Origin of the sequence: Acinetobacter sp. YH01003 (assembly GCF_013420525.1) — a bacterium.
Taxonomy (GTDB): domain Bacteria; phylum Pseudomonadota; class Gammaproteobacteria; order Pseudomonadales; family Moraxellaceae; genus Acinetobacter; species Acinetobacter towneri.
On record NZ_VOXY01000003.1, the window covers coordinates 115,344 to 218,412 of the forward strand.

Genomic DNA, 103,069 nt, shown 5'->3' on the forward strand with positions numbered 1-103,069 from the left:
GTGGCAATTGTAGATCGTACAGTAGAGAAAAATGGCAATAAATGGTTAGCGACAGGCTATATCAACTATTTATATTCACCTTTAGGTCAGGAAATGGCGGCTAAGCATTTCTACCGTCCACGTAATGAAAAAGTCCTTGCAAAATATGCAGCACAATTCCCGAAATTAAAAACCTTCACGATTGATGAAGTGTTCGGTGGCTGGGAAAATGCACAAAAAACACATTTTGTGAATGGTGCGATTTTCGACCAAATTTATAATACTAAGCGTTAAACAGATATCCATTTTCGGCTAATCTTTTATTGGATTGGCACACAAAAAAATCTCTACGGAGATTTTTTTGTGCTTTAAAAAAGTCAAAAACGGTTTTCCCTATGGAAAGTAATATTTATCTACAAAAAGACGTTTGGAGCTTTGCCAAAACAAGGTAATAATGTGCAGTTACATTTTAGCTGTATTGATTGAACCTTATGTCGCATATTTCTGTATTACTTCATGAAACTGTTGATGCCGTGTTGGCAGATCGCAATACAGGAATTTATGTCGATGCCACCTTTGGACGAGGTGGACACACGCGTTTGTTGTTATCCAAATTGGATGCGCAGGCGCGAGTTTATGCCTTTGATAAAGATCCACAAGCTTTGGCCGTGGCAGCAGAATTGGGACAGCAAGATTCGCGATTTCAAATTATTCATGCCAGTTTTGCTGATATGCAGCAAGCGTTGAATGATTTGGGCGTCACTCAGGTCGATGGTGTGATGGCCGATTTAGGCGTGTCGTCACCACAGCTAGATCAGGCAGAACGCGGTTTTAGCTTTATGAAAGACGGCCCGCTTGATATGCGTATGGACAATTCACAAGGCCCGACTGCAGCAGAATGGCTGGTGGATATTGAAGAAGAAGCCTTAGCCAATGTGATTTTTCAATATGGTGAAGAACGTTATAGCCGCCGTATTGCCAAAGCCATTAAACAGGCGGGTTATATTGAAACCACCGCACAATTGGCTGAAATTGTAAAAGTTGCCCATCCGAAGTGGGAAAAAAACAAACACGCTGCAACGCGTACTTTTCAGGCAATTCGTATTGCGATTAATAAAGAATTAGAAGATATTGAAAACTTCTTACCGCAGGCGGTTGAGGTATTAAAACCCGAAGGTCGTTTGGCTGTAATTAGCTTCCACTCTTTGGAAGATCGTTTAATTAAACAGTTTATTCAAAAAGAATCGAGCCTGCCTGAAGATTCAGGTTGGGGCTTGCCACAACAGCAACAAGATACGCGTCGATTGAAAAAAATATCACGTGTGCGTGCTAGTGATGAAGAAGTCAAAGCCAATCCACGCTCACGCAGCGCATGGCTACGTGTTGCAGAACGATTAGCTTGAAAAGGCCAATAATGAAAACTGAAAGCGTTGAAAAAAATCAATCTCAAGTGCGACTGAAAAAAATGGTCGCCTATTTTATTTTATTGGCGCTGGTATTTATCAGCGCGATTATGGTGGTGTTTCAAGTGTTTGAATATCGCCATGATTATCGTGAGCTGAGTTCTTATATGCGCGAGCGAGATGACTTAAATGCCGAATGGGGGCGTTTGTTAATTGAACAGCAGACCTTTGGTGCAACTGCACAAATTGGCACCCGTGCGGTGACGCAACTGCGTATGTATTCACCGCCCGCACCGCAAACTGTGGTGATTTCTTTGCCTACAACCTCAGAACAACAATAAGGCGAGTTGCACATGGTCGATACGCGTAAAAAGCAAACCCGAAAGAAACAGCAATCGGTAACTGGAAAAAATGCCATTCATGTAGAAATGTGGCGTTTTTACTTAATGTGGGCTGTGGTACTGCTGGTGTTCGTGGCACTGGTGGGACGTGCTTTTTATGTGCAAATTGTGAACCATGACTTTTTACAAAATAAAGCCAATGCCAATATTTTAAGAACAGAAAAGCTCAAAGCTATGCGCGGGGTGATTTATGATCGCCACGGTGTGCCTTTGGCAATTAGTACCCCTGTAATGAAAGTGGTGATTGATCCACGTGATTATTTTGACAATAAAAAACTGTTTGAAGAAATTACAGCCGAGTTGGAAAAAAATCCGACCAGTCGTAAATTGCAGCGTCAATTGCCAGATAAAAACTTGAATTTAGATGAACTTGCCGATGCAGTTGGGATGGATCGCCAAGAACTGAAAAATAAAATGAACGAGCGTCCGCGTTCACGTTATTTGGTTTTACAAAAAGAAGTGCCGCCGCAACAGGCAGAGCTGATTCTAAAACGTAATTTCCAAGGGGTATATACCGAGAAAAACTATAAGCGTTATTACCCGCAGCCACAGCCGAATGCACAAATTATTGGTTTGACCAATAGTGAAGGCACAGGCATTGAAGGCTTGGAAATGCAGCTAAATACCCGCTTGGCAGGCGTGGATGGTGAACAGCAAATCGTGCGCGATAAAAAGGGTAACCGTGTCAAAGACCCAGAAGTGGTGAGAGAGGTTGAACCGGGCGAAAATATTACCCTGAGTATCGACTCACGTTTGCAATACATTATGTATCGTGAATTGACTGCAGCAGGGGTGGCAAATAATGCCCGTTCAGCCACAGCAATTGCGGTAGATGTGAAAACGGGTGAAATTTTGGCGATGACCAGTTGGCCGTCGTATAACCCGAATGACAAAAAAAGTTTGTCCAATAAAGATGCCATGCGTAACCGTGGTGCGGTGGATTCTTTTGAACCGGGTTCGACCATGAAGCCTATGACGGTGGCAATGGCACTGGAAAGTGGCAAATATTCACCGAATACCGTGGTCAATTTAAGTGGTGGTTCAATGCGGGTGGGTAATCACACCATTCGTGATACCCACAATTATGGCTCACTGACTTTGGCGGGAATTATCCAAAAATCGTCAAACGTGGGTGTGGCGAAAATTGCTTTATCTTTACCGTATGCAACCTTACCGACTTTTTATAAGCGTTTAGGGTTTGGTGCGCGTTCTGCAGTGAAATTTCCGGGTGAAAGTGCAGGTTTAATTTTGCCGCCAAGCAAGTGGAATGTGTCGGAAGTGGCGACCATGTCTTATGGTTATGGTTTGAACGCCACTGTGCTGCAATTGGCAGATGCCTATGCCATGCTTGCCAATAAAGGCGTAAAAATGCCGCTGAGTTTATACAAATTAGAAGAACAGCCTAAAGGCGAACAAATTGTTGATGCTAAAATTGCCGATCAAGTTCTACTGATGATGGAAGCCGTAACGTTACCCGGTGGTACGGCACGTCAAGCCAATATTCCAGGCTATCGGGTTGCAGGTAAAACGGGAACAGCGCATAAACTTCGTGCAGACCGCAAAGGCTATTCACAGACTGAATATCGTGCCTTGTTTGCTGGGGTTGCGCCAGTCAGTGATCCGCGTTTAGCCATGGTTATCGTGGTGGAAAATCCAACAGGACAGTATTATGGTGGTTTGGTGGCAGCGCCTGTATTTGCTCGTGTGATGCAAGAATCTTTACGTTTAATGAACGTACCTTTAGATAAACCTTTAGAAACTCCCAACATCCAATAACAGGTGACGCATGTCTATCAGCTTTCAAAATATTTATCGCAGTTCCCGCGTTGCAGATTGGATGATACAAGACTTTCAGGGCTTTCAACTTGACAGCCGCCATGTGACAGCAGGGCAAATTTTTATTGCCCTGACCAGTTTGTCGCAGCCTGAAAAAACCGCACAATTTGCACAAGCAGCTTTAGATCAAGGTGCTTTGGCGGTGATTTCGGAAACTGAACTGGCAGTTGCCAATAATTTGGTGGTGCCAGATGTGCGTCAGCGCATGGGACAGTGGCAAAAACAATATTTACAAGCACGACAGCCTGTACCTTTAGCGCGTATGCTTGCAGTCACGGGTACCAATGGTAAAACCACCATTTCCCGCTTAATTGCTGAATTGTTGATGTTGCAAGCTCAACGCTGTGCAGTCATGGGCACCACAGGCAACGGAATTTTGCCCAATTTGGAAGCTTCAACACATACCACTTTAGATGCCTTGCAACTGCAAAATGCTTTATACAGCTATGCACAACAAGGGGCAAAATTTGCCGCAATTGAAGCCAGTTCACATGGCTTGGAGCAAGGGCGCTTAAATGGCTGCGATATTGAAATTGCGGTATATAGCAACCTGAGTCGTGACCATTTGGATTATCACGGTACTTTAGAGGCATATGCTGCAGCCAAAGCCATGCTGTTTCAGTTTGCCAGTTTAAAAGTTGCAATTGTCAATTTAGATGATGAATATGCTGGGATCATGTTGCAAGCGGCGCAACAGAACCCTGCGCAACCGAAAATTTTGACTTATTCCACGCAGCAAGCGGCAGACTATCAAGTACAGCAGATTGAATACAGTCTGAATGGTGTACGTTTCCATCTACAAACTGCTACGGCAGAATATGTGGTGCAAAGTCCGTTGCTCGGACATTTTAATGTTGAAAACTTGGTCGCAAGTTTAATCGCAGCAGAGCAAGCAGGTTTTGCATTACAGGATTTAATACACACGACTGCACAACTCAAAGGCGCACCGGGGCGTATGCAAGTGTTGCGTGATGCAGAGCGTTTATTTGTGGTGGATTATGCACACACGCCAGACGCCCTAATTCAAGTGTTGCAAACCTTAAAACGCCATGTTAGCGCACAGCTTTGGGCGGTGTTTGGCTGCGGTGGAGATCGGGATCGTGGTAAGCGCCCACTGATGACCCAAGCGGCATTGGACTATGCCAATGTTGTGCTTTTGACTTCAGATAACCCACGTACTGAAGATCCTTTGCAAATTTTTGCCGATATGCAGGCAGGTGTCGATTTGTCGGTGGCACAGAGCCATGAAATTCATGATCGTCGTGAAGCGATTAAATATGCAGTCAAACATGCACAGTCAGGCGATATTGTCTTGATTGCAGGCAAAGGTCATGAAAATTATCAAGAAATAGATGGGGTAAGACACTGGTTTGACGATGTGGTTGAAGTGCAATCTGCGATAGATGCACAGCATTGTTCACCTTCTGCTTATCCTGCCCAATAAGGAATTTGTATGCACACTTCCACCACCAGTACCGCAATTTTAGAACCTTGGACTGCCGAACAACTCAAACAGGCAACACAGGGTTATTGGTTCAATGGGCAAGCACCGCAAGGCGAGATTAAACGTATTTTAACCGATTCACGCCATGCTGAAGCAGGCGATGCCTTTTTGGCTTTAAAAGGTGAGCGTTTTGATGCGCATGATTTTGTGGCACAAGTAGCGACTCAGGGCTGTTCTATGGCAATTGTCAGCCAGCCTGTAGACGCAGATATTTGCCAATTGGTCGTGCCTGATACCCGTTTAGCTTTAGGACACTTGGGCGCATTTCGTCGTCAGCAACATCCTCAATTAAAAGTGATTGCGTTAACAGGCAGTAGCGGTAAAACCACCACTAAAGAAATGCTCGGTAGTATTTTGTCACGTTTGGCACCGACTTTAATTACCCGTGGCAACCTGAATAATGACTTGGGTGTGCCGATGATGTTATTGGAGTTGAATGCTAGCCATCAATATGCAGTGATGGAATTGGGCGCCAGTCATCAAGGTGAAATCGATTACACCTCAAACTTGGTGCAGCCGCAGGTGGCAGGCATTATCAATATTGGTACTGCGCATTTGGGTGAGTTTGGTGGGCGTGATGGTATTTGTCGGGCCAAGTCTGAAATTTATGCACATATTGCCTCGCAAGGTACAGCGATTGTCCCTGCTGCCGATGATTTTGCTGAACAGATTCAGCAAGCGGTTCAGTCAGAACAGTGTCTAAGTTTTGGTGAAGGCGGTGATGTGTTTGCGACAGACATTCAGCTTCAGCCACAATCAGCACGTTTTTGTTTAAATACCACGCAAGGGGTGCGTCAAATTCACTTGCCATTTGCAGGTGAACACAATGTACAAAATGCCACGGCTGCTGCCGCTTTTGCACTGGCAATTGGTGTGAGTTTAGATGATATTGTTGCAGGCTTGGAGCAGGTACAAGGGGCAAAAGGTCGTTTGAACTTTATTCAGCAAGGCACGCATTTATTTATTGATGACACCTATAATGCCAATCCAACCTCTATGCGTGCTGCAGGCGAAGTCCTTGCACAGCAAACAGGTGTGCGGGTTATGGTGATCGGTGATATTGGCGAACTGGGCAATAGCGCAGCACAACAGCACTATATGTTGGGGCGTGATTTGGTGTCTATTCGTGGCATCAACTTTGTGGTGGCAGTTGGTGAATTTGCACCAGCGACCCAAGAAGGTGCACGTAGTACCCAATATGGAAAAAAATTACAGGCTTTTGTCACTCAAGAACAAGCCTTGCCGTTTTTAATTGATCTGGTAAAAACACATCAACCTCAGTCCATGAGTTTCCTATTTAAAGGTTCTCGTTATACCCATATGGAAACGTTGATGGCTGCATTGATGGAGAAAATTTAAATGCTGTTATGGTTATTTGAGCAGCTGGCGGGCTATAACAGCTCGTTTCAGGTGGTTCGTTATTTAACATTACGTTCATTACTGAGTGTATTGACTGCGCTTGGCATCGGTTTGGTGCTAGGCCCTGTGATGATTCGTAAACTGCAAGCATTAAAATACGGTCAGGCAGTCAGCTCTTATGCACCTGAAGGGCATGCCAAAAAAATGGGTACGCCAACCATGGGCGGGGTATTAATCCTGCTTTCCATTGGTATTTCGACCCTATTATGGGCAGATTTATCTAACCCTTACGTCTGGATTGTACTGGCGGTCATGGTCATTTTTGGCGCTGTAGGCTGGGCAGATGACTGGATTAAAATTCGCTACAAAGACAATGCGGGTTTGCCTGCGCGTAAAAAATTCTTCTGGACTTCGGTAGCATCATTGGGGGCGGGTATTGCGTTGTATGTGATTGCAACACAACAGCCAAATCCTGCACAAACCGCAGATATGTTGGATGTGTTGATTCCATTCTTTAAAGATTTCAGCATTCCATTGTCTTTGATTCCACTCGGTATTGGCTTCATTATCTTTACCTATTTGGTAATTAACGGTGCCTCAAATGCGGTGAACCTGACTGATGGTTTAGATGGCTTGGCAATTATGCCAATCGTATTAGTTGCAGCAGGTTTGGGCGTATTTGCCTACTTGGCGGGGGATGTTCGTTTTGCCGATTATCTGCATATCCCTTATGTGAAATATGCGTCTGAGTTGGTGGTGATTTGTGCCGCGATGATTGGAGCAGGCTTGGCCTTCCTGTGGTATAACGCGCATCCAGCACAAGTCTTTATGGGCGATGTCGGTGCACTGTCTTTAGGGGCAATGCTGGGTACGATTGCCGTCATGGTACGTCAGGAAATCGTGTTTGCGATTATGGGTGGGGTGTTTGTAGTTGAAGCGATTTCGGTATTCCTGCAAATTGGTTCACTACGTATGCGCAATAAACGGGTATTCTTAATGGCGCCGTTGCATCACCACTATGAAAAGAAAGGCTGGCGTGAAACTCAAGTGGTGATTCGCTTCTGGATTATCACAATTATGCTGGTGGTTTTAGGTTTAATGACTTTAAAATTACGTTAAGCCTATCCAACCGAAAATTTTAAAAGTCGGCACTCGCCGACTTTTTTATGTGGTTCACTCTGGAGAAAATGATGAATTTGCTGATGTGTCCTGTGTGTCGTCAGGTATTGCAACTGCATGATCGAACGTGGCGTTGTGCCAGCAATCACAGCTATGATGTTGCGAAACAAGGCTACGTCAATTTGCATGTGGTGCAGCATAAGCACAGTAAAAATCCGGGGGATACACCTGCTTCGGTGCAGGCACGTCGCGCATTTTTAAGTGCAGGGCATTATGCGCCCTTGCAACAGGTAGTGGTGCAAAAAATTCGCACCTTACGCATCGAAAATTTGTTGGATATTGGCTGTGGTGAAGGCTATTACACCGCAGCCATGCAAGGCGAAGTGTTGCAGTGTGTCGGGGTGGATATTGCCAAGAATGCCGTACAAGTGGCGGCGAAACTGAATCCCGCAGTGACTTGGGTGGTGGGGACAGGGGCAACTTTGCCTGTTTTAGAACATTGTATTGATTTATGTACCAGCTTGTTTAGCCCAATTCCACAACAGGAAATTTTGCGGGTTTTAAAGCCACAAGGCTATTTGTTGGTAGTAACGCCTGCGCCTGAGCATTTATTGGCGATGCGTCAAGCTTTGTTTGAAGAAGTGAAGCCGCATGAACCTGAAAAATTTATCGTTCAATTACAAGATGCCTTTGATTTAGTCGATGCTAGCGTAGTGGAAACGCCGTTGCAGCTCAATCAAAGCGATTTAATTCATTTAATTGCTATGACACCTTATGCCTATAAAGCCAAAGCAGAGCGCCGTCAGGCATTGGAACAGCGAACCCAGTTTGACGTGACAGCACAGCATCAAATTTATCTGTTTCAGAAAAAATAAGTTTGAATAGCCCATAAAAAAGCCCTCATCTTTGCATAAGAGGGCTTTTTTCTGACTGCTTGTCTGTGGTTATAAGACTTCGTCAATTAAGTTTTCTAAAGCATCGGGAGCAGGTTTAGGTGCTGCATTTGGTTTAGCAGGGTTGTTGCTTGGCGCTTGCATGGCAGGCGGTGCAGCGTTGTCAGGAATTAATACTTCCTCGCCTGGTAAATCGTCAAAATCTCGCTCAGGCGCACGTGCTGGCGCAACAGGTGCAGGTCGATACAGTGGACGTGCCAATGGCGGTGAAGCACGATAATCCTGCTTCTGTTCTGCATTCATTTGATTGAGTTCACGTTGTGGCGCTTTGGCTTTGCTGTCTAAATTGACCCATGCTTCAGGTGTGCCTTTAAGTGCATTGCCCATAAAGTCTGTCCAAATTGGCAGCGCTGCAACCCCCCCATATTCACGACGTCCTAAAGTTGTTGGTTGGTCAAAGCCCACCCAAGCCACAGTCACCAGTTTGCCGTTGAAACCTGCGAACCAAGCGTCTTTTGCATCGTTGGTGGTTCCTGTTTTACCGCCAATATCACCACGACCAATTCTGAGCGCAGCACGTCCAGTACCATGTTGAATTACGTCACGTAAAATATTGGACATATCATACGCCGAGCTAGATTTTAAAATACGTTGTGCCTGTTTGTACTGACTACGCTCTGCCAATAATTGTGGATCCTGTTCAGCTTGTGCCAGTTTTTTATTGGTCACTTCAATCACTTCATCATCTGGTGTGGTGGCTTCGGCGCTTTCAGTCGTTTGTTCTTTGGAATTAATACAAGCAATACACGCATATTCAGGATTGGCTTGATAAATCACCTTGCCATAAGCATCTTCAATACGGTTAATGAAGTGCGGTTGAATACGGTAACCACCGTTGGCAAAAGTGGCATAGCCCGTTGCCATTTGAATAGGCAAAACTTGTGGTGTACCCAATGCAATGGTGTAGTTACGCGGAATCTGATCTTCCTGCAAACCAAAATCCATGAATAGTTGGCGGGTACGCTCAATACCGACTTCTTGTAATAAGCGTACCGAAACCGTGTTACGAGATAAATAGAGAGCACGACGTAACGGAATCATGCCTAGATGACGACCATCGGAGTTACGTGGTGACCATTTGCCAATGGTGATTGGACTGTCATTGACCATGGTGTGTGGCGTCATACCACGCTCTAAAGCCAGAGCATACACAAAAGGTTTGATGGTGGAACCCGGTTGACGCCAACCTTGTAAAGTACGGTTGAACTTAGATTGATAGAAATTATATCCACCGACCAACGCTTCAATGGCGCCATTATTTGGGTTAATTGCGACCAATTGACCTTGCACTTTTGGTACTTGTACCAATGACCAAGCAGTTTTATTTTCATTTGGACGTAAACGGACAATATCTTTAACTTTTACAATCTGTGCCGCGCGACTTGGCGCATTGCCTACACTGTTGGCATTGCGATAGGGGCGTGCCCAAGACATACCTGACCACGGTACAGTAACCGTTGTGCCATCTTGCATTAACGCTTCAAAAGAATTATTCAGCACTTTGCTGACTTGCGCAGGGTAGGTGTTGGCATAAGCACGAAACTCGTTCAGCGGTTTGTCGTGTGCCTCTGCGCCACGCCAACCGTGGCGACGGTCATAGGCTTCTAAGCCTTCTTGAACCGCCTGTTCTGCATACATCTGACGTTTGCTGTCTACCGTCGTATAAACTTTATAGCCTGAATCAACAGCTTGTTCGCCAAATTTACTGACCAGTTCAGCACGTACCATTTCCCCAATATACGGATGTTTATTGCTGATGCTGCGGTCTGGCATATCTAAATTAATGGGTTCAGCAATGGCTTTTTGATATTCATTTTGATTGATATAGCCCAGTTGCAGCATACGTCCCAAAATCCAGTTGCGACGCTCCAAAGCACGTTCAGGATTCACCACAGGATTGTAGCGCGAAGGTGCTTTAGGTAGGCCTGCAATCATCGCCATTTGTGCAATCGACAGTTCTTCTAGGCTTTTGTTGTAATAAATTTTGGCAGCTGCCGCGATGCCATAGGCATTTTTACCCAAAAAGATTTTATTGACGTATAAAGTCAAAATTTCTTCTTTGCTTAGGTTCTGTTCAATTTTACGTGCTAAAAAGATTTCGGTGAGTTTACGCTTTAAGGTACGTTCAGGACTGAGATAATAGTTTTTTGCTACTTGCATGGTAATGGTTGAGCCACCAGTTTGCACATTGGAGCCTGTTACCGCCTCGCTCAACGCGCGCCCTAAGCCTTTGAAGCTAATCCCACTGTGTTCAAAAAAGGCAGAATCTTCTGCAGCTAAGAATGCAAAAATGAATTTTTCAGGAATATGTTCATAATCGACAGGCACAGAAAGCTTGCCGCCATACTCGGCAATTAGCTCATTATCGGCACTATAAACCTGCAATGGTTTTAATAATGGCGCTTTTTTTAAGGTGGTCATTTCTGGCAAAGATGGGGCAATATAGAGATACATGCCATAGAAACCCATCGGTATTGCGACCAAAATTATAATTATGATCAAAAAAAATGGATGAACACGACCCGAACAAGATAGCTTTTTCATAACAAGTGCGTTTTAATAAGCGCTAATAGCAAACTAATTGCTGGTCAGTATAGCGAGTAGATTTACGGATTGTTAGATGAATTATTGTATCCGTAAAAAATTATAGACCAGCGCGGATTAGTAGGTTAAATTTTTTTGGGGATAAAAAAATAATAGGAATGGTACTATTGTGCGTAGGTTATATCGTAAGCCAAGTAAGGGGTTAATAGGTGTAGATATTAGTTCTACTTCTGTTAAGTTATTAGAACTCTCTGTTAAGAATGGTAGATACTGGGTCGAGAGCTATGCGCTGGTCCCACTTCCAGAAGGCAGTGTGGTTGAAAAAAACATTCTCAATCCAGAAGCAGTCGGGGATGCGCTTGAACGTGCATTGAACTTAGCAAACACGCAATCTACATCTGCAGCATTAGCAATTCCAACCTCAATGGTGATTACCAAAATCATTGAAATGGATGCAGATATGACTAGCGATGAGCGTGAAGTTCAAATTCGTATGGACGCCGAGCAATATATTCCATTCCCATTAGATGAAGTCAGCCTAGACTTTGAAGTCCAACCAGACCGTTTAGCCAATCCAAACCGAGTCAATGTGTTACTGGTTGCAACACGTTTAGAAAACGTAGAAGCACGAGTAGAAGCATTGGAGTTGGGCGGCTTGACAGCCAAAATTGCCGATGTCGAAAGTTTTGCCATCGAAAATGCCTTTAAAGTGTTCTCCGATACCCTGCCAATGGGTGTGAACACCATTGGTATTTTGGATATTGGTCATACCATGACCACCTTGTCGGTACTGCAAAATAACAAAATTATTTATACCCGCGAGCAAACCTTTGGCGGTAAGCAGCTGACACAAGAAATTCAAAACCGTTATGGTTTGTCGTATGAAGAAGCAGGACGTGCGAAAAAAAGCCGTACTTTGCCAGATGACTACGATGTAGAGGTGCTCGAACCGTTCTTAGAAGCGGTGGTGCAACAAGCGGCACGTTCATTGCAGTTCTTTTTCTCATCTTCACAATTTAACGAAATTGATCACATTTTATTGGCAGGGGGGAATGCCAATATTCCAGGTCTTGCGAAGTTGTTGCAGCAAAAACTGGGCTACCGTGTGACCATTGCCAATCCATTCTTACAAATGGGCTTCTCTCCACAAATCGACATTAAAAGAATTGAAAGTGATGCGCCGTCATTGATGGTGGCATGTGGTTTAGCAATGAGGAGTTTTGATTAATGGCAAAGATTAACTTACTCCCTTGGCGCGATGAGCTAAGAGAAAAACGTAAAAAAGAATTTATTGTATTTTGTATTGCAGCGGCTGCTGTTGGGGTGTTATTGGTGGCTTTGGCGTGGTTCTTCTACAACGCGAAGTTACAAGATCAAGAACAAGCCAATCAATTGGTGATCAGTACCAACCAAAACCTAGATGTACAATTAAAATCTTTAGAAGGCTTGCAAGAACAGCGTAATGCTATTGTTGAGCGCATGAAGCTTATTCAGGGCTTACAAAGTCAGCGTCCAATTGCCGTGCGTTTGGTGGATGAATTGGTGCGTGTGACACCAAGCAATATGTACTTAACCAAAGTGAGCCGTACAGGCAATAAATTCACTTTTGAAGGCAAGGCTGAAAGTCCAAATACTGTGGCTGAATTCTTGCGTAATTTGGAAGCATCGCCGTGGTATCGCAATGCATTTATGAATTCATTCTTAGCCAAAGAAGAAAATAAAGATAAAGCACCAAGCTCTGTGGTTCCTCGTGTAGAGGAAAGTTACGGTACTTTTGTAGTAACTTCAGATTTAGAAGAAATTGCAATTCCAGTAACACCAACAGAATCTAATTCAACATCAGCAGCGGGGGCAGCACAATGAGTCTCGATGAATTTGATGAAGTAAATCAGGATGCTGCTGTTGCTCCGAAAAAGAAAATGACAGTTGAAAAGTTTTTTCAACAGTTCAATACCCTAGATCCTAACAATTATGGTGCTTGGCCACTTTCGGTCAAAATTACCTGCTGGATTTTTATTATTTTCCTGATTCTAGCTTTAGGTTACTTTGTCGTAATCAAGCCAAAGTTAGATGCCATTGCAGCAGCACATACACAAGAACAAAACTTGTTAAATGAGTTCCGTGAAAAAGATTCTAAATTGCGTAATTTGCAGCAATACCAAGCGCAATTACAAGAAATGGAAGCGAACTTTAACCAACAACTTGAACAATTGCCAAAAGAAACTGAAATTCCAGGTTTAGTTGAAGATATTAACGTCACAGGCGTGAATTCAGGTTTGAAGTTTAAAAACATTCGTTTAGAGAACGAAATTAAACAAGAGTTCTTTATTGAACAGCCAATTTCAATTGAAGCGACAGGCGATTATCATGCCTTTGGTTCATTCGTAAGCGGTACAGCAGCATTGCCACGTATTGTGACCATGCACGACTTTGAAATTGTGGCGACTGAAAATAAAGACAAGAAAACCGATATTCCGCAAGTGACCTATAAAGCACAAGCAAAAACTTATCGTTATGTCGGCAGTGCAGATGCACAAACCGCGGGTAATGCTGGAGGAGCGAAATAATGAAAATTGAAAAGCTTTCGTTGGCTCTGATGGCAACTTTGTTGATGGTGGGATGTGATTCACGGATTGATGCAGTCAATGCACAAATGGCTGAAATTCGTAATCAGCCACCACTACCCATTGAACCTGCACCTGTGTTTGAGCCTGCACCAACCTTTAACTATGCAGCACACCAGCTCAAAAGCCCATTTATGCCAAGTTCATTGGCGGCAGAGCTTAAAATTATGGCAGGGAAGCGCGTTTATCCGAACCTTGCTCGCCAGCTACAACCACTGGAAAATTACGCACTTGAGTCACTGACCATGAAAGGCAGTATGCGTCAAAATGGTCAAATTTTGGCATTGATTCAAACACCTGATGGTGAAATTGAGCGTATCCAGCGTGGTAGCTATATGGGGGTAAATCATGGTCGTGTGGTGAATATTACACCTACACAAATTGATTTAATCGAAATTATTCCAGATGGTCGTGAAGGTTATGTAGAACGTCCAAGAAGTTTAGTTTTAATTGGGCCTGCGCCATAAATTAAAGGAATAAAAATGAATAACAGTGTGAAAGATTTTATTTTTGGGGATGGTAATACAATGAACAATTTGTTCCGTCAGTTTTCAATGGGCGCAGTCGCAATGGCAGTGATGCAAGTTGCCAATGCCCAAGTCAGCATTACCAACATCGTACCCATGCAAATTCCGGGACAGGGCACCGAAATTCGTGTCATGTTTAATGGTTTGCCACCTCAACCTGCTGCATATCAGCTGGAACAACCTTCCCGCTTGATTTTAGATTTTGATAAAGCGCAACAAACGCTGAAGCAAAACAGCGTTGCAGTCGCAACCAAAGAAGCCAGCTCTGTAGAGGTGAGCTCAGATGCACAGCGTTCACGTTTAACTGTGAACTTGGCCGATGCGGGCGCATTTACCACGCGTGTTGAAGGCAACACCTTTATTTTAAAAATTAACTCAACTACGGCAACGCCTATGGCTGCCGTGACTGCTCAACGTAGCGCACAAGGCGTATCCAATATTGGTTTCCAGCGTGGCGGTGAAGGTGAAGGTCAGGTGGTGATTGATCTACTCGGTAGCAATACGCCTGTAGATGTGCAGCAGCAAGGCAGCAAAATTGTGGTACGTACTTTAGGCAATAAAGTACCTGCACATTTAGCACGTCGTTTAAATGTAAATGACTTTGCAACACCTGTATCGACCATTGATGCACACAATGATGGCAGCAATGGCGTGATTACTATTCAAGCTGCAGGCAGCTATGAATATATGGCATATCAGGCAGAAGACAAGCTAACCATCAGCTTAAAACGCCCTGTCGATAAAAACCCGTTTAAACCACGTGCAGCTCAAAGCTATACAGGCAAAAAGATTTCACTAGATTTCCAAGACATCGAAGTGCGTCGTGTATTGCAGTTATTGGCTGATTTCACAGGCATTAACATGGTGGCAGCAGACACTGTGCAAGGCAACATTACCTTACGTTTAAAAGATGTACCTTGGGATCAGGCGTTAGACATTATCCTGAAAACCAAAAATTTGGATAAGCGTCGTAATGGCAACGTGATTTGGATTGCACCTGTTTCTGAATTGATTAAAGCCGAAGAAGAAGAAGCCAAAGCGATTGCGCAAAGTGTGAAACTGGCGCCACTACAAACTGAATATATTCAATTGAACTATGCCAAAGCGGCAGATATTGAAAAACTAATTACGCAAGGCAAGAATGCATCACGTGGTGGTTCAAATACCAATACAGGTACTGATCCATTAGGCGATAGCGTTGGTAGCTTGTTGAGTCCACGCGGTACAGTGTCGGTAGATCCACGTACCAATACCTTAATCATCAACGATACATCGGCAAAAATTGATCAGATTCGTCAAATGATTGATTTGCTAGATGTATCTGTGAAGCAGGTGATGATTGAAGCACGTATTGTTCGTGCAACCACAGATTTCACCAAGGAAATGGGGGTGAAGTGGGGCATCTTGTCACAAGGGATTACCAATAATAACCACTTGTTGGTGGGTGGTAGCGATACGACTTTGTGGAACTTGCGTGAACCAGAAAAAGATAGTGATACGGGTGGTTGGAAGTACGAAATTGAACGTCCACAAAACCTGAATGTCGATTTGGGTGTGACCAGTCCAGGTGCCAGCCGTATTGCATTTGGTTTAATCAGCTTGTCTGACTTTATGCTCGATTTGGAGTTGTCGGCATTACAAGCAGATGGTTACGGTGAAGTGATTTCGACACCAAAAGTTCTGACTGCAGATAAGCAAAATGCCAAAGTGGCATCGGGTACGCAAATTCCGTATCAATCTTCTGAAGGTGGTGGTGTCAATGCCGTATCTACTACAGAATTCATTGATGCGACTTTAAGTTTGGATGTGACCCCAAGTATCACGCCTGACGGTAAAGTCCAAATGCAATTAAATATCACCAGTGACTCACCAGGTGCACCTACACCTACAGGTCAGCTCACCATTAACAAGAACGCGGTGAATACCAACGTTTTGGTGGATAATGGTGAAACTGTGGTCTTGGGTGGTATTTTTGAGCAACAAACGGCTAACTCACAAACCAAAGTTCCATTCTTGGGCGATATTCCTTATATCGGACGTTTATTCCGTAAAGATATCAAGTCGGACAACAAACGTGAGTTGCTGATTTTTGTTACACCACGAATTGTTAATGACAGTGTTTCAAGAAATCATTAATATATTTTCAATTTAAACAAAATTTATAGGTGACTCCTTGCTAAGCAAAGAGTTTGACACCCTACCAAATATCTATTTGGTAGGGCCGATGGGGGCAGGCAAGACCACTGTAGGACGCCATTTGGCGGAATTGTTAGGGCGTGAATTTCTAGATAGTGATCATGAAATTGAACGCAAAACTGGCGCTACGATCCCTTGGATCTTTGAAAAAGAAGGCGAACAAGGGTTTCGTAGTCGTGAAACAGCGGTTATTGATGAGTTAACCACACGGCATAAACTTGTACTTGCTACAGGTGGCGGTGCGGTGACTCAAGCCCCGAATCGAGACTTCTTAAAACAACGTGGTATTGTTGTTTATCTATATACCCCTGTCGAAATTCAACTTCAGCGAACCTATCGCGATAAAAACCGTCCTTTACTTCAAGTTGAAAACCCCGAACAAAGATTACGTGATTTGCTTGCAGTGCGTGATCCGTTGTATCGTGAGGTGGCGCATTATATTATTGAAACCAATCAGGGTGCTGCGCGAGATTTGGCGCAAAAAATCTTAAATACGATTGTTTCAGAGCAAATATCTTAGGTAGAAAGCGACTTTTTCATGCAGACTTTACACGTTGAACTCGGCGATCGCCGTTACCCTATTTTTATTGGCAGTGATCTTCAGCCCCAAGAATTACTTGCACTTTATATTAAAGGTCAGCAAGTCATGATAGTGACCAATACCACGGTTGCACCTTTGTATTTAAGTCACTATGTGACGGCTGTTGAAGCACTTGGTAAGAAAGTGGCAACCTGTATTTTGCCTGATGGAGAAAAATACAAAGATATTCAGCATCTCACTCTTATTTTTGATGCCTTGCTGGAAGCTGGTTTTAACCGTGATTGTACGGTGCTGGCTTTGGGCGGTGGCGTGATTGGCGATATGGCAGGTTTTGCTTCGGCAAGTTTTCAGCGTGGAGTGTACTTCATTCAAGTACCGACCACTTTATTGTCGCAGGTCGATTCAAGTGTCGGTGGCAAAACAGGGATTAATCATCCATTGGGTAAAAACATGATTGGCGCGTTTCAGCAACCCCAAGTGGTGCTGGCCGATATGTCGCAACTGAATACTTTACCTGAGCGCGAGTTGTCTGCAGGCTTAGCCGAAGTCATTAAATATGCGCTTTTGGGTGATGTCGAGTTTCTAGAATGGCTTGAAACGCACATGGAAGCATTAGTGGCGCGTGATCCTGCTGTACTGGCAGAAGCGGTATATCGTTCATGTGCACATAAAGCGCGTATTGTTGCCAATGATGAAAAAGAGCAAGGTGAACGCGCTTTATTGAATCTTGGGCATACTTTTGGGCACGCAATTGAATCTTATTTGGGTTATGGTGAATGGTTACACGGTGAAGCTGTTGCGACAGGGATGGTAATGGCAGCCGATTTATCACAGCGTATGGGCTGGATTTCTGCCGAAGATGTAGAGCGTACAAAAAATATCATTTCTCGCGCCAATTTACCGATAGTATGTCCGCAAATTCCACTGGATCAGTTTTTGGCTTATATGGCACACGATAAAAAAGTGCTGAATGGTCAATTACGTTTGGTGCTCATGAAGCAATTGGGTCAAGCCATCATCACCAAAGAGTTTGACTTAGAATTGATGAAACAGGCGATTTTAGCCAATCAAGCATAAAAGGCAGCATATGACAGCACTGCGTACACACTGGCAAAAAATTCAACAGTCAATTTGGTTGCTGGGCGCGGTGCTGTGTTTATTGGCGGCACTGATTTTTTGGGCGGTGACAGACCGTGAAGAACTGGTTGAAATTGAAAAACAACCAGAGTCTGAAATTGAATTACAAATTCAACCCGAGAAGGTTGCTGCAACCACCTATTTGGGTGGCTTGCAAGAAGAAGTCAGACCTTTGGAACTCACCACGCGTTTAACGGCTTCTGGTTTGCATGAGGCTGAGTTTCGCGGTACTAAATTTATTCAGGAACAAAAAAATAATAGCACGATTGAACTGTTTCGGGTCAATGATGAAAACATCATTAAAAGTTTTATTAAAAAGCAAACAGATCGGAGCAAGCTGTTTTATATTCGTTTAAGCGGTGAGGGGCAGGCTGAACAATATGTGATGTTATATGGCAGTTTTGGCAATAAACGTGACGCTGCACAGACTTTGACCGCACTGCCATTCAAATTTCCTGAAACGATTCAGCCTGTTGTGGTGCAATTTGCTGACTATCGTCCTTATGTCAATGATTTAGGTGCAGATGAAATGGGGCTGAGCACCAAGTTATATGCGGTAAATTTACGTCCAGCAGCTGTGCCTAAAATAGATGAAAGTGCTTTGGCACGTCCACCTGCAACCACAACGACTGCACCGACTACGCAGGCAGTTGCACCGCAAAATAGTACCACCAGCACTACAATTACCCGCCGTGATCAGGAGGGTAATGTCGTTGATGTACAAAAATCACAAAGTGGTACAGCACCTGCTCAGCCAGATGCACCTGAACCTGAAGTGCGCGATCCTTTTAACTAATCATAAACACTTCCAATATTCTTTTAGCTCAAGTCGAGTCATTCAAATAGCTACTTGAGCTTTATCCTTTTTGTCTATTTTGGCTCAATTGCACCAATTTGATCTAAAAAAATTATTCTTCTCACTAAAAAATGCGTTCTAAAATGGCGCAGCATGGTGTATAAAAATAATGAAATGCACAAAAATAGTGCGAATTTGACTTAAAAATGTGATCTGATTTTACATTTTTAGGGTTAAAGCTGAGATTTGGCTCATGTGCGAATAAAAAATAAAGTTGGCATTGTTTTTGCTTTTATTGGTGCGTGAATTGAGTTGTTGTCCCTATTTTGGCGCAAAAAAGATTCAATGATTGTGCGAAACTGTCAAATTTGCCTGCTACATTAAAGTGTAAAAGTTGCGTAAATGATGAATCGGTCACTCAGGCTTTTTAATCGGTATTGATTGAAATAAATGTGTGACATTTCATTTACCCAAGGTTGATGTTTAGAGTTGTAAATTGAGTTAAATCGCAAAAACAGATTGTTTAATTGGCCCAATTGGGCAAGTAAAAGAAGGGTACGCTATGCACATGCCATCGCCTAATACTGTAGCTCCCGCTCAAGGTTTATACCAACCGGATGAGTTTAAAGATAACTGTGGTTTCGGTTTAATTGCCCATATGCAGGGTGATGCAAGCCATGATCTCGTCAAGACTGCCATTCATAGTTTAAGTTGCATGACCCACCGTGGTGGTATTGCCGCAGACGGTAAAACGGGCGATGGATGTGGTTTGCTGTTGGCGATGCCAAAGCAATTTTTCCGCGAAGAAGCAAAACGCTTAAGTGACATTACCCTGAGCGAAATTTTTGCAGTGGGTACAGTATTTCTGAACCTTGCCCCTGCCTTGGCTACACATGCTAAAAATATCCTGACCAAAGAAATTGAAGCTGAAGGCTGCAAAGTATTGGCTTGGCGTGTGGTGCCAACCAATAATGAGGCATTGGGCGAAATCGCCATGCAGTCTTTGCCTGCTTTTGAGCAAATTATTGTCAATTGCCCATTGGGGGTGACTGAAGTTGAATTTAACCGCAAACTATTTTTGGCGCGCCGTCGTGCCGAGCAGCAATTGACTGCCGATCCATATTTTTATGTGACCACGCTATGCTCAACCGTGATCAGCTATAAAGGTTTGATGATGCCTGCAGCGATTGCAGACTTTTATACCGACCTTGCCGATGAACGTCTGGCATCACATATTGTGGTGTTCCATCAGCGCTTCTCGACCAACACTTTGCCACGTTGGCCGTTGGCACAGCCGTTCCGTTATTTAGCACACAATGGTGAAATCAACACCATTACCGCCAACCGTAACTGGGCGATGGCACGTACCCCAAAATTTGAAAATCCATTATTGCCAGGTTTGACAGAGCTAAACCCAATTGTAAACCGTACAGGTTCAGACTCCTCAAGCTTAGACAATATGCTGGAAATTCTGGTGGGTGGCGGAATGGATTTATTCCGTGCCTTGCGTATGTTGGTTCCGCCTGCATGGCAGAACGTCGAAACCATTGATGCCGATTTACGCGCTTTCTATGAATTTAACTCTAAACATATGGAAGCGTGGGATGGCCCTGCAGGTTTAGTGATTCAGGATGGTCGTCATGCCATCTGTATGTTAGACCGTAATGGCTTACGTCCTGCACGTTGGGTGATCACTAAAAATGGCTACATTACTTTGGCCTCTGAAATTGGGGTGTGGGGTTATGAGCCTGAAGATGTAATTTCTAAAGGACGTGTTGGTCCTGGTCAAATTTTGGTGGTGGATACCTTTACTGGCAAAGTGCTCGATACGCAGGATGTAAATAACCATCTGAAAAGAATGCGTCCTTATCGTGAATGGTTGCGTGAAAATTCAATCCGTTTACAAGGTAGCCCAGAGCTTGAAGAATATTTGTGTGATCAGGGTTTAAAAGGTGATGCCTTAAAAGCTGCACAAAAAATGTTTATGGTGACCTTTGAAGAGCGTGATCAATTATTGCGTCCAATCGCAGAAAGCGGTCAAGAAGCCGTGGGTTCCATGGGTGATGATACGCCAATGGCAGTATTGTCGCGTCAGGTACGCCATGTGTCGGATTATTTCCGTCAGCAGTTTGCGCAGGTGACCAATCCACCGATTGACCCATTGCGTGAATCGATCGTGATGTCTTTGGAAACCTGTTTAGGGCGTGAACAAAACGTATTTGAGCAAGGTCCAGAACATGCCGACCGCTTGATTATCTCAAGCCCTGTGTTGACCAACTCCAAAATGCACCAAATTCGCACTTTGGGCCGTAAAGGCTATGAAATTGCCGACATCGACCTGAACTATGCCGAAAGCGAAGGTTTGCAAGCTGCAATTCAACGGATTTGCGAAACTGCTGCACAAGCGGTGCGTGAGGGTAAAACTTTATTGGTACTCACCGATAAAAAAATCCGTGAAGGTTACTTGCCTGCCAATGCGGTCATGGCGACTGGTGCGGTGCATCACTACTTAATACAAGTCAGTTTACGTACCGATGCCAACATTATTGTGGAAACAGGCTTTGCCCGCGATCCGCACCAATTTGCAGTATTGCTCGGTTTTGGTGCAACTGCGGTGTATCCATATTTGGCTTATGATGTGATCAATGACTTGATTGCCAAAGGCGAGTTATTGGGCGACCCTGTCTATGCACAAAGCAATTTCCGCAAAGGCATTGAAAAAGGCTTGCTCAAAGTCTTGTCCAAAATGGGGATTTCAACTGTAGCCTCTTACCGTGGTGGTCAGTTGTTTGAAGCAGTCGGCTTATCAGCCGAAGTGGTGAATACTTGCTTTATTGGTGTACCAAGTCGTATTCAAGGGGCTACCTTTGCCGACCTTGAAAATGATCAGAAAAAATTGGCAGATACTGCATGGAAATCGCGTAAGCCAATTGATCAGGGCGGTCTGCTGAAATTTGTATTTGGCAAGGAATACCATGCCTTTAACCCAGATGTGATCAATGCCTTACACAAAGCGGTGCGTTCAGGCAATTATGCAGATTTTAAAGAATATGCAGAAATCGTGAATAATCGCCCAATCGCAACCATTCGTGATCTATTCAAGTTAAAAACAGACAATTCCATTGCCTTAGATCAAGTGGAATCGGTTGAACAAATTTTACCGCGATTCGACTCTGCGGGCATGTCTTTGGGTGCGTTGTCACCAGAAGCGCATGAAGCGATTGCGATTGCCATGAACACTATTGGTGGGCGTTCAAACTCAGGTGAGGGCGGTGAAGACCCTGCGCGTTATGGCACGATTCGTAACTCGAAAATCAAACAGATTGCTTCGGGACGTTTTGGGGTCACACCTGCTTACTTAACCTCTGCAGAAGTGTTGCAGATTAAAGTGGCACAGGGTGCAAAACCAGGCGAGGGTGGTCAGTTACCGGGTGGTAAAGTGAATGGCTTGATTGCCCGTTTACGTTACTCTGTGCCGGGTGTAACTTTGATTTCACCACCACCGCACCACGATATTTATTCGATTGAAGACTTGTCACAATTGATTTTCGATTTAAAGCAAGTCAATCCGCAAGCCATGGTATCGGTCAAACTGGTGTCTGAACCGGGTGTGGGTACCATTGCAGCAGGTGTCGCTAAAGCCTATGCCGACTTCATTACCATCTCGGGTTATGATGGCGGTACCGCAGCATCGCCACTGTCCTCTATTCACCATGCAGGTTCACCGTGGGAGTTGGGTTTAAGCGAGGCGCATCAGGCATTACGTGTGAATGACTTGCGTGGCAAAGTTCGTGTGCAAACCGATGGTGGCTTAAAAACTGGTTTAGATGTGGTGAAAGCGGCAATTTTAGGTGCGGAAAGCTTCGGCTTTGGTTCAACCCCAATGATTGCCTTAGGTTGTAAATACTTGCGTATCTGTCACTTAAATAACTGTGCAACAGGGGTAGCAACGCAGCAAGATCATTTGCGTCAGGAACACTATATTGGTGAACCACAAATGCTGATCAACTTCTTCACTTTCATTGCGGAAGAAACCCGTGAATGGTTAGCTGCACTGGGTGTTGCTAGCTTGAAAGACTTGATTGGTCGTACCGACTTGCTAGAAATTTTACCGGGTGAAACCGAAAAACATGCGCACTTGGATTTAAGCGCCTTGTTGGAATCGCACCCTGCGGCAGAAGGCAAAGCGCAATACTGTCAGGTTGAAGGCAATGCGCCATTTGATAAAGGCATCTTGGCTGAAAAAATGATTGCAGAGATGTTGCCTGCAATTGAAGCAGGTACAGGGGGCGAATATTACTTTAATGTGAGCAACTGTGACCGTTCAATTGGTGCGCGTATTTCAGGTGAAATTGCGCGTCGTTATGGTAACTTGAGCATGGAACATCATCCTGTCAAATTGAACCTTACGGGTACTGCGGGACAATCTTTAGGTGTTTGGAATGCAGGTGGTTTGCATATCAAACTTGAAGGCGATGCCAATGACTATGTGGGTAAAGGCATGGCGGGGGGAAGAATTTCCATCTTCCCACCAAAAGGTTCGCCTTTCCAAACTCAAAATACAGCGATTATTGGTAATACCTGCCTCTATGGTGCAACCGGTGGTAAATTATTTGCTGCAGGTACGGCAGGTGAGCGCTTTGCGGTGCGTAACTCAGGTGCCTTCGCTGTGATTGAAGGGGCAGGCGACCACTGCTGTGAATATATGACTGGCGGGATTGTCACGGTATTGGGCAAAGTGGGACATAACTTTGGTGCGGGTATGACTGGTGGTTTTGCCTATGTACTCGATTTGGATAATGACTTTGTAGACCGTTACAACCACGAACTGATTGAGCTGAATCGTATTTCGACTGAAGCGATGGAAGAACATAAAGCATTCTTAGGACGTATTTTAGATGAACATATTGCCGAAACAGGCAGTGCGTGGGCGTATAAGATCCGTCATGAGTTTGATTTCTATAGCCGTAAATTCTGGTTGGTAAAACCAAAAGCTGCCAACTTGCAGACTTTGTTGAAAACCACCCAAGCAGATCCACAATAATCCACGACTCAGCATTCGGCAGATGTGGATAACTTTAGACTTATACCCAGTGTAAATGTCGCGTTATCCACATCCACCTACGGAGAAAGACATGGCAGAACGCCTACATAATGACTTTCAATTTCTGGATGTAGCACGCCAAGATCCAGAGAAAAAAGATCTCGATGTCCGCAAAAATGAGTTTGTGGAAATTTATAAACCGTTTACTGCAGAAGTGGCGGCCAATCAGACCCATCGTTGTTTGGGCTGTGGTAACCCGTACTGTGAATGGAAATGCCCTGTGCATAACTACATTCCGAACTGGCTTAAACTGATTTCGGAAGGTCGTATTTTTCAGGCAGCAGAATTGTGTCATCAAACCAATACTTTGCCTGAAGTCTGTGGACGGGTTTGTCCGCAAGACCGTTTGTGTGAAGGCGCATGTACCTTAAATGATGGTTTTGGTGCAGTCACCATTGGCAATGCCGAAAAGTACATTAACGATACAGCTTTTGCCTTGGGCTGGCGTCCAGACATGTCGCATGTGAAATGGACCGATAAAAAAGTGGCGATTATTGGTGCAGGCCCTGCAGGTTTAGGCTGTGCCGATATTTTGGTGCGTAATGGCGTCAAACCGGTAGTCTTTGACAAACGCCCTGAAATTGGCGGCTTGCTGACCTTTGGTATTCCAGAATTTAAAATGGAAAAAGACGTGATGAAACGCCGCCGAGAAATTTTTTCGGGCATGGGGGTTGAATTCCGTTTAAATACCGAAATTGGTACAGATATAACGATTGAACAATTGCTTGCAGATTACGATGCCGTGTTCATGGGCATGGGCACTTATACCTATATGAAAGGTGGATTTGCAGGTGAAGATTTAGATGGTGTTTATGATGCGCTGGACTTCTTGATTGCTAATGTCAACCGTTGCCAAGGCTGGGAAAAAGACCCTGTAGAATACATTAGTGTCGAAGGTAAAAAAGTAATTGTACTTGGTGGTGGTGATACTGCCATGGATTGTAACCGTACATCAATTCGTCAAGGTGCGCAGGAAGTGACCTGTGCCTATCGTCGTGATGAAGCCAATATGCCAGGTTCACGCCGTGAAGTGACCAATGCCCGTGAAGAAGGGGTGAACTTCTTATTTAACCGTCAACCCATAGAAATTGTCGGTGAAAATGGCAAAGTCACAGGTGTCAAAGTGGTCACCACACAATTGGGTGAGCCTGACAGTCGTGGTCGTCGTAGTCCAGAGCCTGTTCCAGGTTCAGAAGAAGTTCTAGCTGCCGATGCAGTATTGCTTGCTTTTGGTTTCCGTGCCAGCCCTGCAGATTGGTTTGCCTCTGCCAATGTTGGAGTAGACGGTTCGGGTCGTGTGCTGGCAGCAGAACAGCAAACATTTAAATTCCAAACATCAAACCCGAAAATTTTTGCCGGTGGCGATATGGTGCGTGGTTCTGATTTGGTCGTGACAGCAATTTGGGAAGGTCGTCAGGCAGCGGAAGGTATTTTAGATTATTTAGAGGTCTAAACGAGTTTGTTTTGCTTAGATCTTGAAAGGGCTGAGTTTTAAGGAATTCAGTCCTTTTTTATTGGATATTTTATCCCGCTCATCTTCTTGTGGAATATATTGCCATCCCTGATTCATATAAGGTTTAAGAGCTGAAACATCAATATCAATTTAATCTGCTGTACAAGGTTATTGTTGGATGTAATCAGTTTGGTGATTCGCTCGATTAAACAAAATACACAAACAGGTCAGAATTTCACGTTAGAATGAAATCATTTCAAACAAATACAAAGATAAGTAAGAGGTTAATTTATGAATTTCACAAAAAAAACCATGCTCGCGCTGGCTTTAACCAGTACTTTGACATTAAGCGGCTGTGGCTATAACACCTTACAAGTGAAAGATGAAGCCGTGACTGCTTCTTGGTCAGAAGTCCAAAACCAATATCAACGCCGTGCCGATTTAGTGCCAAACTTGGTGAATGTGGTCAAAGGCTATGCCAAACACGAAGAACAAGTCTTGACTGAAGTCACTCAGGCACGTGCCAATGTCGCAGGCTTAAAAGTGGATAAGTCGGTATTAGAAGACCCTGCGTTATTCCAGAAATATCAGGAAGCACAGGCGCAAATGACCAGTGCCTTATCACGTTTAATTGCGGTGTCTGAAAATTATCCAGACTTAAAAGCCAATGAGCAATTCCGTGATTTACAAGTACAACTAGAAGGCACAGAAAACCGTATTGCCGTGGCGCGTAACCGTTACATCAGCACAGTGCAAGACTTTAACAGCTATGCACGCCAATTCCCGCAAGTGATGACCGCAAAAGTCATTGGTATGGACACCAAACCAAACTTCAGTGCCGAACAAAGCGCACAAACAGCACCGAAAGTTTCGTTTGAATAACGCCTAGGAGGATGTCTGGATGCTGCAATCGCACAGCAAGACCCACATGAGTCTAGCGCAGATGCTGCTGCTCATGGCAGTTATGTGTTTCAGTTGCTTGGCAAATAGTGAAGTTGCTACAGCAACCGATGAAACCGCCGAAGCTGTAGTGCTGGGTAAAATTGTGCAGCAACAGCATCCTCAAAGTGCCAACCCCATCCCAGATTTTACAAATTCACGCCAGCCTACATCGAGCACTCAGCAAGCACCTATAGAAACACCAGTTCAGCAACCGCAAATTGCCAATGATATGGCAGAGGGTGAATCCATCCGTGCTTTGCCGACCTTGAATCAGCCCGTAGTCGATCAAGCCAATTTGCTCACTGCTGCAGAAAAACAGCAAATCAGCCAGCGGATTTTAAATGTACATCAACAAGCCAAAGCACAAATTGGAGTGGTGATTGTACCGACCACAGCGCAGGAAGATATTTTTGATTTTGCCATGCGGGTCGCAGAACAATGGCAGCTCGGTTCTGCTAAGCAAGACAATGGCGTGTTGATGGCAATTGCAGTCAATGACCGCCGTATTCAAATTTTAACAGGTTATGGTTTAGAGGGCGTGCTGCCCGATATTGTGGTCAGTCGGATAATTAACCAACGCATTACCCCCTATTTTAAACAAGCGCAATATGCGCAAGGCATAGATGCAGGCTTGGCAGAAATTGAACGGATTTTAAACCTAGACCCTGAAGTTGCTGCACAGGCGGCGCAAGAACTAAAACAACGCCATGAACAAGCCTTGCACGAACAACAGGCACGTGAAAAAACCTTGAGCAGTGCTTTATTTATTTTAATTGCAGGGGTAATTGGCTCATTGATAGTCGGAAAACGCTTAAGTGCTTCAACCGCTGCCGTAGCAGGTACAGTGGCAGGTTTGGTCAATGGTGCAGGCTTAATCACCAGTTTAATGATTGGCGTGGGAATTTTCTTTTTACTCATCACTGCCATTGCACAGACCATTTTCCAAATTTTCTTGTCCTCTGCAGGGCGTGGAGGCGGACGTGGTGGGGGTGGTTTTGGCGGCGGCGGTTTGGGTGGCGGTGGCTATAGCGGCGGAGGCGGTGGCTTTGGTGGGGGAGGAGCATCAGGATCATGGTAACCACAACAGATACAACAGAAATTATTACTCAACCGAAAATGGACATTGCAGCCCGTCCGAGTGTAAAGCGTTGGCTGAAGCATTTCTTTTATTTACCTGCCACCAAACGTTTTTTTAATGCGCAGGATCAACATGCCATTGCAGAAGCGGTGACGGCTGCCGAGCATGGGCATGTAGGTGAAATTCAGGTGGTAATTGAAGGTTGTTTACCCTCGCGGTTGGCGTATGCGATAGATACGCATACCCGTGCACGCCAATTATTTGCAGAATTGGGTGTTTGGGATACTGAACTAAACAGCGGCGTTTTGCTGTACCTGAATTTGTGTGAGCGCAAGGTGGAAATTGTGATTGACCGTGGTATTAAAACAGCAACCACGCAACAGGTGTGGGATGAAGTCTGTACGCATATTGTGCAAGGTTTGGCACAGCAGCAGTATCGGCAAGCGGTAATCACAGGTGTGAAAGAAATTGGTGAAATTTTGGATGTGTTTTATGACCGCCAGTTGCTAGATCAGCAAAATGAATTGAGCAATGCTCCGATTATTTTGGGGTGAGTGTTGCTAGTGTTCTTTTCTTTTTTGATCTCCCTCCTTGCACCATCTATGGCTTAATCTTTTTAAATCCCCCTCAATCCCCCTTTGATAAAGGGGGAAGCTTGAAAAGCATGTTTGCACAATAAATCAATTTTATAATGAATGTCCCTCTCTTTTTTAAAGAGAGGCTAGGAGAGATTTTTTAAACATGGGTGGCTTTCACTACATTTGGCTCACCTTTTTCAAAAGGGAAGTACTATGAGTACAAAAGATAACCACTGCACACAAGCTAAATTTGCTGAAATTTAGATCAAAAATACGAATAAATGTGTGATGGGTTTATTTTTAAAATTAAAAAAGGTGACTAATTGCTCTAAAATTGACAAAATTTGTTAAATTTACAATTTCTACCTGACAATATTTGTCACTTTTTAACAAAAATACACAGTCAAATTAAAAGGTCTAAATTTTTTATGTGTAAGGTGCTGTTTTTTTGTGAGAATTGTCTATAATAAAAGTTGGCACGTTTAGTGCTAATATTAAAATAGCTTACAAAGCTTATAACTAAATTAACAACATTTGTGGAGAATGTTTATGAATACAGTACAAAAGGGTTTTACCCTTATCGAATTAATGATCGTTGTTGCGATCATTGGTATTTTGGCTGCAGTTGCGATTCCTGCATATCAAGATTACACAGTACGTGCAAAGGTATCTGAATTAATCACTGCTGGCGGTGCAGCTAAGTCAGCGATTAGTGAAGGATACCAAACAAATGGTATGGTTGGTGTTAAATCTGCTGCTGCTGCAGTTGAAGCAGGATCTTCTACTAAGCCAGTAAGTAAATATCTTCAAACTATTAAGGCATCAGACGTTGGTGTAATTACTTTAACAACTACAAAAGATGCTAGCTTGCCTACAGATGCACAAGACTCAACTATTATTATGTCACCATATGTAGGTGGTGCTGCTTTGACAGCTACTACTACTACTCAAGGTTCAGTTCAATGGGCTTGTGCAAGTTCTACAGCAGAGCAAGCAAAATCTCGTTTAGCTGCTCTTTCTGCAACCGGTTCACTACCTGCTAAATATGCACCTTCTGAGTGCCGTTAATTATTAATCGCTTATTCATAGCCTCAATGATTCAAAAAATAAAAAGACTGGTATAACCAGTCTTTTTATTTTGATATTTATGAAGATGACATGTTTAAAATAAAATGACCCCTAATTTAAAAAAAGAAATTACGCCATTGTCTCTACGTGAGACCATTTACCTTATCACTCTTTTATTATTACCAAACCTTATTTTTATTGGTGCATCATTATATGCAGGGGTAGCTCGTCCTTTATTTAACCTTGACTATTTTTTCGCTTTATTTTTTATTTTATTACCTTATAAAGTGACAAGATTTGTAGGTACATGCATTTTGGTCTTTGCTTTGCTTTTTGATGCTATTATGTTTGTAATACAAATTTTCCCTTTTATGAATTTGTCTGCTATTCGGTATTTATTTTCATTTATTTTAGATGCACCAGATCTCTACTTATTTATTTTGGCTGGAGCTATATTTGTAATTATTAGCATAATAATACTTTTTATATTTTTATCAAAAAAAATTAAACAGCCTTACCCATCATTTATCTTGATCATTGTATTAATCATTAGCTATGTTCTGATGACACTAGATATTAGTTATACACGATTTAATGGAATTTTAGGGCGAGATAACTACTATATTGCTCACAGTCAAATTAGTCTTTATCTGGAAGAAACAAAGAGTGAGTTCTCTAAGCTAATGAGTACTAAACCACAATTATCGCCCTTAGCTAAAAATGAACAGCGTGCTTTAGATATAATTAATCAACCTTATCCCCCAAAAATATTATTAATTATTGCAGAGTCTTTAGGAGCATTCAAAGATGCTGAAATCCACGAGGTAATGCTTAAGAATATATTAGAGCAACAGAATCACTTTGAAAAATTATCTACGGGTTCATTGTTTACCATTGGAGCAACGGTTTCTGGTGAATTACGTGAGCTATGTAGTTTAAAAATTACAAATAATGGATTTGCATTAGGCCAGTCTAAACCAAAAATATTTAAGAATTGTTTTCCAAATCAATTACAACAGCAAAACTATAAAACCATTGCAATGCATGGTGCAAGTGGTTTACTGTATGATCGTACTAAGTGGTATCCGAAAGCAGGTTTTCAAGAAGTTTTTTTTGGTGAGCATTTAATTGGTTTACCACGTTGTAGTGCATTTAAAGGCGTATGTGATGATGAAATGATAGATGTTATTGCTAAAAAATTTGAAGAAAATGCAAAAAATAAATTATTTCTCTATTGGCTAAGCTTAACGGCTCACTACCCTTATGCACAACAAGATATTAGAAATCAACGTTTAGATTGCGAAAGATTTGCAATAAATCCCAATAGTGAAGTTTGTCGCAATGCTAAGTTACAAACACAATTGTTTGATGACTTAGCACAACTGATTCAGAAAAAAGAAATGCAAGGAGTTGAAGTTATTGTGGTTGGTGATCATCACCCCCCGATCTGGGGGGATGATAATCAATATATCCGCCCATTGAATGTAAGCTATTTACATTTTAAAATTAAATAACTCAGCCTGTGAAATCTATATTTTTGGATTAGGATTAAAATTTCACCTAGAAGATATAAAAATGTCCAAACGTCTAAAATTTTTTCTCAGCCATTTATTACTCTCATTTTTAGTCGCTTTATTAGTGATTGGACTCGTCTTTTTTATTTGGTATCCATCGCCACTTGCCACAGCTGTTGGCGTAATGCATATCTTTTTAATGCTGTTGGTTATCGACGTGATTTTAGGGCCACTTTTAGGCTTATTGGTCTATAAAGAAGGCAAAAAAACACTAAAATTTGACCTCAGTGTCATTATCCTCATTCAAGTCGCGGCTTTGTGTTATGGGGTGTTTAGTATTGAACAAGGTCGTCCTGCATGGTTGGTTTATAATGTAGATCGTTTTGAATTGGTTAGAAAAAATGAATTGGTTGATACTAATATTCAGCAAGCACAGCCACAATTCCAAAAACCTTCATGGTTTAAGCCGCAATATGTGGCTACTGAATTCGCCAAAGATACACAACAACGCAATGATGAAATGTTTGCAGAGATTTTTAGTGGTATTTCAATTTCACAGCGTCCAGAACGCTATGTAGAACTCACTCAAGCAAAAAAACAAATCCAACAACGTGCATTACTGCTTGTAGAACTGCAACAGTACAACCCCAAAACAGACGTTGAAAAAACTTTAGCAAAATATCCAAAAGCCGATGCATGGCTACCCTTAAAAGCCAATGCTATAGATATGGTGGTCTTAGTCAATAAACAATCTGCAAGCATCATCAAAATAGTAGACTTAAGACCGTGGAAATAATTTCTTAATTTAAAAATGGGGGGAGTCTAAGTATTCCCTATGCAATCATCCCATTTTAAAACTAGCAGAATTCCAATCAAACTTGCCACACAAAGCACTATCATCTTGCCAAAAAAAATATAAGATAGAGCCAGTTTTTTAGTCTAGTTTTCTTATGAAATCTGCATTGCTGCTTTTGGCTGCCATCCTCATCTCCCTTGCATGGCTATTGCCCATTCACTACCGCCCGTGGGTTACCTATACAGGTGAGCTTTACGCATTTGTTGCCCTGTTTGCCCTTGCAGCCTGCCTTTTTAAAGCAAAATTACAAATACCCAAAATCAGCCTGCCCTTACTGGCACTGTGCAGTGTTCCACTCATTCAGTGGGGCCTTGGCTTGGTCTACTTCTTTGACAAAGCCTTGCTCAGCAGCGTGTATATCTTCAGTTTTTGGCTAGCAATCAATTTTGGCTACAACCTCACGCAAAACAACAGCGAACGTGAACGCATCTTTACAGGCCTTAGTTATGTGCTGCTTGGCGTGGGAAGTATTACCGCATTCATGGCCATTTGCCAGTGGCTCACACTCGATCAATACCTGCCAATGATGGTGGATATAAGAATTGGGCAACGTCCTTATGCCAATTTCGCCCAACCGAATAATATGGCGACCTTTTTGGTGATGTCGCTTATGGCATGCCTATATTTATACGAAAAACAAAAACTTAAAACCGTATGGATTGTGATCGCAGCTGCCATGATTTTGGTCGGTGTGGTACTGAGTCAATCGCGGACTTCATGGTTGGCGTCGCTGTGTCTCTTGACCTATTTGAGCTATCAACAATACCGTGGCGTGATGCGGATAAAATGGGGTTATAGCTTACTGTGGTTTGCCGCATTTATCGGGCTGGTTTTTATCGCACCTGCTTTTAGTCAATTACTCTCACAAAGTGCAGACCTTTCGGTGCAATCTCGTGATGTAGTACAACGCGCTACAGGTGATATGTCACGCTTGGCAATTTGGCAGCAAATGCTCGCTGCGATTGAACATCAACCGTGGTGGGGCTATGGTTGGCATCAAACCAGCGTGGCGTATGTCACGATTAGTGAATTTGTGCAAGGCCCTGTGTGGATTCGCAGCGCACACAATTTCATTTTGGACTTTTTACTTTGGAATGGTGTGTTACTGGGCGTGCCATTTTTGGCGTATCTGGGCTATTGGGGTTACCAATTGCATAAATATACCCAGTCGGTGGAATCGGTTGTGGGGATTTTAATGCTCGGTGCATTTAGCGTGCATGCCATGCTGGAATTTCCACAAAACTATGCCTACTTCTTGCTACCTGTTGGTTTTATTATCGGCATGGTTCAATCACAACGGGTGTTCAAAAGCTTCTCTTTATCTGCAATTTATTTACGCACGACTTTTGTGATTGGTGCGTTATTGTTGATGCTGATTTATCGTGATTATGAGGTGATGGTGCCAAAACTGAATCAGTCGGTACGCTATGAACACACACCTGAAAAAATCACCCATCAAGAGCGTATTTTGGTACTCGAAGAATTTAACCGCCGCATTGCGTGGATTCGATTAAATCCGTATAGCCTACAAACGCCTGAACAATTGCAGGATATCCATGAAATTGTGTTGAATTATCCAACCCGCTACGATTTATTGAAATATGCACGCGTATTAGCATTTAACGGTTATGAAGCAGAAGCCAAAAAGCAATTATGGTTGTTAAGCACTTTGTGGCAGGTTAATGTAGATTATGCGACTTTATTGGATGAGGCAAAGCCGCGCTGATTTGTGTAGCGCAAGGAGGGGGATTTGAAAATAGTGAGCCAAATATGGTGAAAATTTTCAATGTTGAAAATCTCTCCCAACTTCTCTTTAAAAAGAGAGGGGGTATTCATTATAAAATTGATTTCATGTGCGAAAATTTAAAGAGATGCTGAACTTTTGTTCAGATAAAGGGAGTTGTGTTAGAATTGTATGATCTATTCACACAATAAGGCATGCTGATGGCGAGAACTACAAGTGTAACAATTGGCCCACAACTCGATAACTTTGTGAGCAAACTGATTGAATCTGGACGTTATGGTTCAACCAGTGAAGTGATGCGATCTGCACTAAGATTATTGGAGCAGCAAGAAAATCAAACTGCAGCTTTAAAGCAAGCGATTGAAGCAGGTGAGAACAGTGGAGAAAGTACACTTAGCCTAAAAGATATTGCGGCTCAAGTGAAGCAGAAGCATCGTGTATAAGCTATCAAATTTAGCTGTCGACGACTTCACTGCTATTTATGAATACACCTTACTTAATTTTGGTGTAGCTCAAGCTGACCAATACACGCAACATTTGGAAAATACCTTTCATTTGTTAGTGAGTTCACCGCTGATTGGTTATGCATGTGTAGATATTGGCGAGGGAATACGCCGTCACGATCATCATCAACATGCTATTTTTTATAAAAAACAGGATTATGGAATTTTTATTATTCGGATATTGCATCAACAGATGCAACCCATGAAACATTTTTTTGCGTTATAAATACTTTTTTATAAATCCAAGAATTTAAAATGCGCATAAGTAAAATATATTGATATTGAGAGCTTCTTCATTAGAGATAGGCAAGATACTGAATTTTAGGTAAAGTGCCCCAAAAAACAAAAGACTGGAAAACCAGTCTTTTGAGTTATCTAAACCAGATGAATCTTAGAGTTGGCTTTGAATATAGTTTTCAATACCCACAGTTTCAACCAAATCAAGCTGTGTCGTTGCCCAATCTAAATATTCTTCTTCTTTCTCTAAAATTTCCTGAACCAAATCACGGGTTACATAGTCCAATTGTTGCTCTGCTAAAACCACCGCTTTTTGAATCGCTTCAATATTTTCTTGGACTTTACGCACATCGCAGTTCAAAACTTCAACTGTATGCTGACCGATATACAATTTGCCCAAGTGTTGTAAATTTGGCAGCCCTTCTAAAAATAAAATACGTTCAATAATTTTGTCAGCATGTTTCATTTGACGAATCGACTCTTTATATTCAGCCGAGCCGAGTTGTTCAATGCCCCAATCATTAAACATACGTGAATGTAAAAAATATTGGTTAATTGCAGTCAGGTGATGATACAAAACTTGGTTGAGTTGATTAATCACATCACGATTGCCTTTCATTGCAGCACTCCATCAACAATTTCTGCCTTAAACCGCTTAAGGCAATCTATATTTCTATCTTAAACAAGACTGGGCAAAATGGCGAGTGATTTATAGAACGGCAAATGAAAATCGCAATCAAAAACAATTGGCTAGGCAATGTGGAAAAATGTAAGCCAAGAAAAACCCGCTGTAGTCGGAAGCGGGAGAGGAAACACCGAGTAAAATTATAATACTGAAATGCGGGAGAGCAATAAAACGGCAGCTTTAGGCAGCAACGGCGAGACGAGACGCAATTTGTGCAATTTCATCACTGATGATGGCACGAGTTTCAGGTGCACAGCGACCACAGCACGTACCTAAATCAAACATATCGCGAATTTCACGATAGCTGTCTGCACCATTGGCAACGGCTTCTTTAATGTCTTGATCTGTAATACCACGGCATAAGCAAACGTACATGAATGCAACCACAATAATTGAAATAAGATAAGTGTTATTATTGATAATTATTATCGTTTGTCAATAAAAATCATTTGAAAAGTCATTTATTGTAATTGGGTTTTTGAATTAAAAAATGCCACTTAATAGGTGGCATCGTTTATTTGTTTTTAAGCATTTGAATAATAATGACTTATGAATTGATAATCACCACGCCATCCATTTCAACTAAAGCACCTTTAGGTAAGCTGGCCACACCTAAGGCTGCACGCGCAGGGTAAGGTTGTGCAAAGTATTCACCCATAATCTGATTGACCAATTGGAAGTGTGATAAATCCGTCAGGAAAATATTGAGCTTGGCAATATCGGCCAAAGAGCCACCCGCCGCTTCGCAAACGGCCTTTAAGTTATCAAATACGCGGCGAATTTGCGCTTCAATGCCTTCTACCAATTCCATGCTGTACGGGTCTAAACCAATTTGACCTGATAAATAAACGGTATTTCCCACTAAAATGGCTTGAGAGTAAGTACCAATTGCTGCAGGTGCATTTTCAGTATGGATGACTTGGCGAGACATTGATTTCTCCTAAAATAATTTATAAACATCATAGACCATCAGACTGCATCACAGTAGTCTTATTGGTAACTAATGCGAAAAGTAGTGTCTGTACTGTGTAGGCAAATTGCCTTGCCAAGCCCTTAACAGGCTTTGGCTTCTTCGGCAATGCTAATTGGACGTGCTAAACGGCTAATTCGTGGAAAACCGAAGTGCATACGCAAATCACGAATAATTTTGGCAATTTGCTTACGGTTATTCACCACAATATTGACATGGGTTTTACCTTCGTGGCTGCGCACCATCTCTACCCCAGTTTTCGCTTTACGGCATTGATAGATCAAATCGGAAATTTGTTCGTCATTCATATCCATATCAATGCTGAGGTAAGCGGTAAAACTCACGTCATCGACATCTTCAGAAGTCCATTGTAGTGGCATAATATTTTCAGGATGTTGATGTTGCTCATGCAGTAAGTTATTGCAACGCGCACGATGCACAATCAAACCACGACGTGACAAGTTGCCCTGAATCGGGTCGCCCAGCACAGGATTGCAACAGTGTGCATATTTCACGTCAATGCCTTCTGTGCCCTGAATCAGACGGTCAGAATGTTCGCTGCTGTCTTGATCGAGTGCATAGATGTGGTTCGCCACCAACTGAGGCAATAAATCACCCACTGCAATTTGCTCAAATAAACGGTCTTTAGAGTCGATATGACGCCATTGCAACACATTTAACCAATCAGCTTCGGTTAGGTCTTGAATCGAGTGATTAAACAATTTTAGCGCACGGTTCAGGGCTTGCTGCCCCACCAAACGCTGTTCTTCAATATCCTGATCACGCAGAATGTTTTGTAAGGCACGACGGGCTTTTTGGGTATTAATAAAACTCAGCCAGTCTGGGTTTGGTGTGGCTAAAACATCGGTGATGATTTCGACCACTTGCCCGCTGATGAGTGGTGTTGACAGCGGTTTGCTTTCACCATTAATTTTTGTACCGACGGCGTGGTTACCTAAGAATAAACTGGCTGCATAGGCAAAATCAACCGCGGTGGCGCCTTGCGGCAATTCATGTAAATGCCCGTGCGGGGTATAAACATGAATTTTCTCTTGGTGTAGATAATCCAGTAAATCGCTAAATGTAGTTTTGGCACATTCACCATCAATTAACACATTCAAGCTTTTCATAGAGGCTTGAATGGCAGAACGGCAGGCTTGCGGTGCGTTTTCACCCAAGACTACGCCAAAACGTGCGGCTTTACGCATCAATTCAGTTTGAATGGTGAGTGATAAGGTGGTTTGCTCGCCTTTTAGACGCATCATGAGCGATTGGTTGCCACCTGGTAGTGGGCGACGAATATGATCTTCATAATGCAAGACCTGAAAGCTGTCACGTAAAATATCGGCCAAACGGTCACAGTCGGCAATGCTTTGCAAAATAATTTCGAAGGCGTGGCTGTGGGTCAGTTCTTGTAGATCAATATCGTTTTTAACAAAGTGGCGCAGTAATTCAATGTTGTTATTTTTCTTTTTAATACGACCGGTAATTTGATTGTCTTGTAGCAGGTCGGCAAGGTTTTGCTCCCATTTAGACTGGTATTCGCAGCGTTTTGGTTTGGTGTGTAAAAGGGCAGCTTGCACATCGTTATACATATCTAAATCAAGGTTTTGATAACACAGATGTTCAAGGTTATCCGCCATTTCATTCATACCCACGATACGTGCCATAGGTACAAACACATCAAAGGTTTCTTGGGCGATACGTGCGCGTTTGTCTGGTCGCAGCGCATCTAAAGTGGTCATGTTGTGATAGCGGTCTGCCAGTTTCACAATAATGACACGTGGATCCTGTAAGGTCGCTTGCAGAATTTTACGGAACGATGCGGCTTTGTTGTATTCCTTGTCGCTGGAATGGCTAAGTTTGGTCACACCATCGACCAGTTCGGCAACGGTGCGTCCAAATTTTTCTGTGATGTCATCTTTGCTGTAGTCAGTATCTTCAATGACGTCATGCAATAGGGCAGCAATGAGCGTGTCGGCATCCAAACGCATGTGCGCCAAAATACAACTGACCGCAATCGGGTGTAACACATACGGTTCACCACTTTTACGGGTAACGCCATCATGCGCATGCTCGGCATAATCGCAAGCCGTAAGCACCTGTTCGACTTCACTTACGCTAAGGTAAGGTTCGATCATGGCTTGAAGCTGTTGTTTGGCTTGGCTGACCATCGTGCCTGGCATATAACACCCTTTAAAATACAAGTGATAACGAATCTACAGTTAGACCTTATAATGAAAAGCATATTGCATGACTTGTCAATTTTTTTCGTACCAAAACATAAGGTCATTAGACCATTTAAAATTAGGTCTTAATCCTTATGTTATAACGGTTTTTAGCGCAAGATTAAAGTTCAGACAACAAAAAAGCCTAGTAAAAAACTAGGCTTTTTCAGAAAGTCGTTCTTATTGGAAAGAAAAACCATCTAAATTCAAGTTATTTGCTGAAAGTGCGAGGTCAAGACTCGAAGTTTGATAATCTTGATCACGTTGTTTCAAAATGTCTTTAGAAACGTGACCTTCTGCAATTTCACGTAAAGCAACAACGGTAGGTTTGTCGTTGTCCCACTCAACGGTAGGTTCTATGCCTTGACGTGCCAATTGACGCGCGCGCTTGCTTGCCACTAGTACAAGCTCAAAGCGGTTGTCTACATGGTCTAAACAATCTTCAACGGTAACGCGTGCCATAAGAATTCTCGTTCGAATAATAAATTTAAACAGAGTGTGCAGTATAAGGTGCTTTGCTTATAGACTCAAGTTTTAATCACGCGCTTGGCGGGCTAATTAACTTTTGAATCAAGGCTTGATGACGATGTGCCTGCTGCGCCATCACCAAACGATTAGCCGTAATCACCGATTCTAAATCGTGCAGAGCCTTATTAAAGTCATCATTAATAATCACATAGTCAAAATTGACATATTGTTGCATATCTTCAACTGCGCAGCCCAAACGATGCTCAATTACATCGACTGCATCGGTGCCACGGTTAGACAAACGCTCGCGTAAATCAAACTGACTTGGTGGAAGAATAAAAATTTGCTTCGATTCAGGAAAAAGATTGCGTACTTGCTGAGCGCCTTGCCAGTCAATTTCAAGTAACACATCGTGACCTTTGGCTAACTGCTCTTTAACCGTCGCTTGCGCGGTGCCGTAATAATTGCCAAACACCTCTGCATACTCAATAAAACCGCCTTGTTCTACCAAGTCGATAAAATCTTGTTTTTGCGTGAAGTGATAATGCACACCATCGAGTTCGCCGGGACGTTGACCGCGTGTTGTGTGAGAAACTGAAACGTGTAAATTATTCACACGCTCAAGCAGGGCTTTAACGAGGGATGTTTTGCCTGTTCCTGAAGCGGCAGAAACGACAAACAATAGACCCGACATGATATTTTTCCTGATATGATAAAATATCTTCTCTATTTTAGAGTAGACGCCCCTTAAACAAAATAGCCAAGATGGCTTTTGTTGGCATAAATTTTAAACATCCCACCTATTTAACTTCAACATAGAGGGTTCTATGGAAATTGTATTGGCGAATCCACGTGGTTTTTGTGCAGGTGTAGACCGAGCAATTGCGATTGTAAATCGTGCCCTTGAGTGTTTTAACCCACCTATTTATGTGCGTCACGAAGTGGTACACAATAAATTTGTGGTGGACGACTTGCGTCAGCGCGGTGCGATTTTTGTCGATGAGCTGGACGAAGTGCCAGATGACAATATCGTGATTTTTAGTGCACATGGCGTATCTAAAGCAGTGCAGCAAGAAGCGGAGCGTCGTGGCTTAAAAGTGTTTGATGCGACTTGTCCGTTGGTCACCAAAGTACATATTGAGGTCACCAAATATGCGCGTGAAGGCACAGAGGCGATTTTAATTGGTCACGAAGGACACCCAGAAGTTGAAGGGACGATGGGTCAGTACGACAAGAAAAATGGCGGCGAAATTTATTTGGTAGAAGATGAGGATGATGTGGCTGCACTTACGGTTCAGCATCCAGATAAAGTGGCTTTTGTGACACAAACTACTTTGTCGATTGATGATACTGCCAGAGTGATTGATGCCTTGCGCCAAAAATATCCAAATATTCAAGGACCACGTAAAGACGATATTTGTTATGCCACTCAAAACCGTCAGGACGCAGTGCGTGACTTAGCCAATCAATGTGATGTGGTGTTGGTGGTCGGTTCTCCAAACTCATCTAACTCCAACCGTTTACGTGAGTTGGCTGAACGTATGGGGAAACACGCCTATTTGGTGGATAATGCAGACGAGTTGGAACAAGCATGGTTTCAGCCGAATACAAAAATTGGTGTAACTGCAGGCGCATCTGCACCTGAAATTTTAATTAAACAGGTGATTCAACGCTTGCAAGACTGGGGTGCAACTGCACCTGAAGAGCTGGCTGGACGTGAAGAAAATATTACTTTTAGTTTGCCCAAAGAGTTACGTATTCCTGTAACACAGGCTTAAACTGCGAAGCATATAACACTTTAAAAAACTGATTAAAAATAGGCAGATAACCGTTGAATGACGGTTATCTGCTTTTTTATGCCTTTTATCCTGAAGTGTGAGGGTTTTGTAAAGTTGTTCGCTACTATTTTGAATACGGCAAAGTCTGTGTCTTGGGGGGAGTATGCGAAAAGAAAACGGGTTCACCTTAATTGAGTTGATGGTGACCATTGCGGTGTTGGCGATTATCGCGATGATGGCAGCACCCAATATGATGCAATTGGTATACAAGAAACAGTTAGAGACAGAGGCAAGAGATTTGGCGATGACATTGTCAAATGTTCGAGGAACAGCCGTTTCACTTCGCAAAGATATTTCCTTAGAATTTAAGAATCAAGAAAATACTGGTGATAAGTTCTATTGGGATACGACAAGGTCAACTGTACATGTGCTTGCTAAAGGATTGCCAGAAGGGGTTACTTTTACACCAACAGGTTTGGCGAAAAAACGCACAACAGCAATTCGTAATTTAGTTAAGAACCCAGGGTATAAAGAGGATCTGCCCGAAGATCCATTGACTAATCCAAAGCTAATTATGCAGTGGGAAGATACCGAAGATTTAGTCTTTGAAGTTTGTCATGAAAAATTAACAGAAATTAAATCTATAAAAATCTTTAAGAGTGGAGTGATTGATCGTATTCAAAATAAACCACTAATTGGGGAGTGTAAGTGATGAAAAGTCAACGTGGCGTTGGGTTAATGGAAGTCCTTGTCTCCCTGGTTATTTTAGCTATAGCTGTTTTAGGTTTTGCAGCTTTGCAATTTAGAGCAATCGACGCGATACAAGAAGCAAATGATAGGACAGCAGCAATGACACTCGCACGAGATCTTGCGGAAAAAATTCGCGTAAATAGAACACAGCTTAGTAAATATAAATCTGAAATTAATGCACCTGGAAATGCGACTACTAAAAATTGCATAAGAGCGGATGGTAGTGGTGCTTCTGTTACAAATACACCTATGTGTACACGAGCTGAAATGGCAACTTTTGATGCTAGACAATTATTAGGAGCAGCGAAACAAAAGAATATGACAATCATAATTAGCGATTGCCACGGAGGGGATCGTCAATGTGTTTATGTCGCTTGGGGAGACACAGCGATTACGGCGACCAGTCAGGCAAATTGTATGGTGTCGGGTGTATATGTTGCAGGTGCTAAATGTTTGGTTATGGAGGCATATGGGTCATGAATATTCAACGAGGATTCACCTTAATAGAATTAATGATCGCCTTGATTTTAGGATCACTTATTGTGGCGGCCTCAATACAAGTCTTTATTAATGCAAATCAAAGTCTAGCCTTTCAACAAAGCAGTGCGAATATTCAAAATAGCGGTTTATTTGGGATAGATTACATTATTCGAGACTTGCGTCGTGCGAACATAGATTCAAATAGTGCCGCTATGACAATAGATACATTGCATGGTGGTGTTGTTTTTAATAATACAAATATAAGTAAAGTAACAATGACAAATGGTGAAGACGTCAATGCTTTGTTAACTAAATCTTCTATTGGTCCTAGTAATTTTAAAAACCTTAAGAGTGATCAAATTGTAATTCAATATAAAAATACAATTGGTAGTCAATTTAATTGTGAAGGTGTGAAAGTCTTACCAAATCAATTCGTTGTACAACGCTATTTTTTAAAGGAAGAAAAGGCAGCGGCAACTGCTGATCAATATAGACCACTTTCATTGCGTTGCAAAGCGACGGTATATACAGGTGATTCTGCTACGAGTTTAGATTTATCTGGTGATGGTGAAATGTTGATCCCAAATGTCGATCATTTTCGAGTGCTATTGGGTATCGCAAGGGATAATGAAATTAAAAATGCAGCTGGAGTGGTTACCAAAAAGAAAGATGGTGTGATGGATGATTTTCTTTATGTTTCTCCATCTGAATATATAAAGCTAATTGATAAACCACAAATTGTGTCTATTCAATTGGGTATTTTGGTTCGCTCACCTGAATCCGTGGCAAATGGCACAGAATTGACTAAATTTACGGTATTAGATTTGGAAAATAAAGAGTTATTAACTGATCCAGATAAAAGTAAATATTTACGTCAAGTTATTACCCAAACAGTCGCTTTACGCAATGGGTTTGGTGTGGAAAATCGGGCGGAGTGAACATGATGAAAAATAAACAAGCAGGAAATACATTAATTTTTGTTTTGATCATACTTTTGCTCATCACAATCATAGGTACTTGGGCTATTCGTGGAGCAATAACATCACTTAATATTACAACGAATGCGCAGGCTCAAGCTTTATTGGTACAAAATTCGGACGCTGTATTCTTTCAGCTCGAATCTTATGCTGATGATGCAGTTAAAATTGCAAAGCTTCAATTAGATAACGGAATGATCGGATATGTGAATAAGCCTGAAAATAAGGGCAAAGAGTTGGTTTATTGTTTAAGAAAAAGTGAAAAAGACGATAAATATAATTTAGGTAAAGCCAGTCTTGTTTATTGGCAAGGGGCTAGTATTTCAAAAAATGAGATGGGGCAGGATGGTTACTGTAAAGTGAATAAGGCTACTGATTTTACCTCAGATCGTGGTGCTGTGGTGACTCGTATCGGGGCGCGTTCTATCCTTGAGGGACGTAAAGATTGGGGTCATATGTATGAAGGAAGTGACTCAGAGACCTATGGTGGTAAAGATATCGGAACCATTATTATAAATGCTACTTCTTTTATTCCAAATTTATCTACAGCGTCTGCTGATGAAATTAATAAGTGTGTGATGAATTACCCAAGTTTTAATGTTGTTGTAGATGGTGTAACCAAAGATAGTGTTGCTGATTGTCTATCAAAATTGAATGTTCCATATAGTAGTCAAGAAATGGAATATCAGTTGCGACAAGTGAGTTAAGGTAGGAGAAATAAAATGAATATGAAACAAATTTTAAATCATACTGCCTTAACTAAGGCAAGATTATCAGTATTGTCGGCATCTATTACAGCACTGATTTGTAGTAGTGTTGGCGCAAGTGATATTGATATTTATACAGCACCGTCTACAGCAGCCGGCGCGACAACCATGCTCTTTATGTTGGATACATCAGGGAGTATGCGTTTTGTTGATTATGCAACAAATACATCAGGTTCAAGTTTTAGTACCTACGATCCAAATAGTTCAACTGGTTGCCCATCGAGCTGGAATGGTTCCAATAAAACATTTAGCATCGGTATTTCGGGTTCGAAATCAAAAGGTACAAAGAGTATTACTCTATATGAATGTAAGCGTAATAATTATATTACGACCATGAACCGCTTAAATAAAATGAAAAAAGGTTTATTGCAGGCTTTGTTAGGTGATCATTCTGATGTTAACAATAAAATTGAGCCTTTAGCTGATGAAGTGTATATCGGTTTGGCAACCTTTGGTAATAACAAAGGTGAAATCAAATTAGAAGCTAAACGCTTAGATGAGAAATATTATATTGGCACTAAAAACCAAACTCACCGTATGCACTTGGCTGACACAATTGCAGGCTTAACCCAAAGTGGCGGTACACCGACACCTTTTGCATATGCTGAAGCGGGTGCATACCTTATGGGAACTAAGACGGGCGGAGGCACCTATAGTAATTCAAGTAGTAATTATACGAAACCTGCATCTATATCTAGTCAAACGACACCAGCACTTAAAGAATGTAGTGCACAAGGGATTTATTTCTTAACGGATGGTCGTCCAGAACCTAATGCAGGTTCAAGTACAGCATCAACGTTGATGCAAACTGCTTTAGGAACAAATACATCTGGTTGGTCTTGTTCGGCAACAGACAGCAGTAAGTTGGGCAAGAGGGGTGGTTACTATAATGCGAATAATGCATGGAATTGTATCGGTCGATTTACAGAGAGATTACTCAACCCTACCTTAAACCCTGCGGGCATTAAAATTATGACAGCAGTGGTTGGTTTTGGTAAAGACTTTGATGGTTCAAATCCAACCAATGATGTATTAGATGCAATGGATTGGGGGGATTTGGGAGAAGGGGGGTGGTACTCTGGTCAAAACCCAGAAGATATTGTGGAAAGTATTGAGTCATTTTTAGGGAAAATTAAAACGGATATTCCAGGTATTAGCACAGGTAACGCTACCTTGCCTATCGATGCACTGAATAGCAATACGATCCAACCATACGGTTACTTTCCTCAATTTGTACCTAAAGTTGCGACAACTGAATTACAACAGACTTGGTATGGAAACTTAAAAAAATATCATGCTGTTCTTGGGTCACTATATGGGAATCGCTCTGGATCTTACCCAGGTACGATTACAGGTTCAAATCCTGTAATGCAAAACAATGAAATTAAGAATGTACCAGACTTGTGGAACAACTCGGTATATGTACCAACTTCAAATGAAACTGCTTTTCAAGGAGGGGCTTTAAGTAATTTACTTCAAGGCTATGTTGCTGACCGTTCACCAAAAGAAAGACTCCTACTTACAGATTTTAGTTATCAAAAAGGAGTAGTCTCTCAAGATTTAAATTTAAGTTGGTATGATGATTCTGAGAATAAAACTAAGTTTAATGCAATCACAACAGCTTACAATTTGAATAGTTCTGCGCCATATCGTGCTGCATTGATGGGACTTCTTGGTTATGAGAGTGCGGTTGCAGGTGAAGATTTAACAACTAAACCTATCACAGGTAAGTTGCCGCAGATTGGTGCGATATTACATTCAAAACCTATACTTTTAACCCAATCTGGCTTACCGACAGTTACTGGAACAAGTGCATCCGCAACTATTGATACAACAAATCGAGATGACTATATCTTGTTTGGGAGCACCCAAGGTGTATTACATGTGCTGGATGCAAAAAATGATAAAGGTAACGAAGTATTTGCTTTCATCCCTAAAGAAATGATTGAGTTACAGAATCAAGGTTTTTTACTTAATGGCGGTGCTGATACTGGTGGAAAAAATAAACTGTATTACGGTATAGATGGAGAATGGACTGCACATACAGTATATGTTTCTGACTCAAATGGGAAACTTACAGTAGATGGTGGTTCACGCACAATTCAGAATGATGCTGGTAAAGATGAAACCATTAACTTAAAAGGAAAACAATGGGTTTATGGTGGTTTGCGAATGGGTGGGAGAAGTTATTATTCTCTGGACTTAACTGACATGAGTTTACCTAAAGTTAAATTTCACATTGATCCAAATAATAAACAAGTACATTATTTGGATGGTAGTGTAACTAAATCGAAAACGATTGATGAGCTAAAATATATGGGCCAGAGCTGGTCTAAGCCTACGCTTGCGTATGTGAATTGGTTTGGTACGCGAAAATTAGTCATGATTGTTGGTGGTGGCTATGATGCAGGTAGTACACCAGGTTTAGAAGATGATGGAGATGGAATTTATACAACAAAAACAGTTGATGGTGAATTAGTCAAAGATAAGCGTGATGGTTATGGTGGCTATGAAGCTGCGGACTATACCCAAACCAACAAAATTGGTGCTGGGGTCTATATGTTTGATGCCGATAATGGTGATTTACTTTGGTCGGTAAGTGGTAATAATACAGCTACTACTACAAGTGGTACAAACAATCTGAAATTAGCTGGTAATGGTAATACTGTAAATATGAATTACAGTATCGTTAGTGAAATAAAAACTGTAGACCGTAATAATGATGGCTTAATTGATCATCTATATTTTGGTGATTTAAGAGGCCAAGCATTCCGCGTCGATTTTTCACCCTCTACAAATGGATTTAAATCACAAGTTAACCGAATATTGGATCTAAGTGCTACTCGTAAGCGTTTTTATAATGCTCCTACTTTTACGATTCATTCGGAGGGGACTGCTGTAGTCAGTTTTGCTTCTGGTAATAAGAGTCAACCATTACATGGGCATGCAACATCTGTGTCTGCAGTTGATGATTTTGATGGCGTGTTTGCAATTTATGACTACGATGTCTATTCAAGTAAGTACCCTACGTCAGCTTTTGATACTCGTACCTTAGGTGCACACAATGCAACAGCCATAAGTCAGTTAAAATTATTGGATAATCGTGTAGATAGTGATGATTCGCCAACTAATAGCAAACGTCCGGAAATTGACTCTTCATCAGGAAATGGTGGTTGGTACTATTTATTTAATAAGGAAGAGGCACTTAGTGCTAGTGGAACAACAGTAACATCAACTAAGAGTAAGCAAATCTTAAAAAGTTTGGGCTCATTAGTTGCAATGGAACGTGATTTATATGTTCCTGTTTTTGATTCTTCTAAACCTGGTACAACGGGAAGTTGTAGTGCAGGTGTAGCAGGAGAAACAGCATTACAGCGCTTTTGTTTGCCATACGGTATTTGTAAAACCAATATTTATATTCCATTAGGTGCAGGTATTGGTGAGCCTATTATTGGGGGTGGCCGTGATGGCGATCCAAATAAACGCTCTATCTTTGTATTAAATGAAGATAAAAAAAACGGTGTCACTGGTAGTGGATCAGGACAAATCAAAAATTATGGTGGTGCTTTGAGACTTATTCCGAACCGTTGGTATGAGCAATATGCGCAAGGGGGGGGGTAATGCGTAAATCATCTGGATTTACTCTAATTGAGTTAATGGTTGTCGTGGTGATTATTGCGATTTTAGCTGCGATAGCAATACCAAGCTATCAAAGCTTTATTCGCAAAAATCTAACGGCCCAAGTTCAGCAAGAAATGTTGAAATTAGCTGATCAATTAGAGAGACATAAAGCTAAAAATTTTTCTTATAAAAAATTTGATCCTAAATATTTATATGCGGGGACTGTCGCTATGCCTGAAGTATTTGTACCAGGAGGGATATTTAATGTAGCTACATCCAAATATAAAATTGAGTTAAAAGATATTAGCCGCACGACTACTGAAAACTTACTGACCACAGACAATGGAATGGTTTGGTCAATGAAAGCGACTCCATTAGATTTATCAGACGGAAAGCTATATACATTATTGTTAACAAGTACGGGAGTTCGTTGTAAAACCACGGCGAGTTCAAATGTGTCTTATAGTGCTTGTACTGGAAGTGGAGTAGAACAATGGTAAAAAAACAAGGTTTTACTTTAATTGAATTAATGATTGTGGTTGCAATTATTGCAATCTTAGCTGCTATTGCTTACCCTTCATATCAGGAATATGTGCAAAGAACGAAGAGGGTCGAGGCACAAGTTGAGCTAATGGAAATTGCGAACAAATTGGCTAGTTATAAATTAGCGAATGGTTCATTTTATGGAGCGAATTTAACAAAGGTGTATGGCAGTAGTAGTATTTCTAAATCTGGTTCTGCAACATACAGCTTAGAATTATCAAGTACAGAAATAGATCCCACCCATAACTGGGTATTGACTGCTAAACCTATTGGTTCCCAAGCTAAGACTGGCGCTATGACGATAGATTCTACAGGGCGCCAATGCTGGTTTAAAGGTAAGGATTCACCAGTAACAACAGATACTTGTTCCGCTTGGTCCGATAAATAAATTCTAACTGCTGATAACCTAAAATTTGATCTTTCATTCAGGGCGAAATTCACGTAAAATACTGCCCTCTATGAAAGGGGTTTGAAATGTATCGATGGTCGATGCAGGGATAATCCGTAAAAACTATAAGGTTGTATCATGGTAGTTATTCGTCTTACTCGTGGTGGTGCTAAAAAGCGTCCATTCTATCAAATCGTTGTAACTGACAGCCGCAATGCGCGTGACGGTCGTTTCATCGAACGTATCGGTTTCTTTAACCCAACAGCGCAAGGTAAAGCAGAAAAACTTCGTTTAGATGCTGACCGTTTTGCACACTGGGTTGCTCAAGGTGCTCAACCGTCTGAACGTGTTGCTTCTTTAGCTGCTCAAGCTAAAAAAGCTGCAGCTGCTGCATAATTTTTACAAATTAAGTAGTAGGTAGCCCATGACACCAACACAGAATGTGCCCGAAGATCGTATTCAGATTGGACAGCTACGTTCAGCTTATGGATTAAATGGGTGGCTCTGGGTTTATTCCAATACAGAACCCATGAGCAACATATTTGACTACCTGCCTTGGTACATTGAAACCAAAGCAGGTTGGCAAATGGTCGATGTAAAACGTTGGAAACCACATGGCAAAGGCTTGGTGGTCAGCTTAAAAGGTGTGAGTGATCGTACCGCAGCAGACAACTTGGTTGGCGCAAATATCTGGATTTCAAAAGCGCAACTGCCTCAAGCAGGTGTGGACGAGTATTACTGGTCGGATTTAAAAGGTCTAACGGTGTTAGGTCTGGACGATGATGAACAAGAAGTAAACCTCGGTCAAATCCATGAACTGTTTGAAACAGGTGCCAATGACGTGATGGTGGTTCGTGCAACTGCCGATAGCGTCGATGGTGAAGAGCGTATGATTCCATGGCATAAAGATGTGGTACAACGCGTTGATCTCGAAGCGGGTCGTATCTACGTGAATTGGGGCGTAGATTATTAATCCTTTCAGGATTCACATAGCAGGAAAATAGAGGAGTCTGCGGTGTTTTTTGCAGTCATTACGCTTTTTCCTGAAATGTTTGAAGCGATTACAGCTTACGGTATCAGCGGACGTGCAGCAAAACGTGACTTGATGCAAATTCATTGCATTAATCCACGTGATTATGCACAGGGCAACTACAAAAGGGTGGACGAACGTCCATTTGGTGGTGGTCCAGGTATGGTGATGATGGCAGAGCCTTTAGCGCAAGCAATCCAGCATGCCAAACAGCTTGCACAGCAAGCAGGAGCAGTTCATGTACCTGTGGTGTATATGTCGCCACAAGGTAAAACCTTAAACGAAACTGCAGTACAACAATTCGTTAAATATGATGGATTAATTGTATTGTGTGGTCGCTATGAAGGGGTCGATGAGCGTTTAATCCAAAACTATGTTGATCAGGAATGGTCAATTGGGGATTATGTTTTATCGGGTGGCGAGCTACCTGCGATGGTGTTGTTGGACAGTATTATTCGGAGACTTCCGGGTGCTATGTCTGATGAGCAATCTCATGTGCAAGACTCATTTGTGGATGGTCTTTTAGATTGCCCACAATATACCAAGCCAGACCATTTTGAAGGTTTGGATGTCCCTGAAGTACTAAAGTCGGGACACCATGCCAATATTGAAAAATGGCGGTTTTTGCAGCGTTATCAACGGACTTTAGAGCGTCGACCTGAGTTGATTGAAAAAGTTGAGTTGAGCAAGCAGCAAAAAAAATGGCTAAAAGATTCGCAAGGACAGACCAAGTAATCGGTTTGTCTAAGCAAAATTGCTACAGACAGTGTGTTTGTAGTTTTTAAATAGGCTCTTTATGCATTGAAGCGGTCAGGCATAAAGGGAAAGTCAATCGGGTTTATGCGCTTTAGCCTCTATACCCAGTGGAAATCAGACCTCTTCTGACCCACACATACTGGAGATACCCCATGAGTGGTAAGCATCCTTTAGTACAAGCTGTTGAGAATGCACAGCTTAAGCAAGACATCCCAGCTTTTGCACCAGGCGATACAGTTATCGTTCAAGTAAAAGTAAAAGAAGGTGATCGTGAACGTCTTCAAGCATTTGAAGGTGTTGTAATTGCGAAGAAAAACCGTGGTTTGAACTCTGCGTTCACAGTACGTAAAATTTCTAGCGGTGTTGGTGTTGAGCGTGTTTTCCAAACTCACTCTCCAATCGTTGCGAAAATCGAAGTGAAACGTCGTGGTGACGTTCGTCGTGCTAAACTTTACTACCTACGCGAATTGTCTGGTAAAGCTGCACGTATTCGTGAGAAATTACCAGCACGTAAACAAGGTTAATTTTAACTTTGCTTTACAGCTAAAAAATGCGCCGTTTAGGCGCATTTTTTTATGTCTGGTATTTGAGTTTATAAACCTTGCATTTTTAAGCGATTGGCATGTTGACGATACACATCAACAGGATCTGGTGCAAAAATATCTTTCATGCCCAAGAGTTGATTGACTTCATCTAAGTGGTTCCAATAGTAGTTATCACGAATGGTTTTACCAAATTTGGCGCTGCAGCGTGATACCAAACCATCATTATCACGACCATTATCAATCAACAAACTGGTCGCCAACATGGCTGAGTCTGGATCAAGTAAATTAGTGACAGCCGTATTGCCCGTAAATGAATAGAACTGGATGCCTTTTTCTTGATAAGCGCCCTCACCACAACTTGTCGTTGGCATACCCATTGGGAATTTGCTGTTAAATTGTGCAGAACCAGCCAAAGTTAAGCTTTTTGCACTCGCCAACGAATCATGTGGATAGCTGTTTGGATCTAAACCTTGTGCCCAAGTGATGGTTTTGGAAACTAAATTGACCATGTCGATTAATGGCTTTTCAAGTGGTGTGCCTTGTACTTTTAAAATAAAGTCAGCTACAGGCGAGCCTTTGTTAGGTGAACCGACCGCAGTCAGCGATGCGACTTTAGACGGCATCACGCCTGCAACATAACGAATAGTGGGCCCACCATGTGAGTGACCAATTAAGTTGACTTTGCTTGCACCTGTAATTGCAAGAATTTCATCGACCTGTTGTGCCAGTTGTTCCCCACGAACTTCGGATGAGTTAAAAGGAGATACACGGGTTGCCCAAGCGTTTGCACCGTTACGTGCTAAATTGGGTAAAATTTGGTACCAATAATCGACACCTAACTGATCTCCACCAATATTGATAAAGCCTGCCATACCGTGAGTAAACACAATCGGATATTTGGTTTTGGCATAACTGGAGATCACGAAGTTAGATTTGACCTGTTCTGCATTGGATGCGTGCGCGGTACTGAAGGTACTAGCCGCAATTAAGCCTGCAATGAATAATCCATATTTCATATAACATCCTCTATTTTATTGTGCTTTCCTAGCATGACAATATCTATTGTCAAATATCATTATTCAGGAAATTTGCTAGATTGCAAGTTCTGAATGATTCATGGTTATTGAACTTCTTGCACTTGAGTTTCAAGCACAGGAAGATGATTTTGCCAAGATTGAAATGAGCTTCACTATTACAAACCTTGTAATTTCAATCGGTTGGCATGTTGTCGATACAGTGCAACTGGGTCAGGTGCAAACAAGCCCGTTAAGCCAAACATCATGTTGGCAAGGTCGGTATGATTCAGTCGGTAGTTGTCACGAATGACGTGTCCAATGTGGGTACTACAACGTGCGACCATGCCATCGTTATCTAAATTGCCATAAGACAGTGGGCCGAGTTGCATTAAAACAGTGTCAATATCTAGTAAATTGGTGGCTTGTGCTACACCTGTCCATGAATAGTAATGAATCCCGCGATCTACTTTGGCACCGCTGCTGCTACAATTTGCGGCCAAGGCTGTGGTTGGAAAACGACGGTTAAAATCTGCAGACGCTGTTTCGGTTAAAGAAGCCATCGATGCATCAAAATCGACAGGCATGTCTGGCTGTTGCTGCGCCCAAGTAATGAGAGGCGCCACCATATAGTCGCCTAAAATATTAAACGCGGTGCGTGATAAACGATTATTTTGAATATCATCGGCAACTTTGGAGCCACGGAATGTACCTGCAACGCCCGTAATTGATGCCACATATTCAGGTTTGGTCGCAGCTACATAACGTACTGTTGGGCCACCATGTGAGTGACCAATTAAATTGACTTTGGATTTGCCAGTGATTGCCATGACTTCTTCGACTTGGGCAATCAGTTGCTCACCTCGAAATTCAGTACGGTGTGCAGGGGAGAGTTGTGCGGCAAATACGGTTGCGCCATTACGTGCCATATCTGGCAAAATTTGATACCAATAATCCATATTAAAGGTTTCATTGCCAATGCGTGACCATCCGAGCCAGCCGTGTACCATGAGCAATGGATATTTGGTTTTGGCATAGTCAGATTTGGCCTGTTCCTGAATAGGCAACACGCTTGGAGCAGCTTGAGCGACACCCATTGAACCGAGCAAGCAGCCAGTGACAGCCAATGTAATTGCCCGTATGTTAGAGATGATGGTCATAAAACAATCCTGTGTTCTTTATTTTTATTACAAGTGAAGTGGTGGCTTCGCTTCCCTCCTGAAAGCTCAGATATGTAAATTGCCGTTGCTTGCGGCACGGTGTTGTGAGTCATCCTCGACTATTTTTTGTACGCTCAGGTATTTTTTCATGCGTAATTTAGAAAAAACATATCATTTGGGGACAGTTATTGCGCATTGCCCAAGAGATTTGTAAATCTACATGCATCTTGATATCTATTTAATATTTATAGACATTTGTATATTAAATCGTTGTGGTGGGTTTGTACTAAAACAGCTTTTCAGGCATAAAAATGGGGCATGTTGCATGCCCCAGTTGTTCTATGCAATATGTTAGTCAGCAAAGGGTAATTTTCCACCTTGATCATGTACCTGTTCAAAGGTTTCTAAACGCAATTGCTCTTGTGGATTTTGAAAATGCTGTCCGCGTAATTGTTTCACGGCTTGTTGCTTGGCTTGATCATTCATTCCACTTTGCATGATTTGATCACGCGCACTTAAATAATCCTCTACTCGTGATTTCCACTGACTGCGTTGCCCATCTAATTGTTCTAAACGCTGAGTTGCTTCAGGACTAACCAGATTTAAACGCATTTGGCGGATTTCAGCAGCAGAACCACCACGTGCTTTAATTGCCGCAGTCAAGCTGCGTAAATCTTGCAAGGTGTTCAGCTGTTCTAAATTTTCTTGCCAATCTTGAGGTAATTGTTTAAATAATTCCTGCAATTGTCGTGCTTTTTCAGCTTCAGATAATTTTTTATCATCCATGACTGCCATGCGCTTTAGGGTATATTCGTGATAGGCATCTTCCGTACCAAATAAACCTTCAATTTCATAATCAGAAAAATATTGTTTACGCAGATTTTGCATGCTGCTAAAAATGCTGCGGTAATATTGCGGATCTTCCTGATTTAAATTCGGTGCTTGCAGTTGTCCAAGCGCATTGCGATAGTCCAAATAACGCTGCCATAAATCTAAAATTTGCGATAAGGCAGGCTCTTTATGTCCTTGTTGAATATACCTTTTAAAATCACCACGAATTTGTTCAATGCTTTTTTCGCCATATTGGGTAATAAAATATTCAAAACAGTTACGGGTTTGCTCATTCACAATCAGACGATTACTTGCATCCAGTTTAAGCTGACAATTGACTTCGGTGTCCTGCTGACTTGGGCTTAAAAAATTTGCAGCAGGGTTATTTTGCATGGCTTGCTGCATGCTCAAAGCTTGAGATGTTTCATCATTTGAGCTTTGCTGGGGTGATGTATCGGGGGAGTTTGATTGTGGCATCAGCCAATACACCAAAGCCGCAATCAGCAGTATCACTACGCCTAAAACAATCCATATTTTATGTTTCTGCATTTCAATGCACCTGTTTATCCATTTTATTTTTTTAATCCTAAGCGCTCAAATATGCCATAAAAGTAAGTCGCTGTTCTAGAAATGTTGTCATTTATCGCGGCAGATTGTTACCATGACGCAGTTTTGCTTTGACCTATGTGTGCTATGAAATCATCTGCGGCTAAAATCCAGCGTCGTGCCATTAGTGGTGTATTTTTATTGAATAAACCTTTGGGCATCAGTTCCAATGCAGCGTTACAAAAAGTGCGTTGGTTATATCGGGCGCAAAAAGCAGGGCATACAGGAGCATTAGATCCATTGGCTTCGGGTTTACTGCCGATTTGTTTGGGTGAAGCGACCAAGTTTTCGCACTACTTGCTCGATTCGGTGAAACGCTACCAAACTACCATTCAATTGGGACACAGCACCACCACAGGAGATGTCGAGGGTGAAGTGCTGTTGCAGCAGGCTGTACCTGCATTGAGCCAAAAGAGCATTGAACAGGTATTGGCACAATTTCAGGGCGATATTATGCAAGTTCCGCCCATGTATTCTGCCTTAAAAAAAGAAGGGCGTCCGTTATATGAATTAGCGCGACAAGGCATTGAAATTGAACGTGAAGCGCGTCCAGTCACAATTTATGCCATTGAGTTACTGTCTTTTACTGAACAGAGCATCACTTTGGATGTAACTTGTTCTAAAGGCACGTATATTCGTGTTTTAGGTGAAGACATTGCCAAAGCCTTGGGTACTTATGGACATTTGACCTATTTGCATCGGATTAAAACGGGACATTTTGACCTGATTCCAAGTTATAGCATTGAATATTTGGAAAGTTTAAGTGAAGCAGAACGTGAGGCTTTATTGCTGCCTGCGTATGCACCTGTGCAGCATTTTCTACACATTCAAGTCCCTGAAGGACGCGCTGAATATTTTAGTCGTGGCATGGAAAGTAATATTGACCATCCTGCAGCAGCGCAAGTGTTGGTCTTTGATGGTGAAAAGTGTTTAGGTTTGGCTGAAATTACAGATAAAAAGCGCTTGGTACCGAAACGGGTTTTAAATCTCTAAATTTTGCTCAGATACATAACTTGAATAAAGTGGGTAAGTGAATTAAAGCTTTCTATACAAATAGTTGCAGGAATTCGGATTGATCCTCTATACAGTAGCTAGAGGATTAAAAAACGAAATCAAAACTGACTCCAAAACCGATGTGGATGTGCGAGTAGATTTTTATCAATCTGTTCGCCGCGCATGGGTTAAAAATAGAGGGCTGCACATGAATATTTTTGAAGCTTTACGCCAAAGTCACGACATTCAACGAAATTTAGCCCGCCAACTGACGCAAACTTCAGGTGATAGCCCTGAACGTAGAGCGATATTTGAACAACTTAAAAATGAATTATTTGCGCATGCAGTGGCAGAAGATCGCTATTTTTATATTCCCTTAATGATGACTGATGCGGGTTTAAATATCACTCGCCATGCTTTGGCAGAGCATCATCAAATGGATGAATTACTCGAACAATTAACCGAAACTGAAATGAGCAACACAGGTTGGTTGGCAATTGCAAAGCAACTGTCAGATAAAGTGCATCATCATTTAAAAGAAGAAGAACATGGCTTTTTTCAGCAGGCAGGCAAAATTTTGTCTGAACAGCAAAAACAAAGTCTAGCCAAGCAATATTTGGCAGAGTATGAAAAATACCAACAGATGTCTAAAAACAGTTTGGTTTAAACATTCTGCGGCTGTTTGGATTTTTTTACTGCTCTAAAAGTAACGCCCACCGAAGCTAACATAATGCAGCATAACGCGAGCCATTGCAGTGAAGTAATTTTCTCACCCAACAATACCAAGCCTGTCAGTGCAGCCAAAGCAGGCGATAAACTGGAAAGTGTGCCATAACTCATTTTGCTGAGTTGTTTTAAGGCCTGTAAATCCAGCGCATAAGGAATGGCCGTGGCAAGCACTGCAATGGCAAGCGCCTTGCCCCAATACTGGGTTTCAAACAGTGCGGGGGCATTGTTATACAGTCCGAATGGAATCAAAGCCAAAGCCGAAATACTGATGGCGATGGTCAGCGCGTGCATGCCAATATTTTGTTGCACCACTTTTTGCCCAAAATAAATATAAAAAGCCCAGCACAATCCTGCACCTAAGGCACATGCTGCACCAAACAGACTAAAATGATCTCCCTGCGCTTGTCCCCAAGGCACCATAAGAATAATGCCTAAAATCGCCAACAATACCCAGACATAATCTTTACGGTTTTGAATGGACAATAACGCTAAACCCAAAGGCCCGACAAATTCCAAACCCACTGCAATGCCTTGTGGTAATTTGCCCAAAGACAGATAAAACAAAATATTCATGCAGCCCAAGGCTGCGCTATAACACAATAAATCACGCCATTTTAAATACGACAGCCGCGAAAGAATTTGCCATGAGCGAAACATGATTGCCACAATCACGCTGGCAAAGCACAGCCGTAAAATTGTCACGCTAAGCGGGTCGAGTACCTGAAAGAGTTGTTTGGCAAATGAGGCACTGATTTGATAGGAGATCATGGACAGAACCATGAACAACACCGCAGTGAGTTGGGCGTTTGGCATGAGGCAGGAAAATACTCTAAAGCGTCAGAATAGGAATACGGGGGAGATTATACCAAGTTTAAAATACTAGCGGGTTGCAGCACGATGCTGTGTAGATGCAGCAGACATAAAAAACCACAGTACGCAGACTGTGGTTTTTTGTAGCATGCGCTGGTGGTATTAGAACAATACACGTACGCGAATTGTGCCTTCAACTTCATGCAAGGTATCAAGCGCTTCTTTAGATGCCGTTGCATCAACGTCCATTACTAAATAACCGACATCACCTTTGGTCATAAGTGATTGACCAGAGATGTTGATGCCATGTTCAGCAAACAAGTTGTTGATTTTAGACAATACACCTGGAATATTTTGGTGAATGTGTAATAAACGGTGCTTGCCTTCAGTTAATGGCAATGCAATTTCAGGGAAGTTCACTGCAGACAAAGTCATACCTTTATCTGAATATGCAACAAATTTCTCTGCCACTTCTAAACCAATGTTCGCTTGCGCTTCCATAGTAGAACCACCCACGTGCGGTGTTAAAATCACGTTTGGTAGGTTGCGTAGTGGAGAAACAAATTCTTCACCATTGGCTTTTGGTTCTTTCGGGAATACGTCAACTGCAGCACCTGCAATATGACCAGACTTGATAGCATCTGCCAAATCTTCAATCACCACACAAGTACCACGTGCCGCGTTAATGAAAATTGCGCCTTCTTTCATTTGTGCAAATTGTTCTTTTGCCATGAAATTGCGGGTAGATGGTACATCTGGAACGTGTAAAGAAACCACGTCAGCATTTGCCAATAATTCGCCCATAGAGCCAACTTGACGTGCATTACCTAAAGGTAACTTGGTTACAGCATCATAATAAATGACGTGCATACCCAAGCTTTCAGCCAATACTGAAAGTTGAGAACCGATTGAACCGTAACCCACGATACCTAAAGTTTTACCACGTGTTTCAAATGAACCGACTGCAGACTTGTTCCAGCCACCTGCATGTGTATCGGTTGATTTTTCAGGTACGCGACGTAGCAATAAAATTGCTTCAGCCAATACCAATTCTGCAACCGAACGGGTGTTTGAATAAGGGGCATTGAAAACTGGAATACCACGTTCCATTGCTGCAGTTAAGTTCACTTGGTTTGTACCAATACAGAAACAACCTACCGCAATTAGTTTGTTCGCAGCTTCAAAAACTTCTTCAGTTAGCTGTGTACGTGAACGAATTCCAATGAAATGCGCATCTTTAATCGCTTCTTTTAACGCATCGCCCTCAAGCGCTGTTTTACGATAATCGATGTTGGTATAACCCGCTGCATTTAACACGTCGATTGCGTTCTGGTGTACGCCTTCTAACAACAAGAAACGAATTTTATCTTTAGGTAGTGAAAGATGTTGGCTCATTACGGCTCCGCTACAAAGGCCAAATTTAGTGGCGGTATGATAACATAGGAGATGGGTCGATATACATTTCCTTTATGACCAAGAGTGCAGGTATTTTTTGTCAGATATAATCTCTTTCAGAAATATTGCCCAAAATTGCCCTGTTCTTACCACGTTATATTATCGGAATTGCCAATATTCACAGGTTTTTCAAAAAAATCGCTTATAATAAGCGGCGCACATGAAAGCCAACCCACGCTGTTGCTTTGATGCACATATTTAGTCTGCAGTATCTTCATCTTCAAATAGATCAAGATGTGCAGACAGTCGCTTTTCTTCCTGTTTAATTCTTGCTAGGTCTGCAAACGATGAATGCTCCAGTCGCTTTAACCCCTGAGTTATTGACCCAATTAACGGCAATAGTCGGTGAAAACCGTATTAAAACGGATGCTGATAGCCTCCAAAACTGGGGTCGTGACCATACAAAGCATTTTGATCCGAACCCATCGGTCATCGTTTTTCCATCAAGCACAGAGCAAGTACAAGCCATTGTAAAACTGGCGAATCAGTTTAATGTGGCCATTACTCCATCGGGCGGACGCACAGGTTTATCTGCAGGTGCAGTGGCAGCCAATGGTGAAATTGTCGTCAGCATGGACAAGATGAACCAAATCTTGGAATTTTTCCCTGCAGACCGTATGGTACGTGTGCAAGCGGGTGTGGTGACTGAGCAACTACAAAACTATGCCGAAGAACAAGGCATGTATTATCCAGTCGATTTTGCATCTTCAGGTTCTTCACAAATTGGCGGTAATATTGGTACCAATGCGGGCGGTATTAAAGTCATTAAATACGGCATGACCCGTAACTGGGTGTTGGGTCTGACTGTGGTAACAGGCAAAGGAGATATCCTGCGTCTGAACAAAGGCATGATCAAAAACGCAACAGGTTATGCGCTGCAACATTTATTTATTGGCGGTGAAGGCACACTTGGCTTAGTGACCGAAGCTGAAATTAAGCTAGAACGCCAACCGCAAGATTTGCAAGTGATGGTGTTGGGCGTACCTGATTTTAATTCGGTGATGCCTGTATTACATGCTTTCCAAGCTAAAATTGATCTGACTGCATTTGAATTCTTTGGTGAATTGGCGATGCAAAAAGTCTTGGATCATGGTCATGTGCAACGTCCATTTGAAACCCAATGTCCATTCTACGTGTTACTTGAATTTGAAGCGCCATTTGAGCCAATTATGGACAAGGCGATGGAAATTTTTGAACACTGTATGGAACAAGGCTGGGTGATGGATGGCGTATTGAGCCAAAGCCTAGACCAAGTTGAAAGTTTATGGCGTTTGCGTGAAGACATTTCTGAGTCGATTGCACCGTTTATTCCATATAAAAACGATATTTCAGTATTGATTACTCATGTTCCTGCATTTATTCAGGAAATTGATGCAATTGTGGCAGAAAACTATCCTGACTTTGAAATTTGCTGGTTCGGTCATATTGGTGATGGTAACTTGCACCTGAACATTCTAAAACCTGCCGATTTAAGCAAAGACGAATTCTTTGCCAAATGTCAGGTGGTAAATAAGTATGTATTTGATACTGTGAAGAAATATGATGGTTCTATTTCTGCAGAACACGGTGTAGGCATGACCAAAAAACCATATTTGGAATATTCACGTTCAGCTGAAGAAATTGAATATATGAAAGCGTTGAAAAAGGTTTTTGACCCTCAAGGCATTATGAACCCAGGCAAATTATTTGATTTGTAATTCCTTTCGCCTTTCATTTATTTAAGTGAATTGAAAAACGCATCCTCGTGATGCGTTTTTTTATGCCGCTGTTTTAATTTTACATTTCTGTTCTAGCGTTTCTGCTCGAACAAGGCATCATAGAAGCATAAATAATAATCAACATTTTGGAGGAGTTATGTTGCGTTTAATCACGGTTTCCGCATTGGGTGTTGCGTTATTGTCAGGCTGTGCGACTACACAGAATATTATTTCACAAGTTACGCCTGCAGAAACACCTTTGGCGCAGGTACTCAAACAACGTCCAGATTTGCGTAAAGAATTGGCTACCGTTGAAATTCGTCAATACTTTAACCGTGTCGAAGCACCAACTGCGGCAGAAGTAAAAATTACCGAAACAGGCTTAATGGATGATTCGGTACGTTCAATTCGTAGTATTTATCACTTTAAAAATATTAATGGACAATGGCAGCAGGGTGATGTGCAAACCGCTTACTTATGCGCACGTGGTAAAAATACCAAGACTTTCCAAAGCAAAAAATGTCCTTAAATTGCTGTAGGGCTTAGGTAAATCTTGCCTGATGTTCTAAAAATGCAACAAAGCGTCTGTGGATAATACTCGTGTTATCCACAGCTTTTATTTAGGATGACTTCATTCGATTCAAAAACGTGTGAGCGCAGCATGTCCATCAAAACTCTAGCATTTCTACACCGCAATGATAGCCGTTTTGCCGTGGGTGATTTTTATCCTGTGCTTTCGGTATTTTCACATTATGAATTGGGCAATACTGTATCGCCTTAACCCGCTGAAGGAGGTGATGCCTAACTTGGTCTGATGTCACATCAAGTGCCGCAATTTATTTAACGGACTTAAAAAATGCGCCATAAATTTTCCATTCAACTCTGTTAAACTGCAGCTCAATTTTCTATTTTTATGGGCTAAACGCGGCTGACTTGCATCGTTTTGTCCTTTATAACTCATGCCACAGCAGCAAAAAAATACCATTCAACGTGCCACACTCATGTTTCCCTTGGCTTTGGTCTTGTTTGAGTTCGCGGTTTATATTGGCAATGACTTGGTTCAACCCGCGATGTTGGCCGTCACACAAGATTTTGGTGTCAGTAGTGCATGGGCAGCTTCGTCCATGTCATTTTATTTGCTGGGGGGTGCTTGTGTGGCGTGGTTATTGGGGCCACTCTCTGACCGTTTGGGACGCAAAAAAGTATTATTGGGCGGCGTGGCATTTTTTACCCTAACCTGTTTATTGATTTTATTGACTCAGAACATTGAAAGCTTCCTTGTTCTTCGTTTTTTTCAAGGTTTTGGTTTGTCAGTCATTAGTGCAGTCGGTTATGCGGCTATTCAGGAAAACTTTGCAGAACGTGATGCAATTAAAGTCATGGCGCTCATGGCTAACGTCTCTTTACTTGCTCCCTTGCTCGGCCCAGTCTTAGGTGCATTTATGATTGAGCATGTTTCTTGGCATTGGGGTTTTATCGGCATAGCACTGTTGGCATTTTTGAGTTGGTTTGGACTGAAAGCCAAAATGCCTGAAAATCAGCAGCGTATTCCCAAACCTCCATTTCGAGATGTATGGGATGATTTTAAACAAGTTTTTCAAAATACCAGATTCTTAGGTTTGACATTGGCGCTGCCCTTATTGAGCATGCCTTTAATGTTGTGGATTGCGTTATCTCCTGTGATGTTGGTGGAAGAGTTAGGCTTTAGTAGTCTGCAATACGGTTTGGCGCAGTTTCCTGTTTTGGGTGGTTTGATTTTAGGCAATCTGGTACTGATGAAAGTCATTGACCGTTTACCTTTAGGAAAAACAGTCTTGATTGGTTTACCTTTAATGTTGTTGGGTAGTGTGCTGATCGTATTGGGGGCAATTTGGCAAAGTTATTTTGTTTGGTGTTTGGTGATTGGTATGAGCTTGATCAGTTTTGGTGAGGGAATGAGCTTCTCAGTCTTATACCGTTTCGCCTTAATGTCATCGGAAGTGTCTAAAGGTACTGTTGCTGCTAGTGTTTCAATGCTATTGATGCTGTGCTTTTTTATTGTGATTGAACTCGTACGTGTTTTATATATGCGGTTTGATATTTGGGCGTATAGTTTGGCTTGTTTGGTGTTGATAACGCTTTGGTTTAGTTTGCCACGCATGATGCTTAAACAGGTGATGCAGGAGCGAGTTGCTGCAGGGCAGTTTTAAGGGTTTAAATTTTTCAGCTGCATCATAAAACAAGGTGATGTGGCATCACCTTGCAAACATTTGATTTATAAATTAAATTTCAGAAAATGTGTAATATGATGAAAGCTGAAAAGGACTTGCAGATTAAGCTTGTACTGGTTGTTCCATCTTTTTCAATTTAGCATCAAAAACAAATGGGCCAAAAGGTAAAATTGAAGCAATTAAGCCCAAAATAAACATTTTAAGAGACCATTTTTGTTTTTCACAAACCACAAAAAGCACCACTAAAAATGCGATAAACAATACGCCGTGTCCCATACCTACATATTTCACTAAAATTGGGTTATCGAACATATATTTCATGGGCATAGCAATAAATAACAACAATAAGAATGAAATACCTTCTAGGAACCCAACCCAACGTAATGTTTTAATGTTCATGCCCAAATCTTTTTCATGTCGATAAAACAGCAGTGTAGCGCAAATAGTGACAATAGCAAAGACGAGCTGTTGGGAGCTCTGCACATTGATGAACTAGATACGATGGCTGCAAAATTGAGCTAATTTTGTGCAAGTTAGTAGCAAGTTATTCAAAAACGAGTAAGTGTGGTTATGAAATACGACCGATATAAAGCAAGAAGAGCTGCATTGAGTGTCGTTTGAGAATAATCCTAAAAAAGATAAATTTTACTTTTTGCGGATAAGTCGAAAGGCATGTGTATAACCCTTAACTTATCCACAATTGGTAATAAATGTTTTATTGAAAATGCATCATGCTCGCTTAAATAATCCCACAGGCAATTCGCTCACCGCCGCCGCCCAATGGTTTTGGATGGTCAGCATAGTTATCACCGCCTGCATGAATCATCAAGGCCAACCCTTCAACTTGTGCCAATGTTAAACGGGGTGCAATCACAGTCACTTTGGCTGTTCCGTCGTTTGCAACACTTAAAGCCGGTAAGTCCCCTAAATGTCCTGTCAGCGGTGTACCATGATTCGGGATATTTTTGGGATTAAAATGTCCGCCCGCTGCCAAAGCAGCAACCATTTTTCCATCTTTTTCTGCTACTGCACATGAACCTTTTTCATGGATATGAAAACCTCGTTCGCCTGCAGGGAGTTGTTGGAGTTGGGGGTGAATGACTAAGCCTGCTGCACTGTCACGCAGTTCAACCGTACCTAATTCCTTGCCAATCCCTTGTGCTGAAACAGCATGCATTTTTAAGATTTTAGATTTTTGTTGTGTGGTCGCGGTGGTGCTGCAACCCATAAGTACTAGGCTGCTAAAAGCAGCAAGACTGGCAAATTTGAGTATTGAGCGCATAAAAGACATCCTATTTGTTGTGCATAATATTTAGGGATGTCTTGATTGAAGCAAAGTTAGCTCCGTTACAATACAACGTTTGCGTAGTAGTATGTATGTACTGTGTTGAGCTGATTTATTCAGATCAACACAGCCATGTGAGCAATATGATCAGTAAAACAGCTTAATCAAGCTTTGAATTGGATGATGAATCGTCTTCAGGGAGATCATGCGCAAGGGTAGCTTTGGGCATCATTAATCCTTCATTGTTGTTTTCATGCAACCACTCACGCCAAATAGCGAGTAAGACTGCCAAAATCACAGGGCCAATAAATAGACCAATCAGACCAAAACTGGCAATTCCACCTAAAACTCCAAACATGATCAACAGGAATGGAATTTGAGTGGCACCCGAAATCACCAAAGGACGAATCACGTTATCAGCAGTGCTGACCACACACACGCCCCACGCCATCACACCAATGGCTTCCATGGTATGCCCTTGGCTAAATAACCACAGCGACACCGAACCATAAGCTAACGGTGGGCCAAACGGAATTAAGGCAAATAAGAAAGTCACAATGGTCAGTACCATCGGATTAGGTACCCCAGCGACAAAATAGCTCACGCCTGCGAGTAAGGCTTGCGCAATTGCGGTGAGTCCAACGCCATAGACCACAGCACGTGTGGTTTCAGAAATAGTATCTAAATAGTGATGAATACGTGGCCCAATCACCATTTCCAAAGCTTTGCTGACTTGATGCAAAATGGTGTGACCATCGCGGTAGAAAAAGAATAACGATAGCAGGGCAAAACCAAGTTTGATTAGGTTTTTGCTGACTTCATTAATCACCACTTTGCCGTAATTTAAATGCCCTTGAATCCATAAGGAAATGGATTGCACAATGCTGTTCGGATCGTGATTAATTTCTTTAAGGGTGCGGGTGACTTCTTTACCAATAATAGGTAAATTGCGAATGAAATCAGGGACATTTAAGTGTCCAGAAAACACCTGTTTTTGTAATTCGTAATATAAGTTGCGACCTTCATGTTGCAGGATAAAAATGGCAAAGGTGAGTGGAATACCGACCACTAAAGTGACCATCAGCATCATTAAGGCTGCACTGAGCGTAGGACGATGACCGCACAGACGTAGCACCGACTGATACAGGGGCCAACTCATATAGGCAATGATCGCTGCCCAAACAACTGGAACAATAAAATATTTGAGTATGTGAAAACCCAAAAAGATCAGGACAAAAAACAGTCCAAACAATAAAATTTTTTGTAATGTTGGCGCGTACTGTTGCACTGAATTCACTGAAACATTCCTAAGGTCATGTGCCATATTAACTGAAAAAAAAGCTCCCGAAAACGAGAGCTTGGTAAGTTCTGGTGAATAAGTTCTAAACGGTGGCGATTCTAGGCTTTAAAACCATTGAGCAGGGTCATCTACAATGGCATTCAGTACAGGCTGCCATTGATCTTGCATTTGCAGATAAGTTTTTTGGGTTTTATCAAAAATACTTAAACCTTGCATTGCCAATTGTCCATAGGCTGCACGTTCTGAAATCCATGCCACAGGCTGTTGCTCGATTTTCTGGAAAAAATCCTGAATATCTTTAGAGCTGGCAGAGTTGGGTTTGACCCGATTGGCCAGCAGCAAAATTTGGACTTTACCTTTACGAATCCGCTTAATGTCTTGTAAGTGTTTTAAGAAGCGGCGGGTTGAGTCAATATCGAAAAAAGAAGGTTGCAGCGGAGTAATAATCGTATGCGCTTCACTAATCAATTGCTCGGCATGTTCGCCCGATAATGCGCCAGGTGCATCAATAATTAAATATTCAATGTTTTTGGGTGCATCGCCAATCGACTTTTCATGACGCCAATCTAAACTTTGAATTGGAGCGGCTGTTTCTGGTCGTTGTTTTAACCATTGCAGCGCAGATTTTTGATTGTCGGCATCCGCCAAAGCAACTTTATAGCCTTTTTGTGCAAGCGCAGATGCTAAACTAATAGCCGTAATGGTTTTTCCACAGCCACCTTTTTGGTTGGCAATTAATATAGTTTTCATGACCCTCGAATCGATTTTAATCTGCTCATCCCTAGCATATCATTGTTTTGTGCTCGGAATATGACAGTTGACAAAAGTCGTATCGAGTTCTGCAAAAAAGGTTTAGGAAGGTTTTATGTCAATCTGGATGGCGATGCTGATAGGTGCCTGTATAGGCGTGGTGCTGACCACCTTAATTTTAAGCAATAGCCGCAATGGACGGATTAAAGCCGAGTATGAACAATATATTGCAGAAATTGAATTGGCACATCAGCAGGCGTTATTGCAGGCACAAAAGCGCAGTGTAAATACCAGTCGTGCGGTGTTGAAAGGCAAAATGGCAGAGCAATTAGCACCGATTATGCCCGAATTTCAGTATTTACCGAGCGATGCCAAATTTTTAGGTGATCCTGTTGATTATATCGTGTTTGATGGTTATACCGATTATCGGGATGGCAATGGGCGTGCCGAAGATATTGCAATTGTCCTGATTGATATTAAGAGTGGTGGCGCACGTTTGACCAAAGGTCAGCAAGCAATTGCGCAGGCCATTCAGCAGGGCAGACTGCGTTTTGAAACCATTCGGATTGATTTTCAAGATGCTGATTAAGCTTGATCAAGGTGAAGCATGAGTCAAATACAGGACAGCGTAACATGAAACAACTTTCCATTGCCTTGGCTTTATTTTGTGTGCTGTTATGGAGTTGGGCCGAGTTTTTTCGTGCCATTCCACATTTACAAGAATCTGGGGTTTTAAAGAATTTCAAACTAAGTTCAGTCGCAGCGTTTCAGACAGAAGTGACCGTGCTCAATAAGCGTTTTGTTAAACCACAGCGGCAGGTTCTACACCAAGCCAGCCCTTATGTGGGGCATTTTAATGACTTGGCTTATGTGAGTAATATTGATGTATTGGTGACTCAAAAAAGTTTGCCAAATATGTCTGCAAAACTGACGTTTGACCAACCTAGACGTTGCTTCAAGGTTGAAGGACAGCTGAGTGCAGCAGAACAGGCAGTAATACAACAGCAGGTTCAACATTTAAGTGTGATTGCCGCCAATGCGCAAATCGCAAATCAAATTCGTCGGCTAAAAGCGGGGCAGCGTATACAGCTACAAGGCGATATTGTTCACGTACATTCTGTGAAATCTGGGCAGGCCTTTTGGGTTGGCGTTGGTTCAGCCTATGCAGCGCAATGTGTGTTGCTGCGTATCACTCATATTCAGAAAATTGCTGCTTGAGGTTTATGCACTCGCGCCAATAACATGCGCTGTGCCAGCCTTGGAATGCCTGCAACATCGAAATATTGAACTTCTCCCAATTCAAAACCAGTTTCGAGTAGGGCAATTTCAATGTCACGGTTTAAGTGACAGCCATCTGCAACTTTTTTTTGAATAGGCGTGAGCAGATGCTGTAAACGCTGAATATTCAAGTTGTGTCGATTTAAAACGTGTTCTACGAGGTGCAAAGTGCCGCCTGGTTGTAAGACGCGATAAATTTCTCGCAGGCTTTGTTCTAGGTCTGGAATACTGCACAACGTCCAAGTGGATACCACATGCTGCAATTGATCATTTGTAAAAGGCAATTGTTCTGCGCTTGCGGTGATCTGCTCAACCACGAACGGTGTTGCATCAATTCGTTCCTGCGCCAATTGGAAAATTGCTGTATTGGGTTCTAAGGCATATACAGTATCTACACCTTGATAAAAAGGTAAATTTAAACCTGTGCCAAAGCCAATTTCCAAAACTTCACCCGATACGCCCAATAAAAGCTCACGTCGCAAATCCATTAAGGAAGGGGTTTGCATGACCTGATTCAGCAAGTGCGGGAAAATATGTTTTTGATAAAATTTATAGAGCATGTGCAGATCTAATTATTGATTTTTATGCCGATAAGCTTAGCTGAAATTACAGGGTTTTTGCCATGTCAGAATGAGCCAATGACTGCATTTTGTTACCAATTTCAACTATTGTATTCATGATCTGTGATTAAGATAAATATAGATAGATGAATTTAATAGGCAGATTTTAAGATGAACACGCATATTTCGCTAAAACTCACGGCATTGTTACTGACTCTGGCTTTGCCATGTTCCGTCTATGCTGCGGTCGAGCGTAATATTGCCAAAGGCTTGCCTCCTGTATTGAAAAGTCAGTCGATTGAAGTGTTGCAACCCTTTAAAGGTGATTTTCGGATTTTGGGTTCAAAAATCTATCAAGATGATGCCCAAGCCAAATTTTCTCCGATTGATTATGCGGTGAGTTGGGGCTTGTTTGCTGAGCCTGAAATTGCCCGTCATATCACAGTCAATCAATATGACCGCTATTTAAACTGGAAAATAGACCGTTTACCTGTGCCTGCTGAACAAGCCATGCAAATGGTATCTAATATGCACATCATTCCTGCCAACCCAAAAATTGCCAAAGACATTCAAAAAGTAAAACGAGGTGATTTGGTACGTTTAAAAGGTGAGTTGGTTGAAGTGAAAGATCACGACTTGGTTTGGACATCCTCTCTTACACCCACCGATACGGGGGATGGTGCTTGTGAAGTATTTCGCGTTAGTTCAATTCAGTGGATTGAAAAAGTCAAAAGCTGAGTGTGATGTTTAGTTTAGAGTTTGAATTGTAGATAGTTGCCGAAACCGCATCTTATACACGGTAAATAGCTTCAGTATTGCTCCACGTGAAACGTACACATCCCTAATAAAAAACCGCATGATTAGGTTTAACTTTCATGCGGTTTTTGCTTGGTTAAAGTTGTTTTTATTTGGCGCTAAGGGCTAGCGTTTCAAACTGAATACCATCCCAACCGTGCTGCATAAACTGGCGGATATTTTGATGATCAATTCCTTCAGGTGTCGCAAGTACCGAAGCATAATGTTCCGCAAATAGGCTGAGGGTTTGCGCCTGATTTAAGCCATTGAGTTTCGCAAATGAAAAGATTTTGGCACTGCCTTGATTTTCAGTGGCCGCATTGTTTTGTTGTCCATTTTTAAATGCGGTTGGGGTGTGGTTATAGTGTGCTTCAATGAATGCAATCACATCGGCAAATGTTGCACTGCCTGCCTCAACTTGAGCCAATAATTCTTTTGCCATGACATCCTCCACATGTGCCTAAATTGAAATAATATGCAGACTAGCGCAATTTGGTTTTGAGTGGAAAACTTTTTCGTGTATTTAACTTATGTGATTTAGGAAGATGTAAAATCTGAGCAAAGATATGGATGCTTCGGGCAAGAATATCTTGAAATACAGAGAGAGATCACATGTGACTAAAAATTATGGCTGTGAGAAATACACGACATAGCCGCAAAAAGGACAGTAGAACAGATGAATTGGCTATTGGTGGCAATTGGTGGTGCATTGGGGGCAAGTTTACGTTATGCCGCAAGCCTGTATTTATTTAAATCGGCACAGCATTTTCCATGGGCAACGTGGTCGGTCAATCTGTTTGGCTGCTTTTTGGCAGGTGTATTTTTTGCATTGAGTCAGAAATATCCTGTGTTGCAGCAGGAAGCCCGCTTATTACTGATGGTAGGTATTTTAGGTGGCTTTACCACTTTTTCCAGTTTTAGTTTGGAAACTTGGCAACTCTTAAGACATGGACAGCAAGGTATGGCGTTTAGTTATGCGCTTTCCAGTGTGGTTTTGGGAGTGATGTTGCTGGGATTGGGTTTTTATGTGATTCAACAGTTTTTAAAACATTAGATTAGGGTCTGTACCAAATCAATCGTTGAGTAGAAAAATCCATTAGATAAAAATTATAAATAAAAAGAAGCCCAAGCTGGAGGAGAGTGCTTGGGCTTTGAATATAGAGGATATCCCATCGTTTCGATGAGCAATCTTGCTATGTTTAAAATATAAAACAGAAAACTTAACTGAATATGAAGTGATTGTGAGATTTTGCAATAAAACTCAAGCTTAGCGTTTGAAACGTGCAAAGCGTTTGTTGAAGCTTGCCACACGTCCTTCATTGCTGGTTTGACGTTGTTCGCCTGTGTAGAACGGATGCGATGCGCTTGAAATATCCAAAGTCACATAAGGATATACTTTGCCTTCATATTCTTTACTTTGGCTGCTTTGTAAGGTGCTGCCAATCACAAAATAGGCATTGGCGTTGGTGTCGTGAAATAAAACTTCACGATATTCTGGGTGGATATTCGGACGCATGAGATTTCTCCAAACTAAGTGTATATTTAAGTAAATGTTATAACATAACATTTGATTTGGCAAATAAAACCCACATGCATTCTTTCTAGTGAGTTTTACATAAAAATTATCCAATCTTTTTCTAAACCCGTTGTATAAGGGCTTTCATTGAGGGAATAGTGTCTGCACAGATTAAATAATTTTTTCTATTTGAAGTGAAAAGGCATCGTAAGAACAAGTTTGACCCGTGCCATTTTAAGGCATAAAATGGCATTTAGTGGTGTAAATGGAGCATATGATGACAACATTGGTAAAAAAACGGGTTCAATACACGGTTGATCAGGCAATTATGGAATCAGCAGAATACATTATGACAAAAGTTGGTCTGACGCCTGCTACTGTAATGAGCATGGTTTATGCTGAAATTGCACGAACTGGCAAAATACCTGTCACGACTCAGGTGAGTGACGAGGATTTGAATACAGCAAGATTAATCGCGATGAGCCATAATGTTCCTAGTGTAAAAGTGTCTAGCGCTGCTGATGCTGCTGCTTTTTTAGAAGATGATGGCGGCTACTAATGACCCAACAACTCTATTGGGCTTATGTTGGCTTTACAGATATTGCCGAGGGTAAGACCAGACCTGTGTTGTATATTCGCCAAACGGACACCGACTATGTTGTATTCCGTTTAAGTAGTCAGTACGAAAATAAGTCTGCTTTTATTAAAAGCAAATATGTGGAAATTAAAAACTGGCAACAGGCTGGTTTAAAAAAGCCATCGTGGATTGATACAGTACAAACATATCAGCTGCCTATCCAAAAAACACAACTCACTTATATTGGACAACTGTCTGCCGATGATCTGGAATGCTTAATCAAACACCTTGAAATTCAATAATTTGAATTTCATCGTTTCAACTTGAATGAATCGGTTTAGATAACAAAAAATCCTCCTACATTTGGGAGGATTTTTTGTCTGGATTATAATTTTAGTTACGGAGCATAAAACAGATTGGGCTTTATTTTCAGCATCCTTTGCTGAGTCCAAAGTTGAGTCTAAGCTCGCGGTGGAACCAACTCCTCAAAAATATCATTTAAATTATCATGTACTTTTAAATGAATTAAATTCCAATAATGCCCTGAAACAGTTCGATTCACCATTAAGGTATCGGGAGAAGGCTTAAACACATCCCAATATTTCAATGAACTTTTGACCAACTCAACGCCATCATGATGGGCAGAATTTTCAGCAAAATCATAATGTGTGGTTAGCGGACGCATCAGCACTTCTAACCATTGCAAATATAAATCTTCAGGGAATTTACCCAATGCAGAAATTGCCTGCAGTGCATCTAGATGCTGTTCAATTTCGGCAATATCTTGCGCACGCGCAGCATGAATCAGTTGTCGAAAATGATGCACTACATCATTCGATAGAGTTTTGACGCCGCCGTAATCATAAATCACCACAGAACCATCTTGGCGGAACGCAAAGTTGCCCGGATGCGGGTCGCAATGAAAGCGTTTTAAATAAAAGATTTCTTGACCCATGGCACGCAATAAACGTCGTCCCAAAGTGTTGCGGGTACGCTGTGACCATGTGCTTGCCGTTTCTATATTTTCACCTTGTTCCAAACTTAAGGTGAGAATATGCCGCGAAGAATAGTCTTTAAACACTTGTGGGATAATAATTTTATCATCCAAAGCCGCGTGAAAGGTACGCGCTACTTCTAGGTTTTGTGCCTCAATCTGGTAGTTCAGCTCATTGTCTAAACTTTCCTGAATTTCCTGAAATAGACGGTCTTGTAATTTACGGTCTATTTTAAGTACACCCATTAAACGCAGTGCCAAACGGACTTGTTTCAGGTCACTTTCGCAGGCTTCATCGACCCCAGGATATTGCACTTTGACCACCACTTGCTCGCCATTGGGTAAAATGGCTTTATGCACTTGCCCAATAGATGCGGCTGCAAACGGAGTTTCATCAAAGTGTTTAAAAATTTTGTCGAGCGGTTTACCGAGTTCTTTTTCAACTTGTGCCTTAATTTCAGCAAAAGGCATGGCAGGTGCTTGGCGCTGTAATTTACTGATGGCTTTGGCAACTTCAGGCGGAAAAATATCTTTATATTGCGAGGCAATTTGCCCGACTTTCATCACCGCACCTTTCATTTCGCCTAAGGTATCAGCAATTTGGATACCAATATCCTGAAACAATTGGCTGCGTGCCGCATTTTTTTGTTCTTCATCTGCGGTGAGGTTTTTAATCGAGTTCGATACCGTTTTGGTTGCAATACTTGCTGTCATGCTCGCAAGTTTCATAAAGCGACGACCAGGTGTACGCGCCGTTTTTGCCATGCGATGTTCCTCAAGATCATCTTTACTATCTTTTGATCATAAGTGTTCGTGAGCAAAATGCCTACTTTTAATTGTTAAAGTATTTTTTGATCACAAGACCCACGTGCCAAAACGTATTTTGGCATGTAGGTGAGTAGGCTGAGGTTTATGCTGTAAATTGGCGTTCCAGTCGTTGATTGTTGAAATATAAACGGGTCAGAAGTAACACACAGGCAATGCTTAAACCGACAATCAGCCCGACCCAAACCCCTGCAGCGCCCATACTGCTGTAACGAGTTAAATACACGCCAATGGGGAAAGCCACAACCCAATAAGCAAGCATGGTAATCCACATTGGGCCCTGAGTGTCTTGCATGCCACGCAAACAACCTGCTGCGCTAATTTGCCATGCATCCATGAGTTGATAGGCAATCGCAAATAATAATAGAGACATCGTCACTTGCGCCACTTGCGGGTCGCGGGTGTAAATTGAAATGATTTCAGGACGGAAAAACCACATCAGCGTCATTGTAGAAAAGGCAAATACAGTTGCAGTTGCAAAGCCTAAGCCTTGTACTTTAAGCATGGCGTGAATATTTTGTTCGCCATAATATGTGCCAATACGAATGGTCAGGGCAATTGCCAAAGACATGGGAATCATAAATAACTGAGATGTGACTGACATGGCAATTTGATGGGCTGCCAGTTTGGTTTCTCCCAAAGGACTGATCACAATGGCGGCAGTACTAAAAATACTCACCTCAAAGAAAATGGCTAAACCAATGGGCAGTCCTAACAGCAAAATACGTTTAATCCAGACCGCATCAATCGCTTCCCATTGGCTAAATACCTGCGTGCTTTGATAGGCGCGATTTTTAAAAATATAAAATGCCAAACTTATGAACATTAACCATTGCAAAATGGCGGTGGCAAAGCCGCAACCCGCACTACCCAGTTCAGGCAGAGGCCCCCAGCCATACATAAACATAAAGTTCAGCGGAACCAATAAAACCAATGCCAACAGACTAATTACAGTCACAGGGCGTGGATAGCCCAGTGCTTCCGAATAACCGCGCAAGGCAGCATACATGGTCACGGCAGGCATCCCAAAACCAATGGCATGTAAAAATAAGCCTGCTTTGGGCTGTAAATTTTCAGGCACACCAAATAATGGCAATAGTGCAGGCATGAGCTGTAAAATCAGCCCTGCAATCACACCTAAAATAAACGCAATCCATAAAGACTGACGGGCGATGGTTGCAATTTTTTCTGGGGTACGCGCGCCTTTAGCCTCGGCGACTAAGGGTGTGGTAGCAATCATAATGCCACTGAACAGCAGCATAATGGGCATCCATAAACCAACCCCAACGGCAATAGCAGCTAAGTCGGTGGCAGACATGTGACCTGCCATAATGGTATCAATCAGACCTAAACCTGCTTGCGCAAATTGTGTGACCAAAATTGGAATCATCAGTTGAAAAAGCTGTTTTAATTCAAAACGGGTCGTGGTCACAGAATGTATATTTGACACAAAAAATCTCAATGTATGAGGTGCTTAGCGTTTGGGTATTAGCGTTGTAAAGTGAGAAGCACACCAATAAAAATCACCACGCTACCTAAAAGACGTTGCCAATTGATACTGACTTTTTCAGTGCCCAAGAACCCAAAATGATCAATCAGCATTGATGTGACCATTTGTCCAAAAATAATCACCCCAGATAAAGTGAGTAAACTTAGTTTTGGAGCACTATAAATACTCATGCTGATGGCATAAACCCCTAGACATCCGCCAATCCATAAATACCATGGGATGTTGAGCAAGGTGCTGAGGTTGGGTTTTTCGACTTGCTGAAAAAATACCAGTATGGCTAAAACTATTGTACCAACCAAAAAAGAGAAAAGGGCAGCTTGTAACGGAGAATATAAATATTCACGCAATTGGCTGTTGATTGCAGTTTGAAAGGCCATTGCAATCCCGATGCCCATCGCCAGTGGCAAAATTAAGAGTAATTGGCTGGATATCTTCATCATTTTCACATTTTTTCTTATTAAACAGATTCTAGTCTAAAGTAAATTCTAGGGAATACATCAGTGTCCTGCTGTAGTCATGTTAAAATCTGTATCACTGTTTTGATTTTGCATTGAGTCTGTCTTTGAATCCACTTCAACCCATTGATATTCCTTTATCTTTATATATTCACATGCCGTGGTGCGTGCGTAAGTGTCCGTATTGTGATTTTAATTCACATGCTGTGCCTGACGGTAAGTTGAGTTTAGATTTAGAACAGGAATATCTACAGGCTTTGCTGGAAGATTTTAAAACCCAGACTCAGTTTGCGCAGGGGCGGAAAATTCACAGTGTTTTTATTGGCGGTGGCACACCTTCGCTAATTTCAGCACAGGGGTATCAATGGTTATTTACACAGCTGAAAGCCGTGCTAGCTTTTGAAGATGACTGCGAAATTACGTTGGAAGCTAATCCGGGAACAGTGGAGCATGATCCCTTTGCAGATTATTTGGCTGCAGGCATTAACCGTTTGTCGATTGGCGTGCAGAGTTTTAATACTGAGCATTTAAAAAAATTAGGGCGTATTCATTCTAATGATGATGCGATTGCCGCAATTGACTTGGCGCGTGAAGCGGGCTTTCAGCGAATTAATGTCGATTTAATGCATGGCTTGCCTGAACAGACTTTGCAGCAAGCACTGCAGGATTTAAAACTGGCAGTGGAACATGGTGCAACGCATATTTCATGGTATCAATTGACTATTGAGCCTAATACTGTTTTTTTCCGCACTCAGCCAATTTTACCTGTAGATGATGTCTTGGAAGAAATTCAAGCGCAGGGTGAAGCCTATTTAACTGCGCAAGGTTTTGTGAATTATGAAGTGTCTGCATGGCGTAAAGAGTTGCCGTCTGCACATAATTTAAATTATTGGCAGTTTGGCGATTATTTGGCGATAGGTGCGGGGGCGCATGGCAAAGTGACTTTGCATGATGGTGTGTATCGCTTCCAAAAAACCCGTTTGCCGAAAGATTACTTAGCCAAAGTACCTGCGGAAAACTTGCAGTTTAAAGCAATTGCAGCCGATGAGTTGCCATTTGAATTTATGATGAATGCACTGCGCCTGAATGATGGGGTTGAGGCAAACTTGTATACTGCCCGCACAGGTTTAAACTTGGATGATTTGCAGGATATTTTAAATACATTGCGTCAGCGGCAATTGTTGCAGGATGATCCGAAGCGATTGGCATGTACCGCGCAAGGGCATGTATTTTTAAATTCGGTGTTGGAAGCATTTTTGTGATTTGAGTTCAGCTCAGGCATCTGTCCTAACGCTTATCGAATATTGTGCTAGAGCGACAGCTTGTGTCTTGCACTGCATGCTATTTAAGGTAAATTTTGTTATTGTAATGGCTTTGTTATTGTATCGCCTTGAAGGTTTGAGATGAACTCTACTAGTCCAAAAGTTTTAAAGGCTCATGGTGAATTAGTGGTAAACAAAGAGGAAAACCTTTCCCTCTTTGAATCAATCCCTTTTTATCCAGAATACCCAAGTAAATTTAAATTTATTGACCTATTCGCAGGAATTGGTGGATTTCGGCTAGCGTTACAAAATCTTGGTGGCGAGTGCGTATTTTCATCAGAAATAGACCTATATGCCCAAAAAACATATTCCGTCAATTTTGGTGAAACGCCTTATGGTGATATCACTTTAGAGTCTACTAAAAATGCGATACCTGATCATTTCGATATTTTATGTGGAGGCTTCCCTTGTCAGGCTTTTTCAATTGCAGGTAAAAGATCTGGATTTGAAGATACACGCGGTACGCTATTTTTTGACGTTGCGGATATTATAAAACGGAAACAACCTAAAGCTTTCTTTTTAGAAAATGTTAAAGGCTTAATTAGTCATGATAAGGGAAATACACTTAAAACTATTTTAAAAACATTAAGAGATGATTTAGGTTACTACGTTGCTGAGCCTCAAATTATAAATGCTAAAGATTTTGGTGTTCCCCAAAATAGAGAGCGAATTTTTATTGTAGGCTTCCATAAAGATACTGGAATTCAAAATTTCTCTTATCCACAACCATTAAATAAAAAAACCTGTTTTGCCGATATAAAGGAAACTCAGGTTGTACCTACTAAATATTACTTATCTACACAGTATTTAGATACCTTGGAAAAGCATAAAGCTCGACATGAAAATAAAGGAAATGGTTTTGGTTACGCTATTATTCCAGATCACGCAATTGCCAATGCCATAGTTGTAGGTGGAATGGGGAGAGAGCGTAATTTAGTTATAGATCATAGAATTACAGACTTTACTCCAACTACTAGAATTAAAGGAGAGGTAAATCGGAAAGGTATTCGGAAAATGACGCCAAGAGAATGGGCACGGTTGCAGGGGTTTCCAGATCATTTCAAAATCGTGGTTTCAGATGCCTCAGCCTATAAACAATTTGGAAATTCTGTTGCTATTCCAGCGATACAGGCAACTGCAAAAGAAATATTAAAAGCATTGAAGATTGGTGAGTATGATTACAGCAAATAAGGGGGAATGGAGTGAACTCTATGCCCTTTTTAAATTACTATGTGATGGGGAGTTAAGTGCGGGTGATGAAAACTTAAATAAAATAAATAATTTAATTTATCCTGTAATTAGAATTTTACGTCAAGAACATCATCATTTATTCACTTATGTACCGCATAAATCAGAGGGTATAGTAGAGATTTTGCGGGGTGAAGATGTTTTTCAGATACCATTACAGGAACTCAGAGATATTACTCAGTTTTTGCTGGCAGAATTACAGAAAAAGCAAACGGCATCATTTACTATTCCAGATGTGGAAAACTTTATATCCAGATACCAATCAAATAAGATTAAAGCAAAATCTAGTGCGAAAAGTGATATTAGAATCGTAATTTATGATGCAAAAATTGGAACAATGCCTGAATTGGGATTTAGCATAAAGTCAAAATTAGGTAAACCATCCACATTGTTAAATGCAGGAAAGACAACAAATTTTATTTTTGAAATAAAAAATATTTGCCTAACCGAAAAAGAGATTGAAGATTTTAATCAGCTTGCATTGCCACAACCAATTATTAAATCTCGTATAGCACATTTAAAAATGTTGGGAGCCGATATTAAATTTTCCCATTTAAATAATGCTGTATTTGAGAATAATTTAATTTTGTTGGATAGTTTACTACCAAAAATTATGGCAGAAGCTATATTTAAATATTACACATCAACTCTTAATTCAGTTAAAGATATTTTTAATGAAATTTCTTATGAAAATCCAATGAAATATTCTTTTGAACATCAGCATCCTTTTTATCAGTTTAAAATTAAAAAATTATTGTGTGAAATAGCAATTGGAATGATGCCTGGTACAGTTTGGACAGGTAACGAAATTGATTCTACAGGTGGATATTTAGTAATTAAAGAAGATGGCGAGATCATTTGCTATCATCTGTATCATCGCCATGAATTTGAAGAGTATTTATACAATAATACAAAGTTTGAGATGGCAAGTAAAACCAAGCATGATTTTGGTCAATTATTTCTAAAGGACAATAAATTGTATCTGTCTTTAAATCTACAAATTCGCTTTAAATGATTAAAAATATATCTTTTATCTTAATATAGTTTGAACTTTTGATTCAATTTTCATAATAAAACTCAAATAGGATAATTTTAAATGGATTTAAAAACGTTTGAGTTACTTGCCCGCTATAATCTTTGGGCAACTCAAAAACTAAATCAGACTTTGCTATTGGTTTCAGATGATGATTTTTTCTTGGATCAGGGCTTATATTTTAAAAGTATTTTTGGCACTCTGAATCACTTGTTGGTCGGTGAGCATCATTTGTGGTTTCCACGTTTTGCTTTGCACCACTCACCAATTTTGCCATTAGATAGTATTGTGGAAACCAACAGAACACAGCTTGTTGAGCAACTTGAAAAGAAGGCTGAAAACTGGATTTATTTTTTAAATCAGGTGGATGAGAATGTTTTTCATCAAGAGCTGCACTATAAAACATCAACTGGCGTGGAGATGCACTTACCCTATGCTGCAACCCTAATGCATGTGTTCAATCATGCAACTCATCATCGTGGGAAAATTACCGCGGCTTTAACCGCAATGGGATATGTCTGTCCTGAGCTTGATTTAATTTATATGTTGCTAGAAGACAAGGCTAAGAAGCGAATTGAATGAAACGACTAGAAATTTTATGTCTAGTGATTTTAATTTTTCTGATTTTATATCTGATTCAGTGGGTATTTCATGGTTTTCCAACAGCACATTAAAAGTAATTTTAATTGATGTGTAGATTCGAGTACTGACTTTCTGAAGTAAACACCAAAAGAGCGCATTACGCGCTCTTTTGATTTACATCTGCTTAGAATATTTTAGTAGTCAAAACTAAAATGTTCTGGTGCTAATGCAGTCATGGTTTTAGATGGATTGACCATTGCTTCTGCATGACCTTGGGTACGTGGCAATAAACGCTCAAAGTAGAAATCTGCAACTTTGATTTTGGCTTTATAGAACTCAGGTGTTTCCTGACCATTGCCTTCAGCCAATTTGGTCGAAGCCACAGCCGCTTGTTGCGCCCAGAAATAAGCCATCATGACATAACCAGAGAACATCAAGAAGTCCACTGAAGCACTGGATACGATGTCACGGTCTTTACGAGCTGCCAACATAATGCGCACGGTTAATGCGTTCCATTGAGCACATAGCTTGGTTAAGTCCCATGCAAAACGACGCATGTATTTGTTACGTGCATGCTGACCACAGAATTTCAAAATTTCAGCGGTGTAGTCACGAATCACTTTACCTTTAGAGCTTAACAACACTTTACGACCAATCAAGTCGAGCGCCTGAACGCCAGTTGTACCTTCATATAAGGTAGAAATACGTGAATCACGTACAATTTGCTCCATGCCCCATTCTTTAATATAGCCGTGACCGCCGTACACTTGCATGCCGTGGTTGGCAGCTTCATAACCCATTTCAGTTAAGAAGCCTTTTAAGATTGGGGTATAGAAACCTAAATGGTCATCATGCGCTTCAAAAGCTGCAGTATCACCACGCATTAAAGCGTCGTTCATTTTATCTGCCAATTGTGCAGCATGATAAATCATGGCACGACCACCTTCTGCCACGGCTTTTTGCGTTAAGAGCATACGACGTACATCGGCGTGGTGAATGATTGCATCAGCTACTTTTTCAGGGTCTTTTTTACCTGAAAGCGCACGCATTGACATACGTTCTTTGGCATACGGTAATGCACCTTGGAATGCCAATTCTGCATGGCAAATCCCCTGAATTGCTGTACCAATACGTGCAGTATTCATAAAGGTAAACATGGCATGTAAGCCTTTGTTTGGTTCACCAATCAAATAACCCACGGCATTGTCAAAGTTCAGGACTGCAGTTGCAGACGCGCGAATCCCCATTTTGTGTTCAATAGAGCCACAAGTGACAGGATTACGCTCACCCACCGTACCTTCTGCTGTTGGCAAGAATTTCGGTACGATAAATAATGAAATACCTTTTGTGCCTGCAGGCGCATCTGGGAGGCGTGCTAACACAATATGAATGATGTTTTCAGTCAGGTCATGTTCGCCTGCAGAAATAAAGATTTTGGTACCTGAAATCGCATACGTACCATCGGCTTGTGGTTCTGCTTTGGTTTTTACCTGACCTAAGTCGGTACCACATTGTGGTTCAGTCAAACACATGGTGCCTGACCAAGTACCTGCAACCAAGTGCGGTAAATAGGTATCTTTTTGCGCGTCTGTACCAAATTGCATAATGGTGTTGATACAACCCACGCTTAAACCTGGATACATTTGGAATGACCAGTTTGCAGTACCCATCATTTCAGATTTAATGAGGTTTAGCGACATTGGCAGGTTTTGACCGCCGTATTGTTCAGGATAAGACAGACCTTGCCAGCCACCTTGCACAAATTGGTCATAGGCTTCTTTAAAGCCTTTCGGTGTGGTCACATTGCCATTTTCAAAATGACAGCCTTCTTCATCGCCTGATTGATTAAGAGGAGAAAGTACATTTTCACAGAAATCTGCTGCACCTTCCAAAATCATATCGACTGTATCTGCGTCCGCAAGTTCACCGTTAGAAAGATTTTTGTAGTGGGTCGGGTAATCAAGCACTTCGTTCATTAAGAAACGAATATCGTGTAATGGGGCTTTATATGCTGGCATAGTCTTAATCCTAATTTAGAAATAGTTTTGGATTATCTGTATCGATATGTTGATTATTCACACTCATGATCAAAAAACATTGATAAGAATAGCGAATAAAAATGTCAGAAATGCGAATAGTGAAAATTATTCACCTTACAAAAACGAATGAAGTGTTATGTTACAATGTATCATAATCTATATGTTTTAACAGACCAATCTATAATGAATATAAGGTGTTTAGCAATGAAGATACAATTAAAATATTTATCTTTATGTCTTTTTAGTTTAGCTGCTACAGGTTGTTCGCAGCATGTCATTAAGACCAATTCCAATCAGACGGTAAGTATAGAACAAAAGGCAATTACGGGGTTAAATGCCATCTTTGAAACACCTAGTTATGATTTTCAGGGCAAATTACGGGTACAGAGCAATTTAGTTGAAGCAACACCAAAAGTAACGGATATTGCTCCTACCACACTTGATCCTGTACTTAAAAAGCAATTAGATCAGTATTTAAAACAGCAAAAAGTCCGTTTAAGTACACAAGAAAAACAAAACTTATATACGGCAATGGCTAAGGAACAAAACTCTGCTTCCTATGCTGCAGGGGCAATCGAAAAATCGAGTCCTTTTAATTTTCTGTTGAATGTATTGAATGATACTGAGTTTAGCTACGATGGCTCGGTGCATTATCGGCAAAAAATTGCTGCTTTGAATGTGGCAGCACGCTATGAAAAACCGACACTTTTGGTGCAAATGAAAGTACCGATGGTGGTCGATTTTAATGAATATAAGTTCTATACCAACTATTTTTCTTTGTTGCCTTATTTGGTGAATAAAGACAGTCAAAATGACTTTGCCTATATCGACTTTTCTAAATACAAAGCCGATTTTGAGCGGATTAAAGTGGCACAATTTGCCGAATACTTAAAAGCCATGAATGCGGTGCCGTATGTATTGGCAGATTCTAAACATATTCAAAAGTTATCTTTAACTGCACAAGAACGTCAGCAAAAAATTAGTGAAAAAATTCGTTTGAACAGTAGTTTGGAAGATATGTTGCTGCAGCTTGCCATGTTTGATCAGGTCAATGCACCGTATTTGCAACAGACTGTATTGGGGCAGGCGACCACAACCGAAGATGCTGCTGAACAAGCTGAAATTACGCAAGATACATCGGCCAAAGAAAGTGTTGAAGACTACTTGAAACACAATGAAACTGCTGAAGATTATGGCATGAGCCAAGAGGCTTTTGTGGCGTATCAAGCCACCCTTGCTTTACGTGATTTGGTCAGTCAGAAATTTTATGCAACTGAAACGACAGTGAGTAATGTGGCAGATTATTCAGCAGATGCCAGTGAAGATGCCATGATCGCAGCTGAACAAGCCGTTCAGGCAGCGGCTGCTGAGCAGGCAGAAGATTCAGCAAGCACCGCAAGTATGCTAAGCGAACAAGACTGTCAGCGTTTGATCGAAACAGCAAAAACAGCCAAAGTTGGAGATTTAACCTACTGTGCTTATGCCTATGAATTAGAAGCATTTAGCCCAAGTCGTGCTGAGCAGGCACAATCGGTTTTAGATGAGCACTTTGCTTCACCGCAAGAAAAGCTAGCTAAAGTTTTTGAACCATACCGTTCGGAACAATTGGTCGATGCCGCTGCTTTCGCAGCTTTGTGGCAAAAACATCAGGCTGAAATTCAACAGATTATGAATGCTACACCTAAAGATAAAAAAACACCGATGCAAATTGATGTGGCTTTAGATGATCAGGGGCGTGCTGCAAAAATTGATTATGCACTGCAATTTAAACGCGAAAATTACGGCACAATTCATGTGTATAACGATGTCAGCATTGCGAATTATGGGCAAGCCAGCAAAATTGACCGTAGTGCGCTGCGTCAAGCCAAATCCATTCAAGAAGTCAGTAAAGACTCAATTTTAGAAAAATGGGTGACAAATTTAGGGCGTACCTTGGAGCAGGAAACTGCAGAAAATAAAGATAAGACCACTGCAAAACCCGCCTTAAGTTATGATGAAGAATTAGCGCAGTTGGCACAAAAAACCTATCAACAAACAGAATCTTTTAGTCAGACTTATCAGACTTTATTTTTAGTGCACATGGCAGCAGAGCAAAGTACGTGGGTAAAAAATCTTAGTCCACAAACCTTGCAGGAAATGGCAGAAGTGTATGCCTATTGGTTCAGTGATGAGCGCTACTATGACCCGAAAGGTGCCGCGCTAAAACGGATTGAAGCTTTACAAGCCAAGCATCATTTAGAAGAAGATGAGCAATTTAATAATGCAATTGGTCGTCGTATCAATAATTTGACTGAAGATGCAGTCGATGAAAATAAAGTCGCACTTGAATGGCGTAAGCTGAAACAGCAATACAAGCAACCACAACAGATATTTGCTCAGCAATATTTAAAAGCCTATGAAGCAGCTTATGATTGGGATGTGCCTGACTTGGAGAATTTAAAGAAAACGGCACACATTTTGGGGCAGACGTATGTTGATCGTCAGCAGGGCAAATTGAGCCAAAATTCAATTCGCACTTTAACTGAAGATCAGGCTGAACAGATTGATTATGAGTTATATATGGATGTGTATGAAGATATGCAGAAATTTTTAAAATAAACCGTGGGTGAAAAATGGGCAATCAGCGTTCAACAAGATTGCCCAGTTTAAATAAAAAAATAGCCCTTTGCTGCTCAAGGGCTATTTTTATTTGGTGATGATTTAGAGGAAATCTTTTAATTCAGGTTTCACGCCATTCCAAATATAAAAAGATTCAATCGCCTGTCCGACCAGCATGCCAAAACCTTCCGATGTCGGTACGCCACGCGCTTTGGCTTGTTCTAAAAAGCTCGAAGGTTTGCCATAAGCCATTTCATAAGCAAAATTAAACTGCAAACACTCAGGCAAGGTGAGGGCATCTCCCGTTAAGCTGGCAGACGTCGCATTAATGGCTAAATCAAATTGACCTGTTAAATCGGTAAGTGCCATGGCTTGTAATTCTGCTTGCGGTACGGCAGCTTGTAGGTCAGCAACCAGTTGTTCAGCACGGGCAAGGGTGCGGTTGGCAATCACAATTTTTTTTGCGCCTGCTTGTACCAACGGATAAATTACCCCGCGGGTTGCACCACCAGCGCCAATAATCAAAATATCACTGTGCTCTAAATTCCAGCCCAAAGCACGAATGGCATCAACCAAACCCTGACCATCGGTATTGTCGCCATGCAAAACACCATCTTGCATCCACAAGGTATTGACTGCTTTGGCAATTTTGGCACGTTCGGTTAATACGCCACATTGGGCAAATGCTTGCTCTTTAAAAGGCACGGTTACATTCATGCCTACACCGCCCTGATTAAAAAAGTCTGCAACACTGTCTCTAAAACCATCAAGAGGGGCAAGGCGTTTGCTGTATTGCAGGTCAATGCCTGTTTTTTCTGCAAAGGCATGATGCAGTTCAGGAGAACGTGATTGTTCAATTGGGTTGCCAATCACGGCAAATTGTTTGCGCATTTGCCAAAATCCATGTGCTGAAATGTGCATCAATATACGTCAAATTCAGCGCGGACTAAAGCCTATGGCGGTATAAAACGGTGGGAGTCTTTGGACTTAAGGATTACAAATCTCTAAAACGGTTTCTAATACCAAAATAGTGGCAATCACGAACATGGCAATGCCCGCTAAAATGCTGCTACTAATGGCTAAGCCATCTGAAAGATGACTTTCAAAAATAAAGGTCATGCAAATTGAGCCAAGTAACATGGCAAAGGTTGCCCAAAATAAAAAGATTTTGTGTTTGAACAGCGGACTAAACATGCGGATCTCCTGACAGATGTGGCGCAGTGTGACATAAGGCTTTGACAGTTTGATGAATTCGCCTTTGACTCATGGTTTGATGTATGGATAGTTAAATCCTATTTGTGCATGGTCGAATAGGGTGCGCGGTCACATCATCTATTAAAATCCATCCGCACTATCATGACAGTTAATTCATGCTGTGCATATTTATTGATTTGAAAATAAGCAATAAAGTTTGTAAGTAAAAAAGCGATTCGTGGAAAAATCGCTTTTTTGAACCTTGAATGTGATCTTTTTTACACTGCGATGTAGCAAGGTTTCACCAGTCGCGAGCTTTAACTCGTCTTGAGATTTAACCAATCGCGTGGTTTTAAATAATAGTCAGTGAGTTTTTTCTCTGCGGAATCTTCTGCCCATTCAGGACGGTACGACCATCCCGCCAAGTTCGGTAAGCTGACTAAAATGGACTCAATCCGTCCACCTGTCTGCAAGCCAAATAAAGTGCCACGGTCATAGACCAGATTGTATTCCACATAACGTCCACGACGGTAAAGCTGGAACTCACGTTGTGCTTCGGTATAGGCTTTGTCACGATTACGCTCAAAAATAGGCAGAATTGCAGCCAAATAACCGTTACCCACCGCCTGAATATAGTTGAAACAGGTGTCAAAGTCCCATTGATTCAGATCATCAAAAAATAAACCACCCACGCCACGCTGTTCATCACGGTGCTTTAAATAAAAATAGTCATCACACCATTGTTTATGTTCTGCATAGACTTGATCGCCAAAAGGCGCACATAAGTCATGTGCTGTTTGGTGCCATGCCAACACATCTTCATCATTTGGATAAAATGGTGTCAGGTCAAAACCACCACCAAACCACCAAATTGGCGGTTGTCCTTCAGGTTCAGCGACAAATAAACGCACATTGGCGTGCGAGGTGGGTACATGCGGGTTTTTCGGGTGAATTACCAATGACACGCCCATCGCCTGCGCAGGTGCGCCTGCAATATTTGGATGACGTTCAGTTGCAGAAGCAGGCAGTTTGGAAATATTGATGTGCGAAAACATCACTCCGCCTTTTTCAATGACCGTACCGTTTTGTAAGACGCGGGAACGACCACCGCCACCTTCATGACGTTGCCAGTCATCAATTTCAAACTGTGCGCTTCCACCACCTGCCTGTTCTTGTTGTTCTAAAGCCGCACAAATTCGCGCCTGCAAATCGAGAAGAAATTCACGTACACGTTGAATATCCGCGTGAGTAGGATGCGACATGGCCACCTCAGGATAAAAATAAAATGGCTTACATCAAAACATAAAACTGTCTAAAAATTAAGGGGTTTATCCAGTTTGCTGCAAATCGCTCAGGCAATTGCGCAAGGTGCTTTGTATTTCAGCATGTATTCCGAGCAAAAGACTAGGTTGATTTCCATGCCTAAGCTCAGCACAATAGTTTTTACAATCTAAATTTTAGTCAGCAGCAATTAACTGAATGGGGCAGAGTGGATGACACAGCAGGCAAATTCTTTAATTCAAAAATACAATGTGCCTGGACCACGTTATACCAGTTATCCAACCGTACCTTATTGGGATGATGCTACTTTTTCAGCCGAGGCATGGCAGCAGACGCTGAAGCGTTCTTTTGATGAATCTAATGCCAGCGAAGGCATTAGTCTGTATATTCATTTGCCATTTTGTGAAAGTCTATGCACTTTTTGTGGCTGTCATAAACGTGTCACCAAACGCCATGAAGTTGAACAGCCATACATTCAGGCGTTATTAAAAGAGTGGGACTTATATTGCCAATTGCTCGAAAGCACTCCCATCATTAAAGAAATTCACTTGGGCGGTGGCACACCAACTTTCTTTTCTGTCGAACATTTGACGCAGCTCATTCAAGGCATTCTGGCAAAAGCCAAAGTGGCAGAACAGCACGAATTTAGTTTTGAAGGTCATCCCAATAACACCACCCGCGAACATTTACAGGCCTTATATGACTTGGGTTTTCGTCGGGTCAGTTATGGCGTGCAGGATTATAATGAAAAAGTGCAGCGCGCCATTCATCGGATGCAGCCTTTTGAGCATGTGCAACGTGTGACCGAGTGGGCGCGTGAAATTGGCTATGATTCTATTTCACATGATTTGGTTTTTGGTTTGCCCTTTCAAAATCTAGACGATGTACTGAATACCATTGAGCAGACCCAACGTTTAATGCCAGACCGTTTGGCATTTTACAGTTATGCGCATGTGCCATGGATTAAAGGCAATGGGCAGCGTGGTTTTAAAGATGAAGATGTACCTAAAGATGAATTAAAACGTCAGTGCTATGAAGAAGGCAAACAGCGTCTTTTGGCCTATGGTTATCATGAAATTGGGATGGATCACTTTGCCTTAGAACGTGATGGTATGTATCAGTCGTTTAAAAATGGTACCTTGCACCGTAATTTTATGGGCTATACCGCATCTAAAACGCAGCTTATGATTGGCTTGGGTGTTTCATCTATTAGCGACAGTTGGTATAGCTTTGCGCAAAATGAAAAAAGCATTGAAGATTATTATGCCCGTTTAGCCTGCAATGAAATTCCTGTGTTTAAAGGGCATGTGCTGGATCGGGAAGATTTGGTAATACGTCAGCATATTTTAAATTTAATGTGCAGCTTTGAAACGTCGTGGGCCAGTCCAGAATTGGCATTTCCTGAAATTGAGCAAGTGCTGCAACAGTTACAGGAAATGCAGGAAGATGAATTACTGCTCATTCAAGATCAGCACATTCAGATTTTGGAAAAAGGTAAACCTTTTGTGCGCAATATTTGTATGGCCTTTGATTTGCGTTTAAAACGCCGTATGCCGAATAATCGTATTTTTTCGATGACGATTTAAGTAAGTTGAGTAGAAATTATTTAATTCAAAAATTAAAAGGTGACTCAGAAGTCACCTTTATCATACATGTGCGCCATGCGTTCGTGTTTGGTTTGCAAATATTCTTCATTGAATGGATTTAGACCCACAGTTAAAGGCACACGGTCTACCACCGTAATCCCTTGTTCCTGTAATGCTTGAATTTTCAAAGGGTTGTTGGTGATTAAGCGCACAGCTTTAACCTGCAAATGATCTAGCATAATGCTGCACATATCATAGCGACGTGCATCGGCAGGTAAATTCAGCATTAAATTGGCATCCACCGTGTCATGTCCTTGATCTTGCAGGGCATAAGCACGAATTTTATTGGTCAAGCCAATCCCGCGACCTTCTTGGCGTAAATATAAAATCACACCTTGTCCTGCGTCATTAATCAGACGTTGAGTGGCTTGAAGCTGTGGGCCACAGTCGCATTTTAAAGACGCGAAAGCATCGCCAGTTAAACATTCTGAGTGAATCCGTACCAGAACGGGCTGGGTTGGCGCAGTGTCCAAACCTTTGGATAATGCCACGTGTTCTTCGCCAGTTTCAGGATCTTGAAATACCGTAATGTTGAATTCACCAAATGCGGTCGGTAATCGTGAGGTTGCGACAAACTTAATCGGCACTGTTTAACTCGTGAAATAGTCGATAAATTGTTTAAAGTATAGCGTAATGCTCAGACATTAGTAGAATAGCGAACACGAATTTATACAGAAGATTTTCTTTTTTGTATAAAGCGCACGATAATGGTTGATAAATAGTTAGATTATTCAGGATAATCTACCCACCCAACGTGTGCCCAACTGAAATCACTGCTCAAAACTACATCGCTAGAAATGTGGCTGATTGAAGGTAATACCATTCGGTTATATGATCGAGTAATTCCCATTGACCTCGCTTAGGATTTGCCAGGCTTTAGAAGGCTTTGCCACATATGCTGTATACAGAAATTCCAACTCAACGCCCTGTAACACCATTGCTCGATGCGATTGACCATCCGCAGCAATTACGTTTACTCGCGCAAAGCCAGCTTCCTCAGGTGGCAGATGAGTTACGTCAATTCATTTTGTATGCCGCAGGTCAAAGTGGAGGACACTTTGGCGCAAACTTAGGCGTGATCGAACTGACCGTTGCGCTGCATTATTGCTTTAATACCCCACACGACCGCTTAATTTGGGATGTCGGTCATCAGGCTTATCCGCATAAAGCCCTGACAGGACGCCGCGAGCAACTCACCACCATTCGTGCCAAAGATGGTTTGGCTGCATTTCCTGCACGTGAAGAATCTATTTTTGATACCTTTGGCGTTGGTCACTCCTCAACAGCTATTTCTGCTGGTTTGGGGATGGCGTTGGCACGACGTTATCAGCAAAACCCATGTGAGGTTGTTGCCATTATTGGCGATGGTGCTATGACAGCAGGTATGGCTTTTGAAGCCATGAATGATGCAGTGGCCCACCAAGCCGATATGATGGTGGTGCTGAATGACAACGATATGTCAATTTCATGCAGCACAGGCGGCTTTGCTAAACATCTTGCTGCTATTTGGGAACGTGGTGAATCGGTTTATGTCAGTGAAACTGGCGAAGCTTACGTGCAGCCACATCCGAAATGGACGTATAACTCGCGTTTACACTGTGCTGCCACTGAAGCTGCAGACAATTTATTTAAAGCGATTGGGTTTGATTATTTCGGCCCTTTCGATGGACATGATGTTGAACAACTCACACACGTATTCAATGCGCTGAAAAAACGTAAAGGCCCACGTTTAATTCACGTTTATACCAAAAAAGGCAAAGGCTTTGCGCCTGCAGAAGCCGATCAAATTAAATATCACGCCATTGGTAAAATTCATGCCAAAGCTGCACCAGTTACCGCACCTAAATATTCTGATGTATTTGGGCAGTGGTTATGTGATCAGGCAGAACAAGATTCGCGTTTATTGGCAATTACGCCAGCCATGTGCGAAGGTTCGGGCATGGTGCAATTTGCCAAACAATTTCCTGAACGCTATTTTGACGTCGCGATTGCCGAACAGCATGCCGTGACTTTGGCTGCGGGCATGGCCTGCGAAGGTTTAAAGCCTGTGGTGGCGATTTACTCTACCTTCTTGCAGCGCGGTTATGACCAACTGATTCATGATGTCGCTTTGCAAAACTTAGATGTCACTTTTGGCATCGATCGTGCAGGTTTGGTGGGTGAAGATGGTCCAACCCATGCAGGTGCTTACGACTACGCCTATATGCGTACCGTACCGAATATCGTGATTATGGCGCCAAAAGACGAAAATGAATGTCGTCAAATGCTGCACACCGCTTATTTATATAACGGTCCTGCAGCAGTGCGTTATCCACGCGGGCATGGTTTGGGTGTCGAAATTCAGCAGCAAATGACAGCAATTCCATTAGGACAAGCTGAAATTGTGGCGCAGTTCAATCCACAATATGATGACTATATTTCAGTGCTGGCTTTTGGTAGCCGTGTGCAAGCGGCAGTTGAGGCGGCAGAAGCATTTGCTCAGCAGCATGATGTCGCAGTACGTGTGGTGAATATGCGTTTTGTGAAGCCATTGGATGAAAAACTGTTAGCTGAGATTGCAGACAGCACTGCATTATTCGTCACTGTAGAAGAGCATGCGATTATGGGTGGTGCAGGCAGTGCCGTGAGTGAATACTTGGCGAAGGCCCAGATTGTCAAACCGATTATTCATTTAGGTTTAGAAGATAGCTTTATGCAACAAGCGACACATGGTCAAATGCTGCAACAGGCAGGTTTAGATGCACAAGGCATTGAAAAATCAATGCAAAATGCTTGGCAAAAACTGCATCAATCTATATTGAATTAATTTTTAGCAACACTTCTTCCCCAAAAGCCTCAATATTTGCTAAAATATTGGGGCTTTCATGCATTATTCTTTATCAATCTCTTCAAATTTGTAGTGGGTGTTCAATGGAACCTATGGTGGTGATGGCTGCGCGTGCGGCTCAAACAGTTGGTCAAGAGCTTTTAAAAGCGCATCAGAATCGTCATAAACTCGATCTACAAGTCGAAGAAAAAGGCATTGATGGTCCTGTAACGCGCGTAGATCGTTACCTCGAGCAATTGACCATTGATACATTACGCAAAAGTTATAAAAATCACAGCTTCCTGGGCGAAGAATTTGGCATGCAGGAAGGCAAAGGTCACGATGCCGACTGGTGTTGGGTGATTGATCCTTTAGATGGCACGCTAAACTTTGTTCACGGTTTCCCTCATTTCTGTATTTCGATTGCAGTGCAACACAAAGGTGTGACACAGCACGGTGTTATTTACGACCCTGTAAAAGATGAATTATTCTCTGCGAGCCGTGGCCGTGGTGCGATGATGAATCAACGTCGTATTCGTGTAAATGTAAAAGACAGTTTAGACAACACCTTCTTGGCAGTGGGTCATGCTTATCGTGCTAAGCGCGATGGCGAAATTGTTTCTTATGCCAAAAACCATTTTGAAAGTTTATTGAATGTGACAGAAGCAGGCGCTCAATACCGCCGTGCAGGTTCTGCTGCATTAGACTTGGCTTATGTGGCTGCAGGTCGTTTAGATGGTTATTTTGAACTTGGCTTAAAACCGTGGGATATTGCTGCGGGTGAGTTAATTGTGAAAGAAGCGGGCGGTACTGTGGTCGATGCACGTGGTGGCAGCGACTCTGTGGAAAATGGGCAAGTTTTGGCATGTTCAATGAAAATGTTAAAACCACTTATGAAAGCGGTTGTGCCTGCTTGGGGAGAAGCAGCGAAATAATCAGCTGATCATATTTATACTTAAATAAGACACTTAGCAAAGCTCTCATCCTGAGGGCTTTTCTTTTACCTAACGGTCTAAAACTGCTGGTTTTAAATCTGTTGTTATCGTCCATATACTAGCCATAAAAGCAGAATCTATCACTGTTTACACAAAAAACTGCAAAAGTCGATTAAATAAGGTGACTTTTAAAATAATCCTGCTATAATCCGCGCACGCACTTAATTTCTGTTCATTACCTGAACATTTCTCTTCTAATCATTGTGTATGCGCGTGCGGTCCAAAGAGAGGACGATATCTCGCGCCCCAATCGCTAAAGCGATTCCTTCAGGTTAAGCCGTAATCATGCGTGCGTTATATCACATCGTCGTTACTCGGATCGCCGCTGAATCTTAAATTGTCAGCGATAATTGCTGTACCGCTTTTTGCCGATGTCCATCTGACTTTATTTAATGGAGCACCCATTTTCAGGGTGAAAATCTCTATGAGCAAAACTTTTGCTGATTTTTCTTTACATGAATCTTTACAACAAGCTTTAGAAGGCTTGAACTTTACTACGCCGACTCCTGTTCAAGAACAATCGATCCCAGCGGCACTTGAAGGTAAAGACTTATTGGTATCTAGCCAAACAGGTTCTGGTAAAACTGCTGCATTTTTACTCCCAACTTTAAACGCGCTTGCTAATCAAGATACTTTCGTACCATTTAAAGAGCGTATGAAAGCTATTACTCAGCCGTCAATTTTAGTGCTTTGCCCAACACGTGAATTGGCTCAACAAGTTAGCCAAGACGCGATTGCATTTGTACGTCACATGAAAGGTGTACGTATTGCAGCAATCATGGGTGGTATGCCTTTTGGTAAGCAAATCCAACAATTAAAAGGTGCGCAAGTGGTTGTAGCGACTCCAGGTCGTTTACTTGACTTGGTGAACCGTCGTCAAATCAAACTTGATAAAGTTGATGCCTTAATTGTAGACGAAGCTGACCGTATGCTCGATTTAGGCTTCTCTGAAGACCTAGAAGCGATTAGCGATTTAGCTGCTAACCGTAAGCAAACCTTGATGTTCTCTGCAACTTTTGCCAGCCGTATTATCACACTTGCAGAACGCATGATGAATGAGCCTGTACGTATTGCGATTGAAACAGGTCACTCAACGAACATGGACATCACCCAGACTTTACACTGGACTGATGGTTTCGAGCACAAGAAAAAATTATTGTCACACTGGTTATCTGATGAAGGTGTAGATCAAGCGGTTGTATTCGCATCTACTCAAGAAGATACCGATATGTTGGCTGAAGAATTGGCTGAAGCGGGTCACTCGGTTGTTGCACTACACGGTGCAATGCCACAAACCGTTCGTAACCGTCGTTTACGCAGCATTCGCGAAGGCCGTGCAAAAATCTTGGTTGCAACAGACGTTGCAGCACGTGGTTTAGACGTACCAACTATTTCTCACGTGATTAACTTCGGTTTACCAATGAAAAATGAAGACTATGTACACCGTATTGGTCGTACAGGTCGTGCGGGTCGTACTGGTAACGCGATTACTTTGGCAACTTACCGTGAGCGCGGCAAAATCCGTGCGTTGGAAGATTTCTTAGATGCACGTTTAAGCGTTTCTGAAATTGAAGGCTTAGAGCCATCTCCACCTCCAGCACGTTCTGGTCGTGACGGTGGTCGTGGTCGTCGTGATGGCGGTCGCGGTGGTCGTGGCGGTTTTGGTGGCGGTCGTCGTTTTGAAGGCGAAAGCAACTTTAAACGTCGTGAAGGCGGTGATGAACGTCCACGTCGCAGCTTTGATGACAAACCACGTGGTGAACGTCCTGCATTTGGTGAAGATCGTCCGCGTCGTGAGTTCAACTCAGACCGTCCACGCCGTGAAGGTGGTTTCGGTGACCGTCCACAACGTTCATTTGAAGATCGTCCGCGTCGCGAGTTCAACTCAGACCGTCCGCGCCGTGAAGGTGGTTTCGGTGATCGTCCACAGCGTTCATTTGATGACCGTCCACGTCGTGAATTTAATTCAGACCGTCCGCGTCGCGAAGGTGGCTTCAACGATAAGCCGCGTTTTGATGCGAATGATGACAACCGTGGCAACCGCGTAGACTACAAACCACGTCGTGAAGGTAGCTTCGGTGATCGTCCAAAACGTGATTTTGGTGATCGTCGTGAGGGTGGTTTTGGTGACCGTCAACCACGTTCGTTTGATGATCGTCCTAAGCGTTCTTTTGGTGGTGAAGATCGTCCACGTCGCGAGTTCAATTCAGATCGTCCACGCCGTGAAGGTGGTTTTGATCGCCCACGTCGTAAATTTAACGACTAAGATCGCGATAGCAATTTGTATAAAGAAAAACCAGTGCTCAGCACTGGTTTTTTTATGTTAAATATTTTTGTTTTAGATAAATAAAATGTATAATGAGTCACGTTTTTAACTATATTTGCTAATTATGAACATCAATAGCTTACGATTGCTCATGCAGACGAGAGAGGGAATGATGCCGTATATTGGTTTAGCACTCATCTTATGCAATTTAATGTATTATATTATTTCTTCTTACTTTTAAATTGTTGCTGTCCTAAAAGTGATTTAAATAACAATAATAAGACTGCTTGAACAATACGTGCACAGTTTTTAAAAATTTGCTAGATAACATTTTGCGCTTCAATCCTTTATAGTATGCGTGCTGAAAAAATGCAGGAAGACCCTCAGCTATGAATAATCCAATGCCTCAACATGAGCCGTCATTGATTGAAGTCAATGAACTGAGCTTTAAACGAGGGAAACGTGTCATTTTCGAAAATGTCAGTTTAAAGATTCGCCGTGGTCAAATTACTGCCATTATGGGACCTTCAGGTACTGGTAAAACCACGTTATTACGTTTGATTGGTGGTCAGTTGACTCCCGATCATGGTGATATTTTTCTGGATGGAAAAAATCTTGCGCAAATGTCGCGTCAGGAGTTGTTTGCTGCGCGCGCACGTATGGGCATGTTATTCCAAAGCGGTGCGTTATTTACCGATATGAGCGTATATGAAAACGTCGCGTTTCCATTGCGTGCACATACCCAGTTGCCTGAACATTTAATTGCAGAACTGGTGGCTTTAAAACTTGAAGCAGTCGGTTTGCGTGGCACAGAACAGCTCATGCCTGCAGAACTCTCAGGCGGGATGAACCGTCGCGTGGCATTGGCACGTGCGATTGCGTTAGACCCTGAATTGATCATGTATGATGAACCATTTGCAGGGCAAGACCCGATTGTAAAAGGTGTGTTGACCCGTTTAATCCGTTCCTTGCGAGAAGCGTTGGATTTAACCACCATTATCGTCTCGCATGATGTTGGCGAAACTTTATCAATTGCCGACTACATTTATATTATCGCGGAAGGCGTGATTCAGGGCGAAGGTACACCTGCAGAATTAAAACAGCATGAATCGGCATTTGTGCGTCAGTTCTTAACAGGCGCTGCCGAAGGGCCAGTCGATTATCAATTTAGCCATCGGGCTTATTTAAGTGATGAGGTGCGTTCATGAATGCTATTGCCGCATTAGGTCAACGCGTCATTGAGCGTGTTCGTGGCATTGGTGTCGCCACCCAAATGTTGTTGCAAATTCTATTTTCAATGCCAACCCTACTTGGGGTGAAGCTGTTCCTGTACCAAATGTACCGTGTTGGCGTGATGTCATTATTGATTATTGCGGTGTCGGGTTTATTTATTGGTTTGGTATTGGGCTTACAAGGCTACTCCATTTTGGTCAATATTGGTTCGGAAGCCATGTTGGGCACGATGGTGTCTTTGACTTTGTTGCGTGAGCTTGCACCTGTAGTGGCTGCACTGTTATTTGCAGGGCGTGCAGGCTCTGCCTTAACTGCAGAAATTGGTTTGATGAAAGCCACAGAACAATTGGCCAGTATGGAAATGATTGGGGTAGACCCACTCAAGCGTATTGTGTCACCACGTTTATGGGCTGGGATTGTTAGTCTGCCAATGCTCTCCATTATTTTTGCTGCGGTTGGCATTATGGGCGGCAAAATGGTTGGGGTCGATTTTCTAGGTGTCGATGAAGGTTCTTTCTGGAGCGGTATGCAAAGCAGCGTGCAGTTCTATAAAGATATTTTTAACGGCACAATTATTAAAAGTTTTGTTTTTGCATTAATTTGTACTTGGATTGCAGTATATCAAGGCTATGCCTGTGTTCCAACATCGGAAGGCATTGCGACGTCGACCACACGAACCGTGGTGTATTCTTCATTATGTGTTTTAGGTTTTGATTTTGTGTTGACTGCGGTCATGTTCGGAGGTGTTTAATGAAATCACGTACAAGTGAGCTGGCCGTAGGTGTATTTGTCATTTTGACAGGCATTGCATTATTTTTCTTGGCTATGAAAGTCAGTGGATTGGTGGGTACCAATTTGCGCGACAGTTACAATATGACCGCAACTTTTGACAACGTGAATGGTTTAAAACCACGCGCCAAAGTCACTATGAGCGGTGTCACCATTGGTCGCGTCAATGATATTACCCTAGACCCTGTATCGCGTTTGGCTACAGTTGAATTTGAACTGGATGGCAAGTTGACCAGTTTTAATCCTGAACAACTAAAAACAGTGCAAAATTATGCGCTTGAAGAATTGCGTTACAGTGCAGAATACCAAGAAGCAAGCCCTCAGCAACAAAAAGAAATGGAACAACAACTGTTGGGTAACATGAAATCCATCACCAGTATTGATGAGGATGCTTACATAATGGTAGCAACCAATGGTCTATTGGGTGAGAAATATCTCAAAGTGGTTCCAGGTGGTGGTTTGAACTTTGTGAAGCGTGGCGAAAGTATTGCCAACACACAAGGCACCATGGATTTAGAAGATTTAATCAGTAAGTTTATTACTGGCGGTGCAGCGAAAACATCCAACGCAGCGTCAGATGCAGATAAAGATACAGCGACAGCTGAAACAACAGATGCAGAAGTGTCATTTGTTGAGTAATGAAGGAGATTGTCCGTGAAAACACTTTTAAAGCAAACTCTGGCGGTAAGTGTACTTTCAACCATGTTGGCAGGAACTGCATTTGCTGCACCTGCAGAAGCGCCACCAGCTTTTGTGAAAAAAGTTGCCGATAGCTTGATTGCACGTTTAAAAGCAGATCATGCTAAATTGCAGAACAATCCAGCATTGGTCAAAACGATTGTGCGTCAAAACCTTGATCCGTATGTAGATGCGCAGGCATTTACCCGTATTGTGATGGGGACTTATGCAACGAACCAATACAGTTCAGCAGCACAACGCGCGCAGTTTGAGAAAAACTTCCGTGAAACCTTAATTGAGAACTATGGCACAGCGTTTGCGAAATTTAGCAACCAAAGCTACACCATGCGTCCTTATAAGGCGACCAACAGCAAGAACCCAGTGGTGACCATTGATTTCTTGCATAATGGTGAAAAAATTCCTGTGTCATTCCAGTTGGCAGACAAAGGCAGCCAATGGAAAATCCGTAACATTAACGTGTCGGGTATTGATTTAGGTTTGCAATTCCGTAACCAGTTTGCAGCGAACGTGAAGCGTAATGGTGGCAATATTGATAAAGCCATTGCAACCTTTAAGCCAGATGCAGAAGCTGCGGTTGAAAAGAAAAAATAGGTTAGGTGTGGCGTGATTGAATTATCAAATCAGGAATTATGTGTTTCTGGAAAAATAGATTTCAGTAATGCAGAGCAATATTACCAAAAAGGTCTGCAGTTGATTCGTCAGCAGCAGTTGCCTTTGGTGGTTAATTTGGCGCAGCTAGAACACGGGAGTACTTTAGCTTTGGCCGTTTTGGTGCAATGGTTGCGTCAGACGCCTGAAGCCAAGGGCTTACAGTTTAAAGCGGTTCCTGAAAAAATGATGAAGATCATTCAAGCCTGTCATTTGCAAGATGATTTGCAGCTAATCGTCTAAAACTGAAAAAACCATCAAAAAAGCACCTTCTTGTAAGGTGCTTTTTTATTGCGTTTAGTTTCCCGCTTTATTCGTAAGCATCCGGTGAAGCTTATTTGAGTCAGGCAGGCTTCCACTTATGCGGTAGTAATTCTTCAACCTGGATTATTTTCTGTGTCGGCAGTCTTTTCAACACATCACTTAAATAGGCATAAGGGTCCAGTCCATTCAGTTTTGCTGACTGGATTAAGGTGCTGCAATTGAGGCTAGACTGATTATTGCGGTGGTTAAAGATATTAATGAAAAGACAGTTGCAAGATGGTCATTGATCAGCAATGTACCAACCGAGATTACCGCAGTGGAATTGACGACTTGGTATTACTGGCGTTGGTCAATCGAATGTTATTTCAAACTTCTCAAGCAAGCAGGCCATGATATTGAGTCATGGCTTCAGACTACGCCAGAAGCGATTTTAAGGCGTTTGCTGATCAGTTGCATGGCTTGTGTGTTGACGTGGAGAGTGCAGCGTTGTACAGATGAACAAAATCAGAAAGTCCGTGCATTTCTGACTAGGCTCTCAGGTAGACAACAGAAAAGAGGCAAGATAGAGAGTGCGCCTGCCATATTGGCAGGACTCTCGATTTTACTAAATACTCTTCAACTGCTCTCAGAATATTCAATAGATGAACTGAATGAAATCGCAACCATTGCACTAGGTACCTAAAGATGTGTAGATACCTATGCCTAAAAAGAGAGGGAATAAAAGGCATCAAATCCATTTTTTCCATCTAAAGTAAATTAATGGGCCAATAAAGAAGCCAATTAAAATAATACTGACCACTATAAAACTGGTGGTGCCTTTGGCAAAAGGTAACACGTCGGTGTTCATACCATAAACACTGGCAACTAACATCGGTGGCGCTAACATACTCGGCAAAATCGAGAATCGACGAATCGTGTCGTTCTGTTCGGTGTTAATGAAGCCTGAAGTGGTATCGAGCAAGAAGCGCACTTTTTGGAATAAGAAGGCATCGTGTTCGACCAGTGAGCGTACATCTTCACTGAGTTCTCGAATGTCGGCATCGTAAATATGACTACCCAACGCACGCGGACGTGCCAAAAAGGTCAGGACACGACGTAAATCAATCAAACACAATTGCGCTTTTCCAAGCATGTCTTCTAATTGTGCCAGTCGGGTAATCATGTCATCGAGGTCTAAAATTTGCTCACGATGACGGTTATTCAGAACTTCTGTGGAATACTTTTCCAAGTCCTTGTGGATATCTTCTAAGATATCCGCAAGTTCGTCCAGTTTGGCTTCAAGCAAGCCTAAAAGCACCCAAGTCGGGTCTTTATAATCAATTTCGTAGTCGTTACGTCGTGCCCGTGCCCGAAATGCCCGAAACGCCACTAATTTTTCACCGCGTAGGGTAAACAGGTGTTCTTTATGTAAAATAAAGGCAACGGTTTGCACTGTGGCTAAAATACTGGAATTGTCTTCAGTTTCACCATCGACTTGATAGTTTTTATTTTTAGTTAAAAAATAGGTACTAATGTGTAAAATACCGTCATCATCACGGTAGAATCGCGCTGAAGATGAAATATCTTCCAAAGATTTTAAGGTTGGTAAATTTTGTGAGTATGCGTCTAGTACCCATTGCTGTTCTTCTTGTGAAGGGGCAATCAGGTCAATCCAGACCAGATCTGGATGCAAATCAAAACCACCGTTAATGGTGGCATCTTCCAGACTACCGCGCTCTGTGGCATAAAAGGCTTCAAGCATTCGTCTTTTCTCCTTGCGCAGTATGGGTTTTGTGGATGGGTGTATTTTAGACAAGGATCTTACTAAATACACTGCTCAGAATGCTATTTTATTTAAAAATCTCCCTGAAGTTTAATTTTATGGCATGACAGCCAGATAACATGGTGAAAAAATGATGTCGTCAATTGCTATTTTCTGTGGTTCTGCCCCAGGAAAAGATTCAGTTTTTGTTGAAAATGCACGAAAAGTGGGTGAAACATTGGCTGCACAAGGCAAAACTTTAATTTATGGCGGTGGACGCTCAGGCTTAATGGGTGTGGTGGCAGATAGTACTTTGGCCGCAGGTGGGCGTGCAATTGGTGTCATGCCTGAAAGTTTGGCAGAGCATGAATTGGCGCATCCGCATTTGACCGAATTACACATCGTAGAAAACATGCATGCCCGCAAAATAAAAATGTCAGAATTGGCCGAGGGCTTTATTGCTTTGCCGGGTGGTTCTGGAACTTTAGAAGAAATTTTTGAGCAATGGACGTGGGCACAATTAGGAATTCACTCAAAACCCTGTGCCTTTTTTAATGTAGCTGGCTTTTATGATGATTTGCTGAAGTTTTTAAGACAGACCTCTGAAAAAGGTTTTACTCAGCCACGTTTTTGTGAGGCATTGATTGTATCGAATTGTATTGACAATATTTTGCAGCAATTTGAACAATACCGTGTTCCTGAAATGAAATGGGAAGTGCCTGAGCTAGAGTGGGTGCAGCAGGAACTGGCGAAATAAAATGGCTGAGATCAACAACATCATTACCGTTGCAGCTGCAATTATTTTAAATGTCAAACAGCAGTTATTGGTGGTGCGTAAACAGCATACCGCGTGTTTTATGCAGGTCGGTGGCAAATTAGAACCCAATGAAGCGCCTGAAACGACCATGTTGCGAGAAATTGCCGAAGAAATTGGCTGTCAGGCGCAAATTCAACAATTTATTGGACGCTATGAAACAGCAACGGCCAATGAGCCCGACTGCCGTTTGGTCAGTTATGTGTATTGGGTTCAGCTTGATCAGGCACCAAAAATTGCTGCTGAAATTGCCGAAATGAAGTGGGTAGATTTGGATGATCAAGATACTTTGTTGGCACCGCTGACCCGTGAAGTGGTGATGCCGTGGTTAAAACAATATTTACAACAAAATTAAGAGCAGTTGATCATTCTTCTATATTTTAAGTTCAACTTTTTAATGCGTTGAGCATATTCAACCGAATAGTTTTTTTATTCAGCACTGGCCAGACAAACCGCCTCGACTTTTTGACAGCCGAGCTTGAGCAACTGCTGTTTGAGTGCATGAATTGAACTGCCCGTCGTGACCACATCATCCACAATTAAAACCCGACGAAAACGGATTTTAGGCGCATTCTGAATTTGAAATTGCTGTTGGATGTCTTCCAATCGTTCTAAGCGACTTAAGCCTTTTTGCGCGTGCTGTTGTAAGCGGGTCACAGGTTGCCAAATCGGGACATTTAAATGCCGCGCTAGTCCTTTTGCTAACAATAAAGATTGATTGTAGCCGCGTTCAGTCAAGCGGGCAGTGGAAATTGGCATCGGTACAATGGCTTGGATTTTAGGATAAGACAGTTGTTTTAGCGCGCCTACTAAAAGCAGTTGGTAATGTAACTGCTGTTCATATTTAAATTGTTGAATGATGCGATTAATTGGATAGTGATAATCAAAAGTGACTTGAATCTGCATTTCTTGTCGTTGTACCGCTTGGCTACGCCACGGCAATTGTTGCCAACAGGTTTGACAGACCGAATGTTGCCATTGCGTGTCGCTATGGCAGAGCTGACACGGTTGCAGTTGGCGCAGCCATTGTATGCCGCATTGTAGTAGATTGATCGGCTGAGTCATCTTAGGACTGCAATCCGTTTAAACATAGGCATAACGTGGTGCCTCAGGCAGCCAGCGTTTTAGCAAAGCTTCGGCATGTGTAGGATAATCGTTTAAAATTTGCTGTGCCACATGATGCGCCTGTGCCAACAAATGATCATCCCGTTCTAATTTAGCCACCCGAAAGCCCATATCTCCCGTTTGTTTGGTTCCCAAGAGTTCACCTGGGCCGCGCAGTTCTAAATCTTTTTCTGCAATCACAAAACCATCGTTGGTTTCCCGCATAATCCGCAAGCGTTCTTGTCCATTTTGCGAAAGTGGATTTTTATACAACAGGGCACAAAAACTGGCTTTGGCACCCCGTCCGACTCGTCCACGTAGCTGATGTAGCTGTGAAAGTCCTAAACGCTCGGCATTTTCGATCACCATAATTGAAGCATTCGGTACATCGACCCCGACCTCAATTACTGTGGTGGCAATCAGCAACTGTAATTGATTGTCTTTAAATTGCTGCATGACGGCTTGTTTTTCATCGGCTTTCATTTTGCCGTGTACCAGCCCAATATTCAGTTCAGGAAAGCGTTCTTTAATTTCAGCAAAAGTCGCCTCGGCAGCTTGCGCATCTAAGGTTTCCGACTGTTCCACCAAGGTACAGACCCAATAGGCTTGTTTGCCTTCGGCACAATTGCTGGCAATGCGTTGTAAGACTTCTTCACGCCGATCTAGCGGAATAGTCACCGTTTGAATAGGTGTACGTCCTGGCGGTAGTTCATCAATCACCGAAGTGTCCAAATCGCCATAGGCGGACATGGCTAAAGTTCGCGGAATAGGCGTTGCAGTCATCACCAATTGATGCGGTGTAGTGTGATTGGCACCTTTATTGCGCAAAGCCAGACGTTGATCGACCCCAAAACGGTGTTGTTCATCAATAATCACCAAACCTAATTTGGCAAATTGCACATTGTCCTGAAATAACGCATGTGTCCCAACCACCAAATTGGCGCTACCATCTTGAATGCTCAGTTCAGCCGCTGCGCGTGCTTTGCCTTTTTGTTTGCCAGACAACCATGCCACTGTTAAGCCCAATGGTTCAAACCATTTTTGAAAGTTCAGATAATGTTGTTCTGCCAAAATTTCAGTGGGTGCCATCAGCGCGACTTGCCAACCTTCTTCTAGCGCATGACACGCTGCGACTGCAGCGACCAGCGTTTTACCTGCACCTACATCACCTTGTACCAAGCGCAGCATGGGTTTATTACGCTGCAAATCCTGCATGATTTCTTGCGAAACCCGTTGCTGTGCGCCTGTCATTTGAAATGGCATGTTGCCGAGTAACGCAGGCGCTAGTTTTTGACTTGGGGAAAAGGCAGGTGAGGCAATTTGCTGAATATAAGCCCGTCGGGTCAGTAAACTGACTTGATGCGCCACCAATTCTTCAAAAATCAGGCGTTGCTGTGCAGGGTGAGAGCCTTGTGCCAATTGCAGCATATTGGCATTTAAAGGTGGATGATGAATATAATCCAACGCCTGTTTGAGTGCATAGCCATTGGTCATTTTTTCAGGCAGGAGTTCAGGCAAATCATCACTATGCTGTGTCAAGGCCTGTTTGACGTATTCACGTAATTTGGCTTGGGTCAGCCCATCGGTGCTTGGGTAAATGGCAGTCAGTTGGGTTTTAGGCAGTGGGGTATGTTCAGTAATCAGTTGTAATTCGGGGTGATACATTTCCAGACCACGCGCCCCAACCCGTACTTCGCCAAATACTCTTAAACGATTGCCGAGTTTGGCACGATCTGTAATACCTTTATAAATATGATAAAAACGTAAGGTGATTTTTCCAAATTCATCTTCTAAATTGACCGCCATCGACTTGCGTTTACCCGGTGGAAAATCGACCCCTTTAACCACACCTTCGAGTAAATAGCTGCGCCCCACGTTTAATTGGTTCATGGGAATGATCGTGCTACGATCTTCATAGTCACGCGGTAGATGAAACAACAAGTCATCTGTGGTGAAAATATTTAGTTTTTCGAGTAATGCGGCAGAGGCAGAGCCTACCCCTTGCAACTGATGGACTGCAGCCATGTCCCCTCAACTTCAAATGCTATGATTAGGTGCTGAATGCATATTCTATTTATTGGTTATGGTAAAACATCGCAGCGTGTTGCAAAACAACTATTTACGCTCGGTCATCAAATTACCACAATTAGCCGCAGTCCGAAAACAGATCCTGATATGACGCATCTGCTTCAGGATATTCAACAGCTCGATTTATCACAGATTCAACCTGTGGATGCCGTTTATGTATTACTTGCACCATCTCGAAATACGGTTTTGAGTTCTGTAGAAGAGTATCAACAGACTTATGTAGATTCTGTTCAGCCGATTGTTACTGCATTAAAAGATCATCCTGTAAAGCGAATTATTGTGGTGTCATCTACACGGGTTTATGGTGAAAACGCAGGTGAATGTATTGATGATGATACTGTGCCTAAGCCGAGTGATGTGCAAGGTCAGTTGTTGTTGCAGATGGAACACTTGTGGCAACAGGCTTATCCTGAACAATGTGTGATTGTACGTCCTTCGGGTATTTATGGCACATCGGCAGCACGCATGCTCAAACTTGCAGAAAGCACGCAAAGTTACCCGAATATACATTGGTCAAATCGAATTCATATTGATGATTTGGCGGGGTTTTTGGCATATTTGCTTCACGTGGAACATCCAGAACCAGCATATATTTGTAGCAATAACCAAGCTCAGCCTTTGCATGAAATGATTTTAAAGATTCAGCGTGAATTGAATTTACCTGAATTGGTATTGGAAAGTGAGCGTGAAACAGGGAAAAGGATTTTTGCCCAGAGGATGGTGGCGAGTGGATTTGAATTATTCAATGTGTAATCATTTATCAAATGGAGCGTAAAACTCAGTCCTTCAGGTCAGAGATATAAGCGACACGACATGAAGTGTCGTTTGATTTAACTAAGGACTATTTTCCTTGAGTTTTGATTGTTAATATAAGTACATGAAAACCCTTAAATTACGTATAAAAGACAAACATTGCAAGGTGTTAGACCAACTAGCATCAGAAGTGAACTTCGTCTGGAATTATGTCAATGATTTAGGGTTTAGGCATTTGAAGCGGAAAGGTGAATTTCTCTCTGCTTTTGATATTGCCAAATATACGAAAGGCACATCCAAAGAATGTAATTTACATAGTCAAACCATTCAGGCTGTAACTGAAGAATTAGTCACCCGAAGAAAGCAATTTAAAAAGGCAAAGCTGAAATGGCGTGTCAGCAATAAAAAATCAGCAAGGCGCTCTTTGGGATGGGTTCCCTTTAAAAAGGTGGCTATCAAATATGCCACTGGATATGTCCAGTATGGAAAACACCAATTTAAGCTTTGGGATAGCTACGGTTTAAGCAAATACACGTTAAAAACAGGTTCATTTGTAGAGGATAGCCGTGGGCGTTGGTATGTATGTCTTGTTGTT

At 42.0% G+C, this 103,069-nt stretch carries 97 protein-coding genes and 4 pseudogenes (1 of these 101 running past the window's edge); 70 read left to right on the plus strand and 31 right to left on the minus strand.

What is annotated here, in order from left to right; all coding sequences use genetic code 11:
• The 8 genes from FTT70_RS04940 to FTT70_RS04975 form a co-directional block, all read left to right on the plus strand.
• Nucleotides 1–273: the 3' portion of a sulfate ABC transporter substrate-binding protein gene (locus tag FTT70_RS04940; RefSeq protein ID WP_179997200.1), read on the plus strand. 741 nt of this gene lie to the left of the window's left edge; the window shows 273 of its 1,014 coding nt (coding positions 742–1,014); its start codon lies beyond the left edge, outside the window; its stop codon occupies nt 271–273.
• 197 nt (nt 274–470) lie between these two features.
• Nucleotides 471–1,382, plus strand: coding sequence for a 16S rRNA (cytosine(1402)-N(4))-methyltransferase RsmH (rsmH, locus tag FTT70_RS04945; RefSeq protein ID WP_096901290.1), 912 nt, complete (start codon nt 471–473; stop codon nt 1,380–1,382).
• Nucleotides 1,383–1,393: 11 nt separating this feature from the next.
• Nucleotides 1,394–1,723, plus strand: coding sequence for a cell division protein FtsL (gene ftsL, locus FTT70_RS04950; RefSeq protein ID WP_373683414.1), 330 nt, complete (start codon nt 1,394–1,396; stop codon nt 1,721–1,723).
• Nucleotides 1,724–1,735: 12 nt separating this feature from the next.
• The gene (ftsI, locus tag FTT70_RS04955) at nt 1,736–3,559 is read left to right on the plus strand and encodes a penicillin-binding protein PBP3 (RefSeq protein ID WP_180005753.1); all 1,824 of its coding nucleotides are present in this window, start codon (nt 1,736–1,738) and stop codon (nt 3,557–3,559) included.
• A gap of 10 nt (nt 3,560–3,569) precedes the next feature.
• Entirely contained in the window at nt 3,570–5,063 is a 1,494-nt protein-coding gene (locus tag FTT70_RS04960; RefSeq protein ID WP_180008885.1) for a UDP-N-acetylmuramoyl-L-alanyl-D-glutamate--2,6-diaminopimelate ligase, read from the plus strand.
• Between the two features lie 9 nt (nt 5,064–5,072).
• Nucleotides 5,073–6,482, plus strand: a complete 1,410-nt coding sequence (murF, locus tag FTT70_RS04965) for a UDP-N-acetylmuramoyl-tripeptide--D-alanyl-D-alanine ligase (RefSeq protein ID WP_180168356.1) — start codon at nt 5,073–5,075, stop codon at nt 6,480–6,482.
• Complete coding sequence (mraY, locus tag FTT70_RS04970; RefSeq protein WP_019836136.1) at nt 6,483–7,601, plus strand: phospho-N-acetylmuramoyl-pentapeptide-transferase; 1,119 nt, start codon at nt 6,483–6,485, stop codon at nt 7,599–7,601. It abuts the gene before it with no gap.
• Between the two features lie 71 nt (nt 7,602–7,672).
• Nucleotides 7,673–8,476, plus strand: a complete 804-nt coding sequence (locus FTT70_RS04975; RefSeq protein ID WP_167846384.1) for a putative RNA methyltransferase — start codon at nt 7,673–7,675, stop codon at nt 8,474–8,476.
• A 69-nt stretch (nt 8,477–8,545) separates the two neighbouring features.
• On the opposite strand, the gene ponA is transcribed toward FTT70_RS04975, so the two are convergent.
• Entirely contained in the window at nt 8,546–11,098 is a 2,553-nt protein-coding gene (gene ponA, locus FTT70_RS04980) for a penicillin-binding protein PBP1a (RefSeq protein WP_180168357.1), read from the minus strand.
• A gap of 169 nt (nt 11,099–11,267) precedes the next feature.
• Between ponA and FTT70_RS04985 the strand changes: the two genes are divergently transcribed.
• The 19 genes from FTT70_RS04985 (at nt 11,268) to FTT70_RS05075 (ending at nt 33,985) form a co-directional block, all read left to right on the plus strand.
• Nucleotides 11,268–12,326: a pilus assembly protein PilM gene (locus FTT70_RS04985; protein WP_004974460.1), complete on the plus strand. Its 1,059-nt coding sequence runs from the start codon at nt 11,268–11,270 to the stop codon at nt 12,324–12,326.
• The gene (locus tag FTT70_RS04990; protein ID WP_004974461.1) at nt 12,326–12,961 is read left to right on the plus strand and encodes a PilN domain-containing protein; all 636 of its coding nucleotides are present in this window, start codon (nt 12,326–12,328) and stop codon (nt 12,959–12,961) included. The genes FTT70_RS04985 and FTT70_RS04990 overlap by 1 nt, the downstream gene beginning before the upstream one ends.
• Nucleotides 12,958–13,665, plus strand: a complete 708-nt coding sequence (locus FTT70_RS04995) for a type 4a pilus biogenesis protein PilO (RefSeq protein WP_004974463.1) — start codon at nt 12,958–12,960, stop codon at nt 13,663–13,665. Before FTT70_RS04990 ends, FTT70_RS04995 begins: the two co-directional genes overlap by 4 nt.
• Nucleotides 13,665–14,189: a pilus assembly protein PilP gene (locus FTT70_RS05000; protein ID WP_179997195.1), complete on the plus strand. Its 525-nt coding sequence runs from the start codon at nt 13,665–13,667 to the stop codon at nt 14,187–14,189. The genes FTT70_RS04995 and FTT70_RS05000 overlap by 1 nt, the downstream gene beginning before the upstream one ends.
• Before the next feature lie 60 nt (nt 14,190–14,249).
• Nucleotides 14,250–16,385, plus strand: coding sequence for a type IV pilus secretin PilQ (locus tag FTT70_RS05005; protein ID WP_165492511.1), 2,136 nt, complete (start codon nt 14,250–14,252; stop codon nt 16,383–16,385).
• 37 nt (nt 16,386–16,422) lie between these two features.
• Nucleotides 16,423–16,965, plus strand: coding sequence for a shikimate kinase AroK (gene aroK, locus FTT70_RS05010; RefSeq protein WP_004974468.1), 543 nt, complete (start codon nt 16,423–16,425; stop codon nt 16,963–16,965).
• A gap of 18 nt (nt 16,966–16,983) precedes the next feature.
• Nucleotides 16,984–18,063, plus strand: coding sequence for a 3-dehydroquinate synthase (aroB, locus tag FTT70_RS05015; protein ID WP_004974469.1), 1,080 nt, complete (start codon nt 16,984–16,986; stop codon nt 18,061–18,063).
• A 10-nt stretch (nt 18,064–18,073) separates the two neighbouring features.
• On the plus strand, nt 18,074–18,919 hold the full coding sequence (locus tag FTT70_RS05020) for a hypothetical protein (RefSeq protein ID WP_136143922.1): 846 nt from the start codon (nt 18,074–18,076) through the stop codon (nt 18,917–18,919).
• A gap of 568 nt (nt 18,920–19,487) precedes the next feature.
• Entirely contained in the window at nt 19,488–23,963 is a 4,476-nt protein-coding gene (gltB, locus tag FTT70_RS05025) for a glutamate synthase large subunit (RefSeq protein ID WP_180168358.1), read from the plus strand.
• Nucleotides 23,964–24,054: 91 nt separating this feature from the next.
• The gene (locus FTT70_RS05030; protein WP_180168359.1) at nt 24,055–25,476 is read left to right on the plus strand and encodes an FAD-dependent oxidoreductase; all 1,422 of its coding nucleotides are present in this window, start codon (nt 24,055–24,057) and stop codon (nt 25,474–25,476) included.
• Between the two features lie 291 nt (nt 25,477–25,767).
• Nucleotides 25,768–26,358 (plus strand): LemA family protein, encoded by a 591-nt coding sequence (locus FTT70_RS05035; protein ID WP_180168360.1) that lies wholly within the window; start codon nt 25,768–25,770, stop codon nt 26,356–26,358.
• Nucleotides 26,359–26,377: 19 nt separating this feature from the next.
• A complete protein-coding gene (locus FTT70_RS05040; protein WP_180168361.1) occupies nt 26,378–27,496 on the plus strand; it encodes a YgcG family protein in 1,119 nt (372 codons plus the stop codon).
• Nucleotides 27,490–28,050 carry a TPM domain-containing protein gene (locus FTT70_RS05045; protein ID WP_180168362.1) on the plus strand — a complete coding sequence of 187 codons (561 nt, stop codon included), beginning with the start codon at nt 27,490–27,492 and terminating at the stop codon, nt 28,048–28,050. Before FTT70_RS05040 ends, FTT70_RS05045 begins: the two co-directional genes overlap by 7 nt.
• 573 nt (nt 28,051–28,623) lie before the next feature.
• Nucleotides 28,624–29,142 carry a pilin gene (locus FTT70_RS05050; RefSeq protein ID WP_180168363.1) on the plus strand — a complete coding sequence of 173 codons (519 nt, stop codon included), beginning with the start codon at nt 28,624–28,626 and terminating at the stop codon, nt 29,140–29,142.
• Nucleotides 29,143–29,246: 104 nt separating this feature from the next.
• Nucleotides 29,247–30,656, plus strand: a complete 1,410-nt coding sequence (locus tag FTT70_RS05055) for a sulfatase-like hydrolase/transferase (RefSeq protein ID WP_180168364.1) — start codon at nt 29,247–29,249, stop codon at nt 30,654–30,656.
• 61 nt (nt 30,657–30,717) lie between these two features.
• The gene (gene tfpZ, locus FTT70_RS05060) at nt 30,718–31,452 is read left to right on the plus strand and encodes a TfpX/TfpZ family type IV pilin accessory protein (protein ID WP_180168365.1); all 735 of its coding nucleotides are present in this window, start codon (nt 30,718–30,720) and stop codon (nt 31,450–31,452) included.
• A 154-nt stretch (nt 31,453–31,606) separates the two neighbouring features.
• Nucleotides 31,607–33,238 (plus strand): PglL family O-oligosaccharyltransferase, encoded by a 1,632-nt coding sequence (locus FTT70_RS05065; RefSeq protein WP_180168366.1) that lies wholly within the window; start codon nt 31,607–31,609, stop codon nt 33,236–33,238.
• Nucleotides 33,239–33,456: 218 nt separating this feature from the next.
• Nucleotides 33,457–33,699, plus strand: coding sequence for a type II toxin-antitoxin system ParD family antitoxin (locus FTT70_RS05070; protein ID WP_004974509.1), 243 nt, complete (start codon nt 33,457–33,459; stop codon nt 33,697–33,699).
• Complete coding sequence (locus FTT70_RS05075) at nt 33,692–33,985, plus strand: type II toxin-antitoxin system RelE/ParE family toxin (protein ID WP_070153485.1); 294 nt, start codon at nt 33,692–33,694, stop codon at nt 33,983–33,985. Before FTT70_RS05070 ends, FTT70_RS05075 begins: the two co-directional genes overlap by 8 nt.
• A 165-nt stretch (nt 33,986–34,150) precedes the next feature.
• Here the strand turns inward: FTT70_RS05075 and bfr are convergent, their stop codons facing one another.
• From bfr to gmk, 6 genes are all read right to left on the minus strand, one after another.
• Nucleotides 34,151–34,615: a bacterioferritin gene (gene bfr / locus FTT70_RS05080; RefSeq protein WP_131260631.1), complete on the minus strand. Its 465-nt coding sequence runs from the start codon at nt 34,613–34,615 to the stop codon at nt 34,151–34,153.
• A 246-nt stretch (nt 34,616–34,861) separates the two neighbouring features.
• Nucleotides 34,862–35,056 (minus strand): bacterioferritin-associated ferredoxin, encoded by a 195-nt coding sequence (locus FTT70_RS05085; protein ID WP_004974511.1) that lies wholly within the window; start codon nt 35,054–35,056, stop codon nt 34,862–34,864.
• A gap of 172 nt (nt 35,057–35,228) precedes the next feature.
• Complete coding sequence (locus FTT70_RS05090; protein ID WP_004809961.1) at nt 35,229–35,612, minus strand: RidA family protein; 384 nt, start codon at nt 35,610–35,612, stop codon at nt 35,229–35,231.
• Between the two features lie 122 nt (nt 35,613–35,734).
• Nucleotides 35,735–37,837 (minus strand): bifunctional (p)ppGpp synthetase/guanosine-3',5'-bis(diphosphate) 3'-pyrophosphohydrolase, encoded by a 2,103-nt coding sequence (locus FTT70_RS05095; RefSeq protein ID WP_180168367.1) that lies wholly within the window; start codon nt 37,835–37,837, stop codon nt 35,735–35,737.
• Nucleotides 37,838–38,059: 222 nt separating this feature from the next.
• Nucleotides 38,060–38,341 (minus strand): DNA-directed RNA polymerase subunit omega, encoded by a 282-nt coding sequence (gene rpoZ / locus FTT70_RS05100; protein ID WP_004809957.1) that lies wholly within the window; start codon nt 38,339–38,341, stop codon nt 38,060–38,062.
• Between the two features lie 76 nt (nt 38,342–38,417).
• Nucleotides 38,418–39,041: a guanylate kinase gene (gene gmk / locus FTT70_RS05105; protein WP_004974513.1), complete on the minus strand. Its 624-nt coding sequence runs from the start codon at nt 39,039–39,041 to the stop codon at nt 38,418–38,420.
• 133 nt (nt 39,042–39,174) lie between these two features.
• On the opposite strand from gmk, the gene ispH reads away from it, so the two are divergent.
• From ispH to rplS, 12 genes are all read left to right on the plus strand, one after another.
• Nucleotides 39,175–40,125 (plus strand): 4-hydroxy-3-methylbut-2-enyl diphosphate reductase, encoded by a 951-nt coding sequence (gene ispH / locus FTT70_RS05110; RefSeq protein ID WP_180168368.1) that lies wholly within the window; start codon nt 39,175–39,177, stop codon nt 40,123–40,125.
• A 163-nt stretch (nt 40,126–40,288) separates the two neighbouring features.
• Complete coding sequence (locus tag FTT70_RS05115; protein ID WP_180168369.1) at nt 40,289–40,837, plus strand: prepilin-type N-terminal cleavage/methylation domain-containing protein; 549 nt, start codon at nt 40,289–40,291, stop codon at nt 40,835–40,837.
• On the plus strand, nt 40,837–41,355 hold the full coding sequence (gene pilV / locus FTT70_RS05120) for a type IV pilus modification protein PilV (protein ID WP_180168370.1): 519 nt from the start codon (nt 40,837–40,839) through the stop codon (nt 41,353–41,355). The genes FTT70_RS05115 and pilV overlap by 1 nt, the downstream gene beginning before the upstream one ends.
• Complete coding sequence (locus FTT70_RS05125) at nt 41,352–42,293, plus strand: PilW family protein (RefSeq protein WP_180168371.1); 942 nt, start codon at nt 41,352–41,354, stop codon at nt 42,291–42,293. Before pilV ends, FTT70_RS05125 begins: the two co-directional genes overlap by 4 nt.
• A 2-nt stretch (nt 42,294–42,295) precedes the next feature.
• Entirely contained in the window at nt 42,296–43,039 is a 744-nt protein-coding gene (locus FTT70_RS05130) for a hypothetical protein (protein ID WP_168418480.1), read from the plus strand.
• Nucleotides 43,040–43,054: 15 nt separating this feature from the next.
• A complete protein-coding gene (locus FTT70_RS05135) occupies nt 43,055–46,720 on the plus strand; it encodes a hypothetical protein (protein WP_180168372.1) in 3,666 nt (1,221 codons plus the stop codon).
• A complete protein-coding gene (locus FTT70_RS05140) occupies nt 46,720–47,220 on the plus strand; it encodes a type IV pilin protein (protein WP_180168373.1) in 501 nt (166 codons plus the stop codon). Before FTT70_RS05135 ends, FTT70_RS05140 begins: the two co-directional genes overlap by 1 nt.
• Nucleotides 47,214–47,651: a type IV pilin protein gene (locus FTT70_RS05145; protein ID WP_005263831.1), complete on the plus strand. Its 438-nt coding sequence runs from the start codon at nt 47,214–47,216 to the stop codon at nt 47,649–47,651. The genes FTT70_RS05140 and FTT70_RS05145 overlap by 7 nt, the downstream gene beginning before the upstream one ends.
• A 138-nt stretch (nt 47,652–47,789) precedes the next feature.
• A complete protein-coding gene (gene rpsP, locus FTT70_RS05150) occupies nt 47,790–48,047 on the plus strand; it encodes a 30S ribosomal protein S16 (RefSeq protein WP_004974526.1) in 258 nt (85 codons plus the stop codon).
• A 28-nt stretch (nt 48,048–48,075) separates the two neighbouring features.
• Nucleotides 48,076–48,624, plus strand: coding sequence for a ribosome maturation factor RimM (rimM, locus tag FTT70_RS05155; RefSeq protein ID WP_180079519.1), 549 nt, complete (start codon nt 48,076–48,078; stop codon nt 48,622–48,624).
• A gap of 42 nt (nt 48,625–48,666) precedes the next feature.
• Nucleotides 48,667–49,416, plus strand: coding sequence for a tRNA (guanosine(37)-N1)-methyltransferase TrmD (trmD, locus tag FTT70_RS05160; RefSeq protein WP_180168374.1), 750 nt, complete (start codon nt 48,667–48,669; stop codon nt 49,414–49,416).
• Nucleotides 49,417–49,589: 173 nt separating this feature from the next.
• The gene (gene rplS, locus FTT70_RS05165) at nt 49,590–49,961 is read left to right on the plus strand and encodes a 50S ribosomal protein L19 (protein ID WP_004974529.1); all 372 of its coding nucleotides are present in this window, start codon (nt 49,590–49,592) and stop codon (nt 49,959–49,961) included.
• A gap of 68 nt (nt 49,962–50,029) precedes the next feature.
• On the opposite strand, the gene FTT70_RS05170 is transcribed toward rplS, so the two are convergent.
• From FTT70_RS05170 to FTT70_RS05180, 3 genes are all read right to left on the minus strand, one after another.
• A complete protein-coding gene (locus FTT70_RS05170; RefSeq protein WP_131260617.1) occupies nt 50,030–50,998 on the minus strand; it encodes a triacylglycerol lipase in 969 nt (322 codons plus the stop codon).
• A gap of 176 nt (nt 50,999–51,174) precedes the next feature.
• Complete coding sequence (locus FTT70_RS05175; protein ID WP_225531238.1) at nt 51,175–52,092, minus strand: triacylglycerol lipase; 918 nt, start codon at nt 52,090–52,092, stop codon at nt 51,175–51,177.
• A 414-nt stretch (nt 52,093–52,506) separates the two neighbouring features.
• Entirely contained in the window at nt 52,507–53,535 is a 1,029-nt protein-coding gene (locus FTT70_RS05180) for a lipase secretion chaperone (protein WP_180168375.1), read from the minus strand.
• A gap of 144 nt (nt 53,536–53,679) precedes the next feature.
• Between FTT70_RS05180 and truB the strand changes: the two genes are divergently transcribed.
• Together truB and FTT70_RS05190 are read left to right on the plus strand one after the other, a co-directional pair.
• Nucleotides 53,680–54,585, plus strand: coding sequence for a tRNA pseudouridine(55) synthase TruB (truB, locus tag FTT70_RS05185; RefSeq protein ID WP_180043387.1), 906 nt, complete (start codon nt 53,680–53,682; stop codon nt 54,583–54,585).
• A gap of 208 nt (nt 54,586–54,793) precedes the next feature.
• Nucleotides 54,794–55,252, plus strand: coding sequence for a hemerythrin domain-containing protein (locus FTT70_RS05190; RefSeq protein ID WP_180168376.1), 459 nt, complete (start codon nt 54,794–54,796; stop codon nt 55,250–55,252).
• On the opposite strand, the gene FTT70_RS05195 is transcribed toward FTT70_RS05190, so the two are convergent.
• Together FTT70_RS05195 and serA are read right to left on the minus strand one after the other, a co-directional pair.
• Entirely contained in the window at nt 55,249–56,127 is an 879-nt protein-coding gene (locus FTT70_RS05195; RefSeq protein WP_180168377.1) for a DMT family transporter, read from the minus strand. The genes FTT70_RS05190 and FTT70_RS05195 overlap by 4 nt on opposite strands.
• Before the next feature lie 159 nt (nt 56,128–56,286).
• Nucleotides 56,287–57,519, minus strand: coding sequence for a phosphoglycerate dehydrogenase (gene serA, locus FTT70_RS05200; protein ID WP_004974541.1), 1,233 nt, complete (start codon nt 57,517–57,519; stop codon nt 56,287–56,289).
• 347 nt (nt 57,520–57,866) lie between these two features.
• Here serA and FTT70_RS05205 point away from each other — a divergent pair, with 347 nt between their 5' ends.
• The 4 genes and pseudogenes from FTT70_RS05205 to FTT70_RS05220 all read left to right on the plus strand — a co-directional run bounded on the left by FTT70_RS05205 (nt 57,867) and on the right by FTT70_RS05220 (nt 61,465).
• Nucleotides 57,867–59,276: an FAD-binding oxidoreductase gene (locus FTT70_RS05205; protein ID WP_004974544.1), complete on the plus strand. Its 1,410-nt coding sequence runs from the start codon at nt 57,867–57,869 to the stop codon at nt 59,274–59,276.
• A gap of 157 nt (nt 59,277–59,433) precedes the next feature.
• Nucleotides 59,434–59,805, plus strand: a complete 372-nt coding sequence (locus FTT70_RS05210) for a hypothetical protein (RefSeq protein WP_004974545.1) — start codon at nt 59,434–59,436, stop codon at nt 59,803–59,805.
• A 138-nt stretch (nt 59,806–59,943) separates the two neighbouring features.
• Nucleotides 59,944–60,054 (plus strand): annotated as a pseudogene (locus tag FTT70_RS05215) (pirin family protein); the annotation flags it as partial.
• A 181-nt stretch (nt 60,055–60,235) separates the two neighbouring features.
• On the plus strand, nt 60,236–61,465 hold the full coding sequence (locus FTT70_RS05220; RefSeq protein ID WP_167846350.1) for an MFS transporter: 1,230 nt from the start codon (nt 60,236–60,238) through the stop codon (nt 61,463–61,465).
• Nucleotides 61,466–61,588: 123 nt separating this feature from the next.
• Here FTT70_RS05220 and FTT70_RS05225 read toward each other — a convergent pair whose 3' ends face one another.
• From FTT70_RS05225 to FTT70_RS05240, 4 genes are all read right to left on the minus strand, one after another.
• A complete protein-coding gene (locus tag FTT70_RS05225; RefSeq protein ID WP_004974548.1) occupies nt 61,589–61,885 on the minus strand; it encodes a DUF3817 domain-containing protein in 297 nt (98 codons plus the stop codon).
• Between the two features lie 340 nt (nt 61,886–62,225).
• Nucleotides 62,226–62,768, minus strand: coding sequence for a superoxide dismutase family protein (gene sodC / locus FTT70_RS05230; protein WP_179989059.1), 543 nt, complete (start codon nt 62,766–62,768; stop codon nt 62,226–62,228).
• 163 nt (nt 62,769–62,931) lie between these two features.
• Complete coding sequence (locus FTT70_RS05235; protein WP_004974553.1) at nt 62,932–64,068, minus strand: AI-2E family transporter; 1,137 nt, start codon at nt 64,066–64,068, stop codon at nt 62,932–62,934.
• A 108-nt stretch (nt 64,069–64,176) separates the two neighbouring features.
• Complete coding sequence (locus tag FTT70_RS05240) at nt 64,177–64,821, minus strand: ParA family protein (RefSeq protein ID WP_180168378.1); 645 nt, start codon at nt 64,819–64,821, stop codon at nt 64,177–64,179.
• Nucleotides 64,822–64,936: 115 nt separating this feature from the next.
• Between FTT70_RS05240 and FTT70_RS05245 the strand changes: the two genes are divergently transcribed.
• Together FTT70_RS05245 and FTT70_RS05250 are read left to right on the plus strand one after the other, a co-directional pair.
• Nucleotides 64,937–65,410: a Holliday junction resolvase-like protein gene (locus FTT70_RS05245; protein WP_180168379.1), complete on the plus strand. Its 474-nt coding sequence runs from the start codon at nt 64,937–64,939 to the stop codon at nt 65,408–65,410.
• A 44-nt stretch (nt 65,411–65,454) separates the two neighbouring features.
• Complete coding sequence (locus tag FTT70_RS05250; RefSeq protein WP_180062287.1) at nt 65,455–66,039, plus strand: hypothetical protein; 585 nt, start codon at nt 65,455–65,457, stop codon at nt 66,037–66,039.
• Here FTT70_RS05250 and FTT70_RS05255 read toward each other — a convergent pair.
• The gene (locus tag FTT70_RS05255; protein ID WP_180062288.1) at nt 66,021–66,659 is read right to left on the minus strand and encodes a class I SAM-dependent methyltransferase; all 639 of its coding nucleotides are present in this window, start codon (nt 66,657–66,659) and stop codon (nt 66,021–66,023) included. The genes FTT70_RS05250 and FTT70_RS05255 overlap by 19 nt on opposite strands.
• 171 nt (nt 66,660–66,830) lie before the next feature.
• On the opposite strand from FTT70_RS05255, the gene FTT70_RS05260 reads away from it, so the two are divergent.
• Nucleotides 66,831–67,397 (plus strand): hypothetical protein, encoded by a 567-nt coding sequence (locus tag FTT70_RS05260; RefSeq protein WP_131260609.1) that lies wholly within the window; start codon nt 66,831–66,833, stop codon nt 67,395–67,397.
• A gap of 166 nt (nt 67,398–67,563) precedes the next feature.
• Here the strand turns inward: FTT70_RS05260 and FTT70_RS05265 are convergent, their stop codons facing one another.
• Entirely contained in the window at nt 67,564–67,896 is a 333-nt protein-coding gene (locus tag FTT70_RS05265) for a HopJ type III effector protein (RefSeq protein WP_154320287.1), read from the minus strand.
• 234 nt (nt 67,897–68,130) lie between these two features.
• On the opposite strand from FTT70_RS05265, the gene crcB reads away from it, so the two are divergent.
• Nucleotides 68,131–68,508 carry a fluoride efflux transporter CrcB gene (gene crcB / locus FTT70_RS05270; RefSeq protein WP_004974593.1) on the plus strand — a complete coding sequence of 126 codons (378 nt, stop codon included), beginning with the start codon at nt 68,131–68,133 and terminating at the stop codon, nt 68,506–68,508.
• A 213-nt stretch (nt 68,509–68,721) separates the two neighbouring features.
• Here crcB and FTT70_RS05275 read toward each other — a convergent pair whose 3' ends face one another.
• Entirely contained in the window at nt 68,722–68,970 is a 249-nt protein-coding gene (locus FTT70_RS05275) for a type B 50S ribosomal protein L31 (RefSeq protein ID WP_004974599.1), read from the minus strand.
• Nucleotides 68,971–69,247: 277 nt separating this feature from the next.
• Between FTT70_RS05275 and FTT70_RS05280 the strand changes: the two genes are divergently transcribed.
• Nucleotides 69,248–69,529 carry a type II toxin-antitoxin system RelB/DinJ family antitoxin gene (locus FTT70_RS05280; protein ID WP_004974600.1) on the plus strand — a complete coding sequence of 94 codons (282 nt, stop codon included), beginning with the start codon at nt 69,248–69,250 and terminating at the stop codon, nt 69,527–69,529.
• Nucleotides 69,529–69,849: a type II toxin-antitoxin system PemK/MazF family toxin gene (locus FTT70_RS05285; protein WP_131260605.1), complete on the plus strand. Its 321-nt coding sequence runs from the start codon at nt 69,529–69,531 to the stop codon at nt 69,847–69,849. Before FTT70_RS05280 ends, FTT70_RS05285 begins: the two co-directional genes overlap by 1 nt.
• Nucleotides 69,850–70,007: 158 nt before the next feature.
• Here FTT70_RS05285 and FTT70_RS05290 read toward each other — a convergent pair whose 3' ends face one another.
• From FTT70_RS05290 to FTT70_RS05300, 3 genes are all read right to left on the minus strand, one after another.
• The gene (locus FTT70_RS05290; RefSeq protein WP_004974602.1) at nt 70,008–71,306 is read right to left on the minus strand and encodes an AarF/ABC1/UbiB kinase family protein; all 1,299 of its coding nucleotides are present in this window, start codon (nt 71,304–71,306) and stop codon (nt 70,008–70,010) included.
• 145 nt (nt 71,307–71,451) lie between these two features.
• Nucleotides 71,452–72,816 (minus strand): MATE family efflux transporter, encoded by a 1,365-nt coding sequence (locus tag FTT70_RS05295; protein WP_373685737.1) that lies wholly within the window; start codon nt 72,814–72,816, stop codon nt 71,452–71,454.
• A 38-nt stretch (nt 72,817–72,854) separates the two neighbouring features.
• On the minus strand, nt 72,855–73,316 hold the full coding sequence (locus FTT70_RS05300) for a DMT family transporter (protein WP_131260603.1): 462 nt from the start codon (nt 73,314–73,316) through the stop codon (nt 72,855–72,857).
• A 122-nt stretch (nt 73,317–73,438) separates the two neighbouring features.
• Between FTT70_RS05300 and hemW the strand changes: the two genes are divergently transcribed.
• The 4 genes from hemW (at nt 73,439) to FTT70_RS05320 (ending at nt 77,516) form a co-directional block, all read left to right on the plus strand.
• Nucleotides 73,439–74,593 (plus strand): radical SAM family heme chaperone HemW, encoded by a 1,155-nt coding sequence (gene hemW, locus FTT70_RS05305; protein ID WP_180112695.1) that lies wholly within the window; start codon nt 73,439–73,441, stop codon nt 74,591–74,593.
• A 141-nt stretch (nt 74,594–74,734) separates the two neighbouring features.
• Complete coding sequence (locus FTT70_RS05310) at nt 74,735–75,844, plus strand: DNA cytosine methyltransferase (RefSeq protein ID WP_004974609.1); 1,110 nt, start codon at nt 74,735–74,737, stop codon at nt 75,842–75,844.
• Complete coding sequence (locus FTT70_RS05315; protein ID WP_131260601.1) at nt 75,828–76,916, plus strand: HpaII family restriction endonuclease; 1,089 nt, start codon at nt 75,828–75,830, stop codon at nt 76,914–76,916. The genes FTT70_RS05310 and FTT70_RS05315 overlap by 17 nt, the downstream gene beginning before the upstream one ends.
• A gap of 81 nt (nt 76,917–76,997) precedes the next feature.
• Nucleotides 76,998–77,516 (plus strand): DinB family protein, encoded by a 519-nt coding sequence (locus FTT70_RS05320; protein ID WP_180168380.1) that lies wholly within the window; start codon nt 76,998–77,000, stop codon nt 77,514–77,516.
• Between the two features lie 194 nt (nt 77,517–77,710).
• On the opposite strand, the gene FTT70_RS05325 is transcribed toward FTT70_RS05320, so the two are convergent.
• The gene (locus FTT70_RS05325) at nt 77,711–79,534 is read right to left on the minus strand and encodes an acyl-CoA dehydrogenase C-terminal domain-containing protein (RefSeq protein ID WP_004974621.1); all 1,824 of its coding nucleotides are present in this window, start codon (nt 79,532–79,534) and stop codon (nt 77,711–77,713) included.
• A gap of 225 nt (nt 79,535–79,759) precedes the next feature.
• On the opposite strand from FTT70_RS05325, the gene FTT70_RS05330 reads away from it, so the two are divergent.
• Nucleotides 79,760–82,153, plus strand: a complete 2,394-nt coding sequence (locus FTT70_RS05330; RefSeq protein ID WP_180168381.1) for a hypothetical protein — start codon at nt 79,760–79,762, stop codon at nt 82,151–82,153.
• A 102-nt stretch (nt 82,154–82,255) separates the two neighbouring features.
• On the opposite strand, the gene aroE is transcribed toward FTT70_RS05330, so the two are convergent.
• The 3 genes from aroE to hemF form a co-directional block, all read right to left on the minus strand.
• On the minus strand, nt 82,256–83,044 hold the full coding sequence (gene aroE / locus FTT70_RS05335) for a shikimate dehydrogenase (RefSeq protein ID WP_104852603.1): 789 nt from the start codon (nt 83,042–83,044) through the stop codon (nt 82,256–82,258).
• A gap of 96 nt (nt 83,045–83,140) precedes the next feature.
• A complete protein-coding gene (locus FTT70_RS05340; RefSeq protein WP_004974627.1) occupies nt 83,141–83,347 on the minus strand; it encodes a hypothetical protein in 207 nt (68 codons plus the stop codon).
• 317 nt (nt 83,348–83,664) lie between these two features.
• Nucleotides 83,665–84,609: an oxygen-dependent coproporphyrinogen oxidase gene (gene hemF / locus FTT70_RS05345; RefSeq protein WP_179995202.1), complete on the minus strand. Its 945-nt coding sequence runs from the start codon at nt 84,607–84,609 to the stop codon at nt 83,665–83,667.
• Between the two features lie 231 nt (nt 84,610–84,840).
• Here hemF and hemN point away from each other — a divergent pair, with 231 nt between their 5' ends.
• On the plus strand, nt 84,841–86,214 hold the full coding sequence (gene hemN, locus FTT70_RS05350) for an oxygen-independent coproporphyrinogen III oxidase (protein WP_096901232.1): 1,374 nt from the start codon (nt 84,841–84,843) through the stop codon (nt 86,212–86,214).
• A 44-nt stretch (nt 86,215–86,258) separates the two neighbouring features.
• Here hemN and ribA read toward each other — a convergent pair whose 3' ends face one another.
• Nucleotides 86,259–86,861: a GTP cyclohydrolase II gene (gene ribA, locus FTT70_RS05355; RefSeq protein WP_004974633.1), complete on the minus strand. Its 603-nt coding sequence runs from the start codon at nt 86,859–86,861 to the stop codon at nt 86,259–86,261.
• Between the two features lie 308 nt (nt 86,862–87,169).
• On the opposite strand from ribA, the gene dxs reads away from it, so the two are divergent.
• The 8 genes from dxs (at nt 87,170) to FTT70_RS05395 (ending at nt 95,953) form a co-directional block, all read left to right on the plus strand.
• Entirely contained in the window at nt 87,170–89,080 is a 1,911-nt protein-coding gene (gene dxs / locus FTT70_RS05360) for a 1-deoxy-D-xylulose-5-phosphate synthase (protein WP_180168382.1), read from the plus strand.
• A 104-nt stretch (nt 89,081–89,184) separates the two neighbouring features.
• Nucleotides 89,185–90,015, plus strand: a complete 831-nt coding sequence (locus FTT70_RS05365; RefSeq protein ID WP_180168383.1) for an inositol monophosphatase family protein — start codon at nt 89,185–89,187, stop codon at nt 90,013–90,015.
• 484 nt (nt 90,016–90,499) lie between these two features.
• A complete protein-coding gene (locus FTT70_RS05370; RefSeq protein WP_096901229.1) occupies nt 90,500–92,341 on the plus strand; it encodes a DEAD/DEAH box helicase in 1,842 nt (613 codons plus the stop codon).
• A gap of 389 nt (nt 92,342–92,730) precedes the next feature.
• Nucleotides 92,731–93,549 carry an ABC transporter ATP-binding protein gene (locus FTT70_RS05375; RefSeq protein WP_004974642.1) on the plus strand — a complete coding sequence of 273 codons (819 nt, stop codon included), beginning with the start codon at nt 92,731–92,733 and terminating at the stop codon, nt 93,547–93,549.
• Nucleotides 93,546–94,325 carry a lipid asymmetry maintenance ABC transporter permease subunit MlaE gene (gene mlaE, locus FTT70_RS05380; RefSeq protein ID WP_180095330.1) on the plus strand — a complete coding sequence of 260 codons (780 nt, stop codon included), beginning with the start codon at nt 93,546–93,548 and terminating at the stop codon, nt 94,323–94,325. Before FTT70_RS05375 ends, mlaE begins: the two co-directional genes overlap by 4 nt.
• Nucleotides 94,325–95,002: an outer membrane lipid asymmetry maintenance protein MlaD gene (locus FTT70_RS05385; protein ID WP_131260598.1), complete on the plus strand. Its 678-nt coding sequence runs from the start codon at nt 94,325–94,327 to the stop codon at nt 95,000–95,002. Before mlaE ends, FTT70_RS05385 begins: the two co-directional genes overlap by 1 nt.
• A gap of 15 nt (nt 95,003–95,017) precedes the next feature.
• A complete protein-coding gene (locus FTT70_RS05390) occupies nt 95,018–95,653 on the plus strand; it encodes a phospholipid-binding protein MlaC (RefSeq protein ID WP_004974651.1) in 636 nt (211 codons plus the stop codon).
• A gap of 12 nt (nt 95,654–95,665) precedes the next feature.
• A complete protein-coding gene (locus FTT70_RS05395) occupies nt 95,666–95,953 on the plus strand; it encodes a lipid asymmetry maintenance protein MlaB (RefSeq protein WP_004974653.1) in 288 nt (95 codons plus the stop codon).
• Nucleotides 95,954–96,053: 100 nt separating this feature from the next.
• Here FTT70_RS05395 and FTT70_RS05400 read toward each other — a convergent pair.
• Nucleotides 96,054–96,194, minus strand: a pseudogene (locus tag FTT70_RS05400) (transposase domain-containing protein); the annotation flags it as partial.
• On the opposite strand from FTT70_RS05400, the pseudogene FTT70_RS05405 reads away from it, so the two are divergent.
• Nucleotides 96,183–96,656, plus strand: a pseudogene (locus FTT70_RS05405) (transposase); the annotation flags it as partial. The pseudogenes FTT70_RS05400 and FTT70_RS05405 overlap by 12 nt on opposite strands.
• Before the next feature lie 45 nt (nt 96,657–96,701).
• On the opposite strand, the gene FTT70_RS05410 reads toward FTT70_RS05405, so the two are convergent.
• The gene (locus FTT70_RS05410) at nt 96,702–97,715 is read right to left on the minus strand and encodes a CorA family divalent cation transporter (RefSeq protein ID WP_096901036.1); all 1,014 of its coding nucleotides are present in this window, start codon (nt 97,713–97,715) and stop codon (nt 96,702–96,704) included.
• 154 nt (nt 97,716–97,869) lie between these two features.
• On the opposite strand from FTT70_RS05410, the gene FTT70_RS05415 reads away from it, so the two are divergent.
• Nucleotides 97,870–98,472 carry a TIGR00730 family Rossman fold protein gene (locus FTT70_RS05415; RefSeq protein ID WP_026438479.1) on the plus strand — a complete coding sequence of 201 codons (603 nt, stop codon included), beginning with the start codon at nt 97,870–97,872 and terminating at the stop codon, nt 98,470–98,472.
• Nucleotide 98,473: 1 nt separating this feature from the next.
• Nucleotides 98,474–98,884, plus strand: a complete 411-nt coding sequence (locus FTT70_RS05420; protein ID WP_004974664.1) for an NUDIX domain-containing protein — start codon at nt 98,474–98,476, stop codon at nt 98,882–98,884.
• A 74-nt stretch (nt 98,885–98,958) separates the two neighbouring features.
• Here FTT70_RS05420 and FTT70_RS05425 read toward each other — a convergent pair whose 3' ends face one another.
• Nucleotides 98,959–99,594: a ComF family protein gene (locus FTT70_RS05425; RefSeq protein ID WP_136144659.1), complete on the minus strand. Its 636-nt coding sequence runs from the start codon at nt 99,592–99,594 to the stop codon at nt 98,959–98,961.
• Between the two features lie 18 nt (nt 99,595–99,612).
• Nucleotides 99,613–101,658: an ATP-dependent DNA helicase RecG gene (gene recG / locus FTT70_RS05430; RefSeq protein WP_167846341.1), complete on the minus strand. Its 2,046-nt coding sequence runs from the start codon at nt 101,656–101,658 to the stop codon at nt 99,613–99,615.
• 36 nt (nt 101,659–101,694) lie between these two features.
• Here recG and FTT70_RS05435 point away from each other — a divergent pair, with 36 nt between their 5' ends.
• Both FTT70_RS05435 and FTT70_RS05440 read left to right on the plus strand, forming a co-directional pair.
• Nucleotides 101,695–102,474 carry an NAD(P)H-binding protein gene (locus tag FTT70_RS05435; protein WP_180168384.1) on the plus strand — a complete coding sequence of 260 codons (780 nt, stop codon included), beginning with the start codon at nt 101,695–101,697 and terminating at the stop codon, nt 102,472–102,474.
• A gap of 124 nt (nt 102,475–102,598) precedes the next feature.
• Nucleotides 102,599–103,069: pseudogene (locus tag FTT70_RS05440) on the plus strand (RNA-guided endonuclease TnpB family protein); the annotation flags it as partial.

Bases quoted from the DNA above. Each gene is read 5' to 3' on its own strand.
- gmk (WP_004974513.1), bottom strand. From the start codon at position 39,041: ATGTCGGGTCTATTGTTTGTCGTTTCTGCCGCTTCAGGAACAGGCAAA.
- FTT70_RS05170 (WP_131260617.1), bottom strand. From the start codon at position 50,998: ATGAAATATGGATTATTCATTGCAGGCTTAATTGCGGCTAGTACCTTC.
- FTT70_RS05205 (WP_004974544.1), top strand. From the start codon at position 57,867: ATGAATGCTCCAGTCGCTTTAACCCCTGAGTTATTGACCCAATTAACG.
- hemN (WP_096901232.1), top strand. From the start codon at position 84,841: ATGACACAGCAGGCAAATTCTTTAATTCAAAAATACAATGTGCCTGGA.
- FTT70_RS05300 (WP_131260603.1), bottom strand. From the start codon at position 73,316: ATGATGAAGATATCCAGCCAATTACTCTTAATTTTGCCACTGGCGATG.
- FTT70_RS05255 (WP_180062288.1), bottom strand. From the start codon at position 66,659: ATGCTCTATAAATTTTATCAAAAACATATTTTCCCGCACTTGCTGAAT.
- FTT70_RS05225 (WP_004974548.1), bottom strand. From the start codon at position 61,885: ATGAACATTAAAACATTACGTTGGGTTGGGTTCCTAGAAGGTATTTCA.
- ispH (WP_180168368.1), top strand. From the start codon at position 39,175: ATGGAAATTGTATTGGCGAATCCACGTGGTTTTTGTGCAGGTGTAGAC.
- FTT70_RS05340 (WP_004974627.1), bottom strand. From the start codon at position 83,347: ATGTTTAGTCCGCTGTTCAAACACAAAATCTTTTTATTTTGGGCAACC.
- FTT70_RS05195 (WP_180168377.1), bottom strand. From the start codon at position 56,127: ATGCCAAACGCCCAACTCACTGCGGTGTTGTTCATGGTTCTGTCCATG.
- FTT70_RS05240 (WP_180168378.1), bottom strand. From the start codon at position 64,821: ATGAAAACTATATTAATTGCCAACCAAAAAGGTGGCTGTGGAAAAACC.
- tfpZ (WP_180168365.1), top strand. From the start codon at position 30,718: ATGTCCAAACGTCTAAAATTTTTTCTCAGCCATTTATTACTCTCATTT.
- sodC (WP_179989059.1), bottom strand. From the start codon at position 62,768: ATGCGCTCAATACTCAAATTTGCCAGTCTTGCTGCTTTTAGCAGCCTA.
- bfr (WP_131260631.1), bottom strand. From the start codon at position 34,615: ATGAAAGGCAATCGTGATGTGATTAATCAACTCAACCAAGTTTTGTAT.
- FTT70_RS05220 (WP_167846350.1), top strand. From the start codon at position 60,236: ATGCCACAGCAGCAAAAAAATACCATTCAACGTGCCACACTCATGTTT.
- FTT70_RS05315 (WP_131260601.1), top strand. From the start codon at position 75,828: ATGATTACAGCAAATAAGGGGGAATGGAGTGAACTCTATGCCCTTTTT.
- rimM (WP_180079519.1), top strand. From the start codon at position 48,076: ATGACACCAACACAGAATGTGCCCGAAGATCGTATTCAGATTGGACAG.
- FTT70_RS05420 (WP_004974664.1), top strand. From the start codon at position 98,474: ATGGCTGAGATCAACAACATCATTACCGTTGCAGCTGCAATTATTTTA.
- ftsI (WP_180005753.1), top strand. From the start codon at position 1,736: ATGGTCGATACGCGTAAAAAGCAAACCCGAAAGAAACAGCAATCGGTA.
- rplS (WP_004974529.1), top strand. From the start codon at position 49,590: ATGAGTGGTAAGCATCCTTTAGTACAAGCTGTTGAGAATGCACAGCTT.
- murF (WP_180168356.1), top strand. From the start codon at position 5,073: ATGCACACTTCCACCACCAGTACCGCAATTTTAGAACCTTGGACTGCC.
- hemF (WP_179995202.1), bottom strand. From the start codon at position 84,609: ATGTCGCATCCTACTCACGCGGATATTCAACGTGTACGTGAATTTCTT.
- FTT70_RS05140 (WP_180168373.1), top strand. From the start codon at position 46,720: ATGCGTAAATCATCTGGATTTACTCTAATTGAGTTAATGGTTGTCGTG.
- truB (WP_180043387.1), top strand. From the start codon at position 53,680: ATGAAATCATCTGCGGCTAAAATCCAGCGTCGTGCCATTAGTGGTGTA.
- FTT70_RS05125 (WP_180168371.1), top strand. From the start codon at position 41,352: ATGAATATTCAACGAGGATTCACCTTAATAGAATTAATGATCGCCTTG.
- serA (WP_004974541.1), bottom strand. From the start codon at position 57,519: ATGAGCCAACATCTTTCACTACCTAAAGATAAAATTCGTTTCTTGTTG.
- FTT70_RS05040 (WP_180168361.1), top strand. From the start codon at position 26,378: ATGCTGCAATCGCACAGCAAGACCCACATGAGTCTAGCGCAGATGCTG.
- rpoZ (WP_004809957.1), bottom strand. From the start codon at position 38,341: ATGGCACGCGTTACCGTTGAAGATTGTTTAGACCATGTAGACAACCGC.
- ftsL (WP_373683414.1), top strand. From the start codon at position 1,394: ATGAAAACTGAAAGCGTTGAAAAAAATCAATCTCAAGTGCGACTGAAA.
- FTT70_RS04960 (WP_180008885.1), top strand. From the start codon at position 3,570: ATGTCTATCAGCTTTCAAAATATTTATCGCAGTTCCCGCGTTGCAGAT.
- FTT70_RS05050 (WP_180168363.1), top strand. From the start codon at position 28,624: ATGAATACAGTACAAAAGGGTTTTACCCTTATCGAATTAATGATCGTT.
- recG (WP_167846341.1), bottom strand. From the start codon at position 101,658: ATGGCTGCAGTCCATCAGTTGCAAGGGGTAGGCTCTGCCTCTGCCGCA.
- FTT70_RS05325 (WP_004974621.1), bottom strand. From the start codon at position 79,534: ATGCCAGCATATAAAGCCCCATTACACGATATTCGTTTCTTAATGAAC.
- FTT70_RS05320 (WP_180168380.1), top strand. From the start codon at position 76,998: ATGGATTTAAAAACGTTTGAGTTACTTGCCCGCTATAATCTTTGGGCA.
- rpsP (WP_004974526.1), top strand. From the start codon at position 47,790: ATGGTAGTTATTCGTCTTACTCGTGGTGGTGCTAAAAAGCGTCCATTC.
- dxs (WP_180168382.1), top strand. From the start codon at position 87,170: ATGCTGTATACAGAAATTCCAACTCAACGCCCTGTAACACCATTGCTC.
- FTT70_RS05115 (WP_180168369.1), top strand. From the start codon at position 40,289: ATGCGAAAAGAAAACGGGTTCACCTTAATTGAGTTGATGGTGACCATT.
- FTT70_RS05375 (WP_004974642.1), top strand. From the start codon at position 92,731: ATGAATAATCCAATGCCTCAACATGAGCCGTCATTGATTGAAGTCAAT.
- FTT70_RS05135 (WP_180168372.1), top strand. From the start codon at position 43,055: ATGAATATGAAACAAATTTTAAATCATACTGCCTTAACTAAGGCAAGA.
- ponA (WP_180168357.1), bottom strand. From the start codon at position 11,098: ATGAAAAAGCTATCTTGTTCGGGTCGTGTTCATCCATTTTTTTTGATC.
- FTT70_RS05055 (WP_180168364.1), top strand. From the start codon at position 29,247: ATGACCCCTAATTTAAAAAAAGAAATTACGCCATTGTCTCTACGTGAG.
- FTT70_RS05330 (WP_180168381.1), top strand. From the start codon at position 79,760: ATGAAGATACAATTAAAATATTTATCTTTATGTCTTTTTAGTTTAGCT.
- aroB (WP_004974469.1), top strand. From the start codon at position 16,984: ATGCAGACTTTACACGTTGAACTCGGCGATCGCCGTTACCCTATTTTT.
- FTT70_RS04975 (WP_167846384.1), top strand. From the start codon at position 7,673: ATGAATTTGCTGATGTGTCCTGTGTGTCGTCAGGTATTGCAACTGCAT.
- FTT70_RS05410 (WP_096901036.1), bottom strand. From the start codon at position 97,715: ATGCTTGAAGCCTTTTATGCCACAGAGCGCGGTAGTCTGGAAGATGCC.
- FTT70_RS05285 (WP_131260605.1), top strand. From the start codon at position 69,529: ATGACCCAACAACTCTATTGGGCTTATGTTGGCTTTACAGATATTGCC.
- FTT70_RS05365 (WP_180168383.1), top strand. From the start codon at position 89,185: ATGGAACCTATGGTGGTGATGGCTGCGCGTGCGGCTCAAACAGTTGGT.
- FTT70_RS05005 (WP_165492511.1), top strand. From the start codon at position 14,250: ATGAACAATTTGTTCCGTCAGTTTTCAATGGGCGCAGTCGCAATGGCA.
- FTT70_RS05175 (WP_225531238.1), bottom strand. From the start codon at position 52,092: ATGGGTGTCGCTCAAGCTGCTCCAAGCGTGTTGCCTATTCAGGAACAG.
- FTT70_RS05030 (WP_180168359.1), top strand. From the start codon at position 24,055: ATGGCAGAACGCCTACATAATGACTTTCAATTTCTGGATGTAGCACGC.
- FTT70_RS05260 (WP_131260609.1), top strand. From the start codon at position 66,831: ATGAACACGCATATTTCGCTAAAACTCACGGCATTGTTACTGACTCTG.
- FTT70_RS05065 (WP_180168366.1), top strand. From the start codon at position 31,607: ATGAAATCTGCATTGCTGCTTTTGGCTGCCATCCTCATCTCCCTTGCA.
- FTT70_RS05425 (WP_136144659.1), bottom strand. From the start codon at position 99,594: ATGACTCAGCCGATCAATCTACTACAATGCGGCATACAATGGCTGCGC.
- pilV (WP_180168370.1), top strand. From the start codon at position 40,837: ATGAAAAGTCAACGTGGCGTTGGGTTAATGGAAGTCCTTGTCTCCCTG.
- FTT70_RS04990 (WP_004974461.1), top strand. From the start codon at position 12,326: ATGGCAAAGATTAACTTACTCCCTTGGCGCGATGAGCTAAGAGAAAAA.
- FTT70_RS05250 (WP_180062287.1), top strand. From the start codon at position 65,455: ATGAAACAACTTTCCATTGCCTTGGCTTTATTTTGTGTGCTGTTATGG.
- rsmH (WP_096901290.1), top strand. From the start codon at position 471: ATGTCGCATATTTCTGTATTACTTCATGAAACTGTTGATGCCGTGTTG.
- gltB (WP_180168358.1), top strand. From the start codon at position 19,488: ATGCCATCGCCTAATACTGTAGCTCCCGCTCAAGGTTTATACCAACCG.
- FTT70_RS05085 (WP_004974511.1), bottom strand. From the start codon at position 35,056: ATGTACGTTTGCTTATGCCGTGGTATTACAGATCAAGACATTAAAGAA.
- FTT70_RS05145 (WP_005263831.1), top strand. From the start codon at position 47,214: ATGGTAAAAAAACAAGGTTTTACTTTAATTGAATTAATGATTGTGGTT.
- FTT70_RS05435 (WP_180168384.1), top strand. From the start codon at position 101,695: ATGCATATTCTATTTATTGGTTATGGTAAAACATCGCAGCGTGTTGCA.
- FTT70_RS05245 (WP_180168379.1), top strand. From the start codon at position 64,937: ATGTCAATCTGGATGGCGATGCTGATAGGTGCCTGTATAGGCGTGGTG.
- mlaE (WP_180095330.1), top strand. From the start codon at position 93,546: ATGAATGCTATTGCCGCATTAGGTCAACGCGTCATTGAGCGTGTTCGT.
- crcB (WP_004974593.1), top strand. From the start codon at position 68,131: ATGAATTGGCTATTGGTGGCAATTGGTGGTGCATTGGGGGCAAGTTTA.
- FTT70_RS05415 (WP_026438479.1), top strand. From the start codon at position 97,870: ATGTCGTCAATTGCTATTTTCTGTGGTTCTGCCCCAGGAAAAGATTCA.
- FTT70_RS05290 (WP_004974602.1), bottom strand. From the start codon at position 71,306: ATGGCAAAAACGGCGCGTACACCTGGTCGTCGCTTTATGAAACTTGCG.
- aroE (WP_104852603.1), bottom strand. From the start codon at position 83,044: ATGCGCAAACAATTTGCCGTGATTGGCAACCCAATTGAACAATCACGT.
- FTT70_RS05090 (WP_004809961.1), bottom strand. From the start codon at position 35,612: ATGTCTCGCCAAGTCATCCATACTGAAAATGCACCTGCAGCAATTGGT.
- FTT70_RS04995 (WP_004974463.1), top strand. From the start codon at position 12,958: ATGAGTCTCGATGAATTTGATGAAGTAAATCAGGATGCTGCTGTTGCT.
- FTT70_RS05180 (WP_180168375.1), bottom strand. From the start codon at position 53,535: ATGCAGAAACATAAAATATGGATTGTTTTAGGCGTAGTGATACTGCTG.
- FTT70_RS05265 (WP_154320287.1), bottom strand. From the start codon at position 67,896: ATGGCAAAAGAATTATTGGCTCAAGTTGAGGCAGGCAGTGCAACATTT.
- FTT70_RS05210 (WP_004974545.1), top strand. From the start codon at position 59,434: ATGTTGCGTTTAATCACGGTTTCCGCATTGGGTGTTGCGTTATTGTCA.
- FTT70_RS05045 (WP_180168362.1), top strand. From the start codon at position 27,490: ATGGTAACCACAACAGATACAACAGAAATTATTACTCAACCGAAAATG.
- FTT70_RS05370 (WP_096901229.1), top strand. From the start codon at position 90,500: ATGAGCAAAACTTTTGCTGATTTTTCTTTACATGAATCTTTACAACAA.
- FTT70_RS05275 (WP_004974599.1), bottom strand. From the start codon at position 68,970: ATGCGTCCGAATATCCACCCAGAATATCGTGAAGTTTTATTTCACGAC.
- FTT70_RS05035 (WP_180168360.1), top strand. From the start codon at position 25,768: ATGAATTTCACAAAAAAAACCATGCTCGCGCTGGCTTTAACCAGTACT.
- FTT70_RS05130 (WP_168418480.1), top strand. From the start codon at position 42,296: ATGATGAAAAATAAACAAGCAGGAAATACATTAATTTTTGTTTTGATC.
- FTT70_RS05190 (WP_180168376.1), top strand. From the start codon at position 54,794: ATGAATATTTTTGAAGCTTTACGCCAAAGTCACGACATTCAACGAAAT.
- FTT70_RS05070 (WP_004974509.1), top strand. From the start codon at position 33,457: ATGGCGAGAACTACAAGTGTAACAATTGGCCCACAACTCGATAACTTT.
- FTT70_RS05000 (WP_179997195.1), top strand. From the start codon at position 13,665: ATGAAAATTGAAAAGCTTTCGTTGGCTCTGATGGCAACTTTGTTGATG.
- FTT70_RS05020 (WP_136143922.1), top strand. From the start codon at position 18,074: ATGACAGCACTGCGTACACACTGGCAAAAAATTCAACAGTCAATTTGG.
- FTT70_RS05095 (WP_180168367.1), bottom strand. From the start codon at position 37,837: ATGCCAGGCACGATGGTCAGCCAAGCCAAACAACAGCTTCAAGCCATG.
- FTT70_RS05385 (WP_131260598.1), top strand. From the start codon at position 94,325: ATGAAATCACGTACAAGTGAGCTGGCCGTAGGTGTATTTGTCATTTTG.
- mraY (WP_019836136.1), top strand. From the start codon at position 6,483: ATGCTGTTATGGTTATTTGAGCAGCTGGCGGGCTATAACAGCTCGTTT.
- FTT70_RS05280 (WP_004974600.1), top strand. From the start codon at position 69,248: ATGACAACATTGGTAAAAAAACGGGTTCAATACACGGTTGATCAGGCA.
- FTT70_RS05310 (WP_004974609.1), top strand. From the start codon at position 74,735: ATGAACTCTACTAGTCCAAAAGTTTTAAAGGCTCATGGTGAATTAGTG.